Annotated in this window: 105 protein-coding genes and 1 pseudogene (1 of these 106 cut by a window edge); 47 read left to right on the forward strand and 59 right to left on the reverse strand. The window is 63.2% G+C overall.

Features of this window, described 5'->3' with window-relative positions:
- Positions 1-4 precede the first annotated feature (4 nt).
- Positions 5-511 (reverse strand): DUF2004 domain-containing protein, encoded by a 507-nt coding sequence (locus tag AC1DLO_RS09320; RefSeq protein WP_184735500.1) that lies wholly within the window; start codon positions 509-511, stop codon positions 5-7.
- 51 nt (positions 512-562) lie between these two features.
- Positions 563-1,540, reverse strand: coding sequence for a LysR family transcriptional regulator (locus tag AC1DLO_RS09325; RefSeq protein ID WP_476889930.1), 978 nt, complete (start codon positions 1,538-1,540; stop codon positions 563-565).
- Between the two features lie 494 nt (positions 1,541-2,034).
- On the opposite strand from AC1DLO_RS09325, the gene nrdH reads away from it, so the two are divergent.
- The 4 genes from nrdH (at position 2,035) to nrdF (ending at position 6,056) form a co-directional block, all read left to right on the forward strand.
- Complete coding sequence (nrdH, locus tag AC1DLO_RS09330) at positions 2,035-2,277, forward strand: glutaredoxin-like protein NrdH (protein WP_028267421.1); 243 nt, start codon at positions 2,035-2,037, stop codon at positions 2,275-2,277.
- Between the two features lie 57 nt (positions 2,278-2,334).
- Positions 2,335-2,805 (forward strand): class Ib ribonucleoside-diphosphate reductase assembly flavoprotein NrdI, encoded by a 471-nt coding sequence (gene nrdI, locus AC1DLO_RS09335; protein WP_184735497.1) that lies wholly within the window; start codon positions 2,335-2,337, stop codon positions 2,803-2,805.
- A gap of 11 nt (positions 2,806-2,816) precedes the next feature.
- Positions 2,817-4,964, forward strand: coding sequence for a class 1b ribonucleoside-diphosphate reductase subunit alpha (gene nrdE, locus AC1DLO_RS09340; protein WP_476914473.1), 2,148 nt, complete (start codon positions 2,817-2,819; stop codon positions 4,962-4,964).
- A 117-nt stretch (positions 4,965-5,081) separates the two neighbouring features.
- Positions 5,082-6,056: a class 1b ribonucleoside-diphosphate reductase subunit beta gene (gene nrdF, locus AC1DLO_RS09345; RefSeq protein WP_059389329.1), complete on the forward strand. Its 975-nt coding sequence runs from the start codon at positions 5,082-5,084 to the stop codon at positions 6,054-6,056.
- Between the two features lie 75 nt (positions 6,057-6,131).
- On the opposite strand, the gene AC1DLO_RS09350 is transcribed toward nrdF, so the two are convergent.
- From AC1DLO_RS09350 to AC1DLO_RS09360, 3 genes are read right to left on the reverse strand one after another with little or no spacing between them, the layout of a single operon-like run.
- On the reverse strand, positions 6,132-7,085 hold the full coding sequence (locus AC1DLO_RS09350) for a hypothetical protein (protein ID WP_476889929.1): 954 nt from the start codon (positions 7,083-7,085) through the stop codon (positions 6,132-6,134).
- Positions 7,082-7,789 carry a cytochrome b N-terminal domain-containing protein gene (locus tag AC1DLO_RS09355; RefSeq protein ID WP_476889928.1) on the reverse strand — a complete coding sequence of 236 codons (708 nt, stop codon included), beginning with the start codon at positions 7,787-7,789 and terminating at the stop codon, positions 7,082-7,084. Before AC1DLO_RS09355 ends, AC1DLO_RS09350 begins: the two co-directional genes overlap by 4 nt.
- Complete coding sequence (locus tag AC1DLO_RS09360; protein ID WP_476889927.1) at positions 7,786-7,953, reverse strand: hypothetical protein; 168 nt, start codon at positions 7,951-7,953, stop codon at positions 7,786-7,788. The genes AC1DLO_RS09355 and AC1DLO_RS09360 overlap by 4 nt, the downstream gene beginning before the upstream one ends.
- 164 nt (positions 7,954-8,117) lie before the next feature.
- Between AC1DLO_RS09360 and AC1DLO_RS09365 the strand changes: the two genes are divergently transcribed.
- Positions 8,118-8,561, forward strand: coding sequence for a pyridoxamine 5'-phosphate oxidase family protein (locus AC1DLO_RS09365; protein WP_476889926.1), 444 nt, complete (start codon positions 8,118-8,120; stop codon positions 8,559-8,561).
- A gap of 12 nt (positions 8,562-8,573) precedes the next feature.
- Here the strand turns inward: AC1DLO_RS09365 and AC1DLO_RS09370 are convergent, their stop codons facing one another.
- A complete protein-coding gene (locus AC1DLO_RS09370; RefSeq protein ID WP_476889925.1) occupies positions 8,574-9,452 on the reverse strand; it encodes a universal stress protein in 879 nt (292 codons plus the stop codon).
- A gap of 47 nt (positions 9,453-9,499) precedes the next feature.
- Positions 9,500-9,943 carry a pyridoxamine 5'-phosphate oxidase family protein gene (locus AC1DLO_RS09375; RefSeq protein WP_476889924.1) on the reverse strand — a complete coding sequence of 148 codons (444 nt, stop codon included), beginning with the start codon at positions 9,941-9,943 and terminating at the stop codon, positions 9,500-9,502.
- Between the two features lie 207 nt (positions 9,944-10,150).
- Between AC1DLO_RS09375 and AC1DLO_RS09380 the strand changes: the two genes are divergently transcribed.
- Complete coding sequence (locus AC1DLO_RS09380; RefSeq protein ID WP_476889923.1) at positions 10,151-10,402, forward strand: SHOCT domain-containing protein; 252 nt, start codon at positions 10,151-10,153, stop codon at positions 10,400-10,402.
- 24 nt (positions 10,403-10,426) lie between these two features.
- On the opposite strand, the gene AC1DLO_RS09385 is transcribed toward AC1DLO_RS09380, so the two are convergent.
- From AC1DLO_RS09385 to AC1DLO_RS09400, 4 genes are all read right to left on the reverse strand, one after another.
- Positions 10,427-12,862: an HAD-IC family P-type ATPase gene (locus AC1DLO_RS09385; protein ID WP_476914466.1), complete on the reverse strand. Its 2,436-nt coding sequence runs from the start codon at positions 12,860-12,862 to the stop codon at positions 10,427-10,429.
- A 50-nt stretch (positions 12,863-12,912) separates the two neighbouring features.
- Positions 12,913-13,983, reverse strand: a complete 1,071-nt coding sequence (locus AC1DLO_RS09390; protein ID WP_476889922.1) for a phosphoketolase family protein — start codon at positions 13,981-13,983, stop codon at positions 12,913-12,915.
- Positions 13,869-15,368 carry a phosphoketolase family protein gene (locus AC1DLO_RS09395; RefSeq protein WP_476889921.1) on the reverse strand — a complete coding sequence of 500 codons (1,500 nt, stop codon included), beginning with the start codon at positions 15,366-15,368 and terminating at the stop codon, positions 13,869-13,871. Before AC1DLO_RS09395 ends, AC1DLO_RS09390 begins: the two co-directional genes overlap by 115 nt.
- A 128-nt stretch (positions 15,369-15,496) precedes the next feature.
- The gene (locus AC1DLO_RS09400) at positions 15,497-16,663 is read right to left on the reverse strand and encodes an acetate/propionate family kinase (RefSeq protein WP_476889920.1); all 1,167 of its coding nucleotides are present in this window, start codon (positions 16,661-16,663) and stop codon (positions 15,497-15,499) included.
- Positions 16,664-16,838: 175 nt separating this feature from the next.
- Here AC1DLO_RS09400 and AC1DLO_RS09405 point away from each other — a divergent pair, with 175 nt between their 5' ends.
- The gene (locus AC1DLO_RS09405; protein ID WP_476889919.1) at positions 16,839-17,762 is read left to right on the forward strand and encodes a universal stress protein; all 924 of its coding nucleotides are present in this window, start codon (positions 16,839-16,841) and stop codon (positions 17,760-17,762) included.
- A gap of 14 nt (positions 17,763-17,776) precedes the next feature.
- Here the strand turns inward: AC1DLO_RS09405 and AC1DLO_RS09410 are convergent, their stop codons facing one another.
- From AC1DLO_RS09410 to AC1DLO_RS09430, 5 genes are all read right to left on the reverse strand, one after another.
- Positions 17,777-19,675 carry a heavy metal translocating P-type ATPase gene (locus AC1DLO_RS09410; RefSeq protein ID WP_476889918.1) on the reverse strand — a complete coding sequence of 633 codons (1,899 nt, stop codon included), beginning with the start codon at positions 19,673-19,675 and terminating at the stop codon, positions 17,777-17,779.
- 26 nt (positions 19,676-19,701) lie between these two features.
- Complete coding sequence (locus AC1DLO_RS09415) at positions 19,702-20,343, reverse strand: NADPH-dependent F420 reductase (protein ID WP_476889917.1); 642 nt, start codon at positions 20,341-20,343, stop codon at positions 19,702-19,704.
- Positions 20,344-20,365: 22 nt separating this feature from the next.
- A complete protein-coding gene (locus AC1DLO_RS09420) occupies positions 20,366-21,433 on the reverse strand; it encodes a zinc-dependent alcohol dehydrogenase family protein (protein ID WP_476889916.1) in 1,068 nt (355 codons plus the stop codon).
- 59 nt (positions 21,434-21,492) lie between these two features.
- Entirely contained in the window at positions 21,493-21,957 is a 465-nt protein-coding gene (locus AC1DLO_RS09425) for a pyridoxamine 5'-phosphate oxidase family protein (protein WP_476889915.1), read from the reverse strand.
- 64 nt (positions 21,958-22,021) lie between these two features.
- Positions 22,022-22,492: a pyridoxamine 5'-phosphate oxidase family protein gene (locus tag AC1DLO_RS09430; protein WP_476889914.1), complete on the reverse strand. Its 471-nt coding sequence runs from the start codon at positions 22,490-22,492 to the stop codon at positions 22,022-22,024.
- 168 nt (positions 22,493-22,660) lie between these two features.
- Here AC1DLO_RS09430 and AC1DLO_RS09435 point away from each other — a divergent pair, with 168 nt between their 5' ends.
- Positions 22,661-24,379 carry a GAF domain-containing sensor histidine kinase gene (locus AC1DLO_RS09435; RefSeq protein ID WP_476889913.1) on the forward strand — a complete coding sequence of 573 codons (1,719 nt, stop codon included), beginning with the start codon at positions 22,661-22,663 and terminating at the stop codon, positions 24,377-24,379.
- Positions 24,380-24,383: 4 nt separating this feature from the next.
- Here the strand turns inward: AC1DLO_RS09435 and AC1DLO_RS09440 are convergent, their stop codons facing one another.
- On the reverse strand, positions 24,384-25,082 hold the full coding sequence (locus tag AC1DLO_RS09440) for a response regulator (RefSeq protein WP_476889912.1): 699 nt from the start codon (positions 25,080-25,082) through the stop codon (positions 24,384-24,386).
- Between the two features lie 194 nt (positions 25,083-25,276).
- Here AC1DLO_RS09440 and AC1DLO_RS09445 point away from each other — a divergent pair, with 194 nt between their 5' ends.
- From AC1DLO_RS09445 to AC1DLO_RS09470, 6 genes are all read left to right on the forward strand, one after another.
- Complete coding sequence (locus AC1DLO_RS09445) at positions 25,277-25,795, forward strand: universal stress protein (protein ID WP_476889911.1); 519 nt, start codon at positions 25,277-25,279, stop codon at positions 25,793-25,795.
- A complete protein-coding gene (locus tag AC1DLO_RS09450) occupies positions 25,796-26,158 on the forward strand; it encodes an SPW repeat domain-containing protein (RefSeq protein ID WP_476889910.1) in 363 nt (120 codons plus the stop codon).
- A 70-nt stretch (positions 26,159-26,228) separates the two neighbouring features.
- Positions 26,229-27,614, forward strand: coding sequence for an MBL fold metallo-hydrolase RNA specificity domain-containing protein (locus AC1DLO_RS09455; RefSeq protein WP_476889909.1), 1,386 nt, complete (start codon positions 26,229-26,231; stop codon positions 27,612-27,614).
- A 37-nt stretch (positions 27,615-27,651) separates the two neighbouring features.
- Complete coding sequence (locus AC1DLO_RS09460) at positions 27,652-27,975, forward strand: DUF3040 domain-containing protein (RefSeq protein WP_476914467.1); 324 nt, start codon at positions 27,652-27,654, stop codon at positions 27,973-27,975.
- 76 nt (positions 27,976-28,051) lie between these two features.
- Positions 28,052-28,915 (forward strand): universal stress protein, encoded by an 864-nt coding sequence (locus tag AC1DLO_RS09465; protein WP_476889907.1) that lies wholly within the window; start codon positions 28,052-28,054, stop codon positions 28,913-28,915.
- Positions 28,916-28,951: 36 nt separating this feature from the next.
- Positions 28,952-30,652 carry a SulP family inorganic anion transporter gene (locus AC1DLO_RS09470; protein WP_476889906.1) on the forward strand — a complete coding sequence of 567 codons (1,701 nt, stop codon included), beginning with the start codon at positions 28,952-28,954 and terminating at the stop codon, positions 30,650-30,652.
- 23 nt (positions 30,653-30,675) lie between these two features.
- Here the strand turns inward: AC1DLO_RS09470 and AC1DLO_RS09475 are convergent, their stop codons facing one another.
- From AC1DLO_RS09475 to AC1DLO_RS09515, 9 genes are all read right to left on the reverse strand, one after another.
- Positions 30,676-31,044 carry a universal stress protein gene (locus AC1DLO_RS09475; protein WP_476889905.1) on the reverse strand — a complete coding sequence of 123 codons (369 nt, stop codon included), beginning with the start codon at positions 31,042-31,044 and terminating at the stop codon, positions 30,676-30,678.
- A gap of 257 nt (positions 31,045-31,301) precedes the next feature.
- The gene (locus tag AC1DLO_RS09480) at positions 31,302-31,724 is read right to left on the reverse strand and encodes an Hsp20/alpha crystallin family protein (protein WP_476889904.1); all 423 of its coding nucleotides are present in this window, start codon (positions 31,722-31,724) and stop codon (positions 31,302-31,304) included.
- A gap of 349 nt (positions 31,725-32,073) precedes the next feature.
- On the reverse strand, positions 32,074-32,616 hold the full coding sequence (locus tag AC1DLO_RS09485) for a hypothetical protein (protein WP_476889903.1): 543 nt from the start codon (positions 32,614-32,616) through the stop codon (positions 32,074-32,076).
- Positions 32,617-32,688: 72 nt separating this feature from the next.
- Positions 32,689-35,874 carry an efflux RND transporter permease subunit gene (locus tag AC1DLO_RS09490; RefSeq protein ID WP_476914468.1) on the reverse strand — a complete coding sequence of 1,062 codons (3,186 nt, stop codon included), beginning with the start codon at positions 35,872-35,874 and terminating at the stop codon, positions 32,689-32,691.
- A 1-nt stretch (position 35,875) separates the two neighbouring features.
- Positions 35,876-36,340: a hypothetical protein gene (locus AC1DLO_RS09495; protein WP_476889901.1), complete on the reverse strand. Its 465-nt coding sequence runs from the start codon at positions 36,338-36,340 to the stop codon at positions 35,876-35,878.
- Positions 36,337-39,525 (reverse strand): efflux RND transporter permease subunit, encoded by a 3,189-nt coding sequence (locus AC1DLO_RS09500; protein WP_476889900.1) that lies wholly within the window; start codon positions 39,523-39,525, stop codon positions 36,337-36,339. Before AC1DLO_RS09500 ends, AC1DLO_RS09495 begins: the two co-directional genes overlap by 4 nt.
- A gap of 268 nt (positions 39,526-39,793) precedes the next feature.
- Positions 39,794-40,612: a hypothetical protein gene (locus AC1DLO_RS09505; protein WP_476889899.1), complete on the reverse strand. Its 819-nt coding sequence runs from the start codon at positions 40,610-40,612 to the stop codon at positions 39,794-39,796.
- Positions 40,613-41,481: 869 nt separating this feature from the next.
- A complete protein-coding gene (locus tag AC1DLO_RS09510) occupies positions 41,482-44,619 on the reverse strand; it encodes a PAS domain S-box protein (protein WP_476889898.1) in 3,138 nt (1,045 codons plus the stop codon).
- 212 nt (positions 44,620-44,831) lie between these two features.
- The gene (locus AC1DLO_RS09515) at positions 44,832-45,722 is read right to left on the reverse strand and encodes a ribonuclease Z (protein ID WP_476889897.1); all 891 of its coding nucleotides are present in this window, start codon (positions 45,720-45,722) and stop codon (positions 44,832-44,834) included.
- Positions 45,723-45,826: 104 nt separating this feature from the next.
- Here AC1DLO_RS09515 and AC1DLO_RS09520 point away from each other — a divergent pair, with 104 nt between their 5' ends.
- The gene (locus AC1DLO_RS09520) at positions 45,827-46,831 is read left to right on the forward strand and encodes a dienelactone hydrolase family protein (RefSeq protein WP_476889896.1); all 1,005 of its coding nucleotides are present in this window, start codon (positions 45,827-45,829) and stop codon (positions 46,829-46,831) included.
- Between the two features lie 28 nt (positions 46,832-46,859).
- Positions 46,860-47,516: a DNA alkylation repair protein gene (locus AC1DLO_RS09525; RefSeq protein ID WP_476889895.1), complete on the forward strand. Its 657-nt coding sequence runs from the start codon at positions 46,860-46,862 to the stop codon at positions 47,514-47,516.
- Between the two features lie 62 nt (positions 47,517-47,578).
- Here AC1DLO_RS09525 and AC1DLO_RS09530 read toward each other — a convergent pair whose 3' ends face one another.
- Positions 47,579-48,301, reverse strand: coding sequence for an S-layer homology domain-containing protein (locus tag AC1DLO_RS09530; RefSeq protein WP_476889982.1), 723 nt, complete (start codon positions 48,299-48,301; stop codon positions 47,579-47,581).
- A 240-nt stretch (positions 48,302-48,541) separates the two neighbouring features.
- Positions 48,542-49,051: pseudogene (locus AC1DLO_RS09535) on the reverse strand (polysaccharide deacetylase family protein); the annotation flags it as partial.
- A 341-nt stretch (positions 49,052-49,392) separates the two neighbouring features.
- Here AC1DLO_RS09535 and AC1DLO_RS09540 point away from each other — a divergent pair.
- The 5 genes from AC1DLO_RS09540 to AC1DLO_RS09560 all read left to right on the forward strand — a co-directional run bounded on the left by AC1DLO_RS09540 (position 49,393) and on the right by AC1DLO_RS09560 (position 54,169).
- Positions 49,393-49,587: a DUF1918 domain-containing protein gene (locus tag AC1DLO_RS09540; protein ID WP_184735479.1), complete on the forward strand. Its 195-nt coding sequence runs from the start codon at positions 49,393-49,395 to the stop codon at positions 49,585-49,587.
- 73 nt (positions 49,588-49,660) lie between these two features.
- Entirely contained in the window at positions 49,661-50,149 is a 489-nt protein-coding gene (locus AC1DLO_RS09545; protein ID WP_476889894.1) for a DedA family protein, read from the forward strand.
- Between the two features lie 32 nt (positions 50,150-50,181).
- Positions 50,182-50,985: a thioesterase family protein gene (locus AC1DLO_RS09550; RefSeq protein ID WP_476889893.1), complete on the forward strand. Its 804-nt coding sequence runs from the start codon at positions 50,182-50,184 to the stop codon at positions 50,983-50,985.
- Positions 50,985-51,755 carry a lipoate--protein ligase family protein gene (locus AC1DLO_RS09555; protein WP_476889892.1) on the forward strand — a complete coding sequence of 257 codons (771 nt, stop codon included), beginning with the start codon at positions 50,985-50,987 and terminating at the stop codon, positions 51,753-51,755. Before AC1DLO_RS09550 ends, AC1DLO_RS09555 begins: the two co-directional genes overlap by 1 nt.
- Positions 51,756-51,862: 107 nt before the next feature.
- Complete coding sequence (locus AC1DLO_RS09560) at positions 51,863-54,169, forward strand: FdhF/YdeP family oxidoreductase (protein ID WP_476914469.1); 2,307 nt, start codon at positions 51,863-51,865, stop codon at positions 54,167-54,169.
- Here AC1DLO_RS09560 and AC1DLO_RS09565 read toward each other — a convergent pair.
- From AC1DLO_RS09565 to AC1DLO_RS09575, 3 genes are all read right to left on the reverse strand, one after another.
- Positions 54,166-54,840, reverse strand: coding sequence for an MBL fold metallo-hydrolase (locus AC1DLO_RS09565; RefSeq protein WP_476889890.1), 675 nt, complete (start codon positions 54,838-54,840; stop codon positions 54,166-54,168). The genes AC1DLO_RS09560 and AC1DLO_RS09565 overlap by 4 nt on opposite strands.
- Positions 54,837-55,922, reverse strand: a complete 1,086-nt coding sequence (locus AC1DLO_RS09570) for an S-(hydroxymethyl)mycothiol dehydrogenase (RefSeq protein WP_476889889.1) — start codon at positions 55,920-55,922, stop codon at positions 54,837-54,839. Before AC1DLO_RS09570 ends, AC1DLO_RS09565 begins: the two co-directional genes overlap by 4 nt.
- Before the next feature lie 238 nt (positions 55,923-56,160).
- Complete coding sequence (locus AC1DLO_RS09575; RefSeq protein WP_476889888.1) at positions 56,161-56,418, reverse strand: mycoredoxin; 258 nt, start codon at positions 56,416-56,418, stop codon at positions 56,161-56,163.
- Between the two features lie 156 nt (positions 56,419-56,574).
- Here AC1DLO_RS09575 and AC1DLO_RS09580 point away from each other — a divergent pair, with 156 nt between their 5' ends.
- The 4 genes from AC1DLO_RS09580 (at position 56,575) to AC1DLO_RS09595 (ending at position 60,580) form a co-directional block, all read left to right on the forward strand.
- A complete protein-coding gene (locus AC1DLO_RS09580; protein ID WP_476889887.1) occupies positions 56,575-57,336 on the forward strand; it encodes a DeoR/GlpR family DNA-binding transcription regulator in 762 nt (253 codons plus the stop codon).
- 119 nt (positions 57,337-57,455) lie between these two features.
- Positions 57,456-58,943, forward strand: a complete 1,488-nt coding sequence (locus AC1DLO_RS09585) for a mannitol dehydrogenase family protein (RefSeq protein ID WP_476889886.1) — start codon at positions 57,456-57,458, stop codon at positions 58,941-58,943.
- A gap of 1 nt (position 58,944) precedes the next feature.
- Complete coding sequence (locus tag AC1DLO_RS09590) at positions 58,945-59,736, forward strand: alpha-amylase family glycosyl hydrolase (RefSeq protein WP_476889885.1); 792 nt, start codon at positions 58,945-58,947, stop codon at positions 59,734-59,736.
- Positions 59,690-60,580, forward strand: coding sequence for an alpha-amylase family glycosyl hydrolase (locus tag AC1DLO_RS09595; RefSeq protein WP_476889884.1), 891 nt, complete (start codon positions 59,690-59,692; stop codon positions 60,578-60,580). The genes AC1DLO_RS09590 and AC1DLO_RS09595 overlap by 47 nt, the downstream gene beginning before the upstream one ends.
- Before the next feature lie 24 nt (positions 60,581-60,604).
- Here the strand turns inward: AC1DLO_RS09595 and AC1DLO_RS09600 are convergent, their stop codons facing one another.
- Complete coding sequence (locus AC1DLO_RS09600) at positions 60,605-61,054, reverse strand: VOC family protein (RefSeq protein WP_476914474.1); 450 nt, start codon at positions 61,052-61,054, stop codon at positions 60,605-60,607.
- Positions 61,045-61,434 (reverse strand): hypothetical protein, encoded by a 390-nt coding sequence (locus tag AC1DLO_RS09605; protein WP_184735461.1) that lies wholly within the window; start codon positions 61,432-61,434, stop codon positions 61,045-61,047. Before AC1DLO_RS09605 ends, AC1DLO_RS09600 begins: the two co-directional genes overlap by 10 nt.
- A 205-nt stretch (positions 61,435-61,639) precedes the next feature.
- Here AC1DLO_RS09605 and AC1DLO_RS09610 point away from each other — a divergent pair, with 205 nt between their 5' ends.
- A complete protein-coding gene (locus AC1DLO_RS09610; protein WP_476889883.1) occupies positions 61,640-62,905 on the forward strand; it encodes an MFS transporter in 1,266 nt (421 codons plus the stop codon).
- Here AC1DLO_RS09610 and AC1DLO_RS09615 read toward each other — a convergent pair.
- From AC1DLO_RS09615 to trxB, 3 genes are all read right to left on the reverse strand, one after another.
- Positions 62,834-64,081, reverse strand: coding sequence for an APC family permease (locus AC1DLO_RS09615; RefSeq protein WP_476889882.1), 1,248 nt, complete (start codon positions 64,079-64,081; stop codon positions 62,834-62,836). The genes AC1DLO_RS09610 and AC1DLO_RS09615 overlap by 72 nt on opposite strands.
- Positions 64,082-64,167: 86 nt before the next feature.
- Positions 64,168-65,418: an Nramp family divalent metal transporter gene (locus AC1DLO_RS09620; RefSeq protein ID WP_184735457.1), complete on the reverse strand. Its 1,251-nt coding sequence runs from the start codon at positions 65,416-65,418 to the stop codon at positions 64,168-64,170.
- Between the two features lie 113 nt (positions 65,419-65,531).
- A complete protein-coding gene (gene trxB, locus AC1DLO_RS09625; RefSeq protein WP_476889881.1) occupies positions 65,532-66,509 on the reverse strand; it encodes a thioredoxin-disulfide reductase in 978 nt (325 codons plus the stop codon).
- A gap of 66 nt (positions 66,510-66,575) precedes the next feature.
- On the opposite strand from trxB, the gene AC1DLO_RS09630 reads away from it, so the two are divergent.
- Positions 66,576-67,094 carry an N-acetyltransferase family protein gene (locus AC1DLO_RS09630; RefSeq protein ID WP_476889880.1) on the forward strand — a complete coding sequence of 173 codons (519 nt, stop codon included), beginning with the start codon at positions 66,576-66,578 and terminating at the stop codon, positions 67,092-67,094.
- Between the two features lie 8 nt (positions 67,095-67,102).
- Here AC1DLO_RS09630 and AC1DLO_RS09635 read toward each other — a convergent pair whose 3' ends face one another.
- The 6 genes from AC1DLO_RS09635 to AC1DLO_RS09660 all read right to left on the reverse strand — a co-directional run bounded on the left by AC1DLO_RS09635 (position 67,103) and on the right by AC1DLO_RS09660 (position 74,181).
- Entirely contained in the window at positions 67,103-67,699 is a 597-nt protein-coding gene (locus AC1DLO_RS09635) for a TMEM175 family protein (RefSeq protein WP_476889879.1), read from the reverse strand.
- Entirely contained in the window at positions 67,696-68,712 is a 1,017-nt protein-coding gene (locus AC1DLO_RS09640; RefSeq protein WP_476889878.1) for a nucleoside hydrolase, read from the reverse strand. Before AC1DLO_RS09640 ends, AC1DLO_RS09635 begins: the two co-directional genes overlap by 4 nt.
- The gene (locus AC1DLO_RS09645; protein WP_476889877.1) at positions 68,696-69,733 is read right to left on the reverse strand and encodes a LacI family DNA-binding transcriptional regulator; all 1,038 of its coding nucleotides are present in this window, start codon (positions 69,731-69,733) and stop codon (positions 68,696-68,698) included. The genes AC1DLO_RS09640 and AC1DLO_RS09645 overlap by 17 nt, the downstream gene beginning before the upstream one ends.
- Positions 69,734-69,780: 47 nt before the next feature.
- Positions 69,781-71,142, reverse strand: coding sequence for an MFS transporter (locus AC1DLO_RS09650; RefSeq protein ID WP_476889876.1), 1,362 nt, complete (start codon positions 71,140-71,142; stop codon positions 69,781-69,783).
- 320 nt (positions 71,143-71,462) lie between these two features.
- Positions 71,463-72,506, reverse strand: a complete 1,044-nt coding sequence (locus AC1DLO_RS09655) for an NAD(P)-dependent alcohol dehydrogenase (RefSeq protein ID WP_476889875.1) — start codon at positions 72,504-72,506, stop codon at positions 71,463-71,465.
- Positions 72,507-72,618: 112 nt separating this feature from the next.
- The gene (locus tag AC1DLO_RS09660) at positions 72,619-74,181 is read right to left on the reverse strand and encodes a CehA/McbA family metallohydrolase (protein ID WP_476889874.1); all 1,563 of its coding nucleotides are present in this window, start codon (positions 74,179-74,181) and stop codon (positions 72,619-72,621) included.
- Between the two features lie 215 nt (positions 74,182-74,396).
- On the opposite strand from AC1DLO_RS09660, the gene AC1DLO_RS09665 reads away from it, so the two are divergent.
- Positions 74,397-74,657 carry a hypothetical protein gene (locus AC1DLO_RS09665; RefSeq protein WP_184735450.1) on the forward strand — a complete coding sequence of 87 codons (261 nt, stop codon included), beginning with the start codon at positions 74,397-74,399 and terminating at the stop codon, positions 74,655-74,657.
- A 74-nt stretch (positions 74,658-74,731) separates the two neighbouring features.
- Here the strand turns inward: AC1DLO_RS09665 and AC1DLO_RS09670 are convergent, their stop codons facing one another.
- The 4 genes from AC1DLO_RS09670 to AC1DLO_RS09685 form a co-directional block, all read right to left on the reverse strand.
- Positions 74,732-75,337 (reverse strand): DUF305 domain-containing protein, encoded by a 606-nt coding sequence (locus AC1DLO_RS09670; RefSeq protein WP_476889873.1) that lies wholly within the window; start codon positions 75,335-75,337, stop codon positions 74,732-74,734.
- Between the two features lie 135 nt (positions 75,338-75,472).
- Positions 75,473-75,934 (reverse strand): hypothetical protein, encoded by a 462-nt coding sequence (locus tag AC1DLO_RS09675; RefSeq protein ID WP_476889872.1) that lies wholly within the window; start codon positions 75,932-75,934, stop codon positions 75,473-75,475.
- Between the two features lie 112 nt (positions 75,935-76,046).
- Complete coding sequence (locus tag AC1DLO_RS09680) at positions 76,047-76,817, reverse strand: slipin family protein (RefSeq protein ID WP_476889980.1); 771 nt, start codon at positions 76,815-76,817, stop codon at positions 76,047-76,049.
- Positions 76,818-77,023: 206 nt separating this feature from the next.
- Positions 77,024-77,209, reverse strand: a complete 186-nt coding sequence (locus AC1DLO_RS09685) for a hypothetical protein (protein WP_476889871.1) — start codon at positions 77,207-77,209, stop codon at positions 77,024-77,026.
- Positions 77,210-77,307: 98 nt separating this feature from the next.
- On the opposite strand from AC1DLO_RS09685, the gene hrpB reads away from it, so the two are divergent.
- The 3 genes from hrpB (at position 77,308) to AC1DLO_RS09700 (ending at position 83,130) form a co-directional block, all read left to right on the forward strand.
- Complete coding sequence (gene hrpB, locus AC1DLO_RS09690; protein WP_476889870.1) at positions 77,308-80,013, forward strand: ATP-dependent helicase HrpB; 2,706 nt, start codon at positions 77,308-77,310, stop codon at positions 80,011-80,013.
- Between the two features lie 69 nt (positions 80,014-80,082).
- Complete coding sequence (locus AC1DLO_RS09695) at positions 80,083-80,835, forward strand: M50 family metallopeptidase (protein WP_476889979.1); 753 nt, start codon at positions 80,083-80,085, stop codon at positions 80,833-80,835.
- Between the two features lie 117 nt (positions 80,836-80,952).
- Positions 80,953-83,130, forward strand: a complete 2,178-nt coding sequence (locus AC1DLO_RS09700; RefSeq protein WP_476889869.1) for an elongation factor G-like protein EF-G2 — start codon at positions 80,953-80,955, stop codon at positions 83,128-83,130.
- Between the two features lie 33 nt (positions 83,131-83,163).
- On the opposite strand, the gene AC1DLO_RS09705 is transcribed toward AC1DLO_RS09700, so the two are convergent.
- From AC1DLO_RS09705 to kynA, 8 genes are all read right to left on the reverse strand, one after another.
- Positions 83,164-83,829, reverse strand: a complete 666-nt coding sequence (locus AC1DLO_RS09705) for an alpha/beta hydrolase family protein (RefSeq protein WP_476889978.1) — start codon at positions 83,827-83,829, stop codon at positions 83,164-83,166.
- A 2-nt stretch (positions 83,830-83,831) separates the two neighbouring features.
- Positions 83,832-84,452 (reverse strand): L-threonylcarbamoyladenylate synthase, encoded by a 621-nt coding sequence (locus AC1DLO_RS09710; RefSeq protein WP_476889868.1) that lies wholly within the window; start codon positions 84,450-84,452, stop codon positions 83,832-83,834.
- Between the two features lie 27 nt (positions 84,453-84,479).
- A complete protein-coding gene (locus AC1DLO_RS09715; RefSeq protein ID WP_476889977.1) occupies positions 84,480-85,280 on the reverse strand; it encodes an ABC transporter permease in 801 nt (266 codons plus the stop codon).
- Positions 85,281-85,353: 73 nt separating this feature from the next.
- Complete coding sequence (locus AC1DLO_RS09720; protein ID WP_476889867.1) at positions 85,354-86,331, reverse strand: ABC transporter ATP-binding protein; 978 nt, start codon at positions 86,329-86,331, stop codon at positions 85,354-85,356.
- Positions 86,328-87,416, reverse strand: a complete 1,089-nt coding sequence (locus tag AC1DLO_RS09725; RefSeq protein ID WP_476889866.1) for a LolA family protein — start codon at positions 87,414-87,416, stop codon at positions 86,328-86,330. The genes AC1DLO_RS09720 and AC1DLO_RS09725 overlap by 4 nt, the downstream gene beginning before the upstream one ends.
- Before the next feature lie 100 nt (positions 87,417-87,516).
- Positions 87,517-88,407, reverse strand: a complete 891-nt coding sequence (locus AC1DLO_RS09730; RefSeq protein ID WP_476889865.1) for a PaaX family transcriptional regulator — start codon at positions 88,405-88,407, stop codon at positions 87,517-87,519.
- Complete coding sequence (gene kynU, locus AC1DLO_RS09735) at positions 88,404-89,642, reverse strand: kynureninase (protein ID WP_476889864.1); 1,239 nt, start codon at positions 89,640-89,642, stop codon at positions 88,404-88,406. Before kynU ends, AC1DLO_RS09730 begins: the two co-directional genes overlap by 4 nt.
- A 60-nt stretch (positions 89,643-89,702) precedes the next feature.
- Positions 89,703-90,584, reverse strand: coding sequence for a tryptophan 2,3-dioxygenase (gene kynA / locus AC1DLO_RS09740; RefSeq protein ID WP_476889863.1), 882 nt, complete (start codon positions 90,582-90,584; stop codon positions 89,703-89,705).
- A 131-nt stretch (positions 90,585-90,715) separates the two neighbouring features.
- Between kynA and AC1DLO_RS09745 the strand changes: the two genes are divergently transcribed.
- The 6 genes from AC1DLO_RS09745 to AC1DLO_RS09770 all read left to right on the forward strand — a co-directional run bounded on the left by AC1DLO_RS09745 (position 90,716) and on the right by AC1DLO_RS09770 (position 95,364).
- Positions 90,716-91,213, forward strand: coding sequence for an HAD domain-containing protein (locus AC1DLO_RS09745; protein WP_476889862.1), 498 nt, complete (start codon positions 90,716-90,718; stop codon positions 91,211-91,213).
- 168 nt (positions 91,214-91,381) lie between these two features.
- On the forward strand, positions 91,382-92,596 hold the full coding sequence (locus AC1DLO_RS09750; protein WP_476889861.1) for an inorganic phosphate transporter: 1,215 nt from the start codon (positions 91,382-91,384) through the stop codon (positions 92,594-92,596).
- Positions 92,593-92,814: a hypothetical protein gene (locus AC1DLO_RS09755; protein WP_476889860.1), complete on the forward strand. Its 222-nt coding sequence runs from the start codon at positions 92,593-92,595 to the stop codon at positions 92,812-92,814. The genes AC1DLO_RS09750 and AC1DLO_RS09755 overlap by 4 nt, the downstream gene beginning before the upstream one ends.
- Before the next feature lie 120 nt (positions 92,815-92,934).
- On the forward strand, positions 92,935-93,897 hold the full coding sequence (locus tag AC1DLO_RS09760) for a hypothetical protein (protein WP_476889859.1): 963 nt from the start codon (positions 92,935-92,937) through the stop codon (positions 93,895-93,897).
- Positions 93,894-94,799, forward strand: a complete 906-nt coding sequence (locus AC1DLO_RS09765) for a hypothetical protein (RefSeq protein WP_476889858.1) — start codon at positions 93,894-93,896, stop codon at positions 94,797-94,799. The genes AC1DLO_RS09760 and AC1DLO_RS09765 overlap by 4 nt, the downstream gene beginning before the upstream one ends.
- 13 nt (positions 94,800-94,812) lie before the next feature.
- Entirely contained in the window at positions 94,813-95,364 is a 552-nt protein-coding gene (locus AC1DLO_RS09770) for a dihydrofolate reductase family protein (protein WP_476889857.1), read from the forward strand.
- Positions 95,365-95,406: 42 nt separating this feature from the next.
- Here AC1DLO_RS09770 and AC1DLO_RS09775 read toward each other — a convergent pair whose 3' ends face one another.
- The gene (locus AC1DLO_RS09775) at positions 95,407-95,874 is read right to left on the reverse strand and encodes a hotdog fold thioesterase (RefSeq protein WP_476889856.1); all 468 of its coding nucleotides are present in this window, start codon (positions 95,872-95,874) and stop codon (positions 95,407-95,409) included.
- A gap of 169 nt (positions 95,875-96,043) precedes the next feature.
- Here AC1DLO_RS09775 and polA point away from each other — a divergent pair, with 169 nt between their 5' ends.
- The 4 genes from polA (at position 96,044) to rpsA (ending at position 102,701) form a co-directional block, all read left to right on the forward strand.
- The gene (gene polA, locus AC1DLO_RS09780; RefSeq protein ID WP_476889976.1) at positions 96,044-98,686 is read left to right on the forward strand and encodes a DNA polymerase I; all 2,643 of its coding nucleotides are present in this window, start codon (positions 96,044-96,046) and stop codon (positions 98,684-98,686) included.
- 90 nt (positions 98,687-98,776) lie between these two features.
- On the forward strand, positions 98,777-100,093 hold the full coding sequence (locus tag AC1DLO_RS09785) for a GNAT family N-acetyltransferase (protein WP_476889855.1): 1,317 nt from the start codon (positions 98,777-98,779) through the stop codon (positions 100,091-100,093).
- Between the two features lie 44 nt (positions 100,094-100,137).
- Positions 100,138-101,058 (forward strand): polysaccharide deacetylase family protein, encoded by a 921-nt coding sequence (locus AC1DLO_RS09790; RefSeq protein ID WP_476889854.1) that lies wholly within the window; start codon positions 100,138-100,140, stop codon positions 101,056-101,058.
- Positions 101,059-101,225: 167 nt separating this feature from the next.
- Complete coding sequence (gene rpsA, locus AC1DLO_RS09795; protein ID WP_284752754.1) at positions 101,226-102,701, forward strand: 30S ribosomal protein S1; 1,476 nt, start codon at positions 101,226-101,228, stop codon at positions 102,699-102,701.
- A 239-nt stretch (positions 102,702-102,940) separates the two neighbouring features.
- On the opposite strand, the gene AC1DLO_RS09800 is transcribed toward rpsA, so the two are convergent.
- On the reverse strand, positions 102,941-103,630 hold the full coding sequence (locus AC1DLO_RS09800) for an IMPACT family protein (protein WP_476889853.1): 690 nt from the start codon (positions 103,628-103,630) through the stop codon (positions 102,941-102,943).
- A gap of 22 nt (positions 103,631-103,652) precedes the next feature.
- On the opposite strand from AC1DLO_RS09800, the gene coaE reads away from it, so the two are divergent.
- The 5 genes from coaE (at position 103,653) to AC1DLO_RS09825 (ending at position 109,982) form a co-directional block, all read left to right on the forward strand.
- Positions 103,653-104,873 (forward strand): dephospho-CoA kinase, encoded by a 1,221-nt coding sequence (gene coaE, locus AC1DLO_RS09805; protein ID WP_476889852.1) that lies wholly within the window; start codon positions 103,653-103,655, stop codon positions 104,871-104,873.
- 9 nt (positions 104,874-104,882) lie between these two features.
- Entirely contained in the window at positions 104,883-105,212 is a 330-nt protein-coding gene (locus AC1DLO_RS09810; RefSeq protein WP_476889851.1) for a hypothetical protein, read from the forward strand.
- A gap of 29 nt (positions 105,213-105,241) precedes the next feature.
- Complete coding sequence (gene uvrB, locus AC1DLO_RS09815; protein ID WP_476889850.1) at positions 105,242-107,329, forward strand: excinuclease ABC subunit UvrB; 2,088 nt, start codon at positions 105,242-105,244, stop codon at positions 107,327-107,329.
- Between the two features lie 178 nt (positions 107,330-107,507).
- Complete coding sequence (locus AC1DLO_RS09820; protein WP_476889849.1) at positions 107,508-108,542, forward strand: TerC family protein; 1,035 nt, start codon at positions 107,508-107,510, stop codon at positions 108,540-108,542.
- Between the two features lie 72 nt (positions 108,543-108,614).
- The gene (locus AC1DLO_RS09825; RefSeq protein ID WP_476889848.1) at positions 108,615-109,982 is read left to right on the forward strand and encodes an MFS transporter; all 1,368 of its coding nucleotides are present in this window, start codon (positions 108,615-108,617) and stop codon (positions 109,980-109,982) included.
- Positions 109,983-110,006: 24 nt separating this feature from the next.
- On the opposite strand, the gene AC1DLO_RS09830 is transcribed toward AC1DLO_RS09825, so the two are convergent.
- Genes AC1DLO_RS09830 through AC1DLO_RS09840 form a run of 3 tightly spaced genes read right to left on the reverse strand, consistent with a single transcriptional unit; the run spans position 110,007 to position 114,449 of the window.
- Positions 110,007-111,359, reverse strand: a complete 1,353-nt coding sequence (locus tag AC1DLO_RS09830) for an alpha/beta fold hydrolase (protein WP_476889847.1) — start codon at positions 111,357-111,359, stop codon at positions 110,007-110,009.
- Positions 111,352-111,852 (reverse strand): N-acetyltransferase family protein, encoded by a 501-nt coding sequence (locus tag AC1DLO_RS09835; RefSeq protein WP_476889846.1) that lies wholly within the window; start codon positions 111,850-111,852, stop codon positions 111,352-111,354. The genes AC1DLO_RS09830 and AC1DLO_RS09835 overlap by 8 nt, the downstream gene beginning before the upstream one ends.
- Positions 111,853-111,872: 20 nt before the next feature.
- Complete coding sequence (locus AC1DLO_RS09840) at positions 111,873-114,449, reverse strand: DEAD/DEAH box helicase (protein WP_476889845.1); 2,577 nt, start codon at positions 114,447-114,449, stop codon at positions 111,873-111,875.
- 58 nt (positions 114,450-114,507) lie between these two features.
- On the opposite strand from AC1DLO_RS09840, the gene AC1DLO_RS09845 reads away from it, so the two are divergent.
- On the forward strand, positions 114,508-114,825 hold the start of the coding sequence (locus tag AC1DLO_RS09845; RefSeq protein WP_476889844.1) for a trans-aconitate 2-methyltransferase. It continues 462 nt past the right edge of the window; only the first 318 of its 780 coding nucleotides appear in the window; it begins with the start codon at positions 114,508-114,510; its stop codon lies beyond the right edge, outside the window.

The raw sequence follows: 114,825 nt of genomic DNA on the forward strand, positions 1-114,825 counted from the left end.
TGTGTCAGGACTCCCAGAGGATTTCGTCGTCCACCACGCCGTCCTCGTCCGCCGCGACCACCAGGAGCTCGTCGGTGAAGTGCGAGCCCAAGGTGAAATCGAGGACGAAGTAGCGCTCCGGCTGGCCGGGATAGATCGCCACGTGGCCAAGCTTGAGGGCCTTGAGGAAGACGTCCTTGGTGAGCTGCGCCTTCTCCCGGACGCCGAACACTGCCTCCAGCTGCTCTTCCTTGAGCTGCGTGGAGTGGAAGTGGAGGAACTGCTGGGAGTTGGTGCCGTCCTGGTCCAGCTCCTCGGCAATCATGTCCCGGACCTGGTCCACTAACTCGGGGAGGTAGCCCAGGCGGTAGTCCACCTTGTGGAGGGCCTTCTCGTCGAAGTGGTCGTGCGCCGCGACGTTCAGGTCCAGTTCGAGGGGATTTCCTGCGAGCTCGTGAGAAGCCACGTAGCAGTGTTCCCGCCCGTGGTTGAGCTCGATTTCCCCAAAATGTTTGCTCGCTACCTTGCTCATGTCTTCAAGATAGCCCCAAACAAGCGGCCTGTTCCAGCATCCTGAAAGATTTCAAGTCCGCGGTTTGGGCGTTGACTTTTGCGTCCTTTTGGGCATCACCGCGGGGCCGCCGGCCCGGACTGCCGCCGGGCTCCCGCGAAGCGTGTCGGCCAGCAGTTCCGTGAAGAGTTGCACTTGTGCGGTGCGCTTCTCGTTGATGAGCAGTGCGAACACGTTGCGGGCCAGGCGGATGTCCGGGACGTCCAGGACCACGACGCCGGGCGGTCGGTGCCGGAGCGCCAATTCCGGCACCAGCGCGGCACCGAGCCCCGCGGCGGCCATCTCGAGGCTCGCGTGGAAGTCATCGCTGTAGGCCACGACGCGCGGGTGCAGATTGCAGCTGGCAAACAGGCGTTCGATCACGACGGCGTCGCTGGTGCCCGGGTGATGGATGATCCATGGCATGTCGGAGAGCTGCGAGGCCTGCATTTCGGCGTCCTCCCGAATTCCCCAGGACGCGGGGAGCACCACCCGGAAGTCGTCGTCGCCGATCCATTGCCGTTCCAAGGTGTGCGGCCACGCGAGCCCGGACTGGCCCACCTGATACACCAGCGCGAGATCCAGTTCGCCGCCGCTGCGCAGTCCTTGGATGGTTTGGGAGGGTTCAGCCACCCACACGCGGAGTTCAATTCCCAGTTTGTTCCACCGCGGGTTCCGCAGGATGTCCGGTAGTACGTACGTGGCCAGGCTGGGGAAGATGCCCAACCGGAGCTCCTGGGCGGGGGAGTCCGTGCTCCTTGAGGCGGCCGCGAGCAAGGTTTCGACGTCGGTGAGCACCTTCGACGCATGGCGCACCATGGTGAGGGCGGCTTCGGTGGGAACAACGCTGCGCGCGGAACGGTGGAAGAGTTCGACGCCGGTGTCCCGTTCCAGCGCTGACATCTGTTGGGATACGGCTGAGGCGGTGTAACCGAGCCGCGTGGCGGCCGCCGCGAAAGAGCCGAGCCGCGTGACCTCAATCAGTGTCCGCAGGTGGAGAAGGTTGACCATCGGTGATCCTTAGGCTTGGTGCCGGCCGAAATCCGTGCCCAGCCAGCATAGCCGTGTGAATTCGGTCTCCGCTCCTGCTGTTGATGTGCCTGGTGAGCCCCCTGGAGTGTGGCGGGCGACTCACGAAACAGGGTTTGCAAGATCCCGCGACACGCCGGGATCCCCGCGACACGCTGACGATTAAATGTGGCTAAGTAGTCCACAGGGTGTGGATTACGTCTCCGGATTTGGCGGATTCACGGACATTTTTACCCCCTTTGCCTGTGGACTACCGGTGCGTAAAATGACATACTTGTAATACATCATCTTGGGGTTCCGCTGAGGCGCTTGCACTACATGTAGTATCGATTTACGGATTGAGCGGGAAACCAGCACAAGACATGAATAGAGCGTTTGGCCGCCTTGGCGGCCAGCGGGCCAGTATCGGAGGAATCAGTTCCGGTCGGGGCCTGCCAATACGAAGAGCAAAGACTTCAACAAAGGGGACAGGGACCATGACTGTAACGGTTTACACGAAGCCGGCCTGTGTTCAGTGCAACGCAACCTACCGTGCACTCGACAAGAAGGGCATCGCCTACCAGAGTGTCGACATCTCCCAGGATGCCGAGGCCCTTGAGCGCCTGAAGGCCCTTGGATACATGCAGGCTCCCGTCGTGGTGACCGAGCAGGATCACTGGTCAGGATTCCGTCCGGACAAGATCGAAGAGCTGGCACTGGCTGCCGCTTCCGTGGCCTAGGCCTTCCGGTCCTTCGCCACAACAACAAAGTATTCCAATGTAGTCGAGGTGACTCCCATGGCAGCGCTGGCAACAGCACCTGCACAAGTAGCGGCTGAAGCTGTCAGCACGCGGAGTCACCTCATCTACTTTTCCTCCACATCTGAGAACACCAAGCGCTTCGTCCAGAAGCTCGGCGTCGACGCGGCACGCATCCCGCTCCACGCCAAGGACGCGCCGCTGCTCGCGCTGGAACCTTTCGTCCTTGTGCTGCCTACGTATGGCGGCACGAATGGCGAAGGATCGGTGCCCAAGCAAGTCATCAGGTTTCTGAACAACCCGCAGAACAGGGAACTGATCCGCGGCGTCATCGGAGCAGGAAACACCAACTTCGCGGAAAACTACTGCATGGCGGGAGACATCATCGCCACCAAATGCCGGGTTCCGCTTCTTTATCGATTCGAACTCATGGGGACTCCGGAAGATGTTGACCGGGTCAATCAAGGATTGGAAAAGTTTTGGACACGACTGTCGCAGACACAGAAGTAACCAAGGGCGCTGTGGATACCGCCAAGGTCAAGAAGCCATTGCCGGAGGCCTATAAGGGCCTTGGCTACCATGAGCTCAACGCCATGTTGAACCTCTACGGTCCGAACGGGGAGATCCAGTTCGAAGCCGACCGCGAGGCCGCGCACCAGTACTTCCTGCAGCACGTGAACAACAACACCGTTTTCTTCCATGACTTGGAAGAGAAGCTGGACTACCTGGTCAAGAACCAGTACTACGAGCGCGAGACGCTCGACCAGTACACGATGAACTTCATCCGTGACCTCTTCAATCGCGCCTACAAGAAGAAGTTCCGTTTCGAGACGTTCCTCGGCGCCTTCAAGTTCTACACCTCCTACACGCTCAAGACCTTCGACGGCAAGCGTTTCCTGGAGCGCTACGAGGACCGCGTCTGCATGGTTGCCTTGCACCTTGCCCGCGGCAACGAAGAACTTGCCAGCCGCCTCGTCGACGAAATCATCGACGGCCGCTTCCAGCCCGCAACGCCCACGTTCCTCAACGCCGGCAAGGCCCAGCGCGGCGAGCTGGTCTCCTGCTTCCTGCTGCGCATCGAAGACAACATGGAGTCGATCGCCCGCGGCATCAACTCGGCGCTGCAACTGTCCAAGCGTGGCGGCGGCGTAGCCCTCTCGCTGACCAACATCCGCGAGCATGGCGCCCCGATCAAGCAGATCGAGAACCAGTCTTCCGGCGTCATCCCGGTCATGAAGCTCCTCGAAGACAGCTTCTCCTACGCCAACCAGCTCGGTGCCCGCCAGGGTGCAGGGGCCGTGTACCTGCACGCCCACCACCCGGACATCTACCGCTTCCTGGACACCAAGCGGGAAAACGCCGACGAGAAGATCCGCATCAAAACGCTGTCCCTCGGCGTCGTTGTCCCGGACATCACGTTCGAGCTGGCCAAGAAGAACGAGGACATGTACCTCTTCTCCCCGTACGACGTCGAGCGCGTCTACGGCGTCCCGTTCTCCGACATCTCGGTCACTGAGAAGTACTACGAGATGGTGGACGACTCCCGGATCAAGAAGACCAAGATCAGCGCCCGCGAGTTCTTCCAGACCCTCGCGGAGATTCAGTTCGAGTCCGGCTACCCGTACATCATGTTCGAGGACACCGTGAACCGGGCCAACCCGATTGCCGGCAAGATCACCATGAGCAACCTGTGCTCGGAGATCCTGCAGGTTTCCACGCCGTCCATCTACGCTGAGGACCTCAGCTACGAGACGGTTGGCAAGGACATCTCCTGCAACCTTGGTTCGATGAACATCGCCAAGACCATGGATTCCCCGGACTTCGGCTTGTCGATCGAGACGTCCATCCGTGCCCTTAGTGCGGTGTCGGACATGTCCTACATCAACTCGGTGCCGTCCATCGCGCAGGGCAATGCCCAGAGCCACGCCATCGGCCTCGGCCAGATGAACCTGCACGGCTACCTTGCCCGCGAGCACGTCCACTACGGTTCCGAAGAGGGCCTGGACTTCACCAACATCTACTTCTACACGGTGCTGTTCCACGCCTTGCGTGCCTCGAACAAGCTGGCCATCGAGACCGGCCAGTCCTTCGGCGGCTTCGAGAACTCCACCTACGCGAGTGGCGAGTTCTTCAACAAGTACACCGAGCAGGAGTGGGCACCGGAGACCGAGCGAGTCCGTGAGCTCTTCGCCGGCATCCACATCCCCACCCAGGATGACTGGCGTGAGCTCAAGGCTTCCGTCATGGAGCACGGCATCTACAACCAGAACTTGCAGGCCGTCCCGCCCACCGGTTCCATCAGCTACATCAACAACTCGACGTCGTCGATCCACCCGGTGGCCGCCAAGATCGAAATCCGCAAGGAAGGCAAGATCGGCCGCGTCTACTACCCGGCTCCGTACCTCGACAACGACAACCTGGAGTACTACCAGGACGCGTACGAGATCGGCTACGAGAAGATCATCGACACCTACGCCGCCGCCACGCAGCACGTGGACCAAGGCCTGTCCCTGACGCTGTTCTTCAAGGACACCGCCACCACGCGTGACATCAACAAGGCGCAGATCTACGCATGGCGCAAGGGCATCAAGACGCTCTACTACATCCGACTCCGCCAGCTCGCGCTGGAAGGGACCGAGGTTGAGGGCTGCGTTTCCTGCATGCTGTAACCGATAACGGTTGTTTATTTGCGGCAGCCGCCGCGCCTCAAAACTGAAGAGTACGACGCCGGGTGAGCGCCCGGCGTCGTACGCTTACCTTAAGAACACATACGTTAAGGGGACGAAATGACCGAGAAGGTCAAGCTGCTTAGCCACGTCGAAGCAATCAACTGGAACCGCATCCAGGATGACAAGGACGTGGAGGTCTGGAACCGCCTGGTCAACAACTTCTGGCTGCCGGAGAAGGTGCCGCTGTCCAACGACGTCCAGTCCTGGCACACTCTCACGCCGGACGAGCAGCAGCTCACCATGCGCGTATTCACGGGCCTGACCCTGCTGGACACCATCCAGGGCACGGTGGGCGCCGTTTCCTTGATCCCGGACGCGATCACCCCGCACGAAGAGGCCGTGTACACGAATATCGCCTTCATGGAGTCGGTGCACGCGAAGTCGTATTCGTCGATTTTCTCGACCCTGTGCTCCACCAAGGAGATCGACGACGCCTTCCGCTGGTCCCTCGAGAACGAGAACCTGCAGAAGAAGGCGCAGATCGTCATGGACTATTACCAGGGCGACGATCCCCTGAAGCGCAAGGTGGCTTCCACGCTGCTGGAATCCTTCCTGTTCTACTCCGGGTTCTACCTGCCCATGTACTGGTCTTCCCGTGCCAAGCTCACGAACACGGCAGACCTCATCCGCCTGATCATCCGCGATGAGGCCGTGCATGGCTACTACATCGGCTACAAGTTCCAGAAGGGCCTCGAAAAGGTCTCCGAGGAGAAGCGCCAGGAAATCAAGGACTACACGTTCGAGCTGCTCTTCGAGCTGTACGAAAACGAAGTCCAGTACACGCATGACCTCTACGACGGCGTCGGCCTGGCCGAGGACGTCAAGAAGTTCCTGCACTACAACGCCAACAAGGCGCTCATGAACCTGGGTTACGAGGCCATGTTCCCGGCTTCCGTCACCGACGTGAACCCGGCCATCCTCTCGGCACTGTCACCCAATGCTGACGAGAACCACGACTTCTTCTCCGGGTCGGGTTCGTCTTACGTGATCGGCAAGGCTGTTAATACTGAGGATGAGGACTGGGAGTTCTAGCTCCTCCTCCCTCCTCCCTTCATCACGAATTCTTGGCGGCGGATGCCGTTTCAGCGAAACGTTCTATCGCCTGCGCTAGCGGTGTTTGTAGTAGTCCCGCCAGATCAGTCGGTGCACAGGTATGCGGCGTGGCAGTGACCTGAGCCCGGGGATGAAGGGCGCCAAGGTCAGGAGGAGCGTCAGGAGCACCATGGTGAACACGACGAGGACGTCCGCGTTTGGCGCTGATTTGAACGGTTCCACTTGGTAGAGGGCTGAGAAGAGCCAGAGCCATGACTGGCCGGGGTAGTTGCCGGTTTCGTTCATCATTCCCCACTGGTCGCCTGTCAGGTGCTGGGCGTCGGCGATGCCGGGGAAATAGGTACCGTCGCCGAGGAACAGGATGCTGGCCTTGTAATCGGTGTTGTAGAACGATCCTTTTGCGCTCAACACCGGATCAAGGGTGCCCTGCTGCGCCATGGTCAGAAGTGAGCTGGTGAGGGCTGGTACCGGGCCGTAGTCGCCGGGCGCCACCTTCGCCGGGTCGTTGTCCGGGGCTTTGCTGAGTGCGTCAGTGTAGGCGGCAGCCCAGGCAGCGTGTTGAGCGTCGCTTGCCTTGGTCCATTCGTCGATGGCGGGCGGGGGTGTTGGGAGGGTTTGGAGCGGGCTGATGACGAAGTCGTTGGCCGTGTCGATTGGAAGCCGCACGCCGGAAAGGCTTTGCAGGTCGATCGGGCCGAGTTTTTGCGAGGCATCGGGCGTTGAATTGTAGGGTGGTCCGTACCCGGCAGTGTTGCTGGTGCCGCCAAGTTCCGCCGTGGCTGTTGCCACGAAGTCCGCGGGCTGGGCCTGGGCCCAGGATTTGAGGGTCACACTCGGGTCGTCCGGCGAGCTGAAGACCGCGGAGAGGCCGAGGACAAGCAGACCAACGACCACCAGTCCAACGGCAAGTTCCTTGAACAGATCGTATTCACGCAGCGTGCCGGACCATGGCCTGCTGGCGATGTCGTTGCGCCTGCGCCACGAGGTTGACACTGGGGACTTGGTCATTTCTGGTTCTCGCTCTCGGTGGCCGGGATTGGTGCCGTCGAGCTCAGCTGGGCGTCGGATGGGTCAGCTTCCAACGGCGGCACCACGCCGTGCATCCGAACGAGCACAACATGGAGGGCGACGACGACGGCGACTGCCAGGGGAAGGAGGGTGATGTGCCACATGAGTATTTGCCCCAGATCGGCAACGTTGAACCACGCCCCCACACCGACCGCGTTGAGGGCGTCTTTGGCCTGGAAAGCAATCCACTGCGAATCGAAATTTGTTTGAAGCAGGTATCCGGTGAACGCCGTGACGATCGAGACGACAAACGCGAGCATCCCGGTGATCCAGGTCAGCACGCGCCCGCCTCGCCACGCGGCCATCCAGAACTTGCCCCAGAGGTGGATCACCATGAACATGAAGAACAGTTCAACGCTCCACAAATGGGTGCTGTTGATGAAACGGCCAAGTCCGGAGACGTGGAACCAGGTGGGACCGTTCAGGGCCAGTACGACGCCAGAGCCAATGATGTAGACGAGGGCGGCAACTGCGCCCATGCCGAAGACGTAAATCCAGGACGAGACGTAGCTCGGCTGGCCTTCCGGAAGCAGCTTGTCCGGCGGGAGCCGGCGCAGGGCCCATCCCTGGGCCTTTCCTGTCCAGGTGGAAAAGCGTGGTTCGCCGTCGTCGGCAGCGGAAACCGGGCCACGGTCAGCGGTCATTTCCGGCTCCTTCCGTGTGGAAACGGAATCACCAAGGCGAGAATGAATAGCACGACCATCGTGGCAATGACCACCAGATTGCCGAATTGGATCAGGAAATCACCCCACTGGAAATAGATTCCGGTATCCGGCATTCCGGCATCCGCCTGTTGTATTCCGAGCATCACTGCCTCTTTCGGTGAAAGGCGAACCTTGGGTGGGAAGCCTTCCTATGAATGACGCTACAAGCTTGGCGGCCAACAAACACGGGTCCAAGGGCCCTATTGGATGACGCCGGCGGCGTGCATGCTGGAATGGCTTGGAATGACGACCATCGAAAGGACCGACCATGTCACCGGACACCGCAAACCCCGTGGAAGTCCTGAACGAGGAAGAATGCTGGAATATCCTTTTGGGTGCGACGTTGGGGCGGTTGGCATTGAGCATCGCCAACGAACCCGAGATCTATCCGATCAACTTCGTCGCCCACGACGGAAAAATCCTCCTCCGCACGAATCCCGGGGAGAAGCTGTTCGCGCTCACGATCAATGACAAAGTTGCGTTGGAGACAGACGGTGTCGGTAGCCAATCCGTCTGGAGCGTCGTGGTTAAGGGCAAGGCACGGCAACTGGAGTCCGGTGCCGAGATTGAAGCCGCCGAAAGGATTCCCCGCCAACAATTGACCTCTACAAAGAAGCGGGTTTTCGTCGAGATTCTCCCGACGTCCATCACCGGGAGGCGCATTCACCGGGGACCGGAAAACGACGAGCTGGCCCCGGGCGACTTGTACTAAGCAATGTCTGTTTCACACGGGCCCTGGGTTGGGCCGACGCACCAGCAGGACCGGGCACATGGCGTGATGCAGGATGGCGTGTGCGGTTGAGCCAATGGTGCCTCGGATGAGTCCCTGTCCTTTGGTTCCGACGACAATGATGGAGGCATCTTTCGCTTCTGCCAGGAGCGAACCGGCAATGGATGTACCGATCGATATCTTCGTTTCGGGATCGAGTTCCGGTGCTGTTTCTCGGACGTATCGCTCAGCAGAGTCAAGAAGAGCTTGCGACTGGGCTTCCACGAGGTTTTGCTTCGAATCGGCCGAGTCTGCGGTAAGGGGTGGACCCCAGTGCTTTTTCTGGACGTGCACCATTCTCAGGGGCGCCCGGGTAAGGGTTGCCAGCGTGCAAGCGTGCCGAAGCGGTGGTTCCCAATCGTCGAAGTCGATACCGACCACGACGGGGCCACCCTCATCTCCGCCGGAACGAATGACGGCAACTGGGCAATCGGCGGTGGCTGCGAGTTCCAAGCTGACGGAGCCGATCAACAGCCCCATGAAACCGCCTACACCCCGGCTCCCGACGACGAGCAATCCGGCCCCGTCAGAAAGGTCCCTGAGGTGTTGGGCGGGCCACCCATAGAACAACGACGTTTTGACGGTCAGTCCAGGAACTTCATCGTGGGCTCGTGCCACGCCCTCTGCCAGAATGTCCTCAGCTGCGCGTCGGAGTCCGCTGCCTGCAACCCCCGGCACCGGACCAAGGTCGTGAGTGAATGCCGGCCACAAAGTGCTGTGAACCACGTGGAGCCGGCATCTGCGCAGCCCGGACTGCCGGGCAGCCCAGCGGACGGCGGTGATCGCCTCGGCGGATCCGTCATATCCAACAATGATTTCTGGGCTGTCTGCCATGGACTACTGACTCGCCTTAGCTAACTCGCGGTTACAAAGATTCGCACTCATCCCAGATGCACGTGGCGTCCGGCGATCCTGTATGGCTGAATCCGGATGAAGAGATTCCGCGCTCCGCCACCCCACGGTTCCGCCATGACCTTTCCCCACAGCCGGGTCAAAAGGTCCCCATCCTCGACACGGGACGAGGGGCCGTTGACCAGCACGGACCAACCTTCGCTCCGGCCAACATGCGAGCCGTCGATTTGGAATGAGGCCTCGGGAGACGGGACGGACTCAGCGATGGAGCCGTCCCCTGCTGTGCGGAAGTAGATGGACTGGCCGTCAACCAGATAATTCACCGGAAACATCATGACTCTGCCATCTTCAACGAAGCCGAAACGGCCGGTTGTGTTTGAGCGCAGGAGATCCCAGCACTGTTCCTGGCTGAGTTCTTCCGTGACGTGTAGTCCGCCGTCAACGCGGCCTGCGTCCATGCTGGGGAGTGACATGTCTGCTCCTATATCACTTAAGACTTTTTCGAGTACCGGCACACAATCGCTGGCCTCAAGACCAACGACTCCCTGAAGCCTATTGAGCAACCAGCACCTGCTGTAGGGCCGAAAGGCCCGGCGTTGGGACTAAATGCCCTGTGGGAGGGGCCAGGAACGAGTGACACTGTTTGAGGTAGTAAGTCCGGGCAGGAAGGAGTTTTGGCCATGATGTATGGATGGGGTGGAAGCATCGGCATCGGCGGCTGGATCGCCATGGGGCTAATGATGTTCCTGTTCTTGGGAGGCATGGTCACGCTGGTGATTCTCCTGCTGCGGGGGAACCACGTGGGCGGACGGGGTTTCTACGGGCCACCGAATGATGATTCCGAGCGTATCCTCAATGAGCGCTTCGCCCGGGGAGAGATCGATGAAACGGAGTTCGCCGCGCGCCGCGCCGCCCTGAGGCGCCGGCAGTGAGCAGGGCTCCGGCGGGGTCCGGGGCTACTTCCGCGCGTTTCGCCTGCTCTGGAACCGGTGAAGGGCTTCGATAGCGAGGATTCCTCCGAGCGCGCTGCCAAGTGCCGTCAGTAGAAGATCGTTCCGGGGCCATTCCAGGCCGAAGAAGTCTTGTAGGAGGGGCGCAGCCAGCACCAAGACCAGGCCCAGGTGCATCGCTCCGATGATGGCCGCGCGTCGCAGGTTGAGCGGGCGCGAGATGGTTGCCAGGATCCACAGACCCGTGAGTGAGAGCGCGAGTACGGAGGCGGTTCGGGTGGCGTTGCTAGTGTGGCCGCCGACAGCCATGGCGTAGACGTTGACGCCAAAGACGGCGGCAGCGACGATGAGCCCTGCGGGTACGGCGAATGAGAGGGAGTGTTTAAGGAACCCGGGGGTGTAGCGGCGGCTATTGGGCATGAGGGCAAGGAAGAATGCCGGGATTCCGATGGTGAGGCCGTCGGTGGCGGAGAGCTGGCGTGGCAGGAAGGGGAATTCCCACAGGAGTGATCCGAAGGTGACGGAGAGGGCGATCGCGTAGGCGGTCTTGCTGAGGAACAGCACCGAAACCCGTTCAATGTTCGCGATGACGCGCCTGCCCTCCGCGACCACGCCGGGGAGCTTGTCGAAGCGCCCGTCCAGGAGGACCAGGCGGGACACGGCCTTGGTGGCAGCCGCGGCCGAGTCCATGGCGATACCGATGTCCGCTTCCTTGAGTGCCAGTGCGTCGTTGACCCCGTCCCCGGTCATCGCGACTGTGTGGCCTCCCCGCTGCAGGGCAAGGATCATGTCTCTTTTCTGCGCTGGGGTGACCCGTCCGAACACCACATTGTTCTCCAGGGCTTCCAGCATCAGGTCCGGATCCTTCGGCAGATCCCTTGCGTCGTACCCGTTTTCCGCGTCCAGTCCGACCTCGCGGGCGACCGCGGCGACGGTGCGGGGATCGTCCCCGGAGATGATCCGCAATTCCACGCCCTCCTCGCGGAAATAGCCAAGGATCCTTGCAGCGTCCGGGCGCACCTTCTCCCGGAAGGTCAGCAGGCAGATCGGGGCGCAGCCGGCCGGCGACCGGGCATCGTCGGTGCCCTGAACCGGGAGCGCTCCAGATGCATGAGCAAGTACCAAGGTGCGCAGACCGGAGGAGGCAAGGCGGGCTGCGGCCCCAAGGACGCGCGCTGTCCCTAAGGTGTCACCGCGAAGGACCATTTCCGGAGCGCCCAGTACCCATGTGCCGGAGACGAATTGGTCCGCGCCGAAGGTCACGGCGCTCCACTTGCGGACAGATGAGAACGCCGCCGTCGAGATTGGGTGAAGGTTCTCATCGGATGGAAATCGCCCGGCGAGGCAGCGAGCGGTGGCATTGGCCTGGGGGTCGGCTCCGAACCAGCCCAGAACCTGCCTCCACCCGGGGTCCGGCGACGCGCTCGTTTCGTGGACGGCGTCGAAGACAATCCGACCTTCGGTGAGCGTGCCCGTCTTGTCCAGGCAGAGCATGTCCACACGGGCGAGGCCTTCGACAGCTGCCAGTTCCTGGATCAGGACGTTCTGGCGGGCCAGCCGTATGCCGCCTACGGCGAAAGCGACACTTGTGAGGAGCACCAGGCCCAGAGGGATCATCGCAATGACGCTAGCGACTGTACCCACGGCACCCGCACTCCAACGTCCCGTGGCGATGGCTTGCTCCCAACCGCCGTTGGCCTGCATTTGCCCGTTGATGACGAGGACCATGACGGGCAATAGCAGCCAGGTGATCCAACGGAGGATCCTGTTGAGGCTGTTGCGGATCTCGGAGTTGACCATGGAGAACCGCTTGGCCTCGGCGGTTAGCTTGCTCGCGAAGGAGTCGGCGCCGACACGGCCTACCCGGGCGCTGCCGTGGCCGGCGACAACACTGGAACCGGAGAGTATTTCAGATCCCGGTTCCTTGCTCACGGGATGTGATTCGCCCGTGAGCAGCGATTCGTCAATTTCCAGGCCGTCGCTATCGATGATGAATGCGTCCGCCGGCACCTGGTCGCCGATGCCCAGCAGGAGGATGTCGTCGCGGACGACGTCCTGAACATCGATGTCCTGCGCGGTGCCTTCGCGGAGCACTCGGGCGGGCGAGGCGTTGAGGATCGCGAGCCGGTCCAATGACTTTTTGGCCCGATATTCCTGAACGACACCGATGAGGATGTTGCCCACGGCAGCTAGTCCGAAGAGCGCATCCTTCCATTGGCCCAGCAGAAGCAGGAGTGCGAAGCTGCAGCCCACAACGGCGTTGAACAGCGTCAGAACGTTTGCCCGGAAGATCTGCCACAGTGTTCTGCTCGGACTACCGGAAACGTTGTTTGTCAGTCCTGCTTCCCTCCGGGCCATGACCTCAGCGCTGGACAACCCGGGTTCGGTGGGGGAGCGTGTCCTGTCAACGCCGCGATGGTTCAGGGCTGGCTGCTGGGTCACATGTTTCTTTCGTTGAGAATAGTTGAGAATAACTGCCTCTTGCGCAGACGTTAGGGACGGGGCGGTGTCCAGGCCCAGTCCCGGATTTCGGGGAGGTCTTCGAAGTGCTCGCGGATGTATTGCGTGTGTGCATCCAGCTGCCTGCGGCAGAAGTCGACGAGTTCATCCGCGCCCGTGACCTGCCGGTGAACGCGTCGCAGTGCTTCGAGGACCAGGTGGTAGCGGCTCATTTTGTTCAGGACCACCATGTCGAAAGGCGTGGTGGTGGTTCCCTGTTCGTTATAGCCGCGGACGTGGAACCGTTCCGGGCGGGGCCTTCCATGCAAGAGCTGGTGCAGGGCCCGGGCGTAGCCGTGCCAGGCCATGATCACTTCTCCGTCGGCTGTGAACAGTTCTTCGAACTTCTGACCGGACAGGCCGTGGGGGTGGGTGTCGCGGGGTGGTAGGACCATGGCATCCATGACGTTCACCACGCGGACCACCAGTGCGGGTAGGTGCTTTTGCAGAAGCCAGGCTGCGGCGAGTGTCTCTTGGGTGGGGATGTCGCCTGCACAGGCCAGGACGACGTCGGGCCTGGCCCCGGCGCCGTGAGGCTCCCCGTTGCCGGCCGGTTCCCCGGCGCCGGCAGGTACCTCGTTGCCAGCCGGTTCCTCATTGCCGGCCCACGACCAGATGGACGCTCCCGCGGCGGCGTGCCGCCGTGCCTCCTCAAGCGTCAGGTACTGCGGGTGCGGTTGTTTGTCCACGACCACCAGGTTCACGTAGTCCTTGCTCCGCAGGATGTGTTCGGCGGTGATAAGGAGGGTGTTGGCGTCCGGAGGTAGGTAGACGCGGGTGACGGTTCCTGACAGGGAGAGCACAGTGTCGATCAGTCCGGGTCCCTGATGGCTGAAGCCGTTGTGGTCGTTGCGCCAGCAGGTGGAGGTCAGGAGGATGTTCAGGCTCGGTACGGGTGCGCGCCATTCAAGTTCCCGTGCGTGTTGGAGCCATTTGGCGTGTTGGATGGTCATCGAGGCGCTGACCATCGCGAAGGCCTCATAGCTGGCAAAGAGTCCATGGCGGCCCGTGAGCAGGTAACCCTCCAGCCAGCCCTGGCACAGATGCTCGGAGAGGACTTCCATGACCCTGCCACCCGCCGAGACGTGGTCTTCAGCCAGCACATGCTCACCGTCCCTGGCAGATTCCAGAAGGCAGCGGTCGGGGCTTGGAAGACAGCCCCGAGCCGGTTGCTATTGGTTTCGTCCGGGCAGAAGAGCCGGAACCGGGGATCGGCGGCCGTGGCGATGTAGATGTCCCGGAGCAGTTCACCTAAGGGCCTGGTGGTCTCATGGGTGATCGATCCTCGGGGCGCCGGCGGCACCGCGTACCGTTCCAAGTCGGGGATTTCCAGGGCAGTGCTGGCCCCGCTCCGGCTCGCGGCTGCGGCGCTCATGCGAAGACTGCCTTCCGGGGCAAGTGCGGCCAGTTCGGGGACGAGCCGGCCCGTGCTGTCGAAGAGGGTTTCCGGCTGGTAGGAGCGCATCCAGGCCTCCAGCTGGGACAGGTGTTCCGGATTCTCGCGAACGTTTGCCAGGGGCACTTGGTGCGAACGAAAGGTTCCTTCGACGGGAAGCCCGTCGACCATGGCCGGCCCGGTCCACCCTTTGGGTGTTCGAAGGATGATGGCGGGCCAGCGTACCGGGCCGTGCACACCATGGCTGAGCGCGTGGGATTGCAGTTCCCGGATGCGATCATAAGACTCATCCATCGCGATGGCCAGGACGGGGTGGACAAGGAACGGATCATCGCCGGAGACGGTCACCGGGTCCCAGCCGTGCGCCTTGAGCAGCGCTCCCACATCCTCGTCGGCTCTCCGGCCCAGCACGGTTGGGCCGGAGATCTTGTGCCCGTTCAGATGCAGTATTGGTAGCACGGCACCGTCCCGGGCGGGGTTGAGGAAGGATGGTGCTTTCCATGATGCTTCCAATGGGCCGGTCTCGGCTTCGCCGTCGCCGATAACGCAGGCGACAATCAGCCCGGGGCTGTCCATCGCGGCGCCTGTGGCGTGCATCAAGGAGTAGCCAAGCTCGCCGCCTTCGTGGATGGATCCGGGCGTGGCTGGGCCGACGTGGCTCGATACCCCGCCCGGCGTGGAAAATTGCCGGACAAGTCGCCGGAGCCCCGGGAGGTCCATCCCCACTTTGGGATAGATCTCCGAATATGTTCCTTCAAGATAGACATTGGCGACGACGGCGGGACCACCGTGGCCGGGACCCGCAACGAAGAGAACATCGGCGGAGGTCCGCCTGATCAAGCGGTTCAAGTGGGCGTAGATCAGTGACAATCCAGGGCTGGTTCCCCAGTGCCCCAGAAGCCGCGGTTTGATGTGGATTGGCAGCAACGGTTCTCGAAGCAGCGGGTTCTCCTGGAGGTAGATCTGGGCAACAGTGAGGTAATTGGCCGCGGACCAATACCGGTTCAGCGGCTCAAAGTCCTCACCGGCAGCTTTATCGGTTGCTGTTTCCATGGGGTAGCCTCTTCCGGGTTCGACGGCGCGCTGAAGGCGCGCGTTGCTGGTGCCTGGGCTGTTTGGTCTTCACAGTGCTGGTTTTCACGGTGCCAGAGACCCGGCGGGGCGGTTAGGGCCATAGGGCCCTAAAGGTTCCGGATCGCTGGATCATTCGAAAGTACGACGGCGGCTGTCGCCTCCGCGATGGCGCGTTCCTCGTCACTGGGGACAACTAGGACGGGAAACCTGGATCCGTCCGAATTGATGGTGCGGATCCCGGAGCCTCCGGCATGGTTCCTGTCCTCGTCGATGCTGATGCCGAGAGGCCCGAGGAGCAACATCACCTGCGATCTGAACTGACCAGAATGCTCACCGATACCGCCGGTAAAGATCAAGGCCCCGGCCCCGCCGACAACCATGTTGTAGGCGGCGATGTATTTGGCCAGCCGGTAGGCGGCCATCTCAGAGGCGAGGAGCGCCCGGGGATCTCCGTGTTGCGCAGCGTCCTGGACGGTGCGCATGTCGGATGATCCGGCCAGGCCCAATAGGCCTGCACGATGGTTGAGGAGATCATCGACCTCATCCGGGCCGAGGCCGCGGCGCTGCAAGAGGGTGACAATCGATGGATCAAGATCACCGGAACGGGTGCCCATGACCAGCCCTTCCAACGGGGTCATGCCCATGGATGTGTCGGCGCTGCGGCCCTTCTTGACGGCCGTCACAGAGGCACCATTGCCAAGATGCGCCACCACTGCGTTGAACGACGTCATCGGGGCTCCGAGGAACGCCGCCGCCTCGCGGCACGCCATCTCGACGGAGATCCCGTGGAAACCGTAGCGCCGAATCCCGTATTTCGTATACAGGTCCTCCGGAACGGCGTAGCGGGAGGCATACTCAGGCATGGTGTGGTGGAACGCTGTGTCGAACACGGCTACCTGTGGTGTATCCGGCCAACGCGCGGCCGCGGCACGCATGCACGCCACACTTGCGGCATTGTGGAGCGGCGCCAACTCGCCCAGTTCCGCGATGGCCTCCATAACGGGCCTGGTGACGCTGACGGGAGAGCTAAAGTGTTCACCGCCATGCACCACCCGGTGGCCAATGGCGTCGGGGCGGGTTCCACCGAAAGAGCGCCGGACAGCCTCGTCGGTCACATCGAATACAGGACTCAGAAAGTCGGGACCCAGACGGCCCTCCTGTGGCCCATCAACGACTCGATCCAGCAGGATACTCGACTTCGTTCCGGGTACGTTGATGTGCCGCAGCTGGTACTTCAAGGAAGAGGAACCCGGATTCAGTACAAGGATCAGCATTCCGAAGCCCTTTCGCGACGACCACACAGCGCAGTGCCACAAAGATGTGTCACCCTTTGAGGACCATAACCCTGCATCCCCGTCATCAGGGAGGGCCTTCCGGCCCTAGCGGGTCGCGCCAGAGGCCAATGACACTGAAGAGATAGCTTCAGCTTCCTGGAAGGCACGAGTGCTCGTGAAGAAACAGATTCTTGTTGGTGTCGACGGCGCATCGGTGGGCAGCACCGCTGCGGACTGGGCGGCGGAACGCGCGCGCGATCTTGGTCTCCAGCTCAATTTGGTGCACGCCGTTCCCGAACCGTGGGCGTTCCCGGAGAAAGGCCTCCACGAGAACGCGATCGCCCAGGCCAAGGACCTGCTGAACAGTGAGTCGGCTCGGATCACCGCGCAGATTCCCGCCGTGGACGTGGTCACGACCCTGAGCGCGGGGGAACCCTCCGAGAGCATGCGCAGGCTCTCCGCGGACGCGGAAATGGTCGTCGTGGGAACCGATCGACGGCCAGACAACCATGGCGAAGGATTTGGATCGGTCAGTTTTCAAATCGCCATCATCAGCCACTGCGCCGTCGCGGTGGTCCCTTCAGCTTCGGCCGGGGCGGGGTCCGGCGTCGTGGTTGGTGTCGATGGCTCCAGCGATTCCAGCCTCGCCCTCGAGTTCGCCGCCAACGAAGCGCAGCGGATGGGTCAGGAACTGGTGGTCGTTCATGCCGGCGGCGAAGACGGACCTGCTCCTTCCCCTAGCTTTGTCCACGGGGTGCCTTTGGAACCTGGGCTTGACGGGCGCCTTCTGTTGTCCGCATCGGTCGGGGGACTGACTGGCCGGTACCCGGCCTTGGCCGTGCGCGAAATCCTGGACCTCCAGCACCCACCGGCTAACGCGCTCCTTGACGCCAGCGCCCATGCGCGGCTTCTGGTCATAGGCTGCAAAGGAAGAAGCGGGGCACGTGTGCTCGTCGGTTCGGTGGCCCACCACGTGCTGCTCAATGTCCAGTGCCCGACGCTGATAACCCGCCCCGCCCAATCCCGCAGGTCCCCGAAGGCGCCTCCGGCGAGCCGGAACAAGACCCGGAGCAGCACCGGCATCTGGCCGGGCTGGTAGACACCGACGTGTCGCTACTGGCGTGCCGGCTGTTCAGGATCAATGACAGCGGAAAGGTTGGGCACTGATGAGTCCACGGAGGGCCCTCGGCCCTGTCCCAATGCCCGAAGTGCATTCATGATCGTAGCGAGGTCCACCAACTCCTGAAGCAGGGCACCAGTCACTGCAGGGATGAAGCCATAGGCTGCCGTTGCCATCAGCCCGACGCTGAGGAGGATGCCTGTCCAGATGCTGGTGCGCGCGATGTGGATGGTGTGCCTGCCGATATCCACGGCGACAGCGACTTTGGACAAGTCATCGAGCATGATCACGACGTCGGCTGACTCACTGGCCGCAGTGGCTCCTTTGGCTCCCATCGCTATCCCGACGTCGGCCGCGGCCAGGACCGGTGCGTCGTTGACTCCGTCACCGACCATCATCACCGGTCGCCGCTGCAACCGCGCGACGGCGGCGACCTTGTCGGCAGGCAGGCAATCGGCCAGGACGTGGGTGATTCCGGCTTCCGCCGCGATGTGCTGGGCTGTCGAGACTGTGTCCCCGGTCAGGAGCATCGTCTCGCGCACGCCGAGGCGTCGCAGCTCACCCAGCGTGCTCACGGCGTTTTCGCGCAAGGGATCCCTCATGATCAATGTTCCGGCGAAGTGCCCGTCCACGCCGACGTAGACCGCCAGCTCTCCGCTAGCCAAGGCTGCCTTTTCGAAGCCAGTGGTAACAGGTCCCACGAAGGTAGCTTTCCCCACCACCACGGTGTATCCGCCGCAAACAGCGGTCACGCCTTGGGTGGCGTGCTCGGTGGCGCGCGTTGCCGGAAGCAGCCGCAGCCCGCGGGATCGTGCGGCAGCGATCACCGAAGATGCCAGCACATGCGAGGAGAACTGCTCAACGGATCCTGCTAGTTGGAGAAGCCGGCTGGGGGACATGCCCGTGGCGGGGCCGGCCGGAATCCGGATGTCGTGCAGGGTAGGACGACCATGTGTCAGTGTGCCAGTCTTGTCAAAGACCGCCGTCTTGACGCGGGCAAGTTGTTCGAGGGTTCCGGAATTCTTGATGATGATCCCCGAATGGGCCGCCCTGCTGGTGCCGGCAAGGAATGCCACGGGCGCGGCGATCAACAGGGGGCACGGTGTCGCGACGACCAACACTTGTGCAAACCGTCCGGGGTCCCGGCTGATGTACCAGGCGATTCCGGCCAACAGGAAGGCCAGGAGCGTGAAGGGAACCGCGTATCTGTCTGCGAGTCTGACTGTGGGTGCGCGGCTTGCCGCAGCCTCTTGGACCAGAGCCACGATCTGGCTGTACTGGGAGTCAGCGGCTGTGGCGCTTGCAACCATGCGGACGGCGTCCTCGCCGTTGACGGTGCCGCTCAGCAGAGCATCGCCTGTGCGGTGTTCGACCGGCAGGCTTTCACCCGTCAGCGATGATTCGTCGAAGGTCCCGGCAGCCGAAAGCAGAAGTCCATCGACGGGAATGATCTCAGAGGGTTTGACCACAAGCGCGTCTCCTGCGCGAATCATCCCCACGGGAACCTCTTCCACCCCTATGCCAGGAGTCTCGCGATGCGCCGTCCGAGGCGCCCGCCCAAGAAGGGCCCTCAACTCTCGGGTGGCGCGGCCCTGGGCAAATTCCTCCAGGGCGTCGCCGCCGGTGAGCATGAGCACGATGATGAGCGAGGCGATGTATTCTCCGACCGCGAGGGTGCTGACGATGGCGGTGACGGCCAGCAGGTCGATGCCCCACCGTCCTCGAAAGAGATCTCGGAGCATGGACACGGCCCGGTACGCCGCCACGGCCAGAGCATAGATACTTGCGGTTCCCTGTGCCGCTGCCGCCTGCCCTGCACCCAGCAGTACCCCAACGCAGGCGCCCATAAGGAGGGTGGCTGCCACTAATGGAAAACGAAGGATCGTGGGCATGGGAGCCGCCGCTCTGGGGTGTCTCCTCAGGGGAGGATCTTCAGGGACGTGTCCCAGTTGAAATGGGAGTGCGCGGGATTGACCTGCAGTCCCATGACCAGGATCATGAAGGCTTCGAGCTCGCGCGCCCGCCGGAGCGGGCCGGCGTCGATGGGCCGCAGCCCGGATGCGGCGACAACGGCACTGACCTGCACCTTTGCGTCTTCGGAGTCGCCGGCGATGAACACGTCCAGCGGTTCGGACGCCACGGCACCTTTTTCCAGGGGTCCCGCGAAGCAAGTGTTGAAGGCCTTGACCAGTTGGGCATCCTCCGGGAGCAGGGCAGCCGCTTCCTCTGCGGCCGAGGTGCCGTAGGGAACGGTCAGTCGGTCAAAGCTTGCCACGTCAACCACGTTGCTGATGTGCACGACGACTTTTCCCGAGAGCTGGGCGGAGTACGAATTGAGGACTTCCAGGGCCTGGGCGTGCAGAACGGCCAGGATCACGATGCCGCCCTCGATGGCAGCCCTATCGCTCGCTGCGGTGGCGCCTGCTCCCAGGAATTCCACCAGGGCCTGGGCCTGGATGGTGTTACGGCCGATGATCTGCACGGATTTCCGGGCATGGATCATGCGGACGCCGATTGCGCGGGCCATGTGCCCGCTGCCGAGGATGGTGATTTCCGGCATTTCAGTGGTTCCTTCTGCTTGACTAGTGGTGGGATTCCCGGCTGAGGATGACCTTCAAGGCGTGTGTTTCCGATGCCCTGGAGAAGGTGTCGTAGGCATCCATGATCTGTCCCAGGGGGAAGTGGTGGGTGGCAAATTTTTCGGCAGGGATCTTGTGCTGGGCCACCAGCCGGAGAAGCATCGGGGTCGTGTTGGTGTTGACGAGACCCATGCTGATGTTGATGTTACGGATCCAGAGGTCCTGAAGGCGTAGTTCAACGGATTTGCCGTGGACCCCGATGTTTGCGACGTTCCCGCCGGGACGCACGAGCCGCACGGCCATGTCGAAAGTTTCCGGGACCCCGACAGCTTCAATGGCAACGTCCACCCCCGTGCCGTCGGTGTGGGACATGACGTCGTTGATCCACCCGGGGTTGTCAGGGTTCACCACCTCGGTTGCGCCGAACTCCCTGGCTCTGGCCAGGCGCGTCTCGTCCGGGTCGATCGCAATGACCGCCGCAGCCCCGTGGAGTCCTGAGGTGAGCATAGCTGCCAGGCCGATGGGACCGGCGCCAACGACGGCGACAGTGTCACCTGGCTTGATGTGACCGGCTTGGACTCCGATTTCGAACGCCGTGGGCAGAATGTCGGAAAGCATGACGGCCTGGTCGTCTGTGACCCCGTGGGGCAGCTTGTACAAGGAGTTGTCCGCGTACGGGACGCGCACGTACTCGGCCTGGGTACCGTCGATGAGGTGGCCGAATATCCATCCCGTTCCGGACTGGCCTTCCTCTCCGGCGCAGTGGGAGTACAGGCCCTTCTTGCAGTTGCTGCAGTGACCGCAGGATTTGATGCAGGAGATCAGGACACGGTCTCCGGTCCTGAGCCCGGTGACCGAGGAACCAATCTCGGTCACCGTTCCTACGCCCTCATGCCCTAGGACACGTCCCTCCTGGACGGCCGGCACGTCGCCTTTGAGGATATGTAGGTCTGTCCCGCAGATTGTTGTGGTGTCGATGCGGACGATGGCATCGGTCGGATGGGCCATACGGGGGTCCGGAACGTCGGTCCACGCCTTTTTCCCCGGTCCGCCATAGACGAGTGCTTTCATGATTGGTCCATTCAAAAGGGCAAGCGGTACCTTCGGCGGCACCAGCGAGCAACGACAACTCAGTGGAAAAGTTCGGAGCGGGCATCCCACACCGGCGTGGTCCAGATGTCAGGCCGGGTGGTCTTGAACCGGCGCCCGGTGATGGCATCCAGGCTCAGACGCAGATAGTGGCTTTTGCTGCCGGGTTGCCAAGGATCCAAGTGCAGGGCATCGGCGGCTGCCTTTTCCTGCGTGTCGACCACGAGGTGGGCCTGGCCGCGCACCACCACGCTCCAGGCCTTTCCTGAGTCAGCATTGAAGCCATCGATTTCCAACGCGCAAGGGTCGCGCATTGAGCTCCAGAATTTCGTGCCGATCCCTGTCCGGAAGACGATGGAGCCGTGGTCCACAATGTAGTTCACGGGGAAGATGTCCGGGTGGTTCTCGACAATCACAGCCAGCCGGCCCACGGTGGATTGGCCGAGCAGCTCAAGGCACTCGTCGGGACTGAGTCTTTCAATCGGGTCTGCTGGTTGAGGGTTCATGAGTTTGACGCTACCGGTGGCCGTCCGCCGTCGTTAGGGGCTTTAGGCCCGACGGGTGGCCTCGTCATTCAAGGCCCGCGCGGGTGGCGTCGTCCAAAGGACTCCACCACGTCAGGGGAGGGGTGACGGTGAAGCGGCGTCCGGTGATCGACGTCGGGATGATGCGGATGAAGTGGTCTTTGCGTCCCGCCTGCCAGGGGAAAAGAAGCAGCCCGACCGTGTCGAGGACCTCCTGGGTGAGCTTGATGGCGGCCGCCTGCCCTTTCACCACCACGCTCCACGCGACCCCGGTATCGGCATTGACTCCGTCGGCCTCCAGCGCCACGGGTGTTTCCCCCAAAGCTGCGTGGAGTTTCGTTCCCTCCGCGGTCCTGAAGACCAGGGTGCCGTGGTCGACCTTGTAGTTGATCGGGAAAATGTCGGGATGGTCTTCCACCCATACGGCGAGGCGCCCCACTGATACGCCGCGCAGGAGTTCCCAGCACTGTTGGGGTTCCAGGACTTCTGCATCTGGTGTTGATGGTTTGTTCGTCATGTCGCCGAGGCTACGCCGGGTTGTGATGGGGGAACAGGGCATAAAGACCCGCGCCTCGCTGGCGTCTGGAGGAACGCAGGGCCCGGTAGTAGTCTGTCATCGAATACGCCACCTGCTATGACATGGCTTTCCTACCCTGCGTGGGCGCCGCACTTCGAAAGGCAGTAGATGAACGGCTCCAGTCCAGACCCCGTGCAGGCCGATCGTCCTCACGTCACCGGGATCCGGATCGAAGACCTGCTCAGGGACTTTCTGGCCAGGGCGGGAGAACTCCTCGATGCTCAGGAACAAATGCGGGGACTGCTGGAAGCCGTTGTTGCCGTCGCCGAAGATTTGAGCCTTGAAGCCGTGCTGGACAGAGTCGTCACCTCGGCTTGCCGGCTGCTGCACGCCCGCTATGGCGCGCTGGGTGTCATCGGCGAGAACAAGTCGCTCAGCCACTTCGTCACGGTCGGGATCGATGAGGACCTTGCCCGCCGCATCGGCCCGCTGCCGACCGGGCACGGTGTCCTCGGTCTGCTGATCAGCGAGCCTGCCCCCCTTCGCCTTCATGATCTACGCGAGCACTCGAAGTCCTACGGATTCCCCGAGAATCATCCGCCCATGAAGTCCTTCCTCGGTGTCCCGGTGCGCGTTCGTGACGTCGTCTTCGGCAATCTTTATTTGACCGAAAAAGAGGGCGGCGGCGATTTTTCTCCCGAAGATGAGGATCTGGCAGTCGCGCTGGCGGCTGCGGCGGGTGTGGCCATCGAGAACGCCCGGCTTTATGAGGACGCCCGCCGCCGAGCATCCTGGCTTGAGGCCTGCATGGACGTTACCGGCCGAATGCTCGGTGATGATCGGATGGCGGAGCCTGACAAGGTAGCGCTGGACCTGATTGCGGACAAGGCACTACGAGAATCAGGGTCACAACTTGCCTTGATCCTGGTTCCTGGTGGAGAAGTGGAGTCGTACGCCGTCGCAGGCGTTGCCGGCAGGGACGGCGCACGGTTCGCGGGGAGGATCCTGTCCATGGATTCGGCCGACATCAGGGCAGTCGCCGCGACCGGGACACCAGCCTGCATGGACGAAGCCAGCGACATTCTGGGAGCGCCTGACGGTTCGCCAATGGGAAAGCTCCTGGGGATCGATCTCAGCGCCCAAGGCGCCCACCACGGACTCCTGCTTCTCGTCCGAGCCCCCGGAACGGGACCATTCGCGAAGACCGATGTGGAGATGGGGGCCGTCTTCGGCTCACATGTGGCCTTGGCGCTGGAGCTTGACCGCATCCATCGGCTCCGTGAACAGTTGGTGGTCTTCACGGACCGGGACCGCATCGCCCGGGATCTGCACGACGTCGTTATCCAGCGGCTGTTCGCCGCTGGACTCAGCATCCAGAGCCTGAGGCGGTTTACGACAGGCGAACCCGCGTTGACGCGGATCGATGCGGTCACGGCGGAACTGGATGAGACCATCAGGGATCTGCGAAACACCATCTATTCCTTGCAGGCAAGTTCCGGCGAGCAGGTGTTGCTGAGCAGCCGGATACTTCAGGCTGTCCGCAACGCTACCCGGTCACTGCCGTTCGCTCCGCATCTGACACTTAACGGGGAGGTCGATTCGGTGCTCGACGACGGAACCGTCACCAACGCGCTGGCGGTGATCTCCGAGGGCCTCAGCAACGCGGTCCGCCACTCCGAAGCGGACTCAATCAGCGTCTCAGTCTCGGTGGAAGGCGGAATGCTGACCTTGATCATTGAGGACAACGGAAGAGGCTTCAGTGATCCGGTTCCCGGCAATGGTTTAGTGAACATGGAACAGCGCGCACTTGAGTTGAACGGGGCTTGTTCCATCAAGAGTGTGCCGGAGCAAGGAACCACCTTGGTCTGGTCGGTTCCTGCCCGCTGAACCGTCACCGGATGTTTCCCCTATCGGCCCCTGTTCCGTGGGCAAGATACACGGCTGCCTGTGTGCGCCGCTCGAAGCCTAGTTTGGCCAGCATCGAGGACACATAGTTCTTCACGGTCTTTTCGGCAAGCATCATCTGTTCCCCGATCTGCCGGTTTGTCATTCCCTGCCCGACAAGATCCAAGACCCGCCGCTCCTGGGGGGTCAGAGAGGCAACCCTGGGATCGACATGCTGGGGCTCAGTGAAACCCTGGATGATTTTCGCCTTCACTCCGGCATCGAACAAGGATTCGCCGCGGGCGGCCCGACGCAGGGCGCCCAGCAGGTCGGTGCCGCCGATCTCCTTCAAGACGTAGCCCGCCGCACCGGCAAGAACCGCTCCGCGGAGAGCCTGTTCGTCATCGTAGCTGGTCAGGATCAGGCAATTCAGGGTGGGGTCCACGGAGCGTACATCCCGGCACACTTCGATGCCGGTGCCGTCGGGCAACCTGGCGTCGAGAACCGACACGTCCGGGCGCAGGGCCGGAATGCGCCGGGCTGCTTCCTCCGCTGAACCGGACATGCCCACCACCACAAAGCCTTCGCTTTCCAGCAGTTCCTGAAGCCCTCTGCGGACGAGCTCATGATCGTCTAGGACATAGACACGGATTGGCCGCGTGCCAGAGACCCCGGCGTCGCTTTGGGGTGGTGCTGGGTGATCCATGATCCTCCTGTCCGGCAGCCCGAGGCCGCGGTCCCGCCGGCCCGTCAGGGTTGTCCGGCTATGTCATTGTTTACTGCCCGCCGCTGGTGAACAAGGGCCGAAGGACCCGGGCAGGTCCCATGACTTTTGGCCCTGTTTGGCGGCGACTTTCCTGCCCATTCTTAGAGAAACGGCAGCAGCGGAAAGGAAAGGCCATGGTCAAAGGAGCCTTGCGGGAGAAGGTAATCGTCGGCGTCGACGGCTCCGACGCTTCCATCGAGGCACTGCGCCAGGCCCACCGTCTCGCATCGGCGCTGGGAGCAAAGGTCGAGGCCTGGGCCTGCTGGGACTTCCCGGTGGGACATGAGGCCTACGAAATGATGGGGAGGGACGGATTCAGCCACCAAGCAGCTGACGTTCTTCATGACGCCATGGCGAAGGCCTTCGGCCCGGAACTGCCCCGGAATGTACGGACCAGGCTCGTCCTTGGAGCCGCCCGGCAGTCCCTCATTGACGCCAGTAGATTCGCCTCTTTGCTGGTCGTTGGCAGGCGCGGACACGGCGGCTTCAACGGCCTGCTGCTGGGCTCTGTCAGCGCGGCCTGTGTCTCCCATGCCCATTGCCCCGTGCTGGTGGTGCATGCGCCTGAAGCAAGGGAGCACCCTGAGCCCCGTTCCGGCGCCGCCGGGGCGGCCACCCAGAAGACAGCAACCGATCAAAGGAGCACGATCTAGATGAAAAAGTGGACACGTTGGCAGGACTGGACGGTCATCGCCGCCGGTGCCTATGCCGCGCTATCGGTGATGTGGACATCCCAGGGCGGATCGTCCACGGCCTTCATGGTCGTCCTCGGCGTCTTGCTGGTCGCCGCCGGTGTGACCAACTTGGCCGTGCCCGGGATGCCGGCTGCCGAATGGGCGCAAGCAGTGTTCGCCGTCGTCCTCCTCCTTGCGCCATGGCTTGGAGGCTTCGCCTCCATGGCGGGAGCCGCGTGGAGCGCCTGGATTCCGGGGGCCGTGGCACTCGTGGTCACAGCATTCGCCATCAAGCCCAGCACGGAGGAATACCGACACCATCATGTGATGCCTACGCCATAACCGCGAACTCCGACCGGGCATGCGGCCACCACCGGATGCCCGGTATCTGTCCGACCTGGAAGAGACCATCATGAGCAGCAATCACCCGGCCCGCCTGCGGTTCTTGGGAGCGACGGACACCGTGACGGGTTCCCGCTATCTCATTGACTCTGGTGGAGTTCGGGTTTTGGTCGACTGTGGCCTCTTCCAAGGCTTCAAACGCATCCGCGACCGGAACCGGATCCCGTTCCCGGTCGCTCCCGCTTCCATCGACGCGGTCCTGCTGACCCACGCGCATCTGGACCACACCGGTTATGTTCCGGCCCTCGTCCGGGACGGCTTCGCAGGTCCTGTCTACGCTACCCATGGGACCAGCGAGCTGTGCAAGCTGTTGCTTCCGGATAGCGGCCACCTCCAGGAGGAGGAAGCAAGCTACGCCGACCACCGGGGTTCCTCTGTACACGTACCGGCGCTTCCTGTCTACACCGCAGCCGACGCGGTCAGGTCTCTGAACGCTTTCGAGCCCCGGGACTTTGATGCCCCGATTGAGCTTGGAGATGGCATCGAGGCCACCTTCCTTCCGGCCGGACACATCCTCGGGGCAGCGCAGCTACATGTGAACGTCGAGGGGCAGTCCATTCACTTCACCGGAGACCTGGGCCGTGCCGACGATCCCCTCATGTTCCCGCCCCGGGAACTGGAAGCCGCCGACATTCTTGTCACCGAGTCCACCTACGGCAACCGAACCCACCCGGACCAGGACCCGGAGGCTGAGCTTGGCGCGGTCATTTCCCGCGTCGCCAAACGTGGGGGAGTCGTCTTGATCGCAGCGTTCGCCGTCGGCCGCGCAGAAACCCTGATGCTCCATCTCTCCCGGCTCCGCCGCAAAGGCCTCATCCCGGACATTCCGGTCTATCTCAATAGCCCCATGGCGATCGACGCTTCCTACATGTACCGGCAGCACCCGGACGAACACCGTCTCCTCGTAGACGAGTTCGAAGACATGTACAAACTGGCCACCATGACACGCACCGCCGACGACTCCAAGTTCCTCAATTTGAGGGGAGGGCCCATGATCATCATCTCCGCCAGCGGCATGCTCACCGGGGGCCGGATCCTTCACCACCTTGAAGCTTACGGCCCGGACCCGAAAAACGCCCTGATCCTCAGCGGATACCAGGCCGGAGGAACCCGCGGAGCCGCCCTCGCCGCGGGAGCGCGGGAACTGAGAATCTACGGCCAAGACGTCCCCATCCAGGCCGAGGTCGTACAGATTGAAGGCTTCTCCGCGCACGCCGACACCAACGAAATCATCCGCTGGATGCACACAGCAAGCCAGGCTCCCCGAATGACCTATATCACGCACGGCGAACCCGACGCCTCAGATGCCCTGCGTATCCGCATCAAGCGAGAGCTCGGCTGGAACGCCCGGGTCCCCGAATATCTCGAAGCAGTCCCCCTAGACAACCCCCATTAAGAACAGCAATTTCCACCCACGCAGGCACAGGAGGCCGATGATGGCTCTCTCAGAACACGAAAAGAAGATGCTTGAGCAGATCGCCCAGGACTTGGAGCGGGATGACCCTAAGTTCGCGTCGAAGATGAAATCGACGCCCGGGCCGGCAAAGGCAAGACACACGGCGCTCGGCATCTTCGCCACCCTCGTCGGATGCCTTGTCCTGCTAACCGGTGTCGCTGCCCGTACCCCGGCCTTGGGAGTCATCGGGTTCGCCATCATGGGCACCGGGGCGTACCTGGCAACGATGCGCGTCGCTTCCTTGCGGATCCGACGGCGCCCGAGCTCTTCCCCGTCCATGGGCCCGGCGGAGCTGGGGTAGCTGACATGGAACCCGTCACTGAACATGCAACGGCTGGGACCAAGCCCAGATAATCTCGAGGAAGAACGGACAAGCCATGAAAGAACCAATAGTTGTCGGTGTCAACGATTCCGGGGCAAACGAGGCCGCTGTGACCTGGGCGATGCACCGGGCCGCGGCACTGAAACTACCGGTAGTGCTCGTGCACGCAGTGGATGACCGCTGGATGTCGGAATCCTTTGCCTACAACGAGCTCGCCAGCAAAGCAGCGACGGAACTCCTGGGCAAGGCCAAAGCACACGCAGCCGGAGTGGAACCTGCCGTCGATGTTCGAGCCGTTTTGATCTCGGGCAGCGCCGGGTATGCCCTCCGCAAACGATCCAAGAAGGCCTCCCTGGTGGTCATCGGTTCCGGGAAGCATGTCAGGCCCGGAGGGCGGCTCACCGACCGGGCACTTCAGATTGCTTCCGTAGCGCTCTGTCCGGTGGCCGTCGTCGGAGAGGATGAAGTGAACACACGCCAAGGAGTCTTGGTCGGGGTGGACGGTTCGGAGGAGTCAACTCAGGCGGTGGCGTTCGCTGCCGCGGAGGCGGACCGTGAAGGGCAGGGGTTGACTGTGCTGCACGCTCTCCGGGCACCGAGCCTTTGGGGGCAAAAGGGGTGGCCGGAGGGCAGCTTCGTGGAGCAATTCATGGAAGAAGAACGGCTGGTTCTCGCCGAGACCATCGCCGGGTTGGCCGCTGAGTATCCCGATCTCGTTGTCCACCAGGTCCTCGTCACCGATGAACCGTCCAAAGCCCTGGCTGAAGCCGCGTCGAACGCGCAGTTACTGGTCCTCGGCAGCCGCGGGCGTGGCGGGATCAAGCGGCTCCTGCTTGGCTCGACCGCCCATGCGGTCCTCGCCCAGTTGAGTTGTCCCACCATCATCACCCGCGTCCGCGGGGACAAGAACACAAAATAGCGGAGGGCTCCGTCCCCAGGACAAGGCAGGCGTTCGATGACCGGTGGCGCCCATGAACCCCGTTTCATTGCCGGGCACCGTTCCACTGGCCGGAGGTCCCTGCTCGCGGACCTTAGTGCCGGTGCTTCGCTGTGTGTGCTGTTGGTCCCGGCAGGGATGGCCTACTCGCTTGCCGCCGGGCTGCCCCCGGTCGCCGGCCTGTACGCTTCCATCGTTGCGCTTCTGGTCTACGGGGCACTGGGACCGTCCAAGGTCCTCATTTTGGGTCCCGATTCCTCCCTGGCGCCGTTGATTGCCGCCGCCGTGCTGCCGCTCGCTGCCGGAGATCCCCGTCATGCAGTTGCCCTGGCTGGACTGTTGTCCTTGCTCGTCGGGGTAGTCCTGATCCTCGGATTCCTTCTGCGGATGGGGTTTCTCAGCAATCTCCTGTCGAAGCCGATCCGCACCGGATATCTCGCCGGAATAGCGCTGGTCATCTCCGTGAACCAACTGCCGGGCCTGCTGGGAATAGAGCGGTCAAGTGCGGCCACCGGGGTTTGGGCGCAGCTAACGACCATTTTGAATCACTTGGGGAATGCGGAAACGAACCTCCTGGCGTCTTTGATCGCTGCTCTCGTGCTTGCCCTGCTTGTCCTGACATCCAGGACTTCGCCACGCTGGCGCATGGTCGGAGTACTCGGTTCCGTCGGCGGGTCCATGCTCGCAGGGATGCTGCTCCGACTCGAGGGAACTGTCCCCATGGTCGGTCCGCTCCCAGGTGGATTGCCGGCCCCCGCCCTTTACGGGCTAAGCGCGGCCGACGTCACCGCCCTGGCAGGGCCCGCCGCGGGCATCGCCCTCTTGGCCTTCGCTGACACCGCAGTGCTTTCACGAACCCTCGCGCTGCGGCACGGTAATACCGTTGACGGCGGGCGGGAGATGCTGGCCCTTGGAGCAGCCAACGCAGCCACCGGACTGTTCGGAGGGTTTCCGGTCTCGGCCAGCACATCGAGGACCCCGGTGGCGATTCATGCAGGCGCCCGGACACGGCTTGCGGGCATCTTCTCTGCCATGTTCTTGCTCGCTTTCATGCAGCTGGCACCGGAAACCACCCGATACCTGCCCTCGAGCGTCTTGTCGGCAGTTGTCCTCGTCGCAGCCGTGTCGATGATTGACTTCAAGGTCATGTCCGCACTTTTCAGAAGCAGCCTCTCAGAAGCCGCATTGATGACGGCAACGTTCGTCGGCGTGGTGTTCCTGGGCGTCCTGATCGGGGTCGTCGTCGCCGTCGGGCTTTCGCTGGCCGTGTTCGTCGTGAGGGCGATCGCGCCATACCGGACCGAACTGGTGGAAGTGGAAGGCGTTCCCGGCTTTCATGACGTGACCCGCCACCCCGAGGGCAACAGAATTCCGGGCCTGACGATTGTGCGTTTCGACGCACCACTGTTCTTCGCCAACGGCCAGGTGTTCGTTGACCACGTCCGATCACTCGTGGACCGGTCTCCGGTCCCAATCCTTTGTGTCATTGTTGCTGCGGAGGCCATCACCGGGATCGACAGCACCGCCGTCGAACAACTCATCGAGCTAGATGAACATCTTCGAACACAAGGAACAGTCCTCGTGTTTGCCGAACTCAAGGGGCCCATCAAAGACAAACTTGCGAGGTTCGGCCCGGAGACCCGGCTCGCGAAAGCCCTGCACTATCCGACCCTGGAAAGCGCCGTCGACGCCTGGCGCGAAGGCCCGGATTCAGGCTAAGCGCACGTAACGGCCCGTTTCGTCTACGCCACTTGACCCTTTTCCGGTGCATGGACAACAAGGACTGGGCAGTGGGCGTGTGCCACGCAGGCTGAGCTCACCGAACCGAGCGGGAGCCCGCCGAACCCTCCGTGGCCCCGCCTGCCAACGACGATCATGTCCGCGTCCCGGCGTGCCTCAATAAGCGACTCCCTGGCATGACCGCGGAAGAGGCGCGATTCGACGTTTTCGGGCAGGTCCGGGCCAAATGCCTTTTCCAACGAGCCCTTGAGTACCTGTCCGGCGCTCTCTTCGAAACCCTCGATGCCCATGGCCACATAGCCGCCGTACACCTGCGGGAATTCCCAGTAAGCCGTGGCGATGACCTGCGCTCCCAACGGCACCGCGAACAATGATCCTGTCCGTGGTGGCTTCCTCGCCCATGATTTTTCCCTCGCGCTCGATTGTTTTCCTTCTTCGCTAGCGGGACCTGAGACTGTCGCGCGTTGTAGGGCCGAAAGTCACAGTCCCGTCCATGGTGAATCGATCACACCTCGCACAGGAAGGAATCGTTGCACACGAACGGATCCCGCGATCAGCGACCCGGGGCTCGTCTCGAAGATCCACACCACGCCGACGCATGGTCCGGGCCCCGTCCGGACCGTGCGTTCTAATCTCTTGTTATCGGGATCTTATGAGCTGACCCAGGTTGGGCTTTCTCTGGAACCGGAACTCGAACCTCCAGAACACCATCCTTGTATGAAGCAGAGACGTCGTCTTTCTGGACGCCGTCGGGTAGGGGCAGCCTGCGCACAAAGGAGCCGTAACGGAATTCCGATCGATAGCTGCCTTTGTCCTTTTGCTCCTTCTTTTCCTGCCGTTCAGCGCGTATTTCAAGGAATCCGACGCCGAGAGTGATTTCAACGTCTTTCTCCGGGTCGATCCCCGGCAGTTCTGCGCGAACCACCAGCGTTGTGCCTTCGACCACTTGTTCGATTCGAATCCCGGATGCAGCCACATCACCTTCGAAGAGCCGTTCGATCATCTCAATGGGTGAGCGACGGTTATCGAACCACCTGATTAAGTCCGTCATACATGCCTCCTTTTCATGGATCCGATCAGGCCGAACTGGCCTGACTCTTCCAGAATGCGAATCACGGGGAGTCAATCCCAGAGGCTTTGGTCCCTTACGCCTGATCTTTCCGGTTTGTCTTGTGGCGAGGGAGAATCGGGGCTTTCTTGGTTCGGGACATCTCGTCCGTGCGGGGGCAACAGTTGGTGAGGAGCCAGGTGGCGGTGATGTCGGCGCGGAGCTGGGCGAGGGTGCGGGCCTCGTCGGGGCCTCGTCGGGGCCTTGGAGGGCGCGGGCGGTTGCGGTGATCCGTTCCCAGATCCGGGCGGCTGTGTCTGCCGGGAGGAAGGTGGAGATCCATGCCATGCCGTCACGGTCCGGGAGGTATTCGACCCGCCGGTCCGAGGTTCTTTTGGCGTGGCGTTCGTCGATGCTGACCCGGTGGTGGCGTTCGCGCAAGGTGCGTGCCTTGGCCCGGGATCCGGGCGTGATGCCAGGAAATCGTCCCGGCCTGAAGGGCGGCCAGGGTCAGCGGCAGGCACGTCGTCAGTGCCTGGCATTCGGACAGGAAGGCCCCGGCGGTTCGTTCGCTGACGGTCAGGACACAGGCGAGCTCGGCTACCAGGGCGAGCTCCCGGGCGGTGCGTTCCTGCGATGCTGCGGCCCGTGACGCCAGGGACCTGGCTGCCTGGACGTATTCCGCGGCCAGCTGTGCCTTCAGCGCGGCGGTCCGGGCTTCCAGCCGGGCCACTTCGGCGAGGCCGTCCAGGCAACCATCCGCCAGGCGACGCAGCGGATCGGTGTCTTCGGAGGAACCAGCGTCGCCGGTGAAGGCAGCCAGCACGGCAACGGACGCGGCGACGGCCTCCACGGCCGCGCTGCTGTCCGGCGTCCTGGCTGTCCTTCCGTCCATACCCAGAGGATCGCAGGAGGCACCGACAAAATAGTGCCGTCGCCGGTGCACGACTCCGGCAGACACACTCGGCTAGCCAGGTTCCTGCGCTCGGGAAGGAACCATTCGCCTGAATCTCCGGAAGAGGACCGTGAGTCCCCTCCGTGAAGCTCCGCCCGGGATGGACCCTGCTTTGGCGAAGCGAAGGTAGAGCGAAGGAACAATGAACAAATTGAGCAGTGTGGACGTGACGAGTCCGCCCAGAATGACCACGGCCATCGGGTGTTCGATTTCATGGCCCGGGATATTGCCCATGACCACCAAGGGCACGAGGGCAAGTCCGGTAGCCAAGGTGGTCATGAGGATCGGGGAAAGCCGTTCCGCAGCTCCGCGCAACACGAGCGCGCGGCCGAAGGCTTCGTCCTCGTTCCTTTCCAGATGTTGGCAGTGGCTGATGAGCAGGATCCCGTTGCGGGCTGCGATGCCCATGACCGTGAGGAACCCGACGAGTGAGCCGAGCGATAGGACCCCGCCGGTGATGTAGGCGGCGAAAACCCCGCCGACCAGGGCTATCGGGAGCGTCAGCAGCGCAAGCAAGGCCAGCCGCCAGCTCCGGAACGATGCCTGCAGGAACAGGAAGATCAGTGCAAGGGCCGCCATGGCGAAGATCGTCAGGCGTTCGGTGGCCGCCTGGCGTTCCGTGTACTCACCGAGGAGTTGGACGCTATAGCCGGGCGGCAGGTTCATCTCTTCGAGGCGTTCCTGTAGCGTGCGGACAACTGTCCCGAGGTCCGCCCCCTGATCGATAAAGGAACCGACCTCAACGCGGCGGGATCCGTTCGTGCGGTCAATGAGGTTGGGTGTCGCTTGCACACTGACAGCGGCGACGTCGGCCAGCCGGACGCGCTGTCCGCTGGGGGTGTCGAGCGGCAGGTCTTCGATGCTGGTGACGCTGGCGCGGGTCTCAGGTGTGCTCCACACCTGCACGTCATAGGCACGTCCGTCCCGGAAGACGTCGCCTACCTCTTCCCCAGCTACGAGTGTCGCGGCTGCCCGCCGGACGTCGCCGGGTTTCAGCCCGTACTTTTGCGCCGCGGCAAGGTCCACCTTGACCGTAATCTGCGGTACCTCGACTTCCAAGGAAACATGGGGTTCATTGGTGCCCGGGATGTGGTCAAGGATGGATTTGATCTTTTGGGCCTGGTCCCGAAGCACGTTCAGGTCATCCCCGTAGACCCGGACCAGGATTGGTTCGCTGGCTCCGGTCAGGACCTCTTCGATTCTCTCTTTCAGGTACGTCTGGACGTCGCGGTGCAGGCCCGGATAGCCGTCGACAACCTCCTGGACAGCTGCCACGGTTTTATCGTAGTCAGCGTGGCGGTCGATGCTGATCCAGTTTTCCCCGGCGTTGACGCCGACGATCTCGTCTGCGGTGAACGCTTGGCCTATGTGTGTTCCACAGTTCAGGACTCCGGGCACCTTGAGGAGCTCCTCGCAGCCCCGTTGTGAGATGCGGTATTCCTCTGCTGCCGATGTGCCGGGCTCTGAAACCCAGTGCATCAGGAAGTCGCGTTCCTTGAAGGTGGGGAACAAGGACTGGCCCATCAGGGGAGCGATCGCCAGACCCGCCAGCGCGATGGCGCCGAAACCGGCGTAGCCGTAGCGGGGCCGATTCATGGTTCGGGACAAGGCGGCGTGATATGCGCGTTTGAGCACCCGGACCAGGGGAGGATCGCGCTGGTCCAGTTTCGCCTTGCCGAGCAGAATCAGTGCCAGCGCCGGTGTCACCGTCAGCGCGACCAGCATCGAGGCGAGGACGGCCAAGGTATAGGAGACAGCCAGCGGCCGGAAGAAGACACCGGTCAGTCCGTCGAGGAAGAAGATAGGAACGGCCGCGACGACGATGATCAAGGTCGCGTAGACAATGGGACTTCGCATTTCCAAGGAGGCCCTGAGCACCACCGAGGCCGTTGATTCCTCGCCGCCCAGGGCCCGGTGTTGTCTGAGCCGGCGCATGATGTTTTCGACGTCGATGATCGCGTCGTCGACGACGACACCCACTGCGATGACCAGCCCCGCCAGGACCATGGTGTTGATGGAGCTCGCCGTGAAGTACAGGACGAGCGCCGCCGTCAGGAGGGAGAGCGGAATGGCTACGAGACTGATCAGCGCTGTGCGCCACTGGAAGAGGAAAGCACCGAGGATCATGACTACCAACAGGCAGCCCAGGAGGAGAGCGAGGCTAAGGTTGGAAATCGCCTCCTCGATGAAGCTCGCCGGACGGAAGATGGTGGTGTCAAAGGTGATTCCACTCAGCCCTGGCTGGAGCTGGCGGAGGGCGTCCTCAACTCCCTTCGTCACATCGAGGGTGTTTCCCCAGGGGAGTTTCTCGACGATGAGCATGAGCCCGTGCCCGTTGTTGATGACCGCGTCGCCGATGAGCGGCTGGTGGTCCTCCACGACCTTGGCCACGTCGCCCAAGTGCAGCGCGACGCCGTCCTTTTCCCTGATAGTGACTTGCGCAAGGTCCTCGGGGCTGGAAACCGCTTGGACATGCTGGACGCCCATTCTCTGGTTCGGACTGTCAATGAAGCCTCCTGTACCGATGAACCGGCCGGGGGAATACTTCAGTAGGCCGGCGTCCACGGCTCCGGCGGTGACTTCCATGACCTCGTTGAGGGAAACGTTTTCGGCTTTGAGCCGGTCCGGCTGCACCTGGACCTGCAGCATCTGGAGCCGTTCACCCCAGATGGCGACGTTGGCCACCCCGGGCACCCGGAGCAACCGGGCGCGGATCGTCCAGTAAGAGAGCATGGACATCTCGATCAGCGACCGGTTGGCGGAGGTCATGCCGATCTTCATCACGCGGCTCGTCGACGACAAAGGCTGAAGCATGACCGGCGGAGCCGCCCAGGTGGGCAGAGCGGAGGTCACTGCCGCCATCCGTTCAGAGACCACCTGGCGGGCGTTCAGCAGATCGGTACCCTGCTTGAAGACGAGCACGATCGAGGACAGCTGGGGCACGGACTTGGAGCGCAGCTCATCCAGGCCGGGCATGCCGCTCAGGGAAGCCTCGATCGGGACGCTGACCAGCTCTTCCACTTCCTGCGCGGTCAGGCCTAGGCAGGCGGTCTGGATTTCCACGCGCGGGGGCGCGAATTCCGGAAAAACATCGATGGACGCTGAGCTCAACTGGACGGAGCCCAACAGCATCACTGCGCAGGCCAAGGCAACAACCACCGTCCTGAATTTGAGGCTGATGCCTATGATCCAACGCATCTCAGTGGGCCGTATCGAATTCCTCGCCGAACAGTTCCTCGGCCCCTAGCGTTACCACCACCGTGCCGACCGGCGGACCCTCTCGCAGCAAGGCGGCTTCGCCGGCGATTCGCTCGATACTTACCGCCTGGCGGACATACACACGGAGCTCCGGATTTGTGTAGACCCAGGTCCTGCCCTGGCTGTCGTACAGGATCGCCCCGTAGGGGACGGTCAGCTTCCCCTGCGGACCAGACGCGGCCATCCCGGTTTTCAGCCCCAGCCGTTCGACGGCGCGTTCCGTCAGGGTGATGCGGTGCAGGTCTGTCCCCGGGACTTCTTCCAAGGTGGCAGGGGTGTCTGCGGCAGACACGGCTTCGGCTTGCGGCTGGGAACAGGCCGGCAGCGACAGCGTCAGGAACGCGGCCACCACCAGAGCGATCAGGAGCTTGGTGATGTGGCGCCGTCGGGAAGCTAGCTTTTTCATGGTGCATCCTCGCTCTGTGCCCGGAGCAGAGAATCGTTCCGGGTTGCGGTCCTAGGCGCCCGTTCCAGTCCGAATCGAAGCAACAATGTGGGCAAGACGAATAGCAGGAAAGGAGTCGTGGTCAGCAACCCGCCCCAGATGATGACGGCGAGCGGTTGGATGATTTCCCTTCCGACCACGCCGCCGAGGAGCACGAGCGGCAACAGCGCCAGCCCGGTCATCGCGGCCGACATGAGAACGGGAATCAACCGGTCCCGCGCGCCTCGGACCACGAGCGCGGATACGTATGTCTCCCTGCCCTCAGACCCCAAGCTTCGGGCGTGCCATATCAGCAGGATGGAACCACGCACAGCGATGCCCAGGACGGCGGAGAAGGCAGGAAGCGAGATCAAGGAGTTGATTCCGCCCGTCATTTGGGCGGCGAGCACCCCGCCCGAGAGCGCCGCAATCAGGCCCAGGAAGACCGCCGCACCTAGCCGCCAGCTTCCCAGCGCCGTCTGGAGAAGCACGAGGATTCCTGCCGCAGCGACCGCCGCCAGCAGCCACAGCCACCGGGCGCTATTCTGTTGCTCTGCGTACTGGGTGAGGATTTCCGCATGGTACGAGAGCGGGAACTGCACTTGCTGCAGGCCCTTCTCGATGTCCTGCTGCACGTCGTTGAGCGCGCGCCCCTGAATCTCAGCCTTCACATCGATCCGGCGCGAGGTGTCATCGTGCAGAATGACCGCCTCGTTCCCGACAATGTTGACTCGGGCAACGTCGCCGAGGCGTACGTGCCCGCCACTTGGGGTGTCGATCAGGAGCTCGCGGACGCTGGTAAGGCTGTTCCTGGTGGACGGGGTGCCTTTGACGATCACCGAGAAGACTTTTTGTTGCTGGTAGATGTTGCCGACTTCGATTCCCTGCAGCAGGGCAGCGGCCGCGCGCCTGACATCGCCTGGGATAACGCCCGCCTTTTGGGCCGCGGCAAGGTCAACCTGGACCTCGACGATTGGTTGTTGGGCGGGCGCATCGACATGGGGATTGACGACGCCGCCGGTCCGAGCCAGGATCTGCCGCACCTCCTCTGCCTTCTGGCGGAGCGTGGCCATATCCAGGCCGTAAACCCGGACCGTGAACCCGGGGTCGGCGGCCTCATGGATTTGGTCGATCTTCTCCTGCGGGTACGTGGATACTTTGCCGGTCAACCCTGGGTACCCAGCTACAACGCGCTGGACAGCGGCTGCCGTGTCGCGGTAGGAAGCCTCCGCGGAAAGGGTCACCCAGAGCTCCCCGGCGCTGATGTCACCCACCTGGTCCGAGGTGATGGCGCGGCCGACATGTCCTCCCACATTGGCCACGCCGGGAAGTGCCCGGAGTTCTTGCGCGGCCGCATCAGTGATCCGGCTCATTTCCTGGTCTGATGTGCCGGCGATCGTACTCCACTGCACCACGAGGGTCTTGTCCGGCAGGACGGGCACCGTCGGATGGCCAGTGGCCAGCTGGGGCGCGAGCGCAAGTCCGGCGAGGGCGATGGCCGCGGCGCCCGCGAAAACCCACCGGGCCTTTCCTTCCACCCGGGACAAGGCACGGCCGTATCGGCTCTGAACCCGCCTTAGCGCGCGGCGGTATCCGCTGTGGACCCGGCCCAGTGGGCGTCCTTCCCTTGCGATGGTCCGGCCGACGGGCAGGACGAAGACCAGCGCCGTGGTTACGGTCAGCGCAACGATCATCGCGACAGCCAGGGTGAGCAGGTAGGAAAGGAGTAGCGGTCCGAAAAGTGCTCCGTCCTCGCCCGGCACGAAGAATACGGGCAGCACAGACAACGCCATGATCAGCAGAGAGTAGAGAATCGGCGTTCGCACTGCCCGCAGGGACGCCGTCACCAAGGTGTCGCTCGAGTCAGCGACGCCGGACCCGGCGCCAGCCCTGCCAGCGCGGACTGCGCCATAGAGGTCTTCGGCGACGTCACCAACGATGACGGCCAAGGCCAGGATCATTCCGGCCAGGACCATGGTGTTCATCCCGGTGCCTCTCAGATACAGCACCAAGGCTGCCGCCGTCAGGGAGGCCGGAATCGTAACCAGGCTGATGACCGCGGTGCGCCAGGAGCGGAAGAACGCGCCAAACATCGTGACTATCAGCAGCAGCGAGACAAGCAGCGCGACACCAAGCGTGCCGACCTCTTCTTGGATGAACGCTGCTTGTCGGTAGACGGTGGTATCGATCGTGACGCCGGACAGCCCCGGCTGGAGGGCATGGAGCGCATCATCGATGCCCCGGGTCACGTCCCCCGTGTTCGTCTCCGGGAACTTCTCGATGACCAGGAGCAGTTCGGCATCCTCGCCGGACAGTGCATCCCCGATCAGCGGCTGGTGGTCGGTCACGACGTGGGCGACATCGCCCAACACGAGTTTTCCGGCGGGCCCCTCTAGGCTGATTTGGCCCAGATCCTGCGGCGTGGTGATCGGCAGGACGTGCTGCACTCCGAGCCGCTGGTGGTCGGTCTCCAGAAAGCCGCCGGTGCCGGGTGTGGATGCCTCAAGGTAACTCAAGGGCGACACCCACACAGCGTTGCCGGTGGTAGTAATGACCTCGTCCAGCGTCACGCCCTTGGCCTCAAGTTGCTCAGGATCGACCAGGACCTGCAGTTGCTGGTCCCGGAGGCCCCAAATAGCCACGTTCGCGACGCCGGGCACCGCGAGGAGGCCGGGCTTCATGGTCCAGCGGGCCAGAACAGACATGTCAATGGCCGACATCTCTTTGGAGGTCAGTCGAATCATCATGACCCGGCTCGTCGATGAGAGCGGCTGCATCAGGACGGGCGCGGCAGAAACGTTCGGCAACGCGCGTGCCTGGGTCAGACGTTCAGACACAAGCTGGCGGGCCCGAAAAAGGTCGGTCCCCGGCTTGAACACCATCTGGATCGATGACAGGCCCGGGACGGATTTGGAATGAATGGCTTCCACCCAGGCCACACCGTTCAACAGGTCCGCCTCCATGGGGGAAGTGATCAGCTGTTCAACTTCCGCGGCGGAGAGCCCCAGGGCCTCAGTCTGGATTTCAACCTGTGGAGGGGCGAATTCCGGGAAGGCATCAACTGCCATGCCCGGCAGGCTCGTGAAGCCGAAACCAAGGATGCCCACCGCCAATGCCAGGACCAGAAACCGGAACTGGATGACCCACCGGAGGATCATGCTCATCATGGCCGGTAGCCCGGTTCTTGGGGTGTGAGGGAGAAGCCATAGCGGGGAGAAGACACTCCAGAATCAATTTCCGGTAAGTGCCCGTTGGAAATGTAAGATCCCCGGTACCTGTCCACCACGCGGCTCCTTGGAGCAGTGCCAAAGCGCCCCCAGACGTGTACGTCCATCATGATCCCCGGGCAAACCCCGGGTCAACGATCTGTGTGAGGATTCTCAGGATAACAACAGGGAAATTTCCTTCTTTTCACAAGTGATAGTGGTAAGGGCGCTAGCCGCCGGAGACCGGCGTCGCTATCTCGGCGTGGGGCGTTGTGCCGTAAACACTCGCACTGACCTGGTAGGCGTGCCCGTCCATTTCCAGTGCTTGCTGATTGATCTCACTCAGCTTGGAGCCTGCGAGCGCCTCCGCGGTGATGAGGTCCAACGACTCTTGGTCCGCACCGCCAACCGCTGTCACTTTCACCAAGCCCGTGCCCGCTGAATAGAGTTTTTGCTGGTGGCCCACAGACGGTTCCAGGGGATTGTATTCGTCAATGACCAAGACATCGTCGTAGCACGCGGCGGGGACGCACACCCGCTCGTGCTGCTTGAAGACAGTTCCGCAATCCAGGAAGCCCACGTCGGGTGCGTGGGCCTGGACGTACCCGGGGGTACCGGTCAGGGGCTGATCCTGCATGGCGATCCCTGCCTGGGCCTTGGAAATGCCGCTAATGAAAGTGCGGGGCGCGCCGGTGAAAGTGCCGTTCTCGTACTCTTCCGGGTACTCCCCGAAGAGCCAGACCGCTCCCTTCTCCGTCTGGGCAAAGAATGCCAGTTCGGATTCCACCAACTGCCCGTCGAAGTAGTCCCGGTCCCACATCACGAGGGTCTTCACGCCGTCTATCACCTTTGTCAGTCCGGTCACGGAGTGGACGACCGTGCGCTCGGAGGTGCCATCGGCGCTCTTGACCGTTCCCTTGGTCGTGTACTGCATACCGGGCTTCAGCGGAAACCACTTGTTGTCTATCTTGGGCGTCGACTGGAAGGCGGAGCGGTCATAGTGGATGGCGGACCCTGCCCCGCAGAGCTCTGCGGCGTCCGAAGTCACGGTTGGGGTCACAGTTGGCGACGCCGACCCCGACGCCGGCCCCGGCCCTGTCGGTGTCCCCTTTGACGTAGTCGGGGAGGGCGTACCGACTGGCCCTGAACACGACGCGACGGCGGACATTGCCAGAAACAGCGCGAGTGCGGAACCCAACGCTGTTAGTCGTTTACTTGTCTGGAACATCTCGGTGTCCTTTCACGTGTGGATTTGTTGCTTGGGCTAGTTCCCGTGGATGGCGTTTCGAGGTCTGCGCTCTTTCGCGACAGGGAGTTAACGGATGCCCAGTCTGGGGCCTGCATCCCTGCGCATATACCGGGCGATGAGGTATTCATAACAGGCCGAAGAAAGGACGCCCGTGGCGAGGGGCCAGAGTTCGCTGCCATGGAGAATTAGCCGCCCGGCCCGGCTCTCTGCAGCAGACAGGACGTGGAAGCGGACCATGTATTCGCCTCACTGTTTTCATGCCGCACCACCCACGGTCCAACTTTTCTCAATTGTGCTCCGGCAGGCGCAGAAAAAGAACAGACCGCCCGTATCGTCTCATCGGCGGCCGTCGCCTGCCGCGGGTCCAGCGCCCAAGGGTTAGCGCCAGCGAGGGCTCCCTTTGGCACGCTGGGGGGCCGGCGGCGTCTGGGGTAGAGAGCCCCGAGCCCCGGGCTCCAGGGGCCCTCCCGCCGTCGGCCCCGTCAAATGCCGGTCCCGGAGGGCCGGCTGGTCTGTCTCAAGCCGCGGATGTGTTCCTGTGTTAATTCAACAACTTTCTCCGCCCTGAGGCACGAGTGCCGCCTACTCGTTTTCCAGACACCATCGGCCCAACACGCGGGCGGCCTACCCAAGTTAGACATTAGGGTAAGGAAGCCATCCCTCGAATGCTATGCGTGGGCCTCATCCGAGGCGCTCAGGGCCAAGGCGTTCTCCAACTCCTTATCCACCCGTGCCAGCTCGGCAAGAAGGCGGGTCAGCAGCTCGGTACTGGATTGGCCACCGTCCTTGCGTCCAAGATCCTCCAGTTCCTGGCACAGAGATGCAACACCGGTGGCCCCGATATTGGCCGCGGCGCCCTTGAGTGTGTGGGCTGCATGTTCGAGCGCGTCTCCGCCGCCATCATCCAACGCATGGCGAAGCGCAGCCATGCTGGCGGGGATGCCGCGCCGGAAGGCGCCCGCAGCTGCGGGCAAGAGCCCACGACCGTCCGCCGGACCCAGTTCGCGAAGAACCGCGAGGCGTCCCGGATCAACGGCCGGGGCTTCAGCTTCGGGACTAATTCCGCGGCGGACCCACCGCTTCAGCGCTTCATCCAGCGCAGCCAGATCGACCGGTTTGCTGAGGTAGTCATCCATGCCTGCCGAGAGGCAGCGCTCACGGTCTTCGTCCTGGGCGCCGGCGGTCATGGCGATGATGGGCAGGCGCGCGGAGCGGTTCCCCTGCGCCCGAATGCTCCTGGTCGCTTCGAAACCGTCCATGACCGGCATATGGCAATCCATGAGCACAGCCGCATAGGAGTGGGCGGCGATGGCGGAGACAGCCTCGGCACCGTCGGCAGCCACCTCGGCTTGGTAGCCCAGTTTCGCAACCATTTCGCAGGCGACGAGCTGGTTCACTTCGTTGTCCTCCACCACCAGGATCCGGCCCAGGGAAGGCCTGTCCGGCGTTGGGGGCCGTGCCGGTGCGGACGCGGGTTCGGTCGCTGCGTTGCCAGCCACCAGCCGCATAAGTCGGTCGTAGAGTTCCGACCCGCGTACGGGTTTCGTGAGCCATTCGCCGATTCCGGCATCAGTCATGTCGGACTTGGACACCTGGGACGCGGACGTCAGCATCATGAGCCGGATGCCACGCAGCGCGGGGTCGCCGGTGAGCTCGTGGGCAAGCTCGAGGCCATCCATGTCCGGCATGCACATGTCGAGCACGGCAACGTCGAAGGGTTGTCCGGTGGTGGCCGCCGTCCGGGACCGGTCGAGGGCCGTTCGCGCGTCGGCTACCGCATCCGGCCGCAGTCCCCACGTGGTCAATTGCGATTCCAACACGAACCTATTGGTGGCATTGTCGTCGACCACCAGCACACGCAACCCTGCCAACAGGCCCGGGACCGGAGGGGCAGGAACCCGTTCAGGATCCTTAGCCACCGGCAGGCGGATGGCGAACCAGAACCTGCTGCCTTCACCAGGGGTGCTGGTCAATCCAATCTCCCCGCCCATAGCTTCAGTCAGACGCCGGCATATCGCCAGCCCCAGCCCCGTTCCGCCATATCGGCGAGTGGTGGAGGCATCGGCCTGGGAAAACGAATCGAACAGGCGCAGATGATCCGTGGCCTCGATACCGATACCGGTATCACTTACCTCGAACCGCACCAGCGCGGTTCCCGCGTCCTGGTCGACGACGTTCACCCGGATGGCGACTTCGCCGGACGCGGTGAATTTTACGGCGTTCGAAGCCAGATTCAGCAGGATCTGCCGGATCCGGCCAGCATCGCCGGCTAGCTGGCCAGGAACATCGGGGTGGCAATACGCGATGAGTTCCAGACCCTTGCCCTGTGCCGCTTCGGCCAGGAGCCCGGCAACTTCCTCCATCAGATACTGCGGGTCAAAGGAGGTGATGTCCAGGTCAATTTTCCCGGCCTCCAGCTTCGAGAAATCCAGGATGTCGTTAATCAGGGTCAGCAAGGCTCCGGCAGCGGTTTGAACCCCTTCGGCGTATTTGCGCTGTGCTTCATCCAGCGGCGTGTCCAGCAACAGCGTCGTCAGGCCTATGACTCCGTTCATGGGGGTACGGATCTCATGGCTCATCGTCGCAAGGAACTCGGACTTCAACCTGCTCGATTCCAGGGCCGCCTCCCGGGCAGCCAGCAGCTCGGCTTCAGCGGCTCGCCGCGCGGTGATGTCCTGCCCGATGGTCGCAATTCCGATGACCCCGTGTTCGCCGCGGATCGGGGAGACCGTCAAGGACACTGGCACGATGGACCCATTCTTGCGGACCCGGTCTGTCTCGAAGCTACGGGCCTGCCCACCATCCAGGACGGCGGCCAGCACCTCGTCCTCGGCCTGGAGGTGGTCCGGAATGAGCAGCCGGACGTCCCGGCCAATCGCTTCAGCGGCGGCGTACCCGTAGAGCTTCTCGGCCCCAGGGTTCCAACTGGTGATAAGGCCCGCCGGTGTCATGCCAATGATCGCGTCAGCCGAGGACTCAACGATGGCGGCCAGGCCCTCCAGTTGGGCGAGCGCCTCCCGGGCCTGGTCCTGTGCGCGTTGGCGGGAAGTGACGTCGCGGAAACTCCAGACCCGTCCGACGATCTCATCTCCGACGAGTTGGGGCCGGGAGTAGCGCTCAAATGTCCGCCCGTCACGGAATTCCAACATATCCAGGCTCTCCGCTCCCGGATCGGCGTACAGCTCCTGGACCTTGCCTATGAAGCCGTCGGGATCCATGAGTTGATCCAGGACGAAAGCCAACAACCGGCCGTCGTCGTGGGACTCCAGAAGATCTGCAGGGATGCCCCACAACTCGGCGAACCGTTCGTTAGAACCAGCAATGGTACCGTCCGCCGCGACGACCAGAATGCCATCCGCTGTGGATTCCAGGGTGGCACTGAGCAAAGAGAGGGCGTCACGGAGTTCCGCGTCAACGCGGCTGCGGTCACTTACTTCGCGGATGGAGGCGACGAGATGCATGCCGGGTCCGACCCCGAGGGGAGCGAAGCTGACCTCAATGGGAAACTCGGTGCCGTCACGGTGACGGCCGAACAGTTTCAGGTCTGTCCCCGCCCGATGTATTCCCGGATCACTGGCAAAGAGGTCCCGGATGGCGCCGCCCTGGCCCTGGAACCGCGCCGGAAGCAGCATCTCATAATGCCTGCCCAGCAGCTCGCTACGCGAATAGCCGAAGAGTTGCTCTGTGTAGGCGTTGCCGAATGTGACCTGTCCGTCCTCGTCGATCACGAGCAAAGCGTCGGGCACTGCCTCAACGAGGCCCCTGTAAGAACCGACGCTTTCCAGCGGCTGCATCTCGTTTGTCATTTCGGCCCCCAGAGCTGAATAGATGACAAGCCCGCCCACATCCGCGGACGCCTGGGTGTGACCGGTGTGGCCCTCCCCACGGACAGGTTATCCGGGAACCGACCCGAAAGCACGACCAAATTTGCCATGTACTTCCAACGCCTTCATGAGCCGCCATTGCGTCGCGGTTCGGAGCGTCCGGGGGGGCGGAGGATCCGCTTCGTCGGCGCTCTCTATCCCCATCGCTGCCGCTTCGGGAAGGGAACCCTGTCCAGGTCGTTTGCGGCGACGACGGCGGTCGCGCCGGACCGCGCCCGGGCCTGACCCTCAAGCATGCTGACATCGGTGTAGCGTGAGGAAAAGTGGGTAAGGATGAGCATGCCCGCTTCAGCCGTGGCAGCCAACGCCCCTGCCTGCCCGGCGGTGAGGTGGCGGTACTGCGCGGCGAGGTCGCCGTCGTCATCGCTGAAAGTGGACTCAGCCACGAGCAGGTCGACCCTCGCGGCGAGTTCCTCCGCACCGGCACATGGGGCCGTGTCCATCACGAAGGCGAAGCTCTGTCCGGGCCTCGGCGCGCTCACGTCCTCCAAGCGCACGCCGCCCAGGATCCCGTCCCGCTGCAGGACGCTGACGTCCGGTCCGGTAATCCCGGCCGCCGCCAGCCTCTCCGGCAGGAGGCTCCGACCGTCGGGCTCGACAACCCTGTAGCCGTATGTCTCGATTCGATGGAGCAGCGGGCGCACCTCCACCCCGGCGGCGATGGGCCCGGCGCTCCCGTGCGGATGAAGCCGAAGGTCGATTCCGGGAGACGCAACGGCGACAAGCGCGCGGATCATGTCTTCGCCGGACGCAGGGTAGTGCAAGTGGATTGGATGCTCCACGCGGTCCAAAGCCATACGCGAAAGGACGCCGGGCAACCCGAAACAGTGGTCGCCGTGGACGTGTGTAACACAGATGCGCGTGATCTGGCTGGCCGAGACGCCAGCTTGGATCATCTGCCGCTGGGTACCTTCTCCCGGGTCGAAGAGCAGGCCCTCGCCATCCCAATGGAGCACATATCCGTTGTGGTTGCGGGTCCTGGTCGGGACCTGGGAGGCTGTGCCGAGAACCACGAATTCACGCATGGAACTGAGTGTCTCACTACTTGGCGGCTACACCCATCCTCGCGGGCTCCTTGCCGGAAGACGGTCTTGGGAGGAAGATATGCGGCAAACTCAGGAGGCCTTTCGTGACCCAGCTTGGCAAATTTGAGAAGTACCTGGTCGAGGAATTCTTTGACGACTACCGTGCCGGAGACATGTCCCAGGACGCGTTCATTCGTAGGGTGGCCTTCATTACCGGGAGCATGGCCGCCGCTTCGTCAACAATGCTGCAGCTCGGTTGCACACCGGAGGAAGTCCCGCGTAGCACCGACCCCATGCCGAACTCCAAGGCTTCGCCGGCCCAGCTGCCAAGGGCCGCGACCCCAGGGGACACAACGGCCGGCGTGGCCAATGCCGGGCCAGTACCGGGGGCGAAGAGTCCGCTTTCCGTACCTGAGGGCGCGTCCGGCCTGGTGACGGCGACCGTCCGGTTCCCCTCCGACGGTACCGAGATCAGCGCCTACCTCGCCAGACCGGAGAAAGCCGGTGCGGGGCCGGCGGTGCTCGTCTGCCATGAGAACCGCGGACTTACCCCGCATCTCCAGGACGTGGCGCGCCGTTTTGCCAAGGCAGGATACGTCGCCTTGGCACCGGATCTCCTGAGCCGGGAGGGAGGCACGCGGAGCGTGGATGCCGATGCCGTCCCTGGAGCGCTGACACGGGCAGGCGTTGGGCGTCATGTTTCCGACTTTTCCGTGGGTTTCGACTACCTCCGATCACTGGATTTCGTGGACGGGGAGCGGATCGCGATGAACGGCTATTGCTTTGGCGGCGGCATCACCTGGCAGGCAGCGACTGACATACCAAGGCTGAAAGCCACAGCGGCCTTCTATGGACCCGCACCTGACCTGGACAAGGTGCCATCGATCAAACCAGCAGTTTTTGGCGTCTATGCCGAACTCGACCAGCGCATCACCGGCGCGATGCCGGCACTTCGGGATGCACTGGCAGCCACTGATGTTCGCCACAAGCTCAGTGTTTATCCGGGCGTCGACCACGCATTCCACAACGACACCAGCGAGCGCTACAACCAAGCCCAGGCCACTGCCGCTTGGCAGGACATGCTTTCGTGGTTTGAAGAGTACGTCTGACCGGACACTATTGCGAAAGAATGTTCGCATGAGTGACGCAGCCGGGTTCATCGACGAAGCTTTACGCCGTGAAGGCTCGTGGATCCGTGCGGAGCAGGCGCAGGCGCGGTTGGGAAACAGGCTAAGTCACTATGGGTCCTCGACCGGGGCTATCCGAGGGACGGTTCGCGACATGCTCCGCCGCTACCCGCAACTCGGGCATGACGAGGTCACTGCCTTGAGCTCGGAATTGTGGGAGGTTCCCGTTTTCGAGCGACGGCTTGCGGCAGTTGTCCTGCTGCAGTCCAACGTCCTTCTGCTGACGAATACCGACTTGACGCGCCTTGAGGGCTTTATCCGTGAAGGAAGGATGCGCGATCTGGTCGATCCGCTCGCGGTTGACGTGATTGGACCTTTGATTGCCAGGTTGAAAGGGCAAGCGAAGACCCGGGCCGGAAGCGTGCTGGTTCGCTGGGTGCGGGAACGTGACGAGTGGCTCTGCCGCGCCGCCCTCATGTCGCCAATACGGGCCCTATGCGCCGGAGGAGGCGACTGGGACGCGTTTCTGGGCCATGCCCAGCTGGCGCTCGACGCCGCTAGGGAGACCGGCGGTGAAGCAGACATAGTCAGGGAGGCGGTTTCCGCCGTGCTGAGTGAGGTTGCCAAACGCAGGCCTGACCTGCAATTCCCGTCGTCAGTCGCTTGACCCGGCTTGCGGTGTCCGCGCCGATAGCGCCCGCAAGCCCGAACCAACTCGAACCAACCCCGTCAATTCCTTGGGAAGCTGGTGTTGTAGCGATACATGAAGGCCGCCACCGCGTCCCGGTTGACGGGTGTGACAGGCCGAAAGGTCCTGGTTCCGTTGGTTTCGGTCCAACCTTTGGAGATTCCTGTGGACGAGAGCCACGTGATTTCCTTATAGAACGGGGCCTGGGGCGACACGTCGGTGAAGGGCGAAACGGCCGGGGCTGTGAAGGCAGGACTGTGTGCGAAGCGGTACAAGAAGGCTGCCGTGGCATCACGGTTCACGGCCTGGAGCGGGCGGTAGGTCCTGGTCCCGTTTCCTTCATCCCAACCGGTGGAGATGCCCTGGGCCGCCAGCCATGAGATCTCTTTGTAGAACGCAGTTTGAGGTGTCGTGTCGCTGAAAGGCGAAACGGCTGGGGGAGTGAACGCGGGACTGCCGGCGAGTCTGTACATGAAGGCTGCCATGGCGTCCCGGTTCGCGGCCTGCAGCGGGCGGTAGGTCTTGGTCCCGTTTCCTTCGTCCCAGCCGGTGGAGATGCCCTGCGCCGCCATCCAGTTGATCTCAGTAAAGAACGGGTAACCGACGGGAACGTCAATGAACGGACTCGATGCGGGGGGTGGCGGTGGCGGTGGCGGCGGCGTCGATTGTCCCAGCGCCTGGGCCACGGTTTTGACCGACGTGGTTCCGTTGGCGGTCCGGGCGGCCAGCCAAGTAACAAACGTGTCAAAGAGCGTCGGGCTGATGGTCAGCGTGGGATCAGTTCCGACCGCGATGTGGTGGAACGTCAGCTGAAGCCACCCGCCAGTGCTTTCGGCATTGGTGACCAGATCCTCCAGATTCTGAAGGGTCCAGGTGCTGTCGACTTCATCCGGAGCCTTGGTGACCAGGGGGTTTGCCGGAGGAAGGGTCTCGGCGAACGGGCAGCTCGGGCAGCTGGCGGGTGATCGGATGTCGCCCAGACCCCGTCCGCTTGCAAATCCGCAGTTCTTGACCTCAGTCTGGACGGTCGCGTTTTCCGCGGCAAAGGGATAGGCGAAGTTGCTCACCTGGAATCCCCAGCTTTCCAGCGTCGATTTGCCGTTGCAGATTTCCGCGCTTGCGGCCGCGGCAGTGAGAGTGGTCAGATCCGGGTGGGTGACTGTATGGCCGCCGATTTCATTGCCGTCGCCGGCGATGGTTTGCAGATTTGCTTGGGTCAAGTAGCTGGGCGTGCCGATCCAGCTGGTGGTGATGAAGAAGGTTCCCACCAGCCCGTGGGCCTTGAGCACCTGCTCTGCAGCGAGTTGATTGTCGTTGCCGTCGTCGAAGGTCAGGCTCACGATGGTCGGGGCTGCGGCATGGGCGGGAACGGCGATTCCGCCGAGGGTCCCCGCCGTGAGCAACAGGACGCCCATAATGGACATCAACTGCTTGTTCTTGTTTGGGTTGTTCAGGCGGCGGGACTCGCCTGTCCGCAGGCCCTGCTTCTTGTGATACTTCTGTAACCAGCGCATGGCTCCTCCAAGAGACGGAGGACCCCCAGGCGCGTATGAATGTAGGGTACGCCTTCAATCCCGCGGGTTGAACAGAAGGGGCGGGCAAAAGCCGAATTCACAGCTTGCGTTCAGGTTCTAGGGTGCTCGACGGCGGCCACTGCGTACCAGAGACGGGTCGCGGCATCGTCGAGCTTCTCAGTCGTCAAGCTTCTCAGGGAGTGCGTTCTAGTGGTACCAGGGCAATGTTGCAAGCGGCGCCAGCAACATTGGGTTATCCCACATCGCAAGCTAGATGCCCACCGGCAAGCTGTTCCCACGGCAGCCCAACACTCGTAATCTGATCCTGGGAGGTGGTTCCTGTGGAAGCAGCCCAGGGAGATCGGATCATCATTCATGGCAGGACTGTCGGCGCGTCCGACCGGCACGGAGAGATTATCGAAGTCCGCGGTGCCAATGGTGCGCCGCCGTACTTCGTGCGCTTTGACGACGGACACGAGACCATTCTGTACCCGGGGGGAGACTTCACCGTCGACCACACAGGACGGGCGACCTAACCCCGGACCGGCCGCCTTCGCGGGTGAGATAAGGTAAGACTTACCTGCTGAGGAGACCGGGGGAGGGCAACGCGTGGAGCAGATCCTTGACCTGCCCTTCGAGGTGGCCCTCGTGTCGCTTTTCGCTGTGGTGATGGTCCGGGTCAACGCGACGTATTGGATCGGCCGTGGCGCGGCGGCGGGATTGGACCGCGCGCGTTTAGCCGGCGCCTTGCATCGCCCCAAAGCAGCCAAAGCGCAGGTTCTGATACAGCGCTTTGGCCCCTACGCCGTCGTACTGACTTTCCTGACTATCGGACTCCAGACTGCCGTCAACCTGGCCGCGGGGGCCGCGAGAATGCCGCTCAGGAGGTACCTCCCTGCGGCTATGGCGGGTTCCGCGATCTGGGCCTTCGTGTACGCCACCATTGGGCTTGCGGCAATCGAAGCGTGGCTCGCCGTCATGGCGGCCTCACCTTTGGGCGCGGTTCTCCTGGTCCTCGCCCTTGCCGGGGTTGTTGTCTTCCTGGTCATCTGGCGTCGACGTCGGACGCCTGTGGCGCCAGAAGATACAGTGGTCTGAGTTCCACTACCGGACAGGCGAAAGGGCAGGCGTTGAGTATTGAGCTTCCGGACCTCGCGGAAGGCGACTTCTACTACGAATCGCTCGGAGATGGGCGGTTTCGCTCAACTATTCACGCGCAGGGCGCGTGGAATCCGCATGAGCAACACATGGCGCCCGCGTCGGGGATCTTGGCTGATGCCCTGCTCCGCCATGAGCCTCGCGACGACGTCCGGATGGCCCGCCTCAGCTATGAAATCCTGGGACTGATCCCGGGCGGCGAGTTCGAAATCACCACCAGCACGCTCCGCCCGGGCAGAACGATTGAACTGATCCAGGCGGAGCTCTCGGCGGCAGGCCGCGTGGCTATCCGGGCCACCGCCTGGAGGATGGCGACCAGCGACACGAGTGCCGTCGCCGCCATCGAAGACGTCGCAATGCCGGCCCCGGACGAATGCAAGCCATGGGACGGTGCCAGTGTGTGGCCGGGCGGCTACATCCGATCTTTGGAAATGCGGATAGCCGAAGGACACCGGGCAGGCTCCGGCAAAGTCTGGATCCGCACGGAGCATCCCCTCACCGATGCGGCGGATAGCCGCGATCTCGCGAGGCTCGTCGGACTCGTTGACACTGCCAACGGCATTGCCGCCCGCGTTTCGCCCGGGAAAAACAGCTACATCTTCCCGAACCTTGACCTCCAGATCCACATGTACCGGGAGCCTGTGGGGGAATGGCTTGGCTTGGACAACATGGTCTCCTTTGGCAATGACGGCATCGGCCTCACGTCCACGGTGCTCCACGACATCAGCGGCCCCTTTGGCCGCGCCGAACAGATCCTCACACTGAGGAAGGGTTGATGGAGTCCACCGGAGCGCAGCGCACGCTGACTGTGGTGCGACAGGAAGAATCGCTCGGCGTCGCTGATGACCTGGATTTCGGGATCGAGCTCCTGAACCGGGCCCGCAGAGGGCTGCTGGGGCCAACACTCCGCCTGTACCGGCCCCGCCCCACGGTCGCTTTCGGGCAACGCGACGCCAAACTGCCGGGATTCCAGGCCGCGTCCTCGGCTTGCCGGGACCTGGGGTTCGAACCTCTGATCCGCAAGGCGGGAGGAAGGGCTGCGGCCTACCATCGGGGCACCTTGGTGATCGACCACGTCGAGCCGCACCCCGACGCCATTGCCGGAGCCAAGGCCCGTTTTTCATTCTTTGGCGAGTTGCTGGCGGGTGCTCTCCGTCGCGTAGGGGTGCAGGCCGCCGTCGGGGAGATTCCCGGTGAGTACTGCCCGGGTGAGTTCAGTGTCCACGGCCTGGACCCGGATTTTCCGGCACACCAGATCAAGCTGATCGGCACCGCCCAAAGGGTGGTCTCCGGCGGATGGCTGTTCAGTTCGGTGATCGTGGTCGAGAACTCGGCTCCCATCCGGGAAGTCCTCACGGCCAGCTATGAAGCGCTCGGCCTGGAATGGGATCCCGGCACCGCGGGGGCTGCCAACGATCTCTTGCCGCAGCTGGACGTTCCCACCGTGGAGGCCGCCGTCGTCGAAGCCTACGCCGACTATGCGGAACTGCTCGACGGCGATTTCCAGGCGCTGCTACCTGCGACGAGCACCAGCCTGCCGTTGTAGACGGATACTGCCAGGACTACGCTTGAGGCCACAACTATGTGGTCCCCGGGCGGTGGCTTCCGACCCGATGTTGAACGTGCCGCCCTCCTGAAGCGAGGTGGTAAGCAATGGACAAGAAACCATCCGTTGTCCACGATTCCGACGCGGACCTCACCGTCGGTCCGCCCAAACGATCCGCTGCGGGGTTGCCCAGCCTGGTTGAATCGTTGCCGCATTCGTTGAGTCAAATGGGCCCGGCCCGCATGTGGAAGTCCCTTCGCGCCATGAACCAGAAGGATGGCTTCGACTGTATGAGCTGCGCTTGGCCCGATCCTCCAGAGCGGAAGCTGGCCGAGTTCTGCGAGAACGGTGCGAAGGCCGTCGGGTGGGAGGCGGATCCGCTCAAAGTTCCGTCCACTTTCTGGGACGAGAACGACGTCGAATCCCTCGCGCAGCGCTCGGAGTACTGGCTTGGACAGCAGGGCCGGCTGGTGGAACCCGTCTACAAGCCCGCTGGTTCGAGCCACTACCGCCCCATCAGCTGGGACAACGCGTTCCGGATTGTGGCCCGTGAACTGAACGCGCTTGATTCACCGGACGAAGCGACTTTCTACACGAGCGGACGGACCAGCAACGAAGCCGCGTTTGTCTACCAGCTCTTTGTGCGCGCCTTCGGGACCAACAACCTGCCGGACTGCTCCAACATGTGCCACGAATCCACCGGTCTGGCCCTCGGGGAGACACTCGGCGTCGGCAAGTCCGCAGTCACCTACACGGATTTCGCCAAGGCGGATTTGATCATCATCATGGGCCAGAACCCGGGGACCTGCCACCCCAGGATGCTCACGGCCCTGGAAGAGGCCAAGCTCGCAGGTGCCAGCATCGTCGCCGTGAACCCGCTCCCGGAAGCCGGGCTCATCAACTTCAAGAACCCCCAACGTCCCCGCGGCCTGGCGGGCAAAGGAACGGACCTGGCAGACCAGTTCCTCCAAATCCGCCTCGCAGGGGACATGGCGTTGCTTCAAGCCGTGTCCAAGCGTGTCCTGGAAGCAGAGGAAGCGGCCCCGGGTGCAGTGCTGGACCACGCGTTCATCGAGGAACACTGCCAAAGGCTGGAAGAGTTCAAAGCACACCTTGAATCCTTGGACGAACAGGACGTCCTCGCCGCAACGGGCCTGCGGACCCAGGAAATCGACGAACTCACGTCCCGCTACCTGCGTGCCGAAAAAGTCATCGTTACCTGGGCCATGGGCCTGACCCAGCACAAGAAGGCCGTGGCAACCATCAAGGAGATCGTCAATCTGCTCTTGCTCCGCGGTAACATCGGCAAACCCGGCGCCGGCCCGTCGCCGATCCGCGGCCACAGCAACGTCCAGGGCGACCGCACCATGGGCATTTGGGAGAAGATGCCCGAACCGTTCCTCAACGCCCTGCAGCAGGAATTTGGATTCGACCCGCCGCGGCACCCGGGCGTCGACTCCGTCGATAGCATCCGCGGAATGCGGGACGGCCGGATCAAGGTGCTGGTCGCCCTCGGTGGAAACCTCGTGCACGCCGTGTCGGACACCACCGCGGCTGAGGCCGCTGTCCGGAAGACCAGGTTGTCCGTCCAGATTTCCACGAAACTCAACCGTTCCCACGCCGTGGTGGGCGAACAAGCAATGATTTTGCCGACGATGGGCCGAACCGAAATAGACCGCCAGGCCAGCGGCGAGCAGTTCGTCACCGTCGAAGACACAGTCTGCGCCGTTCACCGTTCGGCAGGCAGGCTGGAGCCGATCTCCGATAAGGTCCTGTCCGAAGTGGCGATCGTATGCCGCATGGCACTCGCCGTGCTCGGTGACAAGGTCCCGGTTGACTGGCCAGGTTTTGAGGCGAACTACGATGCCGTGCGCGATCACATCTCCCACGTGGTTCCGGGCTTCGAAAACTTCAACCAGAAGGCCCGGAGCCGCGACGGTTTCGTCCTACCCCACGGTCCCAGGGACGAACGGAAGTTCCCCACCGCCACAGGCAAGGCAATGTTCACCGTCAATGATTTGGAGACCATCCAAGTCCCGCCGGGGCGCCTGCTTCTTCAGACAGTCCGCTCCCACGACCAATTCAATACGACCACCTACAGCATGAATGACCGCTACCGGGGCGTGAAGAAGGGCCGCCTGGTGCTTTTTGCCCACCACGATGACCTAGCCGATCTGGGCCTCGCCGACGGCGGCTACGTTGACGTTCACAGCGAAGCGGACGACGGCGTGGACAGGGTCCTGCGCCAGCTGCGGTTGATCGCGTACCCCACAGCCCGTGGATGCGTGACGGCCTACTACCCGGAAGCCAATGTCCTGGTACCCCTCGATTCGACGGCAGAAGGCAGCAACACTCCGGCGTCCAAGTCCGTGGTGGTGCGCCTGGAACCGGCCGCACCACCGGACTTTGGCTAGTGCCCCCGGGCGATCCATTCCTCCAAGTGGGGCGCCTCGGCGCCAACGGTGGTGGAGTCGCCGTGGCCTGTCAGGACCAGCGTGTCTTCCGGCAGCGTCAGGATCTTAGAGCGGATGGAGCCGATGATCGTAGGGAAATCGCTGTAGGAACGCCCGGTGGCACCCGGTCCGCCCTGGAACAGCGTGTCGCCACTGAACAGTACTCCGGAATGATCGGTTCCTTCGCTCTCCAAGTGGAAGGACACCGAACCGGGGGAGTGACCCGGTGTGTGGATGGCGCTGAGCCGGGTACCGGCGACCTCGAAGATCTCGCCGTCGGTGATGCCGGCGTCGGGATCGGCATCAGGGTAAACCGCCTCCCAGAGCATCCAGTCGTCACGGTGCAAGTGGATCGGCGCACGGACGATGTCCCGGAAAGCTCCAGCGGATCGGATGTGGTCGTCGTGGCCATGCGTGAGGAGGATCGCTTTGACGGTGCGGTCACCGATCGCCTCAGTGATGGCCGCCGGCTGGTGCGCGGGATCGATCACGATGCACTCGGAATCGTCTCCAACGATCCACACGTTGTTGTCCACATCCCAGGTGCCGCCGTCCAGCGAGAACGTGCCGGACGTGACTACGCGCTCAACGCGGACAGTTTTGGTTTCAGGGGCCAGGGTTTCATCCGTCACAGTTCAACCACCGATCGAAGGACGGAACCCGAGTGCATCTTGTCGAATGCGTCCTCGATATCGGCGATTCCGATCCGCTCCGTGACGAAGGCGTCGAGATCGAGCTTGCCCTGACGGTAGAGGCTGACGAGCATGGGGAAATCGCGGGAAGGCAAGCAGTCGCCGTACCACGAGGACTTCAGGGAACCGCCCCGGCCGAAGACGTCCAGCAACGGGAGTTCGAGAGTCATTTCCGGCGTCGGGACACCCACCAGCACTACCGTGCCGGCGAGGTCGCGGGCATAGAAGGCTTGCTTGTACGTTTCGGGGCGGCCGACGGCGTCGATCACCACGTCTGCGCCAAAACCGCCGGTGAGTTCGCGGATCTGCTCAACGGGATCTCCCTGGGAGGAGTCCACTACATGCGTGGCGCCGAGTTCGCGTGCGCGGTCCAGCTTTTTGGCATCAATATCGACGGCGATGATGGTGGTGGCGCCAGCCAGGGCGGCGCCCGCGATGGCGGCTACGCCAACACCGCCGCAGCCGATAACGGCCACGGAGTCGCCACGCTTCACGCCTCCCGTGTTGATCGCCGCACCGAGCCCGGCCATCACACCGCAGCCAAGCAGTCCGACGGCGGCAGCATCGGCGTCGGGGTCAACCTTCGTGCATTGCCCCGCGGCGACGAGCGTCTTCTCCGCGAAGGCGCCGATGCCGAGCGCGGGGGAGAGGACGGTGCCGTCCTCGAGGGTCATCTTTTGTGTGGCGTTGTGCGTGTTGAAACAGTACTGGGCCTGGCCCCGGTTGCAGGCGCGGCAATTGCCGCAGACTGCCCGCCAGTTCAGGATCACGCGGTCTCCGGGAACGATGTCCGTGACGTCCGGGCCGACGGCGCTCACAATGCCGGTTGCTTCATGCCCCAGAAGGAAGGGGAAATCGTCGCTGATTCCGCCCAGCTTGTAGTGCAGGTCTGTGTGGCACACGCCGCTGGTCAGGATGTCTACCAAGGCTTCGCCGGGGCCCGGCTCCGGGACGAGGATTGTTTCCAGGGTGACGGGTGCACCCTTCGAGCGGACGATTGCCCCTTTGACTGCGTGGACCATGGATAACTCCCCTTTGAGGTTCGTGGACCGCGGACGTGTTGCCCGGGTCTGATCTCAAACTGTCTATCACATGGGCAGGACCAGTGACTAGGGTTGTTGCGCTTTGAGCGGCATGTTGCGCAATGCGCTACGAAATCCGAAGGACGGCGGAAGGGCACCCTCGCGAACTGGCAGCAGATGACCGTCCCCGTCGATTGTGGGGGAATCTGTTGCCAGTTCGCGCAAATGAAGGGGCGAATCAGGCGGCGAGACGCTTCTCGACTTCGGCTGCCGAGGGGTTGGTGGCAGCAGTGCCATCCGGGAAGAGGACCGTGGGGACCGTCTGGTTGCCGCCGTTCAACTTCTCCACGAGTTCGGCAGTGCCCTCAACCTTTTCGATGTTGACCTCGTTGTAGCCGATGCCCTTGGCATCCAGCTGCTTCTTGAGGCGGTTGCAATAGCCGCACCAAGTGGTCGAGAACATGGTGATGGTGCCGGATTCGGGGGTGAAGTCCACGGATTTCTCCTGTCGTCTGTGTTGGAACTACTCGCGTCAACGGTAACCCGACGGGTCCTATTCCTCCGTTTGCATGTGTCACATGACACTCGCGTAGCGAATCGGGCACCGATATGGGCTGGTTCGGGCGCCCGTTCAGGCATGAGAATAGGGGGGGTGGATTCGGAAAACCGACATGTGAAGATTTTGGGCCTGGCCCGCGAACGCGGCCGGGTGGAAGTGGCTTCACTTGTTCCCGAACTCGGCGTGGCGGCAGAGACAATCAGGCGCGATCTTCGAGTCCTCGTCGATCGTCGGGTTCTCCGGCGCGTACATGGCGGGGCGGTGGCTGTCGAGAGCGCCGGGCACGAGTCCGGCATCGACTATCGGACTCAGGCGAACGTCGGTGAAAAGCGGCGGATCGCAGCTGCTGCAGCCCAGCTGCTTCGCGGTGCCGAGACCGTGTACATCGATGAGGGGTTCACCCCGCAACTCATTGCGAAGGAGGTCGGCGGGCTGGGGCGCTTGACGGTTGTCACGTCTTCGCTGCTCGCGGCACAGGAGCTAGCTGAATGCCCTCAGGTCACAGTGCTTTTGTTGGGTGGCCGGATGCGGGGCCGCACTCGGGCCACCGTGGACCATTGGGCACTGCGGATGCTCAGTGAGATGGTCATCGATGTGGCATTCCTGGGCGCGAACGGCATATCGCGGGACCGGGGCCTGACCACGCCGGATCCGGCAGTGGCTGCGGTTAAGCAGGAAGCGGTCAGGCGGTCGCGTCGACGGGTGCTGGTCGGGGTCCACACCAAATTCGGGGTGAGTAGCTTCTGCCGGTTCGCCGATCTTTCCGAGTTCGAGGCGGTGGTGACCGGAACCGAATTGTCGGTGGCCGAGGCACGGAGGTATGAGGCCATGGGCCCACGTGTCATCAGGGCATGACCGGCGAGAAGGCTCCCGCGTGGACGATTCCGGCAGCGTCTCCACTCGGGCATGACTCGGTCAGCGTGGGGGCTGATTCGGGCTAGGGACCTTCGCGGAGGGTGAGCACATAATCGGGGATGACCAAACTCCGACGCCACACCCTTCCAGAACTCGACGGCCGGATTGCCGTGCCCGGCTATGATCGCGGGTGCGTGAGCGCGGGAATCGCCCATATCGGGGTGGGCGGATTCCATCGCGCACACCAAGCCTTGTACGCGGACAGGCTCCTCAACAACGGCCGTGGCCAGGGCTGGGGCATCGTCGGAATCGGCCTCATGCCCCAGGACGCCGCGATGCGGGACGCGCTCGAGCAGCAGCACCTCCTCTACACCGTCACGGTCAAGCATGCCGACGGGACACTTGAGCCGCGGGTGGTCGGCTCGATCGTGGACTATGTCTTCGCCCCCGACGACCCCGAGGCCGTCCTCGAGGTGCTGACGGATCCGACGATCCGCATAGTGTCCCTGACCATCACGGAGGGCGGCTACCACTCGGACCAGATGACCGGTGGCCTCGAACTCGACGACCCTCTGCGTGCCGACCTCGTAACCGGAGCAGCCCCACGGACCGCGTTCGGGTTCATCGTAGAGGCTCTGGCCCGGCGTCGTGCCGCTGGTTCCCAGCCGTTCACCGTGATGTCCTGCGACAACATCCAAGGCAATGGCACCCTGGCGCGGCGGGTGATCACGGAGTTCGCCCGCCTCCGGAATGCGGAGCTCGGCAAGTGGATCGGGGCAAACGTAGCGTTCCCGAACTCGATGGTCGATCGCATCACCCCTGTCACTACGGAAGCGGACCGGGAAATGCTCTCCCGCGAGTTCAGTCTTGAAGACAGCTGGCCGGTGGTGTGCGAACCGTACATCCAGTGGGTCCTGGAAGACGATTTCCCGACCGGACGGCCGCCGTTCGAGGCGGTCGGGGTGCAGGTGGTCGACGACGTGCTCCCTTACGAGCTCATGAAACTCCGGCTCTTGAATGCCGGCCATCAGGCCCTCTGCTACCTCGGCTATCTGGCCGGCTACCGCTACGCCCACGAAGCAGCCCGGGATCCCTTGTTCTCACAGTTCCTCCTCGGCTACATGGTGCATGAGGCCGCGCCGACTCTCGACCCGGTACCCGGCATCGACCTTGAAACGTACAGTCGCGAACTCATCGAACGCTTCGCGAACCCCCATGTACGGGACACCTTGGCCCGCCTCTGCGCCGACAGTTCCGACCGGATCCCGAAGTTCCTCCTTCCGGTCGTGAACCACCACCTTGCCCGCGGTGGAGACGTTCGTCGCTCGGCGCTGGTGGTGGCCGCTTGGGCGCGCTATGCCGAGGGCATCGATGAGCAGGGCGGAGCGATCGACGTCGTTGACCAGCGCCGTGAGGCGATCCTCGCCCGGGCGAAGCGGAACCGCCAGGAGCCCCTGGCGTTCCTCGAGGACGAGAGCCTCTTCGGTGGTCTTCGCCACGATCCGGCATTCACTTCCTTGTATTCCACGGCACTGTATTCCCTCCACGAACAGGGTGCCCGAGCAACGTTGGAGCGCTGGGCATCCACCAGCGGAAAGGACTCCTGATATGGCAGCGAACGATTGGCTCCGGGACAGTGTGATCTACCAGATTTTCATGCCGTCCTTCGCCGACGGCAACGGGGACGGGATCGGCGACCTCAAGGGCGCTATGGCGCACCTGGACCACCTTGAATGGCTCGGCGTGGACGTCATCTGGTTTAACCCGTGCTTCGTCTCTCCGTTCCGGGACGCCGGGTACGACGTCGCGGACTATCTCTCGATTGCCCCGCGGTACGGCAGTAACGAGGATATGGTCGCCTTCATTGGCGAAGCCAAGCGCAGGGGGATCCGCGTGCTGCTCGACCTGGTCGCCGGCCATACTTCGGTGGAGCATCCGTGGTTCCAAGCGTCGGCCAACGACCCGGAGGACAGTCGCTATGTCTGGTCGGACCGGCCCGGACCGGGATTCGTGCCTTCGCCCGGGACACGAGCGGGATACTACTTGAAGAACTTCTTCGACGAACAGCCGGCCCTGAACTTCGGGTACGCGCGCATGGCCGCAGATGAGCCGTGGAGGCAAGGCGTCGATGCGCCAGGCCCGCAGGCCAGCCGCGAAGCTCTGCGCCACATCATGGCCTACTGGCTCGATCGTGGCGTCGCCGGGTTCCGCGTTGATATGGCCTACTCGCTTGTCAAAGACGATGCGGACTTCTCCGCCACGGTGGCACTGGGCAGAGCTTCGCCACTGGATCGAAGTCCGATATCCGGACGCTGTCCTCATCCCCGAGAACGACCACCGCCTTGCGCCCGGAATGGGTGCGCGCGCCGGCTTCGACGCCGATTTCTTCCTGGTGATTGAACAGGCCCACAGCCTCCTATTCAACAACGGCGGCGCCGGGGTTCTCGCGACCCTGCCCGACCACGGTGCATGCTACTTCGACGCCAGCGCTTCCGACCCCGACCAGACGCTTGGCGCGTTCCTGCAGAAGTGGCACGAGCACCAGGGCGGCTCGGGAAGGAACCGCCTGGTGATCCTCCCCACCGCGGACCATGACTTTTCCCGCCTTGCAACACTCCCGCGCACGGCCGAGCAACTCGGCGCCGCGTTCGCGTTCCTTCTCACCTGGGGCTCTATTCCGTCGATCTATTATGGCGACGAGATCGGCATGCGCTACCTGACGGGCCTGCCCGACCACGAGGGGAGTATCTGGAGCCCCGGGTTCAACCGGGCGGGATGCCGTACGCCCATGCAGTGGGACAACTCCCTGCCCAACGCGGGATTCTCAAGCGCCCGGAGCGATCACCTTTATCTGCCTCAAGACACGGACCCGGGAAGACCTGCCGTCGCGTCCCAGCGGGAGGACGTGGATTCGCCCCTGAACCGTGTCCATAGGCTCATCCAGCTCCGCCGCGCGACACCCGAGCTGCGGACCGAAGCCGAGACCACCGTCCTGGCCGCTGGCTACCCGTTCGTCTTCCTGCGAGGCGAAAGCCACGTGGTGGTCGTCAACCCCGCAGGAACGCCGCAAATGGTGGATATCCCAGCCCTCCAGGGATCGGCCCTACGCCCGCTCGAAACCAGCGGTGTTCGGGCCGAAAACGGTCAGGTACTAGCTGAGGCCTTCGGCTACGGCGTCTTCGTGCTCGAACCTGCAGGCAGCGAACCCGCTCCAAGCACCCATGAGGAGACGTCCCATGAATGAGGCCCGGGCAAGCTCCGAGCAGGCTCAGACGGTGACCTTGCCGCCGTCGTCGACCGTCCACGTCGGGTTGCAAGCGATCTCCCAGCGGAAACCGTCGGGGTCCGCGAAGTACCCCGTATAGCCTCCCCAGGGTTGGGGCTTTGGGGGAGCGACAACGACGGCGCCCGCGGCTTGCGCTTCGGACATCGTCCGGTCGACGTCCGCGGGGCTGGAGACGTTGTGGCTCAGCGTGATGCATGGGACCCCCGACGGCGGATCGACGGAAGCTTCATCCTGCATCTGTTCCACATTCCAGAGGGACAACATCAGCCCGTGGTTGACCTGAAGGAACAGGACGTCGCCCGAAAACTCGGCGTGGACCGGCCAGCCAAGGCCGTCGACATAGAAACGGCGCGACGCATCGACAAGCGCAGGCCGAAGAGATGAAATCGACGCGCGGTTCCATAGGACCGTAAGTAGCGGTCCTAGAGCGATTCTTCGACGGCGACGCCGGACTGGAACTCGCGGCCGTCGGCTTCACTGAAAGCGGTCATCACGTGCCCCTTGCCAAGACCATTGATTGCCGAGAGAGGGAAATGGCCCGTGATGGTGTTTCCCGAGTGCTCAACGCCCTTGAGGTCGTAGTTCTCCTCGGCGCTTTGGTCGTGGTTAAAGGAGAAGAAGGCGATCGCCTCCCCGTTCATGAACTCGATGCCCAGTCTTCGTTGAGAGGAATAGTCCGGAGTCGCCGCGACCAGGCCCACAACAAAGGCGCCGGAACCAGGGATGTTGCCCTCGATCTCGAACTTCGCCACGAGCGTGGCTTCCGTGGCGGTGATGCTGGCCTGCTTCAGAAGTGCCTCATGGATGCTCATGGCTCAATCCTGCTCTGTGCGACTCCCGCCGTCCACCCCTGATCCGGGTTTTGTCAGAGCTTTGCCGTCGGCGGGATCTGATCGGACCTACGGCCAAAATCCTTCCTGACCAGCCGGGAGACTTGCTGATACAGGTACCGGCAGTGCCTCCCTTGCCAGCCGGAAGGCTTCTAGCGTTGGGGACGTGGAGATCCAGAATGAAAGCATGAAGCGTTTGCTCGTCCCGTCTGCAGCGCTGTTGTGGGGGTTCCAGTTCGCCTTCCTTAACCCCGCGCTGGCACTCCTGCTGGTGGCCCTGTTCAACGCCACCCCCGCGGAGGTGGGCTTGGCTCTTGCCGTCTACAACGCCAGCGGCTTCGTCGCTTCCCTTGTCGTGCCGGCGTATGCAGATCGTGCGAACGACTACCTGCGGCCCATGTTGGCCTGTGGCGTTCTGACCCTGGCCTTGTCCGCCGTCTTGGCGGTGAGCACTTCGCTGCCAGTCGCCGTCGTGGGCTTGATCGTCCTTGGCGGTCCGGCAGGGGTAGGCAGTTCGCTCTTGTTCGCCCATCTCAGGCACTCAGGCGCTGGCACGTCGGATGTGGTGAACACCCGGGCGATCGTCTCCTTCGCCTGGGTGGCAGGGCCGCCTCTGGCGACGTTCATCATGGGTGCGCTGGGCAACCGAGCCATCCTGCTCGCCCTCGGGGCGGTTGCAGCCCTCAATGTCGCAACGACCGCGGCCATGATTTCCCGGAGGCGGGCCGCTCCGGCTGGGGCCCGCCCCGAGGAAGACGACCCTGACGACGGGCAAGTTTTCCCCAAAATGGGGGTCGCCGCCGTCGTCCTGGGCTTTATTGCTTTGCAGGCCACCAACAGTGCCGCGGTGTCCATCATGGGCTTGTTCGTAACGCAGGGGCTTGGCGTGGATGTGATCTGGGCGGGCATCGCGCTCGGCGTCTCGGCCGCGCTTGAGATCCCTGCGCTCTTCCTGATCGGGCGGCTGGCACGCCGCTACACCAGCCGGGCGCTCATCGCCTCCGGATGCGCGGCCGGGATCGCCTACTACGCCGCGATGGCGTTTGTCTCCAACCCTGTCACCCTGATTGCGCTCCAAGCCCTGAACGCCTGGTTCTTTGGGATTGTGGCGGGGGTGGGACTGACGCTGTTCCAGCGGCTGATTCCGCGCCCGGGCCTGGCTTCCGGCCTCTACACCAACACCCGGCGGGTTGGCGCTATCGTCTCAGGTCCAATCATCGTTTTCGGTTCGACGACGGCACTCGGCTACCACGGCGTCTTCGCGGCGTGCGCGGCCCTCACTGTCTTGGCCCTGCTTGTCATCGTGTTGGCCGGCGGCCCGCACGTCACATGCCGCCGAAGGAACGCATCGCTGCCACTGTGCCCACCAGTGGTCGGGACCCTATCGATTCAGCCTGACCAGGCGCAGGCCAATGCCTATTGCGAACATGAGGACTCCCAGTACAGCCGATAGCGGAGGGAGCGTAGCCACCAGAACCACGCAGGCCAAGGCCCCGAAGACTTGGAGTGCTTTGGGATAGCGGCGGTCTGCGGCCGGCTGGGTGAACGCCGCAATATTGGCAACCAAATAGTAGATGAGGACGCCGAACGAGGAGAAGCCGATCGCATTGCGCACATCGGCGACGGCGACAATCACGCAGATCACTGCGGCCAGCGCGACTTCCGCCCTATGCGGGACGCGATAGCGCGGATGGACGGCGGCGAGCCAATGCGGCAGATCATGGTGCCGGGCCATGGCCAGGGTGGTCCGACCCAATCCGGCGATGAGTGCCAGCAAGGCGCCCAGGGCGGCGACGGCGGCTCCCACGCGGACCACGGGGACGGCCCAAGACAAGGTCCCGTTTCCGACAGCGGCGTCGAGCGGTGTTGGTGTGCCTGCCACGCCGTCCGGACCGAGGGCCGCAAGAAGGGTCACCGCAATGACAGCGTAGAGGATGACCGTGATGCCCAATGCGATCCCGATGGCGCGCGGGATCGAGCGTAGGGGGTCGCGGACTTCCTCTCCCATGGTCGCGATCCTCGCGTAGCCGGCGAAGGCGAAGAACAGCAACCCTGCGGATTGAAGGATCCCGTACCAGCCATGTGCCAGCAAACCGTCCCCGGAGATGTTGGCTGGCGAGGGAGCAGAGCCGCCCCAGCAGGCTGCCACGGCAATGGCGAGAGCCGCCAGCACTCCGAGAACCAGGATGCGGGTCAGGCCGGCCGTGCGCGTCACCCCGTGATAGTTCACGGCGGCGAGGACGACGACGGCGGCGATCGCCACGGGACGTTCCCACCCCGCTGGGGCGGCATAGGCAGCGAAGGTCATTGCCATGGCCGCGGCACTGGCGGTTTTACCGATCACGAAGCCCCACCCGGCCAAGTATCCGGACCACGGTCCAAGCTGTTCGCGACCGTAAATGTAGGTTCCGCCCGATGTGGGAAATGCGGCGGCGAGCTGGGCGGAAGACGTCGCGTTGCAGAATGCCACAGCGGCCGCGACTGCTAGCCCAATCAGCAGTCCTGATCCTGCGGCGGAAGCGGCCGGGGTGAAGGCTGCGAACACGCCGGCGCCAATCATGGAGCCCAGCCCGATCACCACCGCATCAAAGGTACCCAGCCGACGGGCGAGGGCCGGGGTGTTGCTCATGGAGATTCTCCTTCAGCGCTCAGACCCAGCCTAAGTCCTGGGGTCCTCTCCGAAGTGCGTGGCGTGTTCGGGGCTGCCTGGAGCGCCTAGGACTTCCCCGTGATTGTCAGGACGATGAGGACACAGTTGAGGCCGACAATGAGTGCCGCGCTGGTCCACCCTGCAATCTTCAATGCCGTTGAATCCGTGTGGATGCCCATGACCTCGCGCTTTCCCGTGAGCCGGATCAACGGAATCAAGGCGAAAGGAATGCCGAAGCTGAGCAGGACCTGGCTCAAGACGAGTGCCAAGGTGGGTTCTATTCCCGCTCCGAGAATGATCAAGGCCGGGATCAATGTGACCACCCGGCGGATCAGGAGTGGCACACGGATTTTGAGGAGGCCGCCCATGACCGTTGCTCCTGCGTAGCATCCAACGGACGTTGAGGCCAGGCCCGAGGCCAGCAGGCCGACGCCGAAGGCTACGCCGATAATTGGACCAAGTGCCGAAGTGACTGCGGCATGTGCCCCTGCGATGGTGTCCGTACCTTCGACTCCCCGCAGGCTGGAGGCGGCCAGAAGGAGCATGGCAATGTTCACAACCCCGGCCAGCATCAATGCGCCTGCGACATCCACCCGGGTTGCCCTGATGAGTTTTGTCCGCACTGCCGGATCTTCCGAGAAGCCGTGCCTGTCACGGGCCAGGGCCGAATGCAGGTAGATGGCGTGCGGCATGACGGTGGCGCCGAGCATGCTTGCAGCGAGGAGAACGGTGTCCGTGCCTTCGAAACGCGGCACCAATCCTGCCAAGACGCCTCCGGTCTCCGGCGGACTGACGAAAAGCCCCGAAACGAAACCGACCGCGATGACTGCCAAAAGCATCATGATGGCATATTCGAAGGATTTTTGGCCCCGCGATGATTGCAGGGCCAGGAGCATCATGGATGCCAGCCCGATAATGATCCCGCCCATGAGGAGCGGCAGTCCGAAGAGGAGGTTGAGGGCGACGGCTCCACCGATGACTTCAGCCATGTCTGTGGCCCCGGCAACGACTTCTGCCTGGACCCAATACAGCCTGCGGCGGTGTGTTCCCAATCGCTTTCCGAGAAGTTCGGGAAGGCTGTGGCCCGTGGCGAGGCCGAGTTTCGCCGACTGGTATTGCACCAGGACAGCCATGATGTTTGCCGCAACCAAGACCCAGACGAGCAAATAGCCGTAGTTCGCCCCTGCGGTCAGATTTGCCGCGACGTTTCCCGGATCCACGTAGGCGATCGCCGCGACGAAAGCAGGCCCCAACAAAAGGAGCCGGGACCGCCACCGGGGCTTGCTCTCCGGTTGCACCGCAATAGTGGTAGCCATGGGTTCCTCAACATCGGGGATACGAACATGTTGAGGATACCGTTAAGTTAGGCATACCGAAAAGTAGTTTTTAGGGGAGACTTGATAAACGCTCTCTGCCCAGCAGGGTGAGTTCACGCGTGGGTAGGTTCTTCGACCAAAGCGGTGGCGATGCTGTCAGCATCCTCCAGTGCGGCGAGGTACCGCTCGGCATCCAAAGCGGCGGCGCAGCCTGTGCCCGCGGCCGTGATGGCTTGGCGGTAGCGGTGGTCTACTGCGTCACCGCACGCGAAGACTCCGGAGAGATTGGTCACGGTGGTGGGGCACTCAACCTTGATATAGCCCTCGGCGTCGAGATCCACCTGACCGGCAACAAGGTCCGTCCGTGGGACATGTCCAATGGCGACGAATATGCCCGTTGCCGCATGTTCCCGCGTTTTACCGGTGCGTGTGTCTGTCAGGGTCACGCCCGTGACCTTGGCGTCACCGTGGATGGCGGTGATGGCCGAGTTCCACGCGAAGCGGATTTTCGGGTTGTCTTTGGCCCGCTGGGCCATGATCCGTGAGGCTCGGAGCTCCTCCCTGCGGACCACCACCGTGACAGTCTTCGCGAACCGGGTCAGGAACGTTGCTTCTTCCATGGCCGAGTCGCCGCCGCCCACTACGACAATCTCCTGCTCGCGGAAGAAGAAGCCGTCGCATGTGGCACACCAAGAGACGCCGTGCCCGCTGAGCTTCTTCTCCTCCGGTAAGCCGAGCTCCTTGTAGGCGGAGCCGGTCGCGAGGATCACGGCCGATGCCTTGTGGGTATCGCCTGCCCCGGTGACCACCCGCTTGAGGTGCCCGGCCAGCTCGACTTCAGTGACGTCGTCGAACACTATCTTGGCGCCGAACCGCTCGGCCTGCTCCTGCAGTCCTTCCATCAGTTCGGGGCCCTGGACGCCGGCGGGGAAGCCGGGGAAATTCTCCACCTCGGTCGTGTTCATCAGCGCGCCGCCGGCGGTGACTGATCCGGCCAGCACCAAGGGGTTCAATCCAGCGCGAGCCGCGTAAATTGCCGCAGTGTAACCGGCAGGGCCGGATCCGATGATGATCAGCTGCTCTTTGCTCATAGACAAGTGCAACAAGGACGAGGACTTCAATCAAGGGCTCGCCAATCCAAAGTGCATAATGGGTGAATGTTTAGCGAAGCCGGAGCCGTCCTGATCCGGCCCATGAGTCCTGAAGATTGGCCCGAGGTACGTGCGATTTTTGCAGAGGGTATTGAGACCGGGCAGGCCACCTTTGAAGCAGCTGTTCCCGAGTGGGAACAATTCAATGCGAGCCGCCTCCCGGATCACCGCTTCGTTGCCGAAGTCTCCGGTCACGTGTTGGGGTGGACGGCCGTTTCCGCGGTGTCGGCGCGCCAGGCTTATGCCGGCGTCGTCGAACACTCCGTCTATGTGGCCGGGTCTGCGCGCGGACGGGGCGTCGGAAGCCTGCTCTTGCAAGCGCTGGCCGCGTCCACGGAAGAAAATGGCATCTGGACCATCCAATCCAGCATTTTCCCCGAAAACCAGGCGAGCATCCGCCTTCACCAAGCGAACGGCTTCACAATAGTTGGCCGGCGTGAACGCATCGCACGTATGAATGCCGGGCCCTTGGCCGGCCAATGGCGGGATACGCTCCTGGTTGAACGCCGTTCACGCCGGGTCTGAAGCGCGGACTACCCCAGTCTGTCTTGGTGAGCGCGGATGACAAAGTGTTCAACCCGTCGGTCCGGAACCAGCCAGATCAATGCCACGACGGTGTAGGCCGCGACGGCGAGCAGTGGATGCAGGAAGCAGAGGCCAAGACCGGCGAGGTAGATGAGCGGCGACGTCTTCCCCTTCCAGTCCCGGCCCAGCGCCTGAGCGAGCGCACCCTGCCTGCCCTGTTGACGGATCAGCCCCTGCTGCAGGATGAAGTAGGCAATGGCGGCACAGAGCAGGTTGAAGCCGTAGGCCAGGACAGGGACCTCTGCGAAGCCCGACTCATCCATCCAACGCGTGCTGAACGGGAAGAGCGATAACCAGAACAACAGGTGCAGATTTGCCCAGAGTATTCCGCCATTGACTCGCTCGGCCAAATGGATCAGGTGGTGGTGATTGTTCCAGTAGATCCCCACGTAGACGAAGCTGAGCAAGTAACTAAGGAACGTGGGAAGGACGCTGAACAAACCATGCCAGGTCGGTTCCGAGGGCACCCGTAGTTCGAGCACCATGATGGTGATGACAATGGCGAGGACTCCGTCACTGAATGCCTCAAGCCGGTTCTTGTTCATCTGGCGTAGTCCTTGATTGCAGAGATAAGAGTTTTGACCAGTTTCGTATTGTCCACCTGAGTCAGAACATTGACTGATTTGGCGCCAGTTGTGTCGACGCCCACAGTGGTCCGCACAGTGTCGCGTACCCAGCGAATGCTTCGACCGCGGGTCAGGGTGCCGCTCAATTCAACATCGACCATGTATTCTCTGCTGCGCGCAATGGATCGGTCAAGCAGGATTGCGACAGCCAAGGGGTCATGGAGCCAGCAGCCGGGTATGCGGCGTGTTCTTGAGGAGTATTTCAGCCACGCCCGAGTCCAAGGAAGAATGCACCGGGCAAGATCGTTGTCGATGTTTTCCAATTCCGCCAAATCGTCAAGCGTAAGCATGGTCTGTTCCGAGGCATCGAGGGGGACCAGGGTGATCGGAGCCCCGCTCCTGAGGACAATGCGGGCAGCCTCGGGGTCTACCCCGAAATTGGTGTCTTTCAGGGTGCCGTCGATGTTGAACGAGCCTCCCATGATGATGATCTCCGCCACGGCGCCCGCCAGTTGTGGGTAGAGGAGCATAGCTTGGGCGAGGTTGGTCAGCGGACCGATGGCAACAATCGTGACATTACCGGGGTCTGCGAGGACGAGCTTGGCGATCTGCAGAGCGGCGGGGTCGGTTGCTTCTGGTTCGAAGTCGCGAACTCGCGGGACGCCATCCCACAGGACCGCGAGCGAAGGGTCGCTGATGGAGGCGTCGAGGAATGACCTCCATGGGCCATCCGGTTCCTGGAGTGCACGTTCGGCGCCGCAATGGACGGGTATCCGGAGTCCAAGGTCTTCCATCATGGTGCGAGCCACTGAATATCCGGTGCGGCTCGAGGTGTTGCCTGAAACGGTGGTGATGGCCGCCAGTTCTATCCGATCTTCGGCGGCAATTGCGAGTGCAAGCGCCAGTCCGTCGTCGACGTTGGCGCCGGGAATGCCATTCCCTGGATCACAGTCCACGATGACGCGTGTCCGTCTGCTATAGGTCTCTGTCAAAAGTGCTTCTTTCGTAGTCGCATCCGCAGGATGCTCGTCTCTGCAGATGGAAGTGGCACTCGGTAGATTGCCCCGTGAAAGGGCCGGACCGTAGAAGTAGCTTGATGGAAGCCTTGGCGACGGTTTCAATGGGTTGTTCGATGGCCGTCAATGTGGGCGTACTAAATGCAGAGTTGATCGTGCCGTTGAAGCAAACAACTGCCAAGTCCTGGGGAATGCGTACACGGGCTTCGGCCGCGGCCGCAAGCAAACCGAGGGCCTGGAGTTCGTTGGAAACGAAAACGGCATCTGGTTGGACTGCTCCGGAAAACATTCTCCGTGCGGCGATATATCCTCCGCCCCTGGTGTAGTCGGCTTCGAAGCAGAGAGCATCGGAAACGATGGTGTCGCTCAATTCCAGCGCTCGCCTCCAGCCACTAATGCGGTCCTGGGAGTTCAGGTTCTTACGTGGCCCTGAAATGATGCCAACAGACTTCCTGCCGTGATCAAGCAAATGCTTGGTGGCTTCGAAGGCTGCCTCGGCCTCGTTGATGAAAACCGAGGCAGCCTCCGAGCCCGCAGGTGCTTTGTCGAGGACGACGACGGGGACGCCCGCGGCATGGGCATCGCGCAGGTCTACATCCCTGTCGACGCCATACCAAATAATGCCGTCAACCCGGCGTTCGATGAAGGTCCGCAGGATTTCACGTTCGCGTTCCTTGTTGTTGTTGGAATCGCCAAGCAGCAGCACTCTGCCGGTGGAGAACATTTCCTGCTGTAGAGCATGAGCCAGGGCCGCCAGGAAGGGGTTGCGGATGTTCGGGACGATCAAGCCATACGTTTTCGTCGAACCCGCAGCCAAGGACCGAGCGATGGTGTTTGGCCGGTAGCCCGTTTCCGCAATAGCGTCCAGGACCTTCTGCCTGGTCGAGCTGGAAACCGGGCGGGGTCCGTTGTTGACCACATAACTTACTACCGCTTCGGATGTTCCGGCTGCAAGCGCAACTTCTCTTCGGGTTACCTTGCCCATATCTCGTCCCATGGTGCCTATCTGTTTCATGTCCCTCCGGCGGTTACTCTAGCAACTGCTCAGACGGCGTCCGCGAACTCATTGAGGTCGCGGCCCTTGGTTTCAGGTGCATAAAAGGTTGTGACTAAGCCGATTCCGGCCATGAGGATGAAATACGCTGCGATTGGCCACCAGTGCCCGATCCCTGCCAGCAAGGCGGCTGCCACCAATGGGGCCGTGCCGCCCGAGACGATGGAGCCGAGTTCCTTGGCCAGGGCCATCTGGGAGTAACGGTGGTTGGCCCCGAACAATTCAACACCGTAAGCGGCCTGCACGCCGAAAATTCCCAACGATGCCAGGCACATGCCCACGATGATGACGCCCATGACGATGGCCGGATCGCGTGTATCCAACAACGCAAAGGCGGGCACCGCGTACAGCACCATCAGGAGGCAGAATACGCGGTAGCTGAGCCGCCGGCCGAAACGGTCCGAGAGGAATCCGGCGAGGGGGATGACGCCGAAACCTAGGATGGAGGCAATGAGAACGGCCGACGTCGGAACGGACTTATCGACAAGCAGGACTTTGGCGACGTACCCGATGACAAAGCTTTGGGCAAGGTAGGAGGGGCCGTTCTCCCCGATCCTGAGCCCGACCATGATGAAGAAGGCCTTGTGCCTGGACCAGAAGGAACCCGCTGGCTTGATCCTTGTCTCGGGCAGCGGATTGGCCTGCAAGGTCTCTTGCTGTTTGAGGAACACAGGGCTCTCGGACATGGAGCGGCGGATGATGAGCGCAGCCGCGGTGATGATGAAGCTGCCGATGAACGGAATGCGCCAGCCCCAGGACATCAGGTCCTGCTGGGGAAGCTGGATGATCACGAGCCAAATGGCAGACGCAAGAAGGGTTCCGCTGTTTGAGCCGAGTGCGACGATTGAAGCGACGAGTCCGCGCTGTTTCGCGGGTGCGTATTCGGCGAGCATGACGGCTCCACCGGACAATTCTGCGCCGGCCCCGAAGCCTTGGGCCAAGCGGAGCAGAACCAGCAGGGCCGGGGCCGCGACACCGATTTGGGCATAACCCGGGATGAATCCTATCAATGTTGTCGACAGGCCCATCAGGGCCACCGTCGCCACAAGCACGAACTTCCGTCCACGCCTGTCGCCGAGACGGCCGAAGTAGATGGCTCCGAGAGGCCTGGCAAGGAACCCGACGGCGTACGTGGCGAAGCCGGACAGCAACCCGATGACAGGATCGCTTCCAGGGAAGAAGACGTTGCCGAAGATCAGGCCCGCGGCCAGGCCGTACAGGGCAAAATCCACGTATTCCATGGTTGTTCCGAGCCAGGTGGAGATGGTGGCGGTCCGAAACCGGGAGCGGCCTTCGGGGGTTTGAAAGTGCAGGTCGGGTTCTGAGGATTTTCCAAGATCGACGGTACTCATGGCACGTTCTGGTCCTTTGATGAGGTGGCGGGTGCGAGGTCTACGCGCGTAGAACACCTAGGACGGTAGTTGGCCACCGTGATCAAAAGGGGACCAGTCAGTGAACGTTTGGCAAAGAACGGCGAAAGCCCCCACGAGGCACAGCCACGCGGCCGGAGCCACGGTGCAAGTGCCCCGCAGGGACTTTCGGAAGGGGTGAACCAGATGGGATAAAGCACCTCTATGGCGATGGCGACGCCGTCCAGGCTGTCCGAGACGAGCTGCCCAGAATCTCCTCCGAGCGGCCGCCGCCAAACCGTCGGCGGTGCTGTCCTTCCCGTCTAGCCCAGCGTGGACGTATCGATGACGAAGCGGTACCGCACGTCGGACGCGAGCACGCGCTCGTAGGCGTCGTTGATCTTGTCTGCCGGAATGACCTCGATTTCGGCGCCAAGTCCATGTTCGGCGCAGAAGTCGAGCATTTCCTGGGTCTCACGGATGCCGCCGATCGCAGATCCGGCGAAGGATCGCCGTCCGGTGATGAGCGAGAACACGTTGACCGGGAGCGGCTCTGCCGGTGCGCCCACGTTTACCAGGGCGCCGTCGAGGGTCAACAGCTGAAGGTAGGAGCTGATGTCGATCGGGGCGCTGACGGTGTTGATGATCAGGTCGAAAGTTCCCGCGAGCTCTTCAAACGCCACCGGGTCGCTCGTGGCGAAGTAGTGGTCTGCGCCCAAGCGCAGGCCGTCTTCCATCTTCTTCAGCGACTGGGACAGCACCGTGACTTCGGCGCCCATGGCGTGCGCCAGCTTGACGGCCATATGGCCTAGCCCGCCGAGTCCGACGACGGCGACCCTCTTGCCGGGAGCGGCACCCCAGTGCCGGAGCGGCGAATAGGTGGTGATGCCTGCGCACAACAGGGGAGCGGCGGCGTCGAGCGCTATTCCTTCGGGGATCCGTACGACGAAGTCTTCGGTTACCACGACGTGGGTGGAGTATCCGCCCTGGGTGATGGTGCCATCGCGGTCGACGGCGCCGTAGGTCCCGGTCATGCCTTTGAGGCAGTACTGCTCCTCGCCCTTGCGGCAGTTTTCGCATTCGCCGCAGGAGTTGACCATGCAGCCCACGCCTACCCTGTCGCCGACTTTATGCCGGGTGACTTCGGGGCCGATTTCAGTGACAATTCCGGCGATTTCGTGGCCGGGGGCTAGCGGGTAGGACTGTGGTCCCCAGTCGCCGCGGACTGTGTGGATGTCTGAATGGCAGATGCCTGCGTACTTGATCTCGATCAGCACGTCGTGGGCGCCGACGTCGCGGCGCTCAAGGGTGGTCGGGATGAGGGCTTCGCTCGCGGACGGGGCGGCGTAAGCGTTCACGGTAAGCATGTTTCTCCTGTTGGTGGACGGAGGATTGGCACTATCCATCCAACAGGAGATTTCCGAGGTGAGGGAGTCCCTGCTGGTAGGGGTACTGGCAGGGCCTCCCTCACCGGACCAGTTAGCTGGCGCCGAGGAAAATCGGGTTGGTCAACGCTGCCATGGGGCCAAGCGGGAGGTTCGTTCCCATCTCGGTACCGCTGCCCGAGGTGCCGTCGGTCTTTGGATGCCGGACCTCGACGCGCACGTACGCCGCGAGCTGCGGGGTAGTGAGCCACGTGCTCGTTCCCTGGCCCGCCGCAGGAAGCGTGACCTGCTGGGTTTGCCCTTCGTCCGTGATGAAGCGAACGACGCCGTTCGGCACGCCGGCGATCTTCGCAGTCACCGTGACGGGAGCGTCTGCCGCGACGTTGAGGCGATCACCGACCGTCGCGCTCTTGCCTCCGGATGTCACCGTGAAGTCCACCGAGACGTCAGCCGACTCGGCGATCCAGTTCCGGCCGTTGCGGATGCCGTCCAGCAGGGCATCGCGGGACAAAGACGTGGCGTTGACCACGTTGTGGGGAAAGCCGATGACCTGCGGGACGCTGTGGGCGTCGCTGTTGCCCATGGCTGGGAGCCAGCGGCCACCCGTCCTCGCGAAGTGGGCAAGCATCGAATCCCACGTGTTGACAGAGGACTCGTCGTCCACGGTCCATGGGCCCGTCCACACTTCAACCGCATCGGCGTCGTCATACCCGAACTTCCAACGGCAGGCCACGTACGGGCAGTACGGGTGCGCCGGGACAACAATCCCGCCGGAGGCGTGGATCCGCTGGGCTTCCTTCTCGAATCCCTTGTCGCGGGCCCGGTAGCGCCAGTCGATCCACTCGCCGGGTTCCAAGCCGAGCGCGAGGTAGTGGCCGTTGCGCGTGGTGACTTCCTCACCCGTGAGGATGAGCAGGTCGTTGCCAGCGAGCGGTCCCCAAACTCCGTGCGACGCCGGGGTGTTGTGGTCCGTCGAGATCATGAAGTCGAGACGCGCCGCGCGGGCGCCCGCTGCCACCTCTTCGGGGGTGCGCTTTCCATCGGAGTAGACCGTGTGCAGGTGCGCATCGCCGCGGTACCAGGCTGCGCCGCGGCCGGCGATCTGCTGCGGCGGGTACTGGGGCTTGAAAGGCGTCCCGTCCGGTCCATACTCGAGCGTGACGTTCACGGTGTAGTCGAGGCCCTGTTCGGCCACCTGGTACGGTCCGAGGACAACGTTCCAGGTTCCCTTTCCTACGGGTCCAGGCAGGTAACCGGGTGTCGTCTCGCCGGCGCTGATGCTGAATTCGGTGCGGAAACCGCCCGACCAGCCGCGGAAGCCCTTGCCGGCGAGGTCAGTTCCCTTCTCATCGAAGATTCCGATGTCGCAGGCGTTCCCGAGAAGTCCAGAGGACACTTGGGGCTTGCTGTAGGTGTAGGACACGCTTATTTTATTGACGCCCGCGGGCACCTCGATCGGCAAATACACGAAGTCTGCGGCACCCGGGTCCAGATGGCCGGTGATCGTCTTGGTCTTGCTGGTTCCGGTAGCGGCTGCCGCGAACGAAACCGGCGCGAGAGTCAAAGCTGCGCCCGTCAGTGCAGCGGCCAGAAAGCCGCGCCGGGTAGAGGAGAAAGAGACATTGTCGCCCGAGTGGGCTTTGCATGGTGAAGTCACTCCCTCGATGTTGCCGACAGCTACTGAACAGTAAGCGACGGAACCAAGAACGCCGCATGAAACCACCAGTCCGGGCAAGTGGTGTCCAGTCAATGGGCTGGTCCTGATTTGGCCCTTGCCACGCACGATGCCCGGGCTTACTGTTCTTGGCATGCACCTACGGCTGGGGCGACGGCGCGGACCTTTCCTACGGACCGAAAAGGACGGTGTTTTAGATGTGCGATATTCCGGGTTTGATCAGTCGCCTGGAGGCCCAGGACCTCGCTAGGCTGCGCGAGCTCGGCAGCGAACAGCCGTTGGAACCACAGCTGATAGCTGCCATAGACTCCGCGGCTGGCGGCCCAGGGGAAGGCCGTGGTTATTACGTGGTCAATGGTTCCCTGTACCCGGTCGAAGCCAGGGACTACCACCTCCGGGAAGACGTGGCGGAAGCTGTCTTCGCAGCGGACGACTCTTCCGTAGACGTCACGGCCTGACCAGCACGGATACTGTTACTCCAGCCGAGGGCACCGGTCCACGCCGGGAAGCCCGGGTGGACCGGTGCACTTGACTAGAGGGTCCCCAGGAGTTCGTTCATTTCCTTGATCTCGGCCTCCTGTGCCGAGACGATGTCCTTGCCCAGTTTCAGTGCGTCAGTGTTCTTGCCGTCATTGCTTTCCTGCTGCGCCATGACCACGGCCCCCTGGTGATGGGCGATCATCTGGGTCAGGAACAGTCTGGCTGCTTCGAGGCCTTGGGAAGCCGTGAGCGTCTTCATGTCATCGTCACCCATCATTCCGTCCATCATGTGGTCGCCGGACATCTCAGCGGGCTCGTTCCAGTCTTTGAGCCAGCCCCTCATCTTCTCGATCTCCGGGCCTTGGGCTGCTTTGATCCTCCCAGCGAGTGCGTTCACCGGTGCCGGGATATCCTTCTTCGCGAGCACCATGTCGCTCATCTGAACGGCCTGGGCATGGTGGGGGATCATCATCCGGGCGAACGCCGCGTCCGCAGCATTGTGCTCTCCGGTAATGCCCACCGCCGAACCGGACGACGACGCCGGCGCGCTTCCGTGGTTCATTCCTGGCATGCTGCTGCCTCCGCTTCCGGCAGAGCAGCCAGCGAGGCCGATGGCGGCGGCAAGGGCAGCGGCCGTCATGGTCAAGATTTTCTTCATGGTTTTGGGGTCCTTCTATCAATCAGCCGCACAGAGGTCCGGCTGGGTGGAACGCGCACGGCAAAGCCCGCGTGGGTGGCGCGTCAGGGTGAAGTCGTGTGCAAGGGGCCGCGCGGCTCGATGCGGCGGCGCGTTTTACGTGCGGCTGATGCAGAGATCGCCCGGGGAAGGACTACCCGGACGGTGCGAATAGCCGGCTATGGGAGCGCCTGCCTCGGCGGTGCCCTCATTTGCGTACGGCGGAACGCCAGGCAAAGGTGCGGCGAGCGAGTTATGGCTCGGGGCAGGCACGCAGACGGCGCTCATGGCCGACATCGTGGTACAGGCGCCCGAGCTTGTGCAATGCGAAGTGGGCAGCTGAGCGGATTGCCGGATGGATGCGCCTGGCGGCAGCGATGGATTGCCGGGTAGCACAGCGTGGCCACCGTGGGGGTCGGCTTCCTCGGCATTGATCCCAAGAGCCATGGAGTCGTGCGTGCTGTGGCTGCCGCCCATAACGTGCATCCCGAGGATTCCGGCGATGATCGCCAGGAGCGCGGCAAACAGACCAACACGGCGGAGGAAGGCGCTGGCGCGGCCCCGTAGGGGGTCGGTCATTGTCTTCCTCCTTCCGCGGTTGGCGCCCGGCTCTCAAGCTGTACCGGATGCTCTATTCGTCATCATATTGTCGCCGTACCACGGGTTCAACGAGCGCAGGCGCCGTTCAGTTTCACCCCGCCGCCATAGTCCGTCCTGTCACAGTCGTCCTCTGCGGCTGCGCGGCCTTTGCCGCGGCGGCTTCGCGGGCAAGAAACGCTCCGAGCTCGCCGATCGTGCTCATCAATGGCGCCGGGAAGACCACAGTCGTGTTCTTGTCCACGCCAATCTCCACCATGGACTGCAGGTTGCGCAACTGCAGGGCCAAAGGGTGGGCCATCATGGTGTCGGAGGCCTGGCCCAGCGCTGCGGCGGCGAGGGACTCGCCTTCGGCGGCGATGATCTTGGCGCGCTTCTCACGCTCGGCCTCGGCTTGGCGGGCCATGGCGCGCTTCATGCTCTCCGGCAGCTGGATGTCCTTGAGCTCCACCAGGGTCACCTCGACACCCCATTCCAAGGTCAGTCCATCCAGGATCTGACGAATGTTGGCATTGATGACATCCGTTTCTGCGAGTGTCTCGTCGAGCGTGTGCTGTCCCACCACCTTGCGCAGCGTTGTCTGTGCGATTTGGTCAATCGCAGAGTAGACGTTTTCGATGGCAAGGACGGACTTGATGGCGTCCACCACCCGGAAATAGGCGACAGCGGAAATGTCCAGGCTCACGTTGTCCCGCGTGATGATGCCCTGTGACTGGATGGGCATGGTGACGATCCGCAGCGAGACTTTCCTGAGCCGGTCGACGAACGGAATAATGATCACAAGGCCGGGGGTCCTGAGGCCCTGGATCCTGCCGAGCCTCAACAGGACGCCACGCTCGTACTGGGTGACGATGTGGATGGCCATCGAAAACCAGATGACCAACAAGACAATGAGCACAATGAGAAGAGTGATGGAGTCCGCCGTCATGATTCCTTCGGCTCCGTTCCTGAGCGCTGATGTATACATGGCGGTGATACTTCGGGGTGTCGCAGTGCAGCTGAAACGGGAGCCGAGATGCCGCCGGAATGAAAGGAACGCCCCGTCCGGGACATTCCTTTCACTTTCTTGGGCTAGACCCTTTCGCGGGTCCGGTCGATAACCGGTTCCGGATCGTTGGTGAACTCACGGTGGCGGCGTGGGAAGGCCCAGAACATGAAGTCCTTCACGTCGACCTTGGGCTCAGGACGTTCCTCGGGTTCCTTCGTTTCATCTTTCCTGGTGTCCCGACCGAAATCCTTGTAGTACCCGTAGCACATCACTGACCTCCTTCTAGCGATTGCCCTTTAATCGTCCTCCCGATTCGGCAAGCAGTCCACCTTTCTGGCTCGGTTCCGCATGTATGCACAATGGAGGGGTGAATTCCCCTTTCGTCCCGCGGAACGCCGCGCTCGCCTACCGCCTCTTTGACCTGGACACGATCGGGGCGGGACTCGTTTTCACGGACTCGCTGGATGAACTCGCCGAAGCGCTCGGCGCAAGCGGAGCGGCTGGAACCGCCGTCGTGCAGGCGCCTCCGGGGACCGGAAAGACGACGCTCGTTCCGCCCCTGCTTGCCAACATTGCGACTGGCTCCGTCAACGGGAAAGAACACCCCCGGGTAGTGGTGACCCAGCCACGCCGGGTTGCGGCGCGCTCAGCTGCACGACGCCTCGCCGCCCTCGACGGTAGCAGCCTGGGGGACCGCGTCGGATACACGGTTCGCGGAGAAAACAAGACAAGTCCGGGGACCCTCATCGAATTCGTCACCCCGGGAATCCTCCTGCGGCGGCTGCTTGGGGATCCAGGGATTGAGGGCATCAATGCTGTGGTCCTCGACGAGGTCCACGAACGCGGCCTGGAGACAGAGCTGTTGCTCGGAATGCTCATCGAGGTCCGTGAGTTGCGCGAAGACCTCACACTTGTGGCGATGTCGGCAACTTTGGACGCGCCACGGTTCGCCGAGCTGATTGGGGGCGCCCCTGCCGGTGGAGACGCGTCGGGAGGGCACGACGGCGGCGGGCCGGCTCCCGTCGTCGACTGCCCTTCCGCGCTGCACCCCTTGAAGGTGGACTGGGCGCCAGCGGCTGTGCCGCGCTTCGATGCTCGCGGAGTCGCCCGCGCTTTCCTGGACCATGTGGCGGACACGGCGGCAGCGTCGTACGCCGAAACGCTCGCAACTGATCCGGGCATCGACGCCCTCGTGTTCGTCCCGGGTGCCTGGGAGGTTTCCTACGTCGCGTCACGGCTGCGCGGCCTCCTTGCCGCGGACCTATCGGACGCGGAGGTGCTGGAGCTTCACGGACAGGCAAGCCCGGCAGAACAAGACCGGGCAGTCTCCGGGCGGGAACCCGGCGGACCACCCCGAATCATCGTTTCGACAGCATTGGCGGAGTCCTCCCTGACAGTTCCGGGAGTGCGGCTGGTCGTCGACGCAGGGCTATCCCGCGAGTTGCGGCGCGACTCTACCCGCGGCATGTCCGGCTTGGTCACTGTCTCCTGCTCGCGCGCGTCCGCCGATCAGCGTGCCGGACGTGCGGCCCGCCAGGGGCCGGGACGCGTGGTCCGCTGCTACGAGCAAAAAGCGTATGGTGGCGCACCGGCCCACCCCACACCGGAAATCGCGGCCGCGGACCTGACGGGCGCCGCGCTGGTCCTGGCCTGTTGGGGATCGCCAGGTGGCCGGGGCCTGGCCCTTCCAGACGCGCCGCCCCAAGCAGCCATGGATGATGCGGTGGAAGTGCTCCGGGAACTCGGCGCGATTTCCCCGGACGGACTCGCGACGGACGTGGGAAAGACCCTCGCAAGGATTCCCGCCGATCCGCGCCTGGCCCGCGCACTGCTCGATGGCGCCCCTATCGTCGGGCACCGCGCGGCGGCGGAGGCCGTTGCGCTCGTTGCTGGAGACCATCGTGCCTCTGGAGCTGATCTGGCGCGCCTCTTGGCCTCCCTACGGTCAGGCAAGGACCCCGCGGCCGGACGTTGGGCAGAGGATGTCCGACGCTTGGACGCGATCGCACGCCAGGAGAGCTCCGGCGTCGTACTTTCCCTGCCCGCACCGCCGAGCCTGTCTTCTCCGGCGAGCCCTGCGGAAGCGCTCGGGTTCGTCGTCGCGCTCGCGTTCCCGGACCGAGTGGCGCGCCGCGTTCCGGGCGCAGGCCCTGAGCGCTACCTGTTGACTTCCGGGACCCGCGCCGGGCTACCGGCGGGCAGTCCGTTGGCCGGCCACGATTGGCTCGCAGTGGCCGAAGTGTCCCGCGGGGAGGGCCGGGATGCGGCAGGGACCGGCGCCGTCATCCGCTCCGCCGCGCCCCTCATGGCGGATTCGGCCGAAGCTGCCGCCAGCCATCTCCTGAGCGACACCGTGGAAGCAGAATTCACTCAGGGCCGAGTCACGGCGCGGCAGGAACGGCGACTGGGGGCGATCGTGCTTTCGTCGACACCAGTGCGGCCTTCCGTGGAAGACGGTCGCGCTGCCGTAGCCCGCGCCCTGGCGAAGGACGGCTTGGGGACTATCGGATGGTCGACGACGGCGGATACCCTGCGCCGACGCCTGGCCCTGCTGCACCGGGAATTGGGTGCGCCTTGGCCGGACGTTTCCGAGCAGGCGTTGCTGGACCAGCTGGACAAGTGGCTGGCGCCGGAGCTCGAAGCGTTGGCCGGAGGGGCTGCGACGAACGGGATTAGCCTGGCCGAGCCGTTAATGCGGTTGTTCCCGTGGCCCGAGGCGGTCCATTTTGGTGACTTGGTGCCGGAATGGCTTGAGGTGCCGAGCGGTTCGAGGGTGAGAATCGACTATCCGGACGTGGCGGACGACGGCGGCCGCCCGGTGGTGGCGGTCAAACTGCAGGAATGCTTCGGCTGGGCCGAGACGCCCCGCTTGGTTGGCGGGCGGGTACCGGTACTTTTCCACCTGCTTTCCCCGGGAAGGCGACCGCTGGCTGTGACCGATGACCTGGCTTCCTTTTGGAACGGCCCTTATGCCCAGGTCCGCTCGGAGATGCGCGGACGCTATCCGAAGCATCCTTGGCCCGAAGACCCTTGGACGGCGCCAGCAACGGCCAAGACCAAACGCAGGATGTGACTTCGGCTCCCTGCCCGTTCCAGCAGACTGAAAGGCGCTCACAGGCTTCTTCTTTAGGATGCCACTGTGATGAACATGGAATTGCGTCCCGCTGACCTGGCCAACGACTGGTGGCAGGCCGTCCTGCGGGGATTCACCACGGCAGAGGTCCCGAACCTGGCGACCCCTGTTGTGCTGGGCATCCTGGCCGCTGCCGTCGTACTGAGTATCCCGCGGGCCACGTGGCGCTGGTTTGGCCTCTATGTGACCTTCGTGCATGAACTGGGCCATGCGTTCGCTGCCCTCACGACTGGGCGGGTGGTTCACGGAATCCGCATTGGGCTCGATCACTCCGGCCAACTACTGAGCAGCGGGCGCGGCAAGTTCGGAGCGGCCTGGTCGGGATTCTGGGGCTACCCGAGTCCCGCGGTGGTGGGTGTCGCGCTCATCTGGTCTGTGTCTGCTGGGCGGTCAGGAGCGGCCATGTCCATTGGGGCGTTGGTGCTGCTTGCCGCGCTGATCTTTCTGCGGAACTTCACCGGAATCTTCGTTGCGCTCCTTAGCGCCGCGATTGCCCAACTGGTTGTCATGTTCGCCAGTGCCTCGACGGTCAGCCACGTGGTGTTGGGACTTGGCATAGCCTTGGAAGTAGGCGCCGTGCGGGACTGGTTTAAGGTTGCATCGGTCCACACCCGGCGCCGGGACCGGCTGGCGTCCTCCGACGCCTACATCCTGGCCCGTTCAACCGGGGTGCCGTCCCTGCTGTGGCTCGTGGCGTTCGCGGTAGTCATTGCCTCAAGCGCGGCCTTTTCCGTGCGCGTGGTGTGGGGCATGCTCTCCTAGCGGCGTGCGGGGTTTCGGCGCCGCGAGTTGGCTTTCCTCTTGCCGTGCGCCGGTCCAGGGTGTGGAATCGGTTAGCAAGGGACGCGGGGGATTCGGCTTCTACTCCAGGAGGTGCTCATGTCGGTGAAAGGCTCAGGCAGTGCGACGAAGGCGGCGAACCGGACCAACCCCGATCTTCGGCGCGCAGACGCTTCTTCGGCTCCAGCCGATCGGCCCGAAAACATCCGCAACGTCGTCTTGATTGGCCGCTCGGGCGCCGGAAAGACGATGCTGCTCGAGTCGCTTCTCTATGCCGCCGGCGTCGTATCCCGCATGGGTTCGATCGTCGAAGGCACCACCGTGAGTGACTCGGAAGCTACAGCTATCCACCAGCAACGATCCATCGGACTCTCGGCAGCGCCCCTGGTGTTCGACGACGTCAAAGTGAACCTCCTCGATACCCCGGGCTACGCCGATTTCATGGGCGAGCTGCGTGCGGGGCTGCGTGCGGCGGATGCCGCGTTGTTCGTCGTGTCGGCCGTTGACGGCGTCGACGCGGGGACCACCGCCCTGTGGAGCGAATGCGAGCGGGTCGGCATGCCCCGGGCAGTGGTGATCAGCCGGCTTGATCATCCACGGGCGAACTACGATGCCGTCCTCGCCGAATGCCGCAGATCCTTCGGTGATTCGGTCCTGCCTCTTCACTTGCCGGTCCGCAAGGGTGACACCGTCTCGGGATTGCTCGGGCTTCTTTCGGGCTCAGTGTCGGAGTACACCTCGGGCGATCCGCGCCCCGCAGTGCGTTCCGCGACGGCGGAGGAACTAGGTGGCTCGGACGGTTCCCGCGGTGAGCTTATCGAGGGCATCATCTCCGAGAGTGAGGACGAGACCTTGATGGACCGGTACCTCGGCGGAGAGGAGGTCCCCCTCGGTACCCTCGTGGAGGATTTGGAGACCGCAATCGTCCGCGGAACGTTCTTCCCGGTGCTGGCAACGTCCTCAGTGACCGGCGTCGGCACGGCGGAGCTGCTGGAGGTTCTGACCCGGGCATTTCCGTCGCCGACTGAACGGAGCCTGCCTTCGGTTACTGACTTGGGCGGGACACCCATGGAACCTCTAACGTGCGATCCGGATGGCCCTCTCCTTGGCGAAGTGGTACGGACCACCGTTGACTCGTTCCTGGGGCGCGTGTGCCTTGTCCGGCTTTTCTCGGGGACGCTTCGCGAGGACTCCGCCGTGCACGTGGGCGGGCACGGCCTGGCCGAACGGGGCCATCCAGACCACGACAGCGACGAACGGATCACCCATCTTTACTCCCCGTTGGGGTCCAGCCTCCGGCCGGTGCCGTTCGCGGTGGCCGGGGACATTTGTGCACTGGCGAAGGTAGCGAGCGCCGAGACGGGAGACACCGTTTCCGCCCGGGAGGCTCCGTTGCTCGTGGAGACCTGGGACATGCCGGAGCCTCTCATGCCTGTGGCAATCGAAGCGGCCTCGCATGGCGACGAGGACGCATTGTCCAAGAGCCTGGCCAAGGTCGCGGCAGGTGATCCGACCCTGAGGGTGGAGCGCAACGCTGAAACCCATCAGCTGGTCTTGTGGTGCATGGGAGAAGCGCACGCGGAGGCAGTCCTGGACCGCTTGCGGGAGCAGGGGGTGAAACTGCAAACGGTCGACGTCGTCACCCCGCTCAGGGAGACCTTCGCCGCCCAGGCCGCCGGCCATGGCCGCTATGTCAAGCAATCGGGTGGCCACGGACAATATGCGATTTGCGATATTGAAGTGGAACCCCTTGAACGCGGGGCGGGTTTCGAATTCGTCGACAGGATTGTCGGCGGAGTCATCCCCGGGACTTATGTCGTTTCGGTCGAGAAAGGCGTCCGGGCCCAGATGAACAAAGGGGTGCGGGCGGGTTTCCCGGTGGTCGACATCAGGGTGACCCTGGTGGGTGGCAAGACGCACAGTGTCGATTCCTCGGACGCGGCTTTCCAGGCCGCGGGCGCGTTGGCATTGCGGGAGGCCGCTGCGGCAAGCAACATTCAACTCCTGGAACCGATTTCGGCCGTCACTGTCCTTGTGGCAGACGATCACGTGGGCGCCGTCATGAGCGATTTGTCTTCCCGCCGTGGACGAGTCACCGGAACCACGTCCGTCGGCGGAGAAAGTACGGAGATCAGCGCCGAGGTCCCGGAACAGGAATTGCTGCGCTACGCAATCGTGCTGCGCGGACTGACCGCCGGCAGCGGTCGATTCCGGCGCGAGTACCTGCGGCACGAGCCGTTGCCGCCTGGCATTGCCGTCGCCGCGCCGAAGGGCTAGTAGACGGCGAAGGCTTGGCGACAGGCGGCCCGTTCAGCCATTCCCGCGAAGGAATGCCGACACCGGGCCCGCCAATGAGGCACCTACATCCGCCGCGCTCTTTTTGACTCCGACGCGATCGAAGGAATGGTCGCCGCCGTCCCACCACTCGATGGTAGCCGTCGGGCCAATCCGGGACACGACCCCTTCAAGCAGCTCGGGCGTCGCGAAGGTATCGCGGGTGCCCTGCAGGAAGAGCATCGGCAGGGTGAGCCCATAGAGGTGCTCGTCACGGAGCTTCTCCGGCTTCCCCGGCGGGTGTAGGGGGTAGCCGAGATAGACAAGTCCGGCCGCAGGCATGCCCTCAGCGACTGCCATCGATGCCATGCGACCACCGAAGGATTTGCCGGCTGCCCACAGTGGTTCGCCCTCTGAACGGGATGCTGCTACCTCCATGACGGCCCGCCACGCCGCGATCGCCGCAGGCGGCCGGTCGGGGAATCGCTTGCCGGCTTCCCGGTAGGGGAAGTTGAAGCGCAAAGTGGCGACGCCGTCGTCGTTCAATGCGCGCGCGAAGCCACTCAGGAAGGGATGCTCCATACCCGCTCCGGCGCCGTGGGCGAGCGCGAGCGTCGCGAACGGTTTGTCAGGTCGGGCGTAGATTCCGGAGATCGGTGCGCCATCGACGTCGATCGTGATGCGCGATTCGGCGACTGACATGCTCACTCGAAACGCGAGGGATCGCCGGTGCCACGCCGGACGACTTCCGCCGTTCCGCTGGAGAAGTCCACCACCGTTGTGGGCTCCGCTCCGGTGTCCCCCGAGTCGATCACGGCATCCACCAAATTGTCCAAGCGCTCCTTGATTTCCCAGCCCTGGGTCAAGGGCTCCTCCTCGTCGGGCAGCAACAAGGTGCTGGAGAGCAGCGGCTCACCCAGTTCGGCCAGCAAGGCCTGGACGAAGTTATGGTCTGGAATGCGCACGCCTACCGTCTTCTTCTTGGGGTGCAGGAGGCGGCGCGGCACTTCCTTGGTTGCGGGCAGGATGAACGTGTAGCTCCCTGGCGTAACGGCCTTGATGCTTCGGAACACATCGTTGTCGATCATGACGAACTGCCCGAGCTGCGCGAAGTCTTTGCAGACCAAGGTGAAATGGTGTTTGCCGTCGAGCTGCCGGATCGAGCGGATCCGATCAAGGGCTTCCCTGTTTCCAATTTGCGCGCCGAGTGCGTAGCAGGAATCAGTGGGGTAGGCGATCAGCCCGCCGGACTGGAGGATATTCACCACCTGGGCAATTGCGCGTGGTTGGGGGTCCTGCGGGTGAACATCGAAGAATCTTGCCATGGCACGAGCTTACGGGCAGGCCGTACTTCAGGACAGGACATCCTTGCTCATGAATTTGCCATACGCCAACGCCCCTGCCGCAACAATGTAACCCGCTTGCAGCAGGGCATTGTCTCCGAAGCTCGCCCATGAGATGGGCTGGCGCAGGAGATCCGCGAAGCCCAACCAGTAGTGGCTGAACAGCCACGGGTGCAGCCACTCCAGTTGCGGGAGGTTGTCTGCCACTTGTGACACGACGGACAGCACAATGGTTGCTGCCATGGCTCCGACAGGCACGTCCGTGAAGGTGGAAATCGCCAGCCCGATCGCGGACAGTCCTAGCAGCGAGACGGCAATGTAAGCGGCAATCAGTAAGGAACGCAGCACGGATTCGCCGACGCCGATAGTGTCGCCCGAGAGCAGCGTGACGGGCCCCACCGGGAAGAGTACGACGCCGGCCAGCGCACCGGCGGCAGCCACCGTCAGGGTCGCTGCCAAGCAGAACACGGCGGCGGCCGCGTATTTGATCAGCAAAAGGCGGACGCGCCCAGCGGGCGCGACGAGCAAGTACCTGAGCGTACCCAGGTTCGCTTCTCCGGCAATCGTGTCGCCGGCCACCACCCCGATGGTGAGGGGCAGGAACAAAGGTACGGAGACGATCAACGCTGTCACGCCAACGAACAGCCCGTTTTGGGTGATCCGGTCCAGGAAGGGTGGTCCCCGACCCGGAGCCACGGGATGCGAGCTTAGTTTGACCGCCGCTGCAATGAGGAGGGGGATGGCGGCGAGCGCCAGCAACATGGCCCACGTCCGCAGCCGCCTGAACAACACCGAGAGCTCAGAGGCCATGAGGGACCACGAGCTTGGCGGGGAGCCTGTCGGCAGGGCCTTGGGGGCTCCGGGCAGGGGTTCAGTCGCGTGTTCAGCCGGCAATGTCGAAACCCTCTCCGGTGAGGGAGACGAAGCGCTCCTCCAGGCTGGCGTTTTCCACGCCGAAGCCCCGCACCCTGACCCCGTCCGCGACGAGGGCCGCGACGATCGCCTCGGGAGCCACGTCGTGCCCCGGCGAACCGGTACTGACCAGGCTCTGGCCATCCGAGCCGGGCGAAGCAGGTGACAGTTCTGACTGCAAGCCCAGCCGGGACAGGACGCGGACCGCGGCCTCAACATCCGGCGTATGAAGCCGGATCGTTACCTTTCCGGCGGCGCGGAGTTCATGGAGGGTTCCTTGAGCCACGAGCTTGCCCACGCTCATGACGCCAACGTGGGTGCACATCTGCTCCACTTCGGCGAGGAGATGGCTGGAAACAAACACTGTGGTGCCCCCGGCCGCAAGCGAGCGCACGAGGCTGCGTACCTCCCTGGTGCCTTGTGGATCCAAGCCGTTGGTGGGTTCATCCAAGACGAGCAGTTCCCTCGGACGCAGGAGGGCATGTGCAATGCCCAAGCGCTGCTTCATCCCGAGGGAGTAGGCGCGGACCTTCTTGCCCGCCGCGTGGGACAACCCCACCCGCTCAAGGGCTTCGTCGACCCGTGCAGCCCGGGTCGACGGGGAGGCATGCAGGTCGGCGCTGTCCAGTCGCCGAAGGTTCGCGGCACCGGACAGGAAAGGGTAGAAAGCCGGCCCCTCCACCAAGGAGCCGACGTGAGGTAGGACGGCTGCCAGTTGGCGTGGCATTTCGCCGCCTAGAACCCGGATGTGGCCGTTCGTGGCGGCTGCCAAGCCAAGCAGCAACCGGATGGTGGTGGTCTTCCCGGAGCCGTTGGGGCCGAGGAAACCGAAAACTGAGCCGCGGGGAACTGCCAGGTCGATTCCGTCGACGGCGGCCCGGTGGCGGAAACGCTTACTGAGTCCCCGTGTTTCTATCGCCAGATCGGCTGGCGGGGATCCGTCCGTCATTGCGCGGCGGCTGCAGCTTGCAGCCGCTCAAGTGGCACCATTCCCGCGAAGACGCGGCCGTCGTCGAGCATCAAGACCGTCACCAGGCTGGTAGTCAGCGCGCGGCCGCCGGGCACTGCCTGGGTGAGCTGGGTCAACAACGGAATAGTCCGGACATCAGCGGGCACCGTGCCTGCAGGCAATCCGATCACTGCGTCCCAGCCAGTGCCAATGATCGTGGGCCGGCCAGTTTCCTTTTTCGCGGGGGATGTCGGGCCGGTCTTACCCGGCAGGGCACGCAGTTGCGGAGCTGCCTTCTGCTCCACAGCGGCACCGCGGGGTGGAGTGAAACTGAACAGACCGGCGTCGGGCGCGGACAGGTTCACGTCAGTGAAGGCGAGCGAAAAGGCCGCTGCGGCCTGGCCCCGTGCCTGCACATCGACGCCGAGCGGCAGCCCGGAGGCGGAATCGACGGCGATCGTCACGGAGTCGACGAGCGTTCCGGTACTGCGTGGCTTGATCACCAACTGGTAGGCCGTGCGGCCGGCCACCGTGGTTCCATCGCCCACCGTCACTTCCGTACTGGGCTCGACGGCGGCGAGGAAGTGTTGCGCGACGACGTCAGGTGTGGCCATTCCTGGGGTTGGTGTGGCGTGCGGGGCCGGGCTGCCCGTCGTGGGCGGCGTAGGCAGCGTCATATGCGCCGCGCTGTTGTCGGCCGAATTGTAGAGCCAGAGATCGCTGCCATTGCGGACAAGATCGCGCTCGGCGAGCAGGTCCATCACCTGGAACCTCGCTTTGGAGGGTCCGTCCAGGTAGACCCTGGCCGTGTGCGAACCGCTCAAGAGTTCGATCACGGAAGCCGGGCCCTGAGTGCTGGCAGGTCCGGTGGTGGGAAGCTGGGGGAGTCCCAGCTCGGAATTCTGTTGAAGCGTACCGGACAAAGCACGGACTTCGGAGCGCCCGATCATGGCGATGACTTCCGCGGCCGTCTTGTGCGGCAGGCTCGTCGCAGCTCCCGCCTGGTAAGAACCAGCCAGAGCTGCCGCAGCAACGGCTACCGGAACCATCGCGGCCGGCAACCAACGCAACCAGGTGCGAGTCATGGCAACCTCGCGAACCGTCCGCCATCGGGGAAGTTCATGTTTCCAGACTACTCCTGGTGCCCGGGGTGATCACGGGGTTCCAGCGCTCAGGCAGTCCCGGCTACGCTTCCAACGTCGCCTGGACGAATGCCGCGCTCGGCTTGGAATACGCGGTTCCTATGTGCTGAAACACAGCGATCCCTTCCAATCCGGGCCAATCCTCAGGCAGGAATTCGGCTGGCAGGCCTGGGTCCAGATACGGGATGATCCGCCAGCGGTCGATGCAGCGGACATAACTGGCGAAGGTTTCGGCCGAAGCCTCCGGAGAAGCCCCCATCGTCGGGCGAGTCCCATCGGAACCCGCAGCCAGGCTCGTGACCAAACTATTGCCGTCGGCCGCGGAACCATGGCGCCGGATGAAGTCGCGATGCAGTTCCGCCACTGCGTCCAGATCCCACCAAGCGGAGGCAGCATCGCGGAGGCTGCCGCCAACCAAGGGAGCATCCGTGACGAACACTGTGGCCATGCCCCGCACCTCAAGGTCCTCGAGGATCTCCTCCACTTCGTCGCGCAGGGAATCCGGGCAGATCCACAGCCCCGCTGCCACTGTGCCGCAGCCAATCCAGTGGAGCCTGCGCCGTAATTGGTGCCGCTTTTCGCGCTCGGTTTCCGGAATGGAAAAGGACACGAGGCACCAACGGTCCCCGGACGACATGAGCCGGGGGTGGTAGATCCGGCGGTCGCCGCGGGCAAGCATGGCCGCGGCGCCGTCGGTGATGGCGAAGCCGGGGACACCCTGACACAGCCGGGGGAGCACGATGTCCTTCTTTTTCAACCGGGACAAGGCCGTCCGGGTCACAGCTGCGGTGACTCCGAGGGCCTCCATGAGGGCGATGATGTGCCTGGTGGACATCCATCCGCCGGCGTCGCGCAAGTACAGGCCGATCACCGTGCGTAGCAGCGACGTGGTGCTCCCTGGCCGGGAGTCCATGTCGTCAAGGACAGCACTCACAAGAGCTCGGCGAGGGCGTCCCGGATGGCGATCATACCCAGCTCAACCTCGGCATAGCTGGTGCTCAGCGGCGAGAGGCCGATGCGTAGTCCGTGCGGCGGACGGAAGTCCGGGATGACTCCCCGCTCCCAGAGTTTCTGGGTGACCTCGCCGAAGAGGGGATGGTCCACGGTGATGTGCGAGCCACGCTCTGCGGTGTTGCGCGGGCTGACGATCTCAGCGCCGAGGGGGACCAGCATGTCCTCGGCCAAAGCAACTGCGTATTCGGTGAGCTTGATGGACTTCTCCCGCACGGCATCCATCCCGACGGACGCAATGAGCTCCACCATGTCTTTGAGCGGCTGCATCGCCAGTACCGGGGGAGTGCCGGTGATGAATCGGCGGATCCCCTTGGCGGGCGTGTAGCTTTCCGTCATGCCGAAGGGGTTGTCGGCGCCCATCCAGCCCCAAATAGGCTGCTGCAGGCGGTCCTGCTGCGCAGCATTGACATACGCGAACGCGGGGGAACCCGGCCCGCCATTGAGGTACTTGTACGTGCAACCGACTGCGAGGTCAACGCCCCAAGCATCCAGTTCGAGGGGCACTGAGCCTACTGAGTGGCACAGGTCCCAGAGCATGAGCGCACCGGCGTCCTTCACCAACGTGGTGATCGCCTCCGCATCTGCAAGGAAGCCGGAACGGTACGCTACATGGCTGAGGACGACGACGGCGGTCCGCTCGCTGAGCAGCCCTTCAAGGTCCGTGGTCCGGACGCCGCTGGCCGGGTTGGCGGCGACCCACTTGATGGTGGCGCCCTTTTCCGCCGCGATGCCTTCGATGATGAAACGGTCGGTGGGGAAGTTGTCGCGGTCAACCACGATCTCGTCGCGGCCCGGCTGTGCATCCACTGCGGCCCGGATGAGCTTGTAGAGCATGACGGAGGTGGAATCTCCGACCGTGACCTGGCCGGCGGCCGCGCCCAGCGTGACGGCGCCGATCCGGTCGCCGACCCTCGTGGGCTCGTCCATCCACTGTTCGTCCCAGCCCCGGATGAGGCGGCTGCCCCACGCGTCCTGGACGAATGAAGCCAGCTTCGCCGAGGTGGCCTTGAGCGGGCGGCCGAGCGAGTTGCCGTCGAGATAGGCGGCGAGCTGCCCATCCTGGGGGGCGAAGAAAGCCTCGCGCTGCTCTGCGAGGGGATCTGCGGCGTCGAGTTCGGCCGACGTCGGCCGTTGCGTTTGCTGCACGCTATTCATGTCTCTCCTGAAGAAAACTGATGGGGTTGCTGGAAGTGCCGGTTTGCGTTGAATTGCTGTTCAGTTGCCGATCTCGGTGCGGACGGCGTAAAGCTCCGGGAAGAATGTCAGGTCAAGTGCGCGCTTGAGGAAATCGACGCCGGAGGAGCCTCCCGTGCCCACCTTGAATCCGATGGTCCGTTGCACCGTGCGCAAATGGCGGAAACGCCAGGCATGGAAATTGTCTTCGATGTCTACGAGGTCTTCGCATGCCTCATAGAAGCCCCACGGGGTGGCTTCCGATTCGTAGATCTCCTGGAAGACGGGGACAAGGTCCTTGTGGAACGTCCACGGTTCGCTAGTGTCGCGCTCCAGGATGTCGGCGGGAACCGCATAGCCGGCCCGCGCCAGTACCGCGAGGAAGGCATCGTAGAGCGTCGGCTCCTCGAGGAGAGTGCTGAGCTGGCTGTGCGCGGCGGGATCACTTTCGAAGACCCGGAGCATGTCGCGGTTCTTGTTGCCCAGCAGGAACTCGACGCCGCGGTACTGGTGGGACTGGAAACCCGAGGAACTGCCCAGGAATCGCCGGAATTCTGAGTACTCACGAGGAGTGAGTGTGCCCAGGACAGACCACTGCTCAGTCATGGTCCGCTGGATCGCTTTGACCCGTGCGATGCATTTGAGGGCCTTGGCGAGGTTGTCCGCATCAAGGAGCCGGCGGGCTTCAAGGAGTTCATGGAGGATGAGCTTGAGCCACAGTTCACTGGTTTGATGCTGGATGATGAACAACATTTCGTCATGGTGTTCCGGGGTACTCAATGGGTGCTGGGCTGTCAGCAGGCGGTCAAGGTCCAGGTACCCGCCGTAGGACATGGCTTGGCTGAAATCGGTGCGGACCGAATCTTCGAGGTGCCTGATGCTTTGGGCGGAGTGGCCGGCGGAGTGGCCGATGCGGTTTTCCATGCCTTGAGCGTATCAGTTTTGTGACGGACGTCAAGATAGTGAATTGCCTTGAGTGTTCCTTGATTCGGACCGCCGGGTCGCCGCTCCTTTGGCCTACGCTGGGCTTATCGCCAAGTCCGGGAGGGGGCTGTGTGAGCATTGTTACGCTGTATCTTGACGTCGATGGTGTCGTGAACCCCTTTGGTCCCTTGGGCTTCACCGATTGGGGTACTGAATGGAAAATCGCCGACGCCGGAATACTGGACGTCATTTACGCCGCCGAGTTGGTTGACGAGCTCAATGAGCTGGCCGCACATCCCGCAGCGAGATTTGTCTGGCTGACCACGTGGCAACGGCTCGCCCCGGAGTTCCTGTGTCCGGCAATCGGGCTCCACGGTGAACATTGGCCCGTCTTGACCAGTGACGGTTGGGACGAGACTGCGGATTGGTGGAAGCTGGACGTTTTGCAAAAGGACGTCCAAGAGTCCGGAGCCGAACGCTTCGTGTGGATGGATGATCAGTTGGCCCAAGAGGCCTCAGCCCGCTCTTGGGCGGAATTCCTTGGTGACCGGGTGCTTTGGATCTCACCGGACCCGCGGCGCGGCTTGTCACGGAGCGACATCGCGGCTGTCCGGCAATTTCTCGGCTGAATCGATGTTTGGCCATGCTGGCAATGGCACGTACGATTCTTAAGGTTTCACGCCCGCCATAGTTAATTCCGCCAGCACAGTCAGATGAACAGTTATTGAACTGTGCTGTGCAAGGCAGGCCCGGGGAAGTGGAACTGCGCATCGTCGACTCTGCAGATTGGGCACCAGGTGGAAATCACCTTCATGGTCGCGCTTGTCATAGCGCTGGCCTTATTTTTTGACTTCACCAACGGGTTCCACGACACTGCGAACGCAATGGCCACCCCGATTGCTACCGGCGCTATCAAGCCCAAGACGGCTGTTGCCCTGGCCGCGATCCTCAACCTCGTGGGAGCGTTCCTGTCGACCGAAGTGGCGAAGACCATTTCTGGAGGCCTTATTCGCGAAGGCACGGACGGGATCCACATCACGCCGGAGATCATCTTCGCCGGGCTGATGGGGGCCGTCCTGTGGAACATGTTCACTTGGCTCAAGGGGCTGCCGTCCAGTTCTTCGCACGCGCTTTTTGGCGGCCTCATCGGTGCGGCGATCGTCGGCATCGGATTCCACGCCGTCAACTTCGATACCGTGCTGCAAAAGGTGATTCTTCCGGCCATCTTCTCACCGCTGCTCGCCGGCGCCGTGGCCTATCTTTGCACCAGGCTCGCCTACGCCCTGACATCCCGGCACGACCCCGAAACCGGTGACAAGCTGACCCAGAAGCGCGGCGGATTCCGTACGGGCCAGATCTTCACCTCCAGCCTCGTCGCGCTGGCCCACGGCACCAACGACGCGCAAAAGACCATGGGCATTATCACCCTCGTCCTGATCGCCGCTGGAACGCAGCCGGCGGGCAGCGGCCCGCAGCTCTGGGTCATCGGGGCCTGCGCACTTGCCATCGCCATCGGCACCTATGCCGGCGGCTGGCGCATCATACGGACCATGGGTTCCGGGCTGACCGAGGTCAAGCCTGCCCAGGGCTTCTCCGCCGAGGCCAGCACAGCCTCGGCCATCCTCGCTTCCTCGCACCTCGGCTTCGCGCTGTCCACCACCCAGGTTGCCTCCGGCTCGGTCATCGGCTCGGGACTGGGACGTAAGGGCACCACTGTGCGTTGGGGCACGGTGGGGCGCATCGCCACCGGATGGCTCTTCACCCTCCCGGCCGCTGCCATCGTTGGCGCCCTGACTGCGTTCCTCATTGGCACCGGCACTGTCGGCGTGGTCATCGCGGCAGTCGTGGGCACCGCCGTCGTCGTCTACATGTTCATTTACTCGAGGAAGTCGCACGTGGGCCACCACAACGCCGTCGAAGTCGAGGAAGCTGGCACCGCTGTCCGCTTCCGCAAGAAGAACTCCAGAAAACAGAGTCCAAGCAAGAGCATGAGTAAGGACATCCAGGCATGAAGTGGTTGGATCTTGTGCAGGTGGCCGGGGCAACCCTCGTGGCGGCCGTGCTCTTGGTAGTGCTGTATTCGCTCGGCGTTCGCCTCACGGCCATCGCGGGCGACGCCCGGCAGAAGTCACCGGCAATGGTCCGGTCCCTTGCCTATCTGTGTTTCGCGGCATGCGGCATCGCCGTGCTTTTCGGGATCTATTTGATCGTCCCGTACTTCAGCAAATAGCGTCACCCGCCGGCTCTGGCAGTCAACTCCATTCGGGAGAATAATCGGCTGTGTAGCTGCGTAAGCTGATTGGTCCGTTGGCAGGGGCCGATACGCCGTCTTCGGCGGGTGGGGGCTGAAATGAACTACGGGACCCGGAACCGAATCCTCGGACTCCTGCTCCTTCCTGCTATTTTTGCCATGGGCGGTTGCGCCGGTCCTTCACAGGATTCGGCCCCCGCGCAAGGCTCCGCCGCTTCCGGGGGATCCGGCGCCCCCGTGTCCGCCTCCTCTGCGTCGACCGCCGTCGTCGAACCCACCCTTGTGCCGGGAGGTCCTGCGGGTCCGGACGTTCCGCCGCCAGCGGCGGCTCCTGTGGTGCGGTGGGTTCCGATTGGTCCGATCGGTCCAAATGATCCCCAGGAAGGGCGGATGTATCTCTACGCCCAGGGGAAAGACTGCGACAAGCTGCGCGACGGCGTCGACGGCACCACCTTCAAGGACGTGTGGCGGGCTGCTGCCGCCGTCTGTGATGCGCTGCGCGTCAACACGGGCCAGTCGTGGCAAGCCGCGGCAACGGCCACTGCGGCAGTGCCGGAAGTTCCCGCAAACCGATGCCTCGAGTTGGCCATCGTCGCTGTAATGCGGCGCGTGGTGGACTACCACGCGAGCAACCCCGCCTCGGCAGTTCCCCTTCAGCCAGGAGTCGGGGAATCGTGCCCCCGCCATCTGAGCGGCCTCACGGTGGTGGACGAAAACCTCAATCCTGTTCCCGGCCTGCAACGTCCGGGCGGACCCCGCACGGGTGGGACCTGGGTGCGCCTGGATGGTTACTACGTCCGGGTGAGCTCGTTAAAGATCGACGGCATCGATTCCGGAGTCGAGACCCGAAGCGCCGGCGACTACTCGCCGGTCTATTTCAAGACGCCGGCGGCCACAGCCAACAATTCCTTCACAGTCACCATCTCTGACACTCTGGACGTGGTCGGCGCGGCCCAGTTCTTCTACGACGACTCAGGTGGAGCGTCGGGCAGCCCTACCGCGGGGCCCTCGTCGACAGCCGGACCATCTCAAGCATCGCCAAGCGGCGCGGCCTCGCCGTGAGCGAAGAATCCGCCAATCAGGAATCCAACAACCAGGAAATGGTCCTGGTCGAGTCCCGCTGGCAGCGCACGCTGGACGTGCTCTCGGTGATCGGCCCGCCGTTGACCGTAGCCACGGCATTGCTGGTCTATTTCGGTTGGGCGCGCACGGATGCGCAGGCAAAATCCATGGGGCTGGACGTGAGCCTCTTTGGCTACACCGTCCAGGACTTCATCTTGCGCAGCATCCAGTCCCTGTTCCGCCCTCTTGCCTGGTTGGCCCTTATCGGACTCCTATGGCTCATGGCGGACCGCGGCGTGGACAAACTGTTGGCAGACCGGCGCCTCCGGCCCGCCATTCGAAGGACAGCGACGGCACTGCTGGTGCTCGGCTTCCTTTTCGCCGCCGTCATGTGGGTCTTGACGATTTCGCAGCCGGAGCGGATCCTCCTCTATGTGCCGTACATGATCGCAGGCGGGCTGTTGCTGGGAGCCTGGGGCATGAGCCTGCGCCGCCGGGCTGCTGCGGGCCCGGGGCGCAGCCTCACCGTGACACCCCGCGCATTGGAACGTTCTTTCATCTTTGTGCTTGTCACGCTCCTGTTGTTCTGGGGCACGTCGGACTATGCCCAGGCACTAGGGCGCGGCGCCGCCGTCGAATATCAGGAACGCTCCCAACTCTTGCCGACCGCCGTCGTTTACAGCAAGGAACGGCTGGCGGTTACCGCCCCCAATGTCCACGAAGAAACCGCCGGGACGGCGGCCGCGCCGTTGTACCGGTACACGGGGCTCCGGCTGCTTGTGGTGAGCGGCGGACGGATCTTCCTGCTCAACGACGGCTGGACGCTGAAGGAAGGCCGCGTGGTGGTGTTGCGCGATGATTCGAGCGTGCGCGTGGAGTATGGGAACCCATCGGCCGAATGAGTAGGGTAAGGCCATGTCGGATTTCCAGTATTACGTGGCGTCCTCGCTTGACGGATATATCGCCACGAACGAAGACGATCTCGGCTGGTTGCTCCAGTTCGAAGAGGCCGAGGGCGTCACCGAGAGCTACGAAGACTTCATGGCCGGCATCGGCTGCATTGTGATGGGCGGCCAGACCTATCGCTGGCTCATGGAACACGAACCGGGCAAATGGCCCTATCCGGGTGTTCCATGCTGGATCTTCACCCACCGCGAATACGCCGCGCCACCGGGTGCGGACGTCACGTTCGTGCGTGGGGAAGTCCAGGAGTTCGCACCGGACCTGCTTGCCGACGCCGGCGACAAGAACGTGTGGCTGGTCGGCGGTGGAAACCTGGTTGCCCAATTCGCCAAGGAGGGATTGCTGGACGAGATGATTGTCACGCTTATCCCGGTCGCTTTGGGCTCCGGTAAGCGGCTGCTTCCCGTGGAGAGCACGACGGCGCCGCTTGAGCTGGTCTCGTCCCGCACCCTGGGTGGAGCGGCGGTGGAGCTGCGCTACCGGTTCCCAGCGCGTGCGCGGTGACCCTGGGCTGCTAACGGGCGTGCTGCCCCGGGCGGCGTTGAGTCAGTGGTGCCTGTTCTCCCGGATCATGTTGGTGATCCGGGCCGTTGACAGCCGTCGTCCGTGTTCATCGGTCATGACAATTTCGTGAGTGGCGAGCGTACCGCCCAGGTGGATCGCGGTGCATGTGCCCGTGACCAGGCCACTTGCTACGGAGCGGTGATGGGTGGCGCCCACCTCGATTCCCACCACGTGGCGTCCGGCTCCCGCATGCAGGGCTGCCGAGAAGGAGCCCAAGGTCTCGGCGAGAACCACATGGGCTCCGCCGTGGAGGATCCCCGCCACTTGCGTGTTCCCTTCCACCGGCATGGTGGCGACGGTACGTTCAGGGCTCATTTCAAGAAATTTGATGCCCATCTTCGTCACGAGCGATCCCACGCCGTAGCGGGAGAGCCAACCGTGCAACTCCTGTGGAACGCCGGCTGCATTGAGTTCGTCGGTGAACGGGCCCGGCGTGAAATTGTCCATCATGGCAACTAGGCTGGCACCTGTGAGCGAAACAACCAAACCGGACTCAGTTCCCACCGACACCCCAGCGACTACGGCTACAGTCACCGCAACGGCGCCAGATCCTGCAGCAACCACTACCGGCACGGTGGCAGGTGGCAAGCCGAGGCTCCTGGTCCTCGATGGTCACTCGATGGCATTCCGGGCGTTCTATGCTCTTCCGGCAGAGAACTTCGCCACCTCCTCGGGCCAGCACACCAACGCCGTGCATGGCTTCACCTCGATGTTGATCAACCTCATCAAGGATCAGAAGCCCACCCACGTCGCCGTGGCCTTCGATGTCTCGGACGACACGACCTTCCGCAAGGCGGAGTACAGCGAATACAAGGCTGGCCGCAACGAGACGCCGTCGGAATTCCGCGGGCAGATCGATCTCATCGATCAAGTCATGGAAGCGTGGGGCATCAAGACTATCAAGATGCCCGGCTACGAGGCTGACGACATCCTCGCCACACTCGCGGCACGGGGCGAGGCCGCAGGCTACGAAGTCCTCCTGGTCTCAGGGGACCGTGACGCTTTCCAGCTCATCACGGACAACGTGTTCGTCCTGTACCCGAAACAGGGTGTTTCCAATATTCCTCGCATGGACGCGGCAGCCATCGAAGAAAAGTACTTCGTTCCCCCGTCCCGCTACTCCGATCTCGCCGCGCTGGTAGGGGAGTCCGCCGACAACCTAGCGGGCGTTCCCGGTGTCGGCCCCAAGACCGCAGCCAAGTGGATCAACCTCTACGGCGGCCTGGAAGGGATCCTGGAGAACCTGGATTCCATCGGCGGCAAAGTCGGCGGAGCCCTCCGGGAAAACATCGACGCCGTCAAGCGGAATCGCCGCCTCAACCAGCTCCTAAGCGACCTTGAGCTCCCTGTGACGCTCGCGGAACTTGAGGAACCGCGTCCAAATCGCCAGGAGATCGATACACTCTTCGACGCCCTCGAGTTCAGGACCCTCCGCCCGCGGCTGTTCGCACTCTATGGCGACGACACGGTCGGGGCAGCCCCGGAGACCATCGACGCCCCTGCCTACAAAGTTCTGGAAGACGCCGCCGCGCTGGAGGAGTTCTTCGCCGCCGGTGCGGGGAGCCGCGCCGCCGTCGCGGTGCAACTGGTCTCGGGCCGGATTGGCGACGACGCTGATGCCCTCGCGATCGTGCGCGCCAACGACGCCGCTTACATCGAGCTTTCGTCGCTGGATGCCGCGGCCGAGACAGTTCTGGCCAAGTGGCTTCGCGACCCCGAAGAGGCCAAGATCATGCACGAGTTCAAGGACGCGCTGAAGGCCTTGCACAACCGCGGACTGGGCTTGGAAGGCGTGGTGGATGACACCTCCATTTCCGGTTACCTGATTCAGCCGGACCGTCGCAGCTACGAGCTCGCCGAGCTCGCCCAGCACCATTTGAGGATTACCGTCACCACGGCCGCAACACAAAGCGGCCAGCTGGAACTCGAACTGGGTGACGGACCGGACGGCGCCGCGGCTACCGCGCTCGTCCAGCAGGCCGCCGTCGTACGCGCGCTGAGCAAGCACTTCGAAAGCGAGCTCGCCGAGCGCAAAGCTGAAGCACTCCTGACCACGCTCGAACTGCCGGTCGCCCGGGTTCTGGCCCAGATGGAACTCTCGGGCATATCGATCTCGATGGACCGCCTGAATGAACAGCTCGCGGACCTCGCCAAGGTGATCGACAATGCCCAGGATCAGGCGTTTGCCGCGATCGGCCACGAAGTCAATCTTGGCTCGCCGAAGCAGCTGCAAACGGTCCTCTTCGAAGAGCTTGGTCTGCCCAAAACCAAGAAGATCAAGTCGGGCTACACAACGGACGCCGCCTCGCTGAAGGCCCTCCTGGAGAAGACCGGCCACGAGTTCCTGGTGCAGCTCATGGCCCACCGGGAATCCTCCAAACTGGCCCAGATGCTGGAGACCCTCAAGAAATCGGTGGCGGAGGACGGTCGCATCCACACCACGTACGCGCAGAACGTCGCCGCCACGGGGCGTATTTCCTCGAACAATCCCAATCTGCAGAACATCCCGGTGCGCAGTGAGGAAGGCAGGCGCGTCCGCGGAATCTTCGTCGTCAGCGAAGGCTACGAGTGCCTGTTGTCGGCCGACTATTCACAGATCGAAATGCGCATCATGGCGCACCTCTCGGGCGATGAGGGGCTCATCCAGGCCTACAAGGACGGTGAGGACCTGCACCGCTATGTGGGCTCGCACATCTTCAACGTCGCACCCGAAAACGTCACCAGTGCCATGCGCTCCAAGGTCAAGGCCATGTCCTACGGGCTGGCCTATGGGTTGACCTCGTTCGGCCTGTCCAAGCAACTGGAAATCTCCGTGGACGAAGCCCGGACCCTCATGAAGGACTACTTCGACCGCTTCGGCGCCGTGCGCGACTACCTGCGTGGCGTAGTGGAACAGGCCAGGATCGATGGCTACACCGCCACGATCGAAGGGCGCCGCCGCTATCTTCCGGACCTGACGAGCACGGACCGCCAGCACCGGGAGATCGCCGAACGCATTGCACTGAACTCCCCAATCCAAGGTTCGGCCGCGGACCTCATGAAGCGGGCCATGCTCGGCGTTTCCGCCGAGTTGACCAGCCAGGGGCTGAAGTCCCGGATGCTGCTGCAGGTCCATGACGAACTCGTGCTAGAGGTAGCACACGGCGAACGCGAAGCGGTCGAAAAGCTCGTGACCGAACAAATGGGGACGGCAGCCCAGCTCTCGGTGCCGCTGGACGTGCAGCTCGGCGTCGGCTCCAGTTGGTACGACGCCGGACACTAGCAGCAGGCTCGCCGGCCTGGGTGCAGGCTTGCACGGGGCGCGCCGCCGATATGGTGGCGTGCCCCCATGCTGTCTGGCTAGGCTCGGGACGTGGCTGATCCCAAGGAAACAAACGAAAAATACAGTGTCAAGCGCTTTCGTTCCGTCGACAAGGAGAACCCGGACTACGGACAAGCACGTGATTGGCTCCAAGCCGTTGGCTTCGGATTCCACGACGAGCAACGAAGCGATGAGCTCATCGACAAGATTCTTGCGATGTACAAAGCGGACAACCGGGAGCTGACCGGCGTTTACGTCAACGACGCGCCACCGTTGCACGCGCTCAACCCTGGCTTTCCGGTGGCAACATTCGGAACGCTGGAAAACAAGCTGAATATTGGCTTTGGGCAAGAACTGCGGACGCGCCAGATCACCGCTGTCACCGTCCGCGGAACGCATCGGCGCCACGGCCTCCTGCGGAGGATGATGACCGCAGATCTGGCCGCGGCCAAGGATGATGGATTCGCCATGGCAGCCCTGACGGCTTCCGAGGCATCCATTTACGGTCGCTTTGGGTTTGGTGTCGCAACCTTTGAGCGGAGCATCAAGGTGGACACCGGTCCAAAGTTCCGCGTCCGTCACGAACCCGTGGGCCGGGTGGAAATCGCGGACCCCCGGGTCCTCCTTGAACTGGCGCCCGAGGTTTTCGAACGCGTTCACCACCGGACACCGGGGTCCATCGTGCGGCAGGACGCCTACCGCCATCACGTGTCCGGGGCCATGAAACGTGACGGCAGCGAGGACAAGGCCATCAAATGTGCGCTCCACTACGCACCGGACGGCACCATTGACGGCTATGTGTCCTACAAGTTCGCCGGCTGGGACACGAAGCCATACACCGTGGAAATCGTGGACCTTGTGGCCGCGACGGACTCCGGGTACCTGGAACTGTGGCAATTCCTGGGAAGCATTGATCTCGTAGAGCAGGTCTCCTGGGCTGACGCGCCGGTGGAAGACCCCCTGGCATGGGCGCTCGTGGACGGGCGCTGCGTCACGTCGTCCGACTACCGGGACATGTTGTGGTTGCGCGTCCTCGATGTCCCCGCAGCCTTGTCAGCCCGCCGCTACGGCGCCGATGGCCGTTTGGTGCTGGAGATCCGCGATGCGCTCGGTTTTGCGGAAGGCATTTGGGAATTGGCGTCCGACGGCGGCGTCGTCACCGTCAGCGACGCCCGCAGTGGGAGCCAAGGCCTGAGCCCGGACGTGAGCATGGACGTCACGGATCTGGGGTCTGTCTATTTGGGTGCCGTCAGTCCTGTAACCTTGGCTTCGGCAGGCCGGATCCGCGAGTACGCGCCGGGCGCAACATTGGCTGCCCAGCAGATGTTCGCCGTCGAACGCCCAGCCCACTGCCTGACGCATTTCTAGGCAAAAAACCTCACCCGCCTGATCGACAACAGAAGAAGGATTCCATGGGGGAATTCCCAGCTGGTGGTAACCCCGCCGGCCCATCGGCCTTGCCCGGCCGGCGGTCATTGTTGCTGGCTGCAGCCGGTCTAACGGCGGCCGGGCTGGCTGCCTGCGCCCAACAACCCGATGCCACACCAGCTCCCCGTCCGGACCAGGCTTCAACACCGGTCGTGGAGCCCGCCGGCCACCATCCGGTCGTGCCCGAAACGCGGCCGGTTCCGCCGTCGAAGTCGCAGATCGTAGCCGAATTCTCCGGACGCAAGCCCGTTGAATGGGGGCTCGGAGTCGCTGGCGTGGTCACGAAGACGGCCTCCACTCATGCGGTCTTGACTTTTGATGCTTGTGGTGGCCCCGGGGGAACGGAATGCGATCACCGCCTGCTCAAGACGCTGCGGAGGCTCAACGTTCCCGCCACGTTGTTCGTGAACGGACGCTGGATCAAAGCCAACCCCGGACTGGCCGCCGAACTCGCGGCCGACCCTTTGTTCGAGTTGGCCAACCACGGCTTCCGGCACCAACCACTGTCCGTCAGCGGGCGTTCCGCCTACGGCATCGCGGGCACGTCCAACGTGGGTGAGGTGTACGACGAAATCATGGGCAACCAGAACGTCATGGAGCAGCTTTTCGGTAAAGCCCCCCGCTTCTTCCGGGCAGGGACGGCCTACTATGACGACGTCGCCGCGGCGATCACCCACGCCGTCGGACTGGTGCCGGTGAACTTCACTGTGAACGGCGACGGCGGTGCGACCTTCCCCGCGCCGGTCGTCGCTTCGGAGGTGGGCAAGATAGGAGCAGGACAGATCGTGATCTCACACTTCAATCAACCTGCCGGCGGCACCGCGGAGGGCTATGAACGTGCTTTGCCACGCTTAGTGGACCGAGGCGTGACGTTCGCGCGGCTCGGTGACACGCTGCCGCTTTGACCCTCCTTGAGGCGAACGACTAGAATAAACGGGCGCGTACTACGTGCGCGTAAATTTACAATCCACAATTCAGGATGACCCGGCGTTTTGCCGTGTCCTGCGGACCGGGAACGGAAAGCGGGCGGTTTGCCTGACCGATACTCTATCCACAACGGAGCCCCTACTACATGACCATCACCTCCACCGAGAAGCCAGGTACCCCCGTAGTCGCGATCAACGACATCGGTACCGCTGAGGACTTCCTCGCAGCTGTCGACGCCACCATCAAATACTTCAACGACGGAGACCTCGTCGAAGGTATTGTCGTCAAGGTCGACCGCGACGAAGTTCTGCTCGACATCGGTTACAAGACCGAAGGTGTCATCCCTTCCCGCGAGCTTTCCATCAAGCACGATGTTGACCCCGGGGACGTCGTCTCCGTTGGCGATCAGGTCGAAGCCCTGGTGCTCACCAAGGAAGACAAAGAAGGCCGTCTGATCCTCTCCAAGAAGCGTGCTCAGTACGAGCGTGCCTGGGGCGACATCGAGAAGGTCAAGGAAGAAGACGGTGTTGTCACCGGTACCGTCATCGAGGTTGTCAAGGGTGGCCTTATCCTCGACATCGGTCTGCGCGGCTTCCTGCCCGCGTCCCTCGTCGAGATGCGCCGCGTCCGCGACCTCGCTCCGTACATCGGTCAGCAGATCGAAGCCAAGATCATCGAGCTGGACAAGAACCGCAACAACGTTGTTCTTTCCCGCCGTGCATGGCTCGAGCAGACCCAGTCCGAGGTCCGCTCCACGTTCCTTAACAAGCTGGAAAAGGGCCAGGTTCGCCCCGGCGTCGTTTCCTCCATCGTCAACTTCGGTGCATTCGTGGACCTGGGCGGCGTAGATGGTCTGGTTCACGTTTCCGAGCTGTCCTGGAAGCACATCGACCACCCGTCCGAGGTTGTCGAGGTTGGCCAGGAAGTCACCGTCGAGGTTCTCGAAGTGGATCTGGACCGCGAGCGCGTGTCCCTGTCCCTCAAGGCCACGCAGGAAGACCCGTGGCAGACCTTCGCCCGCACCCACGCCCTCGGCCAGGTTGTTCCGGGTAAGGTCACCAAGCTGGTTCCGTTCGGTGCGTTCGTTCGCGTTGAGGACGGCATCGAGGGTCTGGTTCACATCTCCGAGCTGGCTGTCCGCCACGTTGAGCTTGCTGAGCAGGTCGTCTCCGTTGGCGACGAGCTCTTCGTCAAGGTCATCGACATCGACCTCGAGCGTCGCCGCATCTCCCTCTCCCTCAAGCAGGCTAACGAGGGCGTTGACGCTGACAGCACCGAGTTCGACCCGGCTCTGTACGGTATGGCCGCTGAGTACGACGAAGAGGGCAACTACAAGTACCCCGAGGGCTTCGACCCCGAGTCGAACGAATGGCTCGAGGGCTACGAGACGCAGCGCGCCGCTTGGGAGCAGCAGTACGCTGACGCCCAGGCACGTTGGGAAGCTCACAAGAAGCAGGTTTCCCAGCACGCTGCTGACGACGCCGCTGCTGCCGCTTCCGGCGAGAGCGACTCCGGCACCACCAGCTACTCATCCGAGCCGGCTGCTGCCGAGTCCAACGCGGGCACGCTGGCATCCGACGAGGCCCTCGCCGCTCTGCGCGAGAAGCTGACCGGCAACTAATTGCCACTGGCCCGGGTTTCCGGGCTGGAATGAAAGCGGCTCCTGCGATTCATTTACGAATCGCAGGAGCCGCTTTTTCTTTAACTCCAGAGTCCCCGGCGCCCACGTTCCGAGGGGACATGTCCAGTTTCTTGCCAGGTCTCCGTGGGACATGCGCATCCTTGGCAGCGAGGACTGGGCATATACCTGTTATGTCCAGTGGTGAGACCCAGGGGAGGGCATGTCCCGCGGATGTGGGTTCAACCCGGGACGTCGACCCATTCCGTTCCCTGCAATTGGAGTCCCGATGCGCCGCCGGTCATGGCTGCCAGCCGTTCGCCGGCGTCGGCGATCGATGTTGCATCGTCAGGCAAGGCCAGGCGCAGCACGGTCTCGGTGGGCTCGTAGCTTGTTTCAGCCATGACGTAGCCCGCGGAGCGCAGATCGTTCTCCAGCCTCCCGGCAGCGCGGTGGGCCACAGCGACGGCGCAAATCCGCAGGCGTCGCCGCTGAACCAGGGGAGCGGAGTCAAGCGCAGCCGAGACTGACTCGGAATAGGCCCGGACCAGCCCACCGGCGCCCAGGAGGATCCCGCCGAAATAGCGCACGACGACGGCACTGACATCGCTGAGGTCGGTCACCCCGGGCCGTGTTTCCCGTTTGATGAGCGCCTCGAGCATGGGGACGCCGGCTGTTCCGGAGGGCTCGCCGTCGTCGTTGGAACGCTGGACGACGCGATCCGGTCCGAGGACAAAAGCGGAGCAATGGTGCCGGGCATCATGGAATTCCTTCCGGAGCTCTGCCACCAAGGCACGCGCGGCGTCTTCGTTGGAAGCGCGGCGCAGCACGGTGATGAAGCGCGAACGCTTGATCTCGAGCTCGTGGCGGAAATCGTCACCCAGCGCCAACGTTGTATACACCGTCGCCCGGCTTTCGTCCTGATCTGCCACCGACCCAGTCTAGTGTGGAGGGGTGTTGAAGATTGGACTTACAGGCGGCATCGCCTCCGGCAAATCACTCGTATCTGCCCGGCTCAGGGAGTTGGGCGCCGTCTTGATCGACGCCGATGCGCTGGCCCGGGAGGTCGTTGAGCCGGGTACCCCCGGACTTGCCCGCGTCGTGGCTGAGTTTGGTGAGGACATCCTCGACGCCGACGGGCGCCTTGACCGGGCACGACTCGGTGCGATTGTGTTCGCTCAGCCGGATCGCCGCGAGGCGCTCAACGCGATCATCCATCCACTGGTCAGGGAACGGGCCGGCGAGCTGCTCGCCATGGCAAAAACCGGGGACGTCGTGGTGCAAGACATTCCGCTGCTGGTCGAAACCGGGCAGGGCATCAACTTCCATTTGGTGCTGGTGGTGGATGCGCCGGATGAGGAGCGCCTCCGGCGCATGACGGAGATCCGTGGCATGACAGTCGAGGACGCAGTGTCGCGGATGGCCGCCCAAGCCAGCAGGGACGAACGGCTGGTTGCAGCCGACATCGTGGTGGACAACTCCGGAAGCGTCGAAGACGTCACGGCGCTCGTGGACATCTTGTGGCAAGGGCGCTTGGTGCCGTTTGCCCGAAATCTTGCAGCGGGTCGTCCGGCACCGCGATCCGGCGGCCCGGTATTGTCCGACCCGGACTCGAGCTGGCCGCTGCAGGCTGAAAGGCTTCTTGCCAGGATCCAGAAAGCATCTCCGGAAGTGCTGGGCGCGGACCACATCGGGTCAACCGCTGTACCCGGGCTTCCCGCCAAAGACATCCTCGATCTGCAAATCACCGTGCCCTCGCTGGAAGCGGCAGACCGGATAGCTCCCGCTCTGGGCGAGGCCGGTTTCCCGTTGCGGGAGGCTTCCGCTCGTGACACGCCCAAGCCGCCGGACTTGGATCCCTCGGCCTGGCAAAAACGCTTCCATTGCAACGCGGACCCCGGACGGGCCGTCAACATCCATGTGAGGGTCCTCGGAAGCCCGGGTTGGCGCTACGCGTTGTTGTTCCGGGATTGGCTCCGTGCAAACCCCGTTGCCGTGAAGATGTATGCGGACCTGAAACAGCGGCTCGCCGAGGTGCACGCCGGCGACCCCCGGACGCTGGGGTACGCGGAGGCCAAGGAGCCGTGGTTTACCGAGGTAGCCTGGCCGCTCATGGATGCCTGGGCCGAGAGCAGCGGGTGGCGGCCGCCGTCGTACTCCGTAGCCCAAGGCTAGGTGGCATGAATGACCGCCAGGCGAAGAATCACCCCGCATCTTGAGGGGGAGCGGCTCGGCGCAGTCCGCGCGTTGGCGTGGGCCGGTGTCGCCTTCATGGCCGGGGCCGCGCTGTTGTGGTTCCTTGCCGGTGGCCGTGAGGAATTCGTTGCCGGATCTCAAGCACCGACCTGGCGGGTTCTCGTACCAGCAACCGCATTCTGGCTGGCGTGGACTGCCTGGCTTGTGGCCGGGGTGTGGTTCGCCATCAAGATGTTCCGCTCCGTCATTGGGCGCCTGGATGACAGTTGGATGCGGCCCGGCGACGATGCCGCGCCAGGAGGGAAACGCGGACAGTAGCTGTCCGCGGGCGGGGGTACATTGGATGCATGAGCCTTGCCCAGGAGATCAACCGTGTTGTCGCGCCCTTTGAGGTCATCAGCGAATTCCAACCCGCAGGTGACCAGCCGACCGCTATCGCGGAACTGACCGAACGCATCAACAATGGCGAAAAAGACGTCGTGCTGCTTGGCGCTACCGGCACTGGCAAGAGCGCCACCACTGCCTGGCTGATCGAACAGGTCCAGCGGCCCACGCTGGTGATGGTCCAGAACAAGACCCTCGCTGCCCAGCTCGCCAACGAATTCCGGGAACTTCTGCCCAACAATGCTGTCGAGTACTTCGTTTCTTACTACGACTACTACCAGCCCGAAGCCTACGTTCCCCAGACGGACACCTTCATCGAAAAGGACTCCTCCGTGAACGAGGAAGTCGAGCGCCTGCGACACTCGGCCACCAACGCGCTGCTGACCCGCCGGGACGTCGTCGTCGTGGCCACGGTGTCCTGCATCTACGGCCTCGGTACCCCGGAGGAATACATCGCCGGGATGGTCACGCTCACCAAGGGCGCCGAGATGAACCGGGATCATCTCCTGCGCAAATTCGTCTCGATGCAATACACCCGCAACGACATGGACTTCCACCGCGGCACTTTCCGTGTCCGCGGGGACACCGTGGAAATCATTCCCATGTACGAAGAGCTCGCCCTGCGCATCGAGTTCTTCGGAGACGAAATCGAGAATATCTACACCCTGCATCCGGTGACCGGCGACGTCATCCGCGAAGAAACCGAGATGTACATCTTCCCGGCTTCGCACTATGTCGCCGGCCCGGAGCGCATGTCCCGCGCCATCACCGCGATCGAAGAAGAACTCGCGGAGCGGCTTAAGGTGCTGGAAGGCCAGAACAAACTGGTGGAAGCCCAGCGGTTGCGCATGCGCACCACGTATGACCTCGAGATGATGCAGCAAATGGGATTCTGCAACGGGATCGAGAACTATTCACGCCACATCGACGGGCGCGGTTCCGGCACCGCTCCGCACTGCCTCATCGACTACTTCCCGGACGACTTCCTGCTGGTCATTGACGAATCCCACGTCACCGTCCCGCAGATCGGCGCCATGTACGAGGGTGACATGTCCCGCAAGCGCACCCTCGTGGACCACGGCTTCCGCCTTCCGTCCGCCATGGACAACAGGCCGCTCAAGTGGGACGAATTCCTGGAGCGCGTCGGCCAGACTGTCTATCTCTCCGCCACCCCCGGCAAGTACGAGCTCGGCAAGGCGGACGGTTTCGTCCAGCAGATCATTCGCCCCACCGGCCTGATCGACCCCGAAGTCATCGTGAAGCCGACCAAGGGTCAGATTGACGACCTCCTCGGCGAGATCCGGACCCGGGTGGAGCGCGACGAACGCGTGCTGGTCACCACCCTCACCAAGCGCATGGCCGAGGACCTCACCGACTACCTGCTGGGCCATGGGGTCAAGGTTCAATACCTGCACTCCGACGTCGACACCCTTCGGCGCGTTGAACTGCTCCGCGAACTCCGCATGGGCAGCTTCGACGTCCTGGTGGGCATCAACCTGCTCCGTGAGGGCCTCGACTTGCCTGAAGTGTCACTTGTCAGCATCCTCGACGCCGACAAGGAAGGTTTCCTGCGTTCGGCCACGTCCCTGATCCAGACCATCGGCCGCGCCGCCCGAAACGTCTCGGGCCAGGTCCACATGTATGCCGACCGGATCACCGACTCGATGGCCAAGGCCATCGAGGAAACCAACCGCCGCCGCGAAATCCAAGTCAAGTACAACTCCGACAACGGTGTGGATCCGCAGCCGCTGCGCAAGAAGATCGCTGACATTACCGATCAGCTCGCCCGCGAAGACGCCGATACCCGTGAGCTGTTGGCAGCGGCCGGAAAGGGTGGCCGGACCGGCAAGGGCAAGGGGGGCACCAAGGTCCGGCACGATGGCCTGGCTGCGGCCCCGGCCGAAGACCTGGTGGGATTGATCGAACAGTTGACCGAGCAGATGCACGCTGCTGCCGCCGAACTGCAGTTTGAGATCGCCGCGAGGATCCGTGACGAGGTCGGTGACCTCAAGCGTGAACTCCGCCAAATGCAATCCGCCGGGCACGCTTAGGGTAAAGTTGGGCCTACGTAGGGGAGTATCCCAAGCGCTAAGTCCGTCAACACGCAAGGCACAGATGCCTCGCCGGGCCTAGCGGATCGCCGTTGAGCGTTGTTTGCCGTTGGGCATGGAGACGCAGGCAGGTCGGAGAGACTTACGCCGTTTTGGCGTACCTGCGAAAGGCCTATTGATGGAACTCCCCGTCTGGTTTGAGGTCGGCTCATTTGTCGTTCTCGGAATAATCCTGCTTGTTGACCTCCTGTTGGTGATCAAGCGCCCACATGAACCTTCCATGAAGGAAGCGGGTCTCTGGGTCGCCTTCTACGTCACCCTCGCCTTGGTGTTCGCCGGAGCGATGTTCGCTTTTTCCGGCCCGGAGCATGGCAGCCAATTCATCGCCGGCTGGGTCACTGAATACAGCTTGAGTATCGACAACCTCTTCGTTTTCATCATCATCATGGCGCGCTTCTCGGTGCCCCGTAAGTACCAGCAGGAAGTGCTGATGGTGGGCATCATCATTGCGTTGGTCCTGCGCGGGATATTCATTGCCCTTGGTGCTGTGGTGATCGAACAGTTCAGCTGGGTCTTCTACGTCTTCGGTGCGTTCTTGTTGTGGACGGCGTGGAAGCAGGCCACGGACGACGGTGAAGACGAGGAAGATACGTCCGAGAACCCGCTCATTGCCCGCATCCGCAAGGTTGTGCCGATGTCCGAAAAGTTTGACGGCGGCAAGCTGCGCACCACGGTTGACGGCAAGAAGCTCTTCACCCCGATGCTGATAGTGTTCGTGACCATTGGCATGACGGACCTCCTGTTCGCCGTGGATTCCATTCCGGCCATCTTCGGGTTGACCCAGAGCGCGTTTATCGTCTTCACTGCCAACATCTTCGCCCTCATGGGCCTGCGCCAGCTGTACTTCCTGCTCGGCGGCCTCATGAGCCGCTTGATCTACCTCAAGCACGCACTGTCGGTGATCCTTGCTTTCATCGGCGTCAAGCTGGTCCTGCACGCCATGCACGTCAACGAACTGCCCTTCATCAACGGCGGCCAGCACATCGAATGGGCTCCGGAGATCCCCACTTACGTGTCCTTGGCAGTCATCATCGGCACCATCGTGGTGGCGGTTGTTGCGAGCCTCCTGAGCCCCGCGGCCACCAAGTCGAAGCTGGACGCACGGCTCGAGGAGGACTCCCGCAAGAGCATGAACAACGTCTCCGGCCACTAACAACTGTGGAACGCCTCGGAACCCGGTCACAGGCGTGGCCGGGTTCCGCTTTGGCGAGGATATGCTCGTGAAATGGCGTTGACTTCCCCTAAAACACTCGAGACTGCAGCAGTGCAGCGACGCACCGTCCGATTGCTCAGCACGGCACAGTTGCTGAGTGGTGTGGGCAACGGGGCTACGTTGTCGATCGGATCGCTGCTTGCTGTCCAGCTCAGTGGATCGAGTGCTTGGGCGGGGTCTGTCACCACCGTGCTCACGCTCGCCGGAGCGGTCTCCGCTTTGCCACTTGCCGGCCTTGCCCAGCGCAGGGGGCGTCGCGTCGGATTAGTTACCGGCCTCCTGGCCGCGATGCTCGGAGCGATTTCCATCATCGTGTCGGCGGCTACCGGGGTTTTCGCGGTGCTCCTCCTTGGTGCCGCCCTCCTCGGACTTGGCACGGCGTCGAACCTCCAGGCGCGATTCGCCGCCGTCGATCTCGCTGCGCCGGAACACCGCGGACGCTCGCTTGCCACCGTGGTCTGGGCGATCACCATCGGCGCAGTGGCGGGTCCGAACCTCATCCAGCCGGGCGCCGTCGTCGGAGAGGCTTTGGGCCTGCCGGCGATCGCCGGGCCATTCGTTTTTTCCGTTGCCGGATTGCTGCTGGCGGCGGTGCTGCTGATGATCGGACTGCGCCCCGACCCCTTGTTGCTGGCCCGGCGGGTGGCCGAAGGCACGCACGACGACGGTGGACGCGCTGGTGCGCACGCTGGAGTGAGAGGGCCCCGGCGTCGTCCGCTGATGGTGGGATTCCGGGCGGTGCGGTCGTCTCCGCAGGCGATGTTGGCCTTGACGTCCGTCATTGCAGCGCACGGAATCATGGTCGCAGTCATGTCGATGACGCCACTGCATTTGCAGGAGCTCGTTTCAGGCGGGACGGCTGGAGACCATATGGGGCACGACGGCGGCCATGCGATGGGTACCGACGCCTTGGTGATCATCGGATTCACTATTTCGATGCACATCGCGGGGATGTTCGCCTTGTCTCCGGTGATGGGGTGGCTGACGGACCGGGTAGGCAGGACCCAGACGATCGTGCTTGGCTTCTTGCTGCTGGCGGTGGCCGTCGCCGTAGCAGGCTTCGGCCAGCAGGACCCGGTGTTGGTGACCGTTGGGCTGGTCGTGCTCGGTCTTGGATGGTCGGCCGCAACGATTTCAGGGTCAACCCTCTTGGCAGAGAGCGTCGAGCAGTCGCAACGCGTCATGGTCCAAGGAGTCTCGGACACATTCATGGGAGCGGCCGGTGCCCTCGGCGGAGGCCTCTCGGGATTCGTGCTGAGTTGGGTGGGGTACCAAGGGCTCAATATGGCTTCAGGCGTCCTCGCGATGGCCGTGCTGGCGACTGCAGCGGTCGCTCTGGCGAAGCTTCCGGCCAGCAGGCTGAATCGTCCTGTGAACTGAACAGCCTGCTGATGCGGAAATACCTCAGCCCTTGCCGCGGGCCATTGCCAAGAGACGGTTGAAGATTCCTTCTCCGTCTTCGCCGATACCATCGTGATGAAAGTCCTCGGTGGTCCAGGCCTGCAGTCCGCGCACAGCCGCGGCGGTTTCCATGGATAGCTGGAAGTCCACATAGATGTCGTTGCGATACACCGCAGCCGCCACCGGCACGGCGTTCGCTTTCAGCTGGGCCACATCGTAGAGGGGTTTCCAGTCCCGTTTGCCGGCCAACAGGGCGGCCACTTCCTGCAGGGGTACCAGGGCCGGGTCTTGTTCGAAGTACCAGGGGTAGACCATTTCGCCCGTAAGGAGCGGCTCGGCGGCGTCGGGCTGGAACTCCGGGAACTCCGCGAGCACGCGCCATGCCGCCCAGTCCGTGGCTTGCTCTTGGCCGTAGATGGCCTCGTGCAGGACCGCGTACAGGGGATTCGATGCCCGGGATACGAGGCCATGGATCTGCTCGAGGAAGGCGTCAGAAAGGCGCTCTCCATCTGCGGAGGGTACAAAGGCGTCCTCCAGGAGTGTGTGCAGGGCATCCACGCGGGTGTTCCCACCCAAGAACGATCCCACCATTTGGAAGCGTTCCGCGGTCAGGCGTTCTCCGCTGGGCAGGCGCTCCTTCGTGGCGTTCAGATGCCGCGCGATCCGGGTCACCACCTCGCGGTCCTCCGGATACCAGGCGAAGTACTCCGCGTTCCGTGCCGCAACCCGTTGGAAGGTGGCCCGGTAGACCCGCTCGGCAGGCCCTTCCAACGGCGCAAGCCCTCCGGTGATGAGTACTTCGCTCAGACCTTCCGGCGCGAAGGACAGGTATGTCAGCGCGCAGAAACCGCCGAAACTCTGGCCAAGGACGGTCCACGGCTCCGAGCCCAGGGCTTTCCGGATAAGTTCGGCGTCGGCCACGATCGAGTCCGCCCGGAAATGCGTGAGGTAGTCCGCTTGGGCCGCCGCATCGCCTCGGAGAGGCAACGTATTGCGGTCCGCCGGCGTGGACAATCCGGTACCCCGTTGATCCAGCATCAGGATGCGGAAGCTTCTTGCGGCAGCCTTCATCCAGCCGGACAAGGACGTGGTCCGCGTTCCGCGTCCGCCCGGTCCGCCTTGGAGGTAAAGCAACCACGGCAGCCGGGCAGCGTCCTCGGCCGAGTGCTCGGCGGAGACGAACTCCCGGGCGAAGACGGTGATCGTCTCGGCGGGGCCGCCGCCGGTGTCCGTCGCAAGCGCGGAAGGCCAGTGGTTGAGGGGCACCCTGAAGTAGTGCTCGGTGGTCCGGACTCCCCGGAATTCATGGCGTGCCCGGATCGTGTGTGCAGCCTGCCCAACCGTCCGCTCAGCCACGCGTCAGGACCTTGTCATCGCTGCCAAAGGCACCCAAAGCTTCGCCCGTGAGCCTGAACGTGGACCAGCCGTCCATGGGAATGGCGCCCAGGCTGCGGTAGAAGTTAATGGACGGCTCGTTCCAGTCCAGGACGCTCCATTCCACCCTTGCGTAACCGCGTTCGACGGCGGTGGCGGCCAAATGCTGCAGGAGAGCCTTGCCGTGGCCCTCGCCCCGCGCATCCGGTGTGACGTAAAGGTCTTCAAGGTAAATGCCGTGGACACCTTCCCACGTGGAGTAGTTCAGGAACCACAAGGCGAAACCTTGGACGTCCCCGGCCGCGTTTTCCGCCATGTGCGCGTACACCCGCGGATTTTCACCGAACAGGGCGGCTGTCAGCATTTCCGGCGTGTTCTTCACGGCGTCGGGCTCTTTTTCGTAGACCGCAAGCTCGTGGATCATCTGCAGGATCGCTGGGACATCGGACACGGTGGCAGGGCGGATAACACTCATGATTCGAGCTTACTAGGAGCCTAGAGGCGGTTGACCGCGGTCACCCTGACCACGGCGGTGCCGCTCTCGTCGGAGGCTTCCAGATCCACTTCGGCCGAAATGCCCCAGTCATGGTTGCGGGCAGGGTCATCGAAGATCTGCCGCACACGCCAGATGCCGGGTTCCTCAGTGATCATGAGGAGCCCCGGACCGCGGGCATCCGGGCCGGTCCCGATGTCGTCGTGCTCGTCGAAATAGTCATCCAGGGCGTCTTCCCAACGTTCCGCATCCCAGCCGCTGCCGGCGTCGAGCTCGCCCAAGGCGGCGGCGTCCTCGTCCGCGAACAGCTCAACGCGCCGGAACATTTCGTTGCGGACCATGACCCGGAAGGCTCGGATGTTGGACGTGAGCGACGGCGGCGGGGGAGGCGGGGCGTCGTGCGGCGTCAGAGCCGCTCCGGAGGTGAGCTCTTCCCACTCGTCGAGCAGGCTGGAGTCGACTTGGCGGACCAGTTCGCCCAGCCAGGCGATAAGGTCCTCGAGGTCTTCGCGGAGCGAGTCCTGGGGGACCGTCTGACGCAGGGCCTTGAAACCATCGGCCAAATACCGCAGCACGATGCCCTCGGAGCGGGCCAGCCCATAGAACTGGACGAACTCGCCGAAATTCATGGCGCGCTCATACATGTCCCGGACCACCGACTTCGGGGCGAGTTCGAAGTCGCCCACCCACGGAGCGGCCTTGCGGTAGACCTCGAAAGCTTCGCCCAGGATCTCCGCGAGGGGCTGCGGGTAGCTGACCTCTTCGAGCATCGCCATGCGCTGGTCGTAGTCAATGCCATCGGCCTTCATCGCTGCGACGGCCTCGCCGCGTGCCTTCTTCTGCTGCGCAGACAGGATCTGCCGGGGTTTCTCGAGGGTTGCTTCGATCACGGACACAACGTCCAAAGCGTACGACGGCGACTCCGGGTCCAAAAGCTCCAGCGCCGCAAGCGCAAACGGTGAGAGCGGCTGGTTCAAGGCGAAGTTGGCTTGCAGGTGAACGGTCAGCCGGACGGAACGGCCTTCTTTCTCCTGCTCGGCTTCGGGAATGCGTTCCACCACTCCGGCGGCCAGCAGCTCGCGGTAGATACCCAGGGCTTTCTTCATGAGCTGCAGTTGTGCGGGCCGTGCCTCGTGGTTTTCGGTGAGGAGGCGGCGGGTAGCGACGAAGGGGTCGCCAGGACGCTCCAGCAAGTTGAGCAGCATCGCATGTGTCACAGTGAAACTCGACGTCAACGGATCCGGCACGGACTCCACCAAACGCGTGAAGGTGGGTTGCCCCCAGGAGACGAAGCCCTCCGGCGGCTTCTTTCGCACCACTTGCCGCAGCTTCTTCTGGTCGTCACCGAACTTTGCGGTGGCCTTGGCCATCGCCTTCGCGTTCTCCACTACGTGTTCAGGAGCCTGCACCACAACCGTTCCGGCAGTGTCATACCCTGCCCGGCCCGCGCGGCCGGCGATCTGATGGAACTCGCGGGAGTTCAGCAAACGGGTCCGGACGCCGTCGTACTTACTCAGGGCCGTCAAGAGGACGGTGCGGATAGGTACGTTGATTCCGACGCCGAGAGTGTCGGTGCCGCAGATGACCTTCAGGAGCCCTGCCTGTGCCAATTGCTCCACGAGGCGGCGGTACTTGGGCAGCATGCCAGCGTGATGGACGCCGATGCCGTGGCGGACCAGCCTGTTAAGGGTCTTGCCGAAGCCGGCCGCGAACCTGAAGCCGGCAATCAGCTCGGCAATCTTGTCCTTCTCCTCGCGGGTGCACATGTTGATGCTCATGAGGTTCTGGGCGCGTTCGATGGCCTCGACCTGGCTGAAATGGACCACGTACACGGGAACTTGCTTGGTGCTCAGGAGTTCCTCGAGGGTTTCGTGGACCGGAGTTTCCTGGAAGTAGTAGTGCAGTGGGATAGGGCGCTCGGCTGAGCTGACAGTGGTGGTGGACCGGCCGGTGAGTTCGGTCAGGCCGGTTTCGAAGCGGCTGACGTCTCCCAGAGTGGCTGACATCAGGAGGAATTGGGCCTGGGGGAGTTCCAGGAGGGGCACCTGCCAAGCCCAACCGCGCTGGGGATCGGAGTAGAAATGGAACTCGTCCATGATGACCGTGCCAAGCTCGGCTTCCTTGCCTTCGCGCAGGGCGATGTTGGCGAGGATTTCGGCGGTGCAGCAGATAATGGGCGCGTCCTGGTTGACCCCCGAGTCGCCGGTGATCATGCCGACATTCTCCGCTCCGAAGATCTCGCAGAGGGCGAAGAACTTCTCGGAGACCAAGGCCTTAATGGGGGCCGTGTAGTAGCTGCGCATCCTCCTGGACATGGCCTCGAAGTGCGCCGCGATGGCTACCAGGGATTTTCCGGAGCCGGTGGGGGTCGCCAGGATCACGTTGGAGCCGGACGCGAGTTCCATGATCGCTTCATCCTGCGCAGGGTAGAGCTGAAGCCCGCGGCTCTCCGTCCATTCAACGAAGCGTGTGTAGATTTCGTCCGGGTCAACGTGTCCGCTGCCCGATCCGGCGTCGGAGGTTCCAGCGTTGGAGGTTCCAGCGTTGGAGGTTCCGGGGAGCTGCTCAAGAAGTTTCATTGCCTTCCAGCTTAGTGTGGAGAGGAAGAGACCACGGAGACAGACGATGGAGACAGCAGTGAAATGGGATCCAGCCAAGTACGTCGAGTTCGGAAATCACCGCGACCGTCCGTTCTTTGACCTGACCTCGCGGATCCTGGCCGAGGATCCGCGGCACGTCGTGGATCTGGGCTGCGGTCCAGGGAACCTCACGGCGACCCTCACGACTCGCTGGCCTGGTGCCGCCGTTGTCGGGCTGGACTCTTCTCCGGAGATGCTGGCCAAGGCCGGACGCCTCGCGGGCACCCAACCGGGTCTTTCGTTCGCCTACACGGACATCGCCGAGTGGACACCGAAAGCGGACACCGACGTCGTGGTCAGCAACGCAGCCCTGCAG

The organism is Arthrobacter sp. 01T419, assembly GCF_056398865.1.

Bases quoted from the DNA above. Each gene is read 5' to 3' on its own strand.
- AC1DLO_RS09320 (WP_184735500.1), bottom strand. From the start codon at position 511: ATGAGCAAGGTAGCGAGCAAACATTTTGGGGAAATCGAGCTCAACCAC.
- AC1DLO_RS09325 (WP_476889930.1), bottom strand. From the start codon at position 1,540: ATGGTCAACCTTCTCCACCTGCGGACACTGATTGAGGTCACGCGGCTC.
- nrdH (WP_028267421.1), top strand. From the start codon at position 2,035: ATGACTGTAACGGTTTACACGAAGCCGGCCTGTGTTCAGTGCAACGCA.
- nrdI (WP_184735497.1), top strand. From the start codon at position 2,335: ATGGCAGCGCTGGCAACAGCACCTGCACAAGTAGCGGCTGAAGCTGTC.
- nrdF (WP_059389329.1), top strand. From the start codon at position 5,082: ATGACCGAGAAGGTCAAGCTGCTTAGCCACGTCGAAGCAATCAACTGG.
- AC1DLO_RS09350 (WP_476889929.1), bottom strand. From the start codon at position 7,085: ATGACCAAGTCCCCAGTGTCAACCTCGTGGCGCAGGCGCAACGACATC.
- AC1DLO_RS09355 (WP_476889928.1), bottom strand. From the start codon at position 7,789: ATGACCGCTGACCGTGGCCCGGTTTCCGCTGCCGACGACGGCGAACCA.
- AC1DLO_RS09360 (WP_476889927.1), bottom strand. From the start codon at position 7,953: ATGCTCGGAATACAACAGGCGGATGCCGGAATGCCGGATACCGGAATC.
- AC1DLO_RS09365 (WP_476889926.1), top strand. From the start codon at position 8,118: ATGTCACCGGACACCGCAAACCCCGTGGAAGTCCTGAACGAGGAAGAA.
- AC1DLO_RS09370 (WP_476889925.1), bottom strand. From the start codon at position 9,452: ATGGCAGACAGCCCAGAAATCATTGTTGGATATGACGGATCCGCCGAG.
- AC1DLO_RS09375 (WP_476889924.1), bottom strand. From the start codon at position 9,943: ATGTCACTCCCCAGCATGGACGCAGGCCGCGTTGACGGCGGACTACAC.
- AC1DLO_RS09380 (WP_476889923.1), top strand. From the start codon at position 10,151: ATGATGTATGGATGGGGTGGAAGCATCGGCATCGGCGGCTGGATCGCC.
- AC1DLO_RS09390 (WP_476889922.1), bottom strand. From the start codon at position 13,983: ATGGAAGTCCTCTCCGAGCATCTGTGCCAGGGCTGGCTGGAGGGTTAC.
- AC1DLO_RS09395 (WP_476889921.1), bottom strand. From the start codon at position 15,368: ATGGAAACAGCAACCGATAAAGCTGCCGGTGAGGACTTTGAGCCGCTG.
- AC1DLO_RS09400 (WP_476889920.1), bottom strand. From the start codon at position 16,663: ATGCTGATCCTTGTACTGAATCCGGGTTCCTCTTCCTTGAAGTACCAG.
- AC1DLO_RS09410 (WP_476889918.1), bottom strand. From the start codon at position 19,675: ATGCCCACGATCCTTCGTTTTCCATTAGTGGCAGCCACCCTCCTTATG.
- AC1DLO_RS09415 (WP_476889917.1), bottom strand. From the start codon at position 20,343: ATGCCGGAAATCACCATCCTCGGCAGCGGGCACATGGCCCGCGCAATC.
- AC1DLO_RS09420 (WP_476889916.1), bottom strand. From the start codon at position 21,433: ATGAAAGCACTCGTCTATGGCGGACCGGGGAAAAAGGCGTGGACCGAC.
- AC1DLO_RS09425 (WP_476889915.1), bottom strand. From the start codon at position 21,957: ATGAACCCTCAACCAGCAGACCCGATTGAAAGACTCAGTCCCGACGAG.
- AC1DLO_RS09430 (WP_476889914.1), bottom strand. From the start codon at position 22,492: ATGACGAACAAACCATCAACACCAGATGCAGAAGTCCTGGAACCCCAA.
- AC1DLO_RS09435 (WP_476889913.1), top strand. From the start codon at position 22,661: ATGAACGGCTCCAGTCCAGACCCCGTGCAGGCCGATCGTCCTCACGTC.
- AC1DLO_RS09440 (WP_476889912.1), bottom strand. From the start codon at position 25,082: ATGGATCACCCAGCACCACCCCAAAGCGACGCCGGGGTCTCTGGCACG.
- AC1DLO_RS09445 (WP_476889911.1), top strand. From the start codon at position 25,277: ATGGTCAAAGGAGCCTTGCGGGAGAAGGTAATCGTCGGCGTCGACGGC.
- AC1DLO_RS09450 (WP_476889910.1), top strand. From the start codon at position 25,796: ATGAAAAAGTGGACACGTTGGCAGGACTGGACGGTCATCGCCGCCGGT.
- AC1DLO_RS09455 (WP_476889909.1), top strand. From the start codon at position 26,229: ATGAGCAGCAATCACCCGGCCCGCCTGCGGTTCTTGGGAGCGACGGAC.
- AC1DLO_RS09460 (WP_476914467.1), top strand. From the start codon at position 27,652: ATGATGGCTCTCTCAGAACACGAAAAGAAGATGCTTGAGCAGATCGCC.
- AC1DLO_RS09465 (WP_476889907.1), top strand. From the start codon at position 28,052: ATGAAAGAACCAATAGTTGTCGGTGTCAACGATTCCGGGGCAAACGAG.
- AC1DLO_RS09470 (WP_476889906.1), top strand. From the start codon at position 28,952: ATGACCGGTGGCGCCCATGAACCCCGTTTCATTGCCGGGCACCGTTCC.
- AC1DLO_RS09480 (WP_476889904.1), bottom strand. From the start codon at position 31,724: ATGACGGACTTAATCAGGTGGTTCGATAACCGTCGCTCACCCATTGAG.
- AC1DLO_RS09485 (WP_476889903.1), bottom strand. From the start codon at position 32,616: ATGGACGGAAGGACAGCCAGGACGCCGGACAGCAGCGCGGCCGTGGAG.
- AC1DLO_RS09490 (WP_476914468.1), bottom strand. From the start codon at position 35,874: ATGCGTTGGATCATAGGCATCAGCCTCAAATTCAGGACGGTGGTTGTT.
- AC1DLO_RS09495 (WP_476889901.1), bottom strand. From the start codon at position 36,340: ATGAAAAAGCTAGCTTCCCGACGGCGCCACATCACCAAGCTCCTGATC.
- AC1DLO_RS09500 (WP_476889900.1), bottom strand. From the start codon at position 39,525: ATGATGAGCATGATCCTCCGGTGGGTCATCCAGTTCCGGTTTCTGGTC.
- AC1DLO_RS09510 (WP_476889898.1), bottom strand. From the start codon at position 44,619: ATGACAAACGAGATGCAGCCGCTGGAAAGCGTCGGTTCTTACAGGGGC.
- AC1DLO_RS09515 (WP_476889897.1), bottom strand. From the start codon at position 45,722: ATGCGTGAATTCGTGGTTCTCGGCACAGCCTCCCAGGTCCCGACCAGG.
- AC1DLO_RS09525 (WP_476889895.1), top strand. From the start codon at position 46,860: ATGAGTGACGCAGCCGGGTTCATCGACGAAGCTTTACGCCGTGAAGGC.
- AC1DLO_RS09555 (WP_476889892.1), top strand. From the start codon at position 50,985: ATGGAGTCCACCGGAGCGCAGCGCACGCTGACTGTGGTGCGACAGGAA.
- AC1DLO_RS09560 (WP_476914469.1), top strand. From the start codon at position 51,863: ATGGACAAGAAACCATCCGTTGTCCACGATTCCGACGCGGACCTCACC.
- AC1DLO_RS09570 (WP_476889889.1), bottom strand. From the start codon at position 55,922: ATGGTCCACGCAGTCAAAGGGGCAATCGTCCGCTCGAAGGGTGCACCC.
- AC1DLO_RS09585 (WP_476889886.1), top strand. From the start codon at position 57,456: ATGACCAAACTCCGACGCCACACCCTTCCAGAACTCGACGGCCGGATT.
- AC1DLO_RS09590 (WP_476889885.1), top strand. From the start codon at position 58,945: ATGGCAGCGAACGATTGGCTCCGGGACAGTGTGATCTACCAGATTTTC.
- AC1DLO_RS09595 (WP_476889884.1), top strand. From the start codon at position 59,690: ATGGGTGCGCGCGCCGGCTTCGACGCCGATTTCTTCCTGGTGATTGAA.
- AC1DLO_RS09605 (WP_184735461.1), bottom strand. From the start codon at position 61,434: ATGAGCATCCATGAGGCACTTCTGAAGCAGGCCAGCATCACCGCCACG.
- AC1DLO_RS09610 (WP_476889883.1), top strand. From the start codon at position 61,640: ATGAAGCGTTTGCTCGTCCCGTCTGCAGCGCTGTTGTGGGGGTTCCAG.
- AC1DLO_RS09615 (WP_476889882.1), bottom strand. From the start codon at position 64,081: ATGAGCAACACCCCGGCCCTCGCCCGTCGGCTGGGTACCTTTGATGCG.
- AC1DLO_RS09620 (WP_184735457.1), bottom strand. From the start codon at position 65,418: ATGGCTACCACTATTGCGGTGCAACCGGAGAGCAAGCCCCGGTGGCGG.
- trxB (WP_476889881.1), bottom strand. From the start codon at position 66,509: ATGAGCAAAGAGCAGCTGATCATCATCGGATCCGGCCCTGCCGGTTAC.
- AC1DLO_RS09630 (WP_476889880.1), top strand. From the start codon at position 66,576: ATGTTTAGCGAAGCCGGAGCCGTCCTGATCCGGCCCATGAGTCCTGAA.
- AC1DLO_RS09635 (WP_476889879.1), bottom strand. From the start codon at position 67,699: ATGAACAAGAACCGGCTTGAGGCATTCAGTGACGGAGTCCTCGCCATT.
- AC1DLO_RS09645 (WP_476889877.1), bottom strand. From the start codon at position 69,733: ATGGGACGAGATATGGGCAAGGTAACCCGAAGAGAAGTTGCGCTTGCA.
- AC1DLO_RS09650 (WP_476889876.1), bottom strand. From the start codon at position 71,142: ATGAGTACCGTCGATCTTGGAAAATCCTCAGAACCCGACCTGCACTTT.
- AC1DLO_RS09655 (WP_476889875.1), bottom strand. From the start codon at position 72,506: ATGCTTACCGTGAACGCTTACGCCGCCCCGTCCGCGAGCGAAGCCCTC.
- AC1DLO_RS09665 (WP_184735450.1), top strand. From the start codon at position 74,397: ATGTGCGATATTCCGGGTTTGATCAGTCGCCTGGAGGCCCAGGACCTC.
- AC1DLO_RS09670 (WP_476889873.1), bottom strand. From the start codon at position 75,337: ATGAAGAAAATCTTGACCATGACGGCCGCTGCCCTTGCCGCCGCCATC.
- AC1DLO_RS09675 (WP_476889872.1), bottom strand. From the start codon at position 75,934: ATGACCGACCCCCTACGGGGCCGCGCCAGCGCCTTCCTCCGCCGTGTT.
- AC1DLO_RS09680 (WP_476889980.1), bottom strand. From the start codon at position 76,817: ATGGCCATCCACATCGTCACCCAGTACGAGCGTGGCGTCCTGTTGAGG.
- AC1DLO_RS09685 (WP_476889871.1), bottom strand. From the start codon at position 77,209: ATGTGCTACGGGTACTACAAGGATTTCGGTCGGGACACCAGGAAAGAT.
- AC1DLO_RS09695 (WP_476889979.1), top strand. From the start codon at position 80,083: ATGAACATGGAATTGCGTCCCGCTGACCTGGCCAACGACTGGTGGCAG.
- AC1DLO_RS09700 (WP_476889869.1), top strand. From the start codon at position 80,953: ATGTCGGTGAAAGGCTCAGGCAGTGCGACGAAGGCGGCGAACCGGACC.
- AC1DLO_RS09705 (WP_476889978.1), bottom strand. From the start codon at position 83,829: ATGTCAGTCGCCGAATCGCGCATCACGATCGACGTCGATGGCGCACCG.
- AC1DLO_RS09710 (WP_476889868.1), bottom strand. From the start codon at position 84,452: ATGGCAAGATTCTTCGATGTTCACCCGCAGGACCCCCAACCACGCGCA.
- AC1DLO_RS09715 (WP_476889977.1), bottom strand. From the start codon at position 85,280: ATGGCCTCTGAGCTCTCGGTGTTGTTCAGGCGGCTGCGGACGTGGGCC.
- AC1DLO_RS09720 (WP_476889867.1), bottom strand. From the start codon at position 86,331: ATGACGGACGGATCCCCGCCAGCCGATCTGGCGATAGAAACACGGGGA.
- AC1DLO_RS09725 (WP_476889866.1), bottom strand. From the start codon at position 87,416: ATGACTCGCACCTGGTTGCGTTGGTTGCCGGCCGCGATGGTTCCGGTA.
- kynU (WP_476889864.1), bottom strand. From the start codon at position 89,642: ATGAATAGCGTGCAGCAAACGCAACGGCCGACGTCGGCCGAACTCGAC.
- kynA (WP_476889863.1), bottom strand. From the start codon at position 90,584: ATGGAAAACCGCATCGGCCACTCCGCCGGCCACTCCGCCCAAAGCATC.
- AC1DLO_RS09755 (WP_476889860.1), top strand. From the start codon at position 92,593: ATGAAGTGGTTGGATCTTGTGCAGGTGGCCGGGGCAACCCTCGTGGCG.
- AC1DLO_RS09760 (WP_476889859.1), top strand. From the start codon at position 92,935: ATGAACTACGGGACCCGGAACCGAATCCTCGGACTCCTGCTCCTTCCT.
- AC1DLO_RS09770 (WP_476889857.1), top strand. From the start codon at position 94,813: ATGTCGGATTTCCAGTATTACGTGGCGTCCTCGCTTGACGGATATATC.
- AC1DLO_RS09775 (WP_476889856.1), bottom strand. From the start codon at position 95,874: ATGATGGACAATTTCACGCCGGGCCCGTTCACCGACGAACTCAATGCA.
- polA (WP_476889976.1), top strand. From the start codon at position 96,044: ATGGCATTCCGGGCGTTCTATGCTCTTCCGGCAGAGAACTTCGCCACC.
- AC1DLO_RS09790 (WP_476889854.1), top strand. From the start codon at position 100,138: ATGGGGGAATTCCCAGCTGGTGGTAACCCCGCCGGCCCATCGGCCTTG.
- rpsA (WP_284752754.1), top strand. From the start codon at position 101,226: ATGACCATCACCTCCACCGAGAAGCCAGGTACCCCCGTAGTCGCGATC.
- AC1DLO_RS09810 (WP_476889851.1), top strand. From the start codon at position 104,883: ATGACCGCCAGGCGAAGAATCACCCCGCATCTTGAGGGGGAGCGGCTC.
- uvrB (WP_476889850.1), top strand. From the start codon at position 105,242: ATGAGCCTTGCCCAGGAGATCAACCGTGTTGTCGCGCCCTTTGAGGTC.
- AC1DLO_RS09820 (WP_476889849.1), top strand. From the start codon at position 107,508: ATGGAACTCCCCGTCTGGTTTGAGGTCGGCTCATTTGTCGTTCTCGGA.
- AC1DLO_RS09825 (WP_476889848.1), top strand. From the start codon at position 108,615: ATGGCGTTGACTTCCCCTAAAACACTCGAGACTGCAGCAGTGCAGCGA.
- AC1DLO_RS09835 (WP_476889846.1), bottom strand. From the start codon at position 111,852: ATGAGTGTTATCCGCCCTGCCACCGTGTCCGATGTCCCAGCGATCCTG.
- AC1DLO_RS09840 (WP_476889845.1), bottom strand. From the start codon at position 114,449: ATGAAACTTCTTGAGCAGCTCCCCGGAACCTCCAACGCTGGAACCTCC.